This is a genomic window from Sphingobium anseongense (assembly GCF_037725245.1).
Lineage (GTDB): Bacteria > Pseudomonadota > Alphaproteobacteria > Sphingomonadales > Sphingomonadaceae > Sphingobium.
On the sequence record NZ_JBBJUL010000011.1, the window covers coordinates 1 to 106,232 of the forward strand.

103 protein-coding genes and 2 tRNA genes are annotated in these 106,232 nt (G+C 65.4%); 39 read left to right on the forward strand and 66 right to left on the reverse strand.

The features are described 5' to 3' along the window. Positions 1-23: 23 nt before the first annotated feature. The 4 genes from WG908_RS13840 to WG908_RS13855 all read right to left on the reverse strand — a co-directional run bounded on the left by WG908_RS13840 (position 24) and on the right by WG908_RS13855 (position 5,309). Entirely contained in the window at positions 24-443 is a 420-nt protein-coding gene (locus tag WG908_RS13840) for a response regulator (RefSeq protein WP_340187185.1), read from the reverse strand. A gap of 90 nt (positions 444-533) precedes the next feature. Continuing rightward, a complete protein-coding gene (locus WG908_RS13845) occupies positions 534-3,266 on the reverse strand; it encodes a TonB-dependent receptor (RefSeq protein ID WP_340187186.1) in 2,733 nt (910 codons plus the stop codon). Positions 3,267-3,391: 125 nt separating this feature from the next. Beyond that, the gene (locus WG908_RS13850) at positions 3,392-4,297 is read right to left on the reverse strand and encodes a DMT family transporter (protein WP_340187187.1); all 906 of its coding nucleotides are present in this window, start codon (positions 4,295-4,297) and stop codon (positions 3,392-3,394) included. Continuing rightward, complete coding sequence (locus WG908_RS13855) at positions 4,290-5,309, reverse strand: threonine aldolase family protein (protein ID WP_340187188.1); 1,020 nt, start codon at positions 5,307-5,309, stop codon at positions 4,290-4,292. Before WG908_RS13855 ends, WG908_RS13850 begins: the two co-directional genes overlap by 8 nt. A gap of 157 nt (positions 5,310-5,466) precedes the next feature. On the opposite strand from WG908_RS13855, the gene WG908_RS13860 reads away from it, so the two are divergent. From WG908_RS13860 to WG908_RS13880, 5 genes are all read left to right on the forward strand, one after another. Beyond that, complete coding sequence (locus WG908_RS13860) at positions 5,467-6,558, forward strand: branched-chain amino acid aminotransferase (RefSeq protein WP_340187189.1); 1,092 nt, start codon at positions 5,467-5,469, stop codon at positions 6,556-6,558. Between the two features lie 51 nt (positions 6,559-6,609). Further along, entirely contained in the window at positions 6,610-7,341 is a 732-nt protein-coding gene (locus WG908_RS13865; protein ID WP_340187190.1) for a sterol desaturase family protein, read from the forward strand. Continuing rightward, positions 7,341-7,769 (forward strand): DUF2141 domain-containing protein, encoded by a 429-nt coding sequence (locus WG908_RS13870; RefSeq protein ID WP_340187191.1) that lies wholly within the window; start codon positions 7,341-7,343, stop codon positions 7,767-7,769. Before WG908_RS13865 ends, WG908_RS13870 begins: the two co-directional genes overlap by 1 nt. 71 nt (positions 7,770-7,840) lie before the next feature. Continuing rightward, the gene (locus WG908_RS13875) at positions 7,841-8,689 is read left to right on the forward strand and encodes a MipA/OmpV family protein (protein ID WP_340187192.1); all 849 of its coding nucleotides are present in this window, start codon (positions 7,841-7,843) and stop codon (positions 8,687-8,689) included. A gap of 73 nt (positions 8,690-8,762) precedes the next feature. Beyond that, the gene (locus tag WG908_RS13880) at positions 8,763-10,184 is read left to right on the forward strand and encodes a DNA recombination protein RmuC (RefSeq protein ID WP_340187193.1); all 1,422 of its coding nucleotides are present in this window, start codon (positions 8,763-8,765) and stop codon (positions 10,182-10,184) included. A gap of 5 nt (positions 10,185-10,189) precedes the next feature. Here the strand turns inward: WG908_RS13880 and WG908_RS13885 are convergent, their stop codons facing one another. The 4 genes from WG908_RS13885 to WG908_RS13900 all read right to left on the reverse strand — a co-directional run bounded on the left by WG908_RS13885 (position 10,190) and on the right by WG908_RS13900 (position 13,616). Then, complete coding sequence (locus WG908_RS13885; RefSeq protein WP_340187194.1) at positions 10,190-10,453, reverse strand: 3TM-type holin; 264 nt, start codon at positions 10,451-10,453, stop codon at positions 10,190-10,192. An 85-nt stretch (positions 10,454-10,538) separates the two neighbouring features. Beyond that, a complete protein-coding gene (locus WG908_RS13890) occupies positions 10,539-11,078 on the reverse strand; it encodes a glycoside hydrolase family 108 protein (RefSeq protein WP_340187195.1) in 540 nt (179 codons plus the stop codon). Positions 11,079-11,350: 272 nt separating this feature from the next. Further along, positions 11,351-12,961 carry an alpha-glucosidase gene (locus tag WG908_RS13895; RefSeq protein ID WP_340187196.1) on the reverse strand — a complete coding sequence of 537 codons (1,611 nt, stop codon included), beginning with the start codon at positions 12,959-12,961 and terminating at the stop codon, positions 11,351-11,353. Positions 12,962-13,010: 49 nt separating this feature from the next. Then, on the reverse strand, positions 13,011-13,616 hold the full coding sequence (locus WG908_RS13900; protein ID WP_340187197.1) for a TetR/AcrR family transcriptional regulator: 606 nt from the start codon (positions 13,614-13,616) through the stop codon (positions 13,011-13,013). Positions 13,617-13,728: 112 nt separating this feature from the next. On the opposite strand from WG908_RS13900, the gene WG908_RS13905 reads away from it, so the two are divergent. The 5 genes from WG908_RS13905 to WG908_RS13925 all read left to right on the forward strand — a co-directional run bounded on the left by WG908_RS13905 (position 13,729) and on the right by WG908_RS13925 (position 21,248). Next, positions 13,729-14,874 (forward strand): efflux RND transporter periplasmic adaptor subunit, encoded by a 1,146-nt coding sequence (locus WG908_RS13905; RefSeq protein ID WP_340187198.1) that lies wholly within the window; start codon positions 13,729-13,731, stop codon positions 14,872-14,874. A 3-nt stretch (positions 14,875-14,877) separates the two neighbouring features. Then, on the forward strand, positions 14,878-18,033 hold the full coding sequence (locus tag WG908_RS13910; RefSeq protein WP_340187199.1) for an efflux RND transporter permease subunit: 3,156 nt from the start codon (positions 14,878-14,880) through the stop codon (positions 18,031-18,033). A gap of 3 nt (positions 18,034-18,036) precedes the next feature. After that, a complete protein-coding gene (locus WG908_RS13915) occupies positions 18,037-19,446 on the forward strand; it encodes an efflux transporter outer membrane subunit (protein ID WP_340187200.1) in 1,410 nt (469 codons plus the stop codon). A 90-nt stretch (positions 19,447-19,536) separates the two neighbouring features. Then, positions 19,537-20,688, forward strand: a complete 1,152-nt coding sequence (locus tag WG908_RS13920) for a JmjC domain-containing protein (RefSeq protein WP_340187201.1) — start codon at positions 19,537-19,539, stop codon at positions 20,686-20,688. Between the two features lie 8 nt (positions 20,689-20,696). Further along, entirely contained in the window at positions 20,697-21,248 is a 552-nt protein-coding gene (locus WG908_RS13925; protein WP_340187202.1) for a pseudouridine synthase, read from the forward strand. A gap of 34 nt (positions 21,249-21,282) precedes the next feature. Here the strand turns inward: WG908_RS13925 and WG908_RS13930 are convergent, their stop codons facing one another. Both WG908_RS13930 and ygfZ read right to left on the reverse strand, forming a co-directional pair. Then, positions 21,283-22,062, reverse strand: a complete 780-nt coding sequence (locus WG908_RS13930) for a glutaminyl-peptide cyclotransferase (RefSeq protein ID WP_340187277.1) — start codon at positions 22,060-22,062, stop codon at positions 21,283-21,285. A gap of 59 nt (positions 22,063-22,121) precedes the next feature. Beyond that, entirely contained in the window at positions 22,122-22,859 is a 738-nt protein-coding gene (gene ygfZ / locus WG908_RS13935; RefSeq protein WP_340187278.1) for a CAF17-like 4Fe-4S cluster assembly/insertion protein YgfZ, read from the reverse strand. Between the two features lie 86 nt (positions 22,860-22,945). On the opposite strand from ygfZ, the gene WG908_RS13940 reads away from it, so the two are divergent. After that, positions 22,946-24,322, forward strand: coding sequence for a dihydroorotase (locus tag WG908_RS13940; RefSeq protein WP_445326726.1), 1,377 nt, complete (start codon positions 22,946-22,948; stop codon positions 24,320-24,322). On the opposite strand, the gene rarD is transcribed toward WG908_RS13940, so the two are convergent. Both rarD and WG908_RS13950 read right to left on the reverse strand, forming a co-directional pair. Next, entirely contained in the window at positions 24,319-25,179 is an 861-nt protein-coding gene (gene rarD / locus WG908_RS13945; RefSeq protein WP_445326730.1) for an EamA family transporter RarD, read from the reverse strand. The two genes, WG908_RS13940 and rarD, sit on opposite strands and share 4 nt — an antisense overlap. A 47-nt stretch (positions 25,180-25,226) precedes the next feature. After that, entirely contained in the window at positions 25,227-25,448 is a 222-nt protein-coding gene (locus WG908_RS13950; protein ID WP_340187280.1) for a hypothetical protein, read from the reverse strand. Between the two features lie 46 nt (positions 25,449-25,494). Here WG908_RS13950 and WG908_RS13955 point away from each other — a divergent pair, with 46 nt between their 5' ends. From WG908_RS13955 to WG908_RS13990, 8 genes are all read left to right on the forward strand, one after another. Then, a complete protein-coding gene (locus WG908_RS13955; RefSeq protein WP_340187204.1) occupies positions 25,495-25,620 on the forward strand; it encodes a hypothetical protein in 126 nt (41 codons plus the stop codon). 19 nt (positions 25,621-25,639) lie between these two features. Further along, complete coding sequence (locus WG908_RS13960; RefSeq protein ID WP_340187205.1) at positions 25,640-26,383, forward strand: hypothetical protein; 744 nt, start codon at positions 25,640-25,642, stop codon at positions 26,381-26,383. A gap of 52 nt (positions 26,384-26,435) precedes the next feature. Beyond that, on the forward strand, positions 26,436-26,810 hold the full coding sequence (crcB, locus tag WG908_RS13965) for a fluoride efflux transporter CrcB (protein WP_340187206.1): 375 nt from the start codon (positions 26,436-26,438) through the stop codon (positions 26,808-26,810). A gap of 155 nt (positions 26,811-26,965) precedes the next feature. Continuing rightward, positions 26,966-28,222, forward strand: a complete 1,257-nt coding sequence (locus WG908_RS13970) for an RluA family pseudouridine synthase (RefSeq protein ID WP_340187281.1) — start codon at positions 26,966-26,968, stop codon at positions 28,220-28,222. Beyond that, positions 28,219-28,878, forward strand: a complete 660-nt coding sequence (locus tag WG908_RS13975; protein WP_340187207.1) for an HAD-IA family hydrolase — start codon at positions 28,219-28,221, stop codon at positions 28,876-28,878. The genes WG908_RS13970 and WG908_RS13975 overlap by 4 nt, the downstream gene beginning before the upstream one ends. Then, positions 28,875-29,126 carry a hypothetical protein gene (locus tag WG908_RS13980; RefSeq protein WP_445326727.1) on the forward strand — a complete coding sequence of 84 codons (252 nt, stop codon included), beginning with the start codon at positions 28,875-28,877 and terminating at the stop codon, positions 29,124-29,126. Before WG908_RS13975 ends, WG908_RS13980 begins: the two co-directional genes overlap by 4 nt. Further along, complete coding sequence (locus WG908_RS13985) at positions 29,123-29,818, forward strand: ATP12 family chaperone protein (protein WP_340187208.1); 696 nt, start codon at positions 29,123-29,125, stop codon at positions 29,816-29,818. The genes WG908_RS13980 and WG908_RS13985 overlap by 4 nt, the downstream gene beginning before the upstream one ends. 105 nt (positions 29,819-29,923) lie before the next feature. Beyond that, positions 29,924-30,700: a hypothetical protein gene (locus WG908_RS13990; RefSeq protein ID WP_340187209.1), complete on the forward strand. Its 777-nt coding sequence runs from the start codon at positions 29,924-29,926 to the stop codon at positions 30,698-30,700. Positions 30,701-30,816: 116 nt separating this feature from the next. Here WG908_RS13990 and WG908_RS13995 read toward each other — a convergent pair whose 3' ends face one another. From WG908_RS13995 to WG908_RS14005, 3 genes are read right to left on the reverse strand one after another with little or no spacing between them, the layout of a single operon-like run. Further along, positions 30,817-31,458, reverse strand: a complete 642-nt coding sequence (locus WG908_RS13995) for a murein L,D-transpeptidase catalytic domain family protein (RefSeq protein ID WP_340187210.1) — start codon at positions 31,456-31,458, stop codon at positions 30,817-30,819. 44 nt (positions 31,459-31,502) lie between these two features. Next, positions 31,503-31,811: a hypothetical protein gene (locus tag WG908_RS14000; protein ID WP_340187211.1), complete on the reverse strand. Its 309-nt coding sequence runs from the start codon at positions 31,809-31,811 to the stop codon at positions 31,503-31,505. A 4-nt stretch (positions 31,812-31,815) separates the two neighbouring features. Next, a complete protein-coding gene (locus WG908_RS14005; RefSeq protein WP_340187212.1) occupies positions 31,816-33,276 on the reverse strand; it encodes a L,D-transpeptidase family protein in 1,461 nt (486 codons plus the stop codon). A 60-nt stretch (positions 33,277-33,336) separates the two neighbouring features. On the opposite strand from WG908_RS14005, the gene WG908_RS14010 reads away from it, so the two are divergent. Then, on the forward strand, positions 33,337-34,233 hold the full coding sequence (locus tag WG908_RS14010) for a histone deacetylase family protein (RefSeq protein WP_340187283.1): 897 nt from the start codon (positions 33,337-33,339) through the stop codon (positions 34,231-34,233). Between the two features lie 4 nt (positions 34,234-34,237). Here WG908_RS14010 and WG908_RS14015 read toward each other — a convergent pair whose 3' ends face one another. Both WG908_RS14015 and gmk read right to left on the reverse strand, forming a co-directional pair. Then, positions 34,238-34,813, reverse strand: a complete 576-nt coding sequence (locus tag WG908_RS14015) for a hypothetical protein (protein ID WP_340187213.1) — start codon at positions 34,811-34,813, stop codon at positions 34,238-34,240. A gap of 131 nt (positions 34,814-34,944) precedes the next feature. Then, complete coding sequence (gmk, locus tag WG908_RS14020) at positions 34,945-35,622, reverse strand: guanylate kinase (RefSeq protein ID WP_340187214.1); 678 nt, start codon at positions 35,620-35,622, stop codon at positions 34,945-34,947. A 57-nt stretch (positions 35,623-35,679) separates the two neighbouring features. On the opposite strand from gmk, the gene WG908_RS14025 reads away from it, so the two are divergent. Next, a complete protein-coding gene (locus WG908_RS14025) occupies positions 35,680-36,243 on the forward strand; it encodes a DUF2585 domain-containing protein (protein ID WP_340187215.1) in 564 nt (187 codons plus the stop codon). Here WG908_RS14025 and WG908_RS14030 read toward each other — a convergent pair. From WG908_RS14030 to WG908_RS14045, 4 genes are all read right to left on the reverse strand, one after another. Then, a complete protein-coding gene (locus WG908_RS14030; RefSeq protein ID WP_340187216.1) occupies positions 36,240-36,587 on the reverse strand; it encodes a hypothetical protein in 348 nt (115 codons plus the stop codon). The genes WG908_RS14025 and WG908_RS14030 overlap by 4 nt on opposite strands. A gap of 49 nt (positions 36,588-36,636) precedes the next feature. Continuing rightward, complete coding sequence (fumC, locus tag WG908_RS14035; protein WP_340187217.1) at positions 36,637-38,022, reverse strand: class II fumarate hydratase; 1,386 nt, start codon at positions 38,020-38,022, stop codon at positions 36,637-36,639. A gap of 345 nt (positions 38,023-38,367) precedes the next feature. Beyond that, the gene (locus WG908_RS14040) at positions 38,368-39,138 is read right to left on the reverse strand and encodes an SDR family NAD(P)-dependent oxidoreductase (RefSeq protein WP_340187218.1); all 771 of its coding nucleotides are present in this window, start codon (positions 39,136-39,138) and stop codon (positions 38,368-38,370) included. 261 nt (positions 39,139-39,399) lie between these two features. After that, a complete protein-coding gene (locus WG908_RS14045; protein WP_340187219.1) occupies positions 39,400-39,882 on the reverse strand; it encodes an SspB family protein in 483 nt (160 codons plus the stop codon). A gap of 85 nt (positions 39,883-39,967) precedes the next feature. Between WG908_RS14045 and hisB the strand changes: the two genes are divergently transcribed. From hisB to WG908_RS14070, 5 genes are read left to right on the forward strand one after another with little or no spacing between them, the layout of a single operon-like run. Next, positions 39,968-40,555 carry an imidazoleglycerol-phosphate dehydratase HisB gene (hisB, locus tag WG908_RS14050; protein ID WP_340187220.1) on the forward strand — a complete coding sequence of 196 codons (588 nt, stop codon included), beginning with the start codon at positions 39,968-39,970 and terminating at the stop codon, positions 40,553-40,555. Continuing rightward, positions 40,552-41,169: an imidazole glycerol phosphate synthase subunit HisH gene (gene hisH / locus WG908_RS14055; RefSeq protein ID WP_340187221.1), complete on the forward strand. Its 618-nt coding sequence runs from the start codon at positions 40,552-40,554 to the stop codon at positions 41,167-41,169. The genes hisB and hisH overlap by 4 nt, the downstream gene beginning before the upstream one ends. Beyond that, positions 41,166-41,903 carry a 1-(5-phosphoribosyl)-5-[(5-phosphoribosylamino)methylideneamino]imidazole-4-carboxamide isomerase gene (hisA, locus tag WG908_RS14060; protein WP_340187222.1) on the forward strand — a complete coding sequence of 246 codons (738 nt, stop codon included), beginning with the start codon at positions 41,166-41,168 and terminating at the stop codon, positions 41,901-41,903. The genes hisH and hisA overlap by 4 nt, the downstream gene beginning before the upstream one ends. Beyond that, the gene (gene hisF / locus WG908_RS14065) at positions 41,900-42,676 is read left to right on the forward strand and encodes an imidazole glycerol phosphate synthase subunit HisF (RefSeq protein ID WP_340187223.1); all 777 of its coding nucleotides are present in this window, start codon (positions 41,900-41,902) and stop codon (positions 42,674-42,676) included. Before hisA ends, hisF begins: the two co-directional genes overlap by 4 nt. 37 nt (positions 42,677-42,713) lie before the next feature. Then, positions 42,714-43,034: a phosphoribosyl-ATP diphosphatase gene (locus WG908_RS14070; RefSeq protein ID WP_340187224.1), complete on the forward strand. Its 321-nt coding sequence runs from the start codon at positions 42,714-42,716 to the stop codon at positions 43,032-43,034. A gap of 3 nt (positions 43,035-43,037) precedes the next feature. Here the strand turns inward: WG908_RS14070 and WG908_RS14075 are convergent, their stop codons facing one another. The 4 genes from WG908_RS14075 to WG908_RS14090 all read right to left on the reverse strand — a co-directional run bounded on the left by WG908_RS14075 (position 43,038) and on the right by WG908_RS14090 (position 49,291). Beyond that, positions 43,038-45,059 (reverse strand): TonB-dependent receptor plug domain-containing protein, encoded by a 2,022-nt coding sequence (locus tag WG908_RS14075; RefSeq protein WP_340187284.1) that lies wholly within the window; start codon positions 45,057-45,059, stop codon positions 43,038-43,040. 66 nt (positions 45,060-45,125) lie between these two features. Then, positions 45,126-46,655 (reverse strand): DHA2 family efflux MFS transporter permease subunit, encoded by a 1,530-nt coding sequence (locus WG908_RS14080; RefSeq protein WP_340187225.1) that lies wholly within the window; start codon positions 46,653-46,655, stop codon positions 45,126-45,128. Positions 46,656-46,662: 7 nt separating this feature from the next. After that, the gene (locus WG908_RS14085) at positions 46,663-47,835 is read right to left on the reverse strand and encodes an HlyD family secretion protein (RefSeq protein ID WP_340187226.1); all 1,173 of its coding nucleotides are present in this window, start codon (positions 47,833-47,835) and stop codon (positions 46,663-46,665) included. After that, positions 47,828-49,291 carry an efflux transporter outer membrane subunit gene (locus tag WG908_RS14090; RefSeq protein WP_340187227.1) on the reverse strand — a complete coding sequence of 488 codons (1,464 nt, stop codon included), beginning with the start codon at positions 49,289-49,291 and terminating at the stop codon, positions 47,828-47,830. The genes WG908_RS14085 and WG908_RS14090 overlap by 8 nt, the downstream gene beginning before the upstream one ends. An 88-nt stretch (positions 49,292-49,379) precedes the next feature. On the opposite strand from WG908_RS14090, the gene WG908_RS14095 reads away from it, so the two are divergent. Next, entirely contained in the window at positions 49,380-50,039 is a 660-nt protein-coding gene (locus WG908_RS14095; RefSeq protein WP_340187228.1) for a TetR/AcrR family transcriptional regulator, read from the forward strand. After that, positions 50,036-50,920 carry an alpha/beta fold hydrolase gene (locus WG908_RS14100; protein ID WP_340187229.1) on the forward strand — a complete coding sequence of 295 codons (885 nt, stop codon included), beginning with the start codon at positions 50,036-50,038 and terminating at the stop codon, positions 50,918-50,920. The genes WG908_RS14095 and WG908_RS14100 overlap by 4 nt, the downstream gene beginning before the upstream one ends. Here the strand turns inward: WG908_RS14100 and WG908_RS14105 are convergent. The 6 genes from WG908_RS14105 to tpiA all read right to left on the reverse strand — a co-directional run bounded on the left by WG908_RS14105 (position 50,917) and on the right by tpiA (position 56,546). Next, entirely contained in the window at positions 50,917-51,987 is a 1,071-nt protein-coding gene (locus tag WG908_RS14105; protein ID WP_340187230.1) for a class I SAM-dependent methyltransferase, read from the reverse strand. The two genes, WG908_RS14100 and WG908_RS14105, sit on opposite strands and share 4 nt — an antisense overlap. Next, on the reverse strand, positions 51,977-52,843 hold the full coding sequence (gene lgt, locus WG908_RS14110) for a prolipoprotein diacylglyceryl transferase (protein ID WP_340187231.1): 867 nt from the start codon (positions 52,841-52,843) through the stop codon (positions 51,977-51,979). The genes WG908_RS14105 and lgt overlap by 11 nt, the downstream gene beginning before the upstream one ends. Before the next feature lie 59 nt (positions 52,844-52,902). Continuing rightward, on the reverse strand, positions 52,903-53,418 hold the full coding sequence (locus WG908_RS14115; RefSeq protein WP_340187232.1) for a sterol desaturase family protein: 516 nt from the start codon (positions 53,416-53,418) through the stop codon (positions 52,903-52,905). 201 nt (positions 53,419-53,619) lie between these two features. Further along, positions 53,620-55,251: a CTP synthase gene (gene pyrG, locus WG908_RS14120; RefSeq protein ID WP_340187233.1), complete on the reverse strand. Its 1,632-nt coding sequence runs from the start codon at positions 55,249-55,251 to the stop codon at positions 53,620-53,622. A 90-nt stretch (positions 55,252-55,341) separates the two neighbouring features. Next, positions 55,342-55,719, reverse strand: a complete 378-nt coding sequence (gene secG / locus WG908_RS14125) for a preprotein translocase subunit SecG (protein ID WP_340187234.1) — start codon at positions 55,717-55,719, stop codon at positions 55,342-55,344. A gap of 86 nt (positions 55,720-55,805) precedes the next feature. After that, positions 55,806-56,546, reverse strand: coding sequence for a triose-phosphate isomerase (gene tpiA, locus WG908_RS14130; RefSeq protein WP_340187235.1), 741 nt, complete (start codon positions 56,544-56,546; stop codon positions 55,806-55,808). A gap of 154 nt (positions 56,547-56,700) precedes the next feature. On the opposite strand from tpiA, the gene WG908_RS14135 reads away from it, so the two are divergent. Together WG908_RS14135 and trpE are read left to right on the forward strand one after the other, a co-directional pair. Beyond that, positions 56,701-58,653: a SurA N-terminal domain-containing protein gene (locus WG908_RS14135; protein ID WP_340187236.1), complete on the forward strand. Its 1,953-nt coding sequence runs from the start codon at positions 56,701-56,703 to the stop codon at positions 58,651-58,653. Continuing rightward, entirely contained in the window at positions 58,610-60,172 is a 1,563-nt protein-coding gene (gene trpE / locus WG908_RS14140) for an anthranilate synthase component I (protein ID WP_445326728.1), read from the forward strand. Before WG908_RS14135 ends, trpE begins: the two co-directional genes overlap by 44 nt. A gap of 9 nt (positions 60,173-60,181) precedes the next feature. Here the strand turns inward: trpE and WG908_RS14145 are convergent, their stop codons facing one another. From WG908_RS14145 to WG908_RS14160, 4 genes are all read right to left on the reverse strand, one after another. Next, complete coding sequence (locus tag WG908_RS14145; protein ID WP_340187238.1) at positions 60,182-61,462, reverse strand: mechanosensitive ion channel family protein; 1,281 nt, start codon at positions 61,460-61,462, stop codon at positions 60,182-60,184. After that, positions 61,459-62,673: a cystathionine beta-lyase gene (gene metC, locus WG908_RS14150; RefSeq protein ID WP_340187239.1), complete on the reverse strand. Its 1,215-nt coding sequence runs from the start codon at positions 62,671-62,673 to the stop codon at positions 61,459-61,461. The genes WG908_RS14145 and metC overlap by 4 nt, the downstream gene beginning before the upstream one ends. Next, positions 62,670-63,515 (reverse strand): 3-mercaptopyruvate sulfurtransferase, encoded by an 846-nt coding sequence (gene sseA, locus WG908_RS14155; RefSeq protein WP_340187285.1) that lies wholly within the window; start codon positions 63,513-63,515, stop codon positions 62,670-62,672. The genes metC and sseA overlap by 4 nt, the downstream gene beginning before the upstream one ends. Positions 63,516-63,601: 86 nt before the next feature. Continuing rightward, positions 63,602-64,792 (reverse strand): hypothetical protein, encoded by a 1,191-nt coding sequence (locus tag WG908_RS14160; RefSeq protein WP_340187240.1) that lies wholly within the window; start codon positions 64,790-64,792, stop codon positions 63,602-63,604. Between the two features lie 108 nt (positions 64,793-64,900). On the opposite strand from WG908_RS14160, the gene queF reads away from it, so the two are divergent. Beyond that, on the forward strand, positions 64,901-65,359 hold the full coding sequence (gene queF, locus WG908_RS14165; protein ID WP_340187241.1) for a preQ(1) synthase: 459 nt from the start codon (positions 64,901-64,903) through the stop codon (positions 65,357-65,359). A gap of 49 nt (positions 65,360-65,408) precedes the next feature. Here queF and WG908_RS14170 read toward each other — a convergent pair whose 3' ends face one another. Next, positions 65,409-66,020, reverse strand: coding sequence for a superoxide dismutase (locus WG908_RS14170; RefSeq protein ID WP_340187242.1), 612 nt, complete (start codon positions 66,018-66,020; stop codon positions 65,409-65,411). A gap of 215 nt (positions 66,021-66,235) precedes the next feature. Between WG908_RS14170 and WG908_RS14175 the strand changes: the two genes are divergently transcribed. From WG908_RS14175 to WG908_RS14185, 3 genes are all read left to right on the forward strand, one after another. After that, positions 66,236-66,793: a urate hydroxylase PuuD gene (locus tag WG908_RS14175; RefSeq protein ID WP_340187243.1), complete on the forward strand. Its 558-nt coding sequence runs from the start codon at positions 66,236-66,238 to the stop codon at positions 66,791-66,793. 63 nt (positions 66,794-66,856) lie between these two features. Continuing rightward, on the forward strand, positions 66,857-67,657 hold the full coding sequence (locus WG908_RS14180) for a TrmH family RNA methyltransferase (RefSeq protein ID WP_340187244.1): 801 nt from the start codon (positions 66,857-66,859) through the stop codon (positions 67,655-67,657). Continuing rightward, the gene (locus tag WG908_RS14185) at positions 67,654-68,940 is read left to right on the forward strand and encodes an MFS transporter (protein ID WP_340187245.1); all 1,287 of its coding nucleotides are present in this window, start codon (positions 67,654-67,656) and stop codon (positions 68,938-68,940) included. The genes WG908_RS14180 and WG908_RS14185 overlap by 4 nt, the downstream gene beginning before the upstream one ends. A gap of 96 nt (positions 68,941-69,036) precedes the next feature. Here WG908_RS14185 and WG908_RS14190 read toward each other — a convergent pair whose 3' ends face one another. The 17 genes from WG908_RS14190 to cyoA all read right to left on the reverse strand — a co-directional run bounded on the left by WG908_RS14190 (position 69,037) and on the right by cyoA (position 84,452). After that, positions 69,037-71,793, reverse strand: coding sequence for a TonB-dependent receptor plug domain-containing protein (locus WG908_RS14190; protein WP_340187246.1), 2,757 nt, complete (start codon positions 71,791-71,793; stop codon positions 69,037-69,039). Between the two features lie 337 nt (positions 71,794-72,130). Beyond that, a complete protein-coding gene (gene rplS / locus WG908_RS14195; protein WP_340187247.1) occupies positions 72,131-72,499 on the reverse strand; it encodes a 50S ribosomal protein L19 in 369 nt (122 codons plus the stop codon). A 4-nt stretch (positions 72,500-72,503) separates the two neighbouring features. Further along, entirely contained in the window at positions 72,504-73,241 is a 738-nt protein-coding gene (gene trmD / locus WG908_RS14200; protein ID WP_340187286.1) for a tRNA (guanosine(37)-N1)-methyltransferase TrmD, read from the reverse strand. After that, positions 73,238-73,519, reverse strand: a complete 282-nt coding sequence (locus WG908_RS14205; protein WP_340187248.1) for a hypothetical protein — start codon at positions 73,517-73,519, stop codon at positions 73,238-73,240. The genes trmD and WG908_RS14205 overlap by 4 nt, the downstream gene beginning before the upstream one ends. Then, positions 73,519-73,770, reverse strand: a complete 252-nt coding sequence (locus WG908_RS14210; RefSeq protein ID WP_340187249.1) for a PIN domain-containing protein — start codon at positions 73,768-73,770, stop codon at positions 73,519-73,521. Before WG908_RS14210 ends, WG908_RS14205 begins: the two co-directional genes overlap by 1 nt. Before the next feature lie 28 nt (positions 73,771-73,798). Then, complete coding sequence (rimM, locus tag WG908_RS14215) at positions 73,799-74,293, reverse strand: ribosome maturation factor RimM (protein ID WP_340187250.1); 495 nt, start codon at positions 74,291-74,293, stop codon at positions 73,799-73,801. A gap of 5 nt (positions 74,294-74,298) precedes the next feature. Continuing rightward, positions 74,299-74,760: a 30S ribosomal protein S16 gene (rpsP, locus tag WG908_RS14220; protein WP_340187251.1), complete on the reverse strand. Its 462-nt coding sequence runs from the start codon at positions 74,758-74,760 to the stop codon at positions 74,299-74,301. Between the two features lie 44 nt (positions 74,761-74,804). After that, positions 74,805-76,301, reverse strand: a complete 1,497-nt coding sequence (gene ffh / locus WG908_RS14225; protein ID WP_340187252.1) for a signal recognition particle protein — start codon at positions 76,299-76,301, stop codon at positions 74,805-74,807. Between the two features lie 283 nt (positions 76,302-76,584). Further along, positions 76,585-77,337: an SDR family NAD(P)-dependent oxidoreductase gene (locus tag WG908_RS14230; protein WP_340187253.1), complete on the reverse strand. Its 753-nt coding sequence runs from the start codon at positions 77,335-77,337 to the stop codon at positions 76,585-76,587. A gap of 156 nt (positions 77,338-77,493) precedes the next feature. Further along, positions 77,494-77,567: transfer RNA gene (locus WG908_RS14235), tRNA-Gly, on the reverse strand. 35 nt (positions 77,568-77,602) lie between these two features. Beyond that, positions 77,603-78,148, reverse strand: coding sequence for a response regulator transcription factor (locus tag WG908_RS14240; protein WP_340187254.1), 546 nt, complete (start codon positions 78,146-78,148; stop codon positions 77,603-77,605). Beyond that, complete coding sequence (locus WG908_RS14245) at positions 78,126-79,463, reverse strand: ATP-binding protein (protein ID WP_340187255.1); 1,338 nt, start codon at positions 79,461-79,463, stop codon at positions 78,126-78,128. The genes WG908_RS14240 and WG908_RS14245 overlap by 23 nt, the downstream gene beginning before the upstream one ends. Continuing rightward, complete coding sequence (locus WG908_RS14250; RefSeq protein WP_340187256.1) at positions 79,460-80,155, reverse strand: SURF1 family protein; 696 nt, start codon at positions 80,153-80,155, stop codon at positions 79,460-79,462. Before WG908_RS14250 ends, WG908_RS14245 begins: the two co-directional genes overlap by 4 nt. Continuing rightward, a complete protein-coding gene (gene cyoD, locus WG908_RS14255) occupies positions 80,152-80,511 on the reverse strand; it encodes a cytochrome o ubiquinol oxidase subunit IV (RefSeq protein ID WP_340187257.1) in 360 nt (119 codons plus the stop codon). The genes WG908_RS14250 and cyoD overlap by 4 nt, the downstream gene beginning before the upstream one ends. Beyond that, the gene (cyoC, locus tag WG908_RS14260) at positions 80,508-81,152 is read right to left on the reverse strand and encodes a cytochrome o ubiquinol oxidase subunit III (RefSeq protein ID WP_445326729.1); all 645 of its coding nucleotides are present in this window, start codon (positions 81,150-81,152) and stop codon (positions 80,508-80,510) included. Before cyoC ends, cyoD begins: the two co-directional genes overlap by 4 nt. Further along, on the reverse strand, positions 81,149-83,164 hold the full coding sequence (gene cyoB, locus WG908_RS14265; RefSeq protein ID WP_340187259.1) for a cytochrome o ubiquinol oxidase subunit I: 2,016 nt from the start codon (positions 83,162-83,164) through the stop codon (positions 81,149-81,151). Before cyoB ends, cyoC begins: the two co-directional genes overlap by 4 nt. A 169-nt stretch (positions 83,165-83,333) precedes the next feature. Continuing rightward, complete coding sequence (gene cyoA / locus WG908_RS14270) at positions 83,334-84,452, reverse strand: ubiquinol oxidase subunit II (RefSeq protein ID WP_340187260.1); 1,119 nt, start codon at positions 84,450-84,452, stop codon at positions 83,334-83,336. A 128-nt stretch (positions 84,453-84,580) separates the two neighbouring features. Here cyoA and WG908_RS14275 point away from each other — a divergent pair, with 128 nt between their 5' ends. After that, the gene (locus tag WG908_RS14275) at positions 84,581-85,915 is read left to right on the forward strand and encodes an MFS transporter (RefSeq protein WP_340187261.1); all 1,335 of its coding nucleotides are present in this window, start codon (positions 84,581-84,583) and stop codon (positions 85,913-85,915) included. On the opposite strand, the gene WG908_RS14280 is transcribed toward WG908_RS14275, so the two are convergent. From WG908_RS14280 to WG908_RS14290, 3 genes are read right to left on the reverse strand one after another with little or no spacing between them, the layout of a single operon-like run. Continuing rightward, positions 85,916-86,761, reverse strand: a complete 846-nt coding sequence (locus WG908_RS14280; RefSeq protein WP_340187262.1) for a glycosyltransferase family A protein — start codon at positions 86,759-86,761, stop codon at positions 85,916-85,918. Between the two features lie 5 nt (positions 86,762-86,766). Then, positions 86,767-88,041, reverse strand: a complete 1,275-nt coding sequence (locus WG908_RS14285; RefSeq protein WP_340187263.1) for an ammonium transporter — start codon at positions 88,039-88,041, stop codon at positions 86,767-86,769. Between the two features lie 47 nt (positions 88,042-88,088). After that, complete coding sequence (locus WG908_RS14290; protein WP_340187264.1) at positions 88,089-89,087, reverse strand: 2-hydroxyacid dehydrogenase; 999 nt, start codon at positions 89,085-89,087, stop codon at positions 88,089-88,091. A 127-nt stretch (positions 89,088-89,214) separates the two neighbouring features. Here WG908_RS14290 and WG908_RS14295 point away from each other — a divergent pair, with 127 nt between their 5' ends. Beyond that, the gene (locus WG908_RS14295) at positions 89,215-89,682 is read left to right on the forward strand and encodes an SH3 domain-containing protein (RefSeq protein ID WP_340187265.1); all 468 of its coding nucleotides are present in this window, start codon (positions 89,215-89,217) and stop codon (positions 89,680-89,682) included. Between the two features lie 58 nt (positions 89,683-89,740). On the opposite strand, the gene eda is transcribed toward WG908_RS14295, so the two are convergent. From eda to zwf, 4 genes are read right to left on the reverse strand one after another with little or no spacing between them, the layout of a single operon-like run. Further along, positions 89,741-90,358 (reverse strand): bifunctional 4-hydroxy-2-oxoglutarate aldolase/2-dehydro-3-deoxy-phosphogluconate aldolase, encoded by a 618-nt coding sequence (gene eda / locus WG908_RS14300; RefSeq protein WP_340187266.1) that lies wholly within the window; start codon positions 90,356-90,358, stop codon positions 89,741-89,743. Then, positions 90,355-91,323: a glucokinase gene (gene glk / locus WG908_RS14305; RefSeq protein WP_340187287.1), complete on the reverse strand. Its 969-nt coding sequence runs from the start codon at positions 91,321-91,323 to the stop codon at positions 90,355-90,357. Before glk ends, eda begins: the two co-directional genes overlap by 4 nt. Positions 91,324-91,344: 21 nt before the next feature. Then, the gene (gene edd, locus WG908_RS14310; protein ID WP_340187267.1) at positions 91,345-93,174 is read right to left on the reverse strand and encodes a phosphogluconate dehydratase; all 1,830 of its coding nucleotides are present in this window, start codon (positions 93,172-93,174) and stop codon (positions 91,345-91,347) included. Beyond that, positions 93,167-94,621 carry a glucose-6-phosphate dehydrogenase gene (gene zwf, locus WG908_RS14315; RefSeq protein WP_340187268.1) on the reverse strand — a complete coding sequence of 485 codons (1,455 nt, stop codon included), beginning with the start codon at positions 94,619-94,621 and terminating at the stop codon, positions 93,167-93,169. Before zwf ends, edd begins: the two co-directional genes overlap by 8 nt. Positions 94,622-94,795: 174 nt before the next feature. On the opposite strand from zwf, the gene WG908_RS14320 reads away from it, so the two are divergent. After that, positions 94,796-94,880, forward strand: a tRNA-Leu gene (locus WG908_RS14320). Between the two features lie 236 nt (positions 94,881-95,116). Here WG908_RS14320 and WG908_RS14325 read toward each other — a convergent pair. Genes WG908_RS14325 through WG908_RS14335 form a run of 3 tightly spaced genes read right to left on the reverse strand, consistent with a single transcriptional unit; the run spans position 95,117 to position 97,747 of the window. Then, positions 95,117-96,808, reverse strand: a complete 1,692-nt coding sequence (locus WG908_RS14325) for a recombinase family protein (RefSeq protein ID WP_340187269.1) — start codon at positions 96,806-96,808, stop codon at positions 95,117-95,119. Next, a complete protein-coding gene (locus WG908_RS14330; protein WP_340187270.1) occupies positions 96,801-97,196 on the reverse strand; it encodes a DUF2924 domain-containing protein in 396 nt (131 codons plus the stop codon). Before WG908_RS14330 ends, WG908_RS14325 begins: the two co-directional genes overlap by 8 nt. A 2-nt stretch (positions 97,197-97,198) precedes the next feature. Beyond that, positions 97,199-97,747 (reverse strand): DUF3489 domain-containing protein, encoded by a 549-nt coding sequence (locus WG908_RS14335; RefSeq protein ID WP_340187271.1) that lies wholly within the window; start codon positions 97,745-97,747, stop codon positions 97,199-97,201. 224 nt (positions 97,748-97,971) lie between these two features. Between WG908_RS14335 and WG908_RS14340 the strand changes: the two genes are divergently transcribed. Further along, a complete protein-coding gene (locus WG908_RS14340) occupies positions 97,972-98,178 on the forward strand; it encodes a hypothetical protein (RefSeq protein WP_340187272.1) in 207 nt (68 codons plus the stop codon). Positions 98,179-98,209: 31 nt separating this feature from the next. Further along, positions 98,210-98,374: a DUF6771 family protein gene (locus tag WG908_RS14345; protein ID WP_340187273.1), complete on the forward strand. Its 165-nt coding sequence runs from the start codon at positions 98,210-98,212 to the stop codon at positions 98,372-98,374. A gap of 217 nt (positions 98,375-98,591) precedes the next feature. Here WG908_RS14345 and WG908_RS14350 read toward each other — a convergent pair whose 3' ends face one another. The 3 genes from WG908_RS14350 to WG908_RS14360 all read right to left on the reverse strand — a co-directional run. Next, the gene (locus WG908_RS14350; protein ID WP_340187274.1) at positions 98,592-104,663 is read right to left on the reverse strand and encodes an HTH domain-containing protein; all 6,072 of its coding nucleotides are present in this window, start codon (positions 104,661-104,663) and stop codon (positions 98,592-98,594) included. Positions 104,664-105,158: 495 nt separating this feature from the next. Beyond that, on the reverse strand, positions 105,159-105,782 hold the full coding sequence (locus WG908_RS14355; RefSeq protein WP_340187275.1) for a GTP pyrophosphokinase: 624 nt from the start codon (positions 105,780-105,782) through the stop codon (positions 105,159-105,161). Continuing rightward, positions 105,779-106,232: hypothetical protein (locus tag WG908_RS14360; RefSeq protein ID WP_340187276.1), on the reverse strand; the 454-nt coding region annotated here is incomplete at its 5' end. The genes WG908_RS14360 and WG908_RS14355, both read right to left, overlap by 4 nt.

Consider the following 106,232-nt stretch of genomic DNA (forward strand, 5'->3'; position numbering starts at 1 on the left):
CATCGAGCGTGAAATGTGCGAAGTTAGGCGGCGAGCGCGACCTGTGGCTCGGCCACGACCAGCCCGCGCCCGACCTGCTTGACCAGCGCGATGAAGCGGGTCGCCTCGCGCACGATCATCGCCTTGTTGAAACAGGCCGCGGCCCCCCGGTCCATCGCCTGGGTCATGATCTCCGCGCCGTCGCGCATCAGGCTGGACAGCATGATGACCGGGCACGGGTCCATCGCCATGATGTCGTCCAGGATGGCCATGCCGTCCTTGCCCGGCATGGCGATGTCCAGCGTCACGACATCGGGCTTGTGCAGGCGGATGAGGTCGATGGCTTCTTCGCCATTGCGGGCGATGCCGACCACCTGGACCCGGCGGTCGCGCTCCAGCAGCGTTTCGATCATCGCGCGGATGGTCAGCGAATCGTCGACCACCACTATCCTGACAGGCTTCATGCGCCGCTCCTTCTCTATGGCTTCCCACACCATAACGGCTGCGTCACGGCAGGCTTTAGCCGTGCCTAACGCGGATTTAACCAACGGCTTTCAAAAGAACAGCTTGCGGAAGGTCAGCGTCACGGTTCGTCCCAGCGGATCGATCAGTCCCGGTTGGTAGCGCAGCGGGGTCGCGCCGGTCGCGTCGGTGACCGAGCGTCGCTGGTTGAACAGATTGTCGATCGACAGCGATATCCGTGACCCGCGCAGGAACGGATGGTCGCGCGCCAGTTTCGGCATCTGCCCCAGATTGGCGAATAGCCGCAGGTCGACCGTGGCGAGGCTGCCGAAATTCAGCCGCGACGGCCCGCCCGCGGTCCCGGTCAGCGCGCCGTCGACATGCGTCGCGCTTTCCCAGTCCACGCCCAGCCGCGCGCCGATGCCATTGTTGGAATAGCCCAGCCGCGCCTCGACCGAATGGCGCGGCTGTCCGCCCGACGATCCGGTGGCGTCACCGTCCAGCAGGTTGAGCGCCGGCACGCCCGGCGCCACCAGCAGCGTGTCGGTAAAGCGCCATGTATGATAGGCGCTCAAGCTCAGCCGGCCGCCGCCTCCGCCGCCACGGCCGCCGCCAAAGCCGCCGCCGCGAAATCCGCCGCCGCCGCCGCCGCGCGCGCCGTCGCCCTGGCCCTGCCTGCTTTCGCCCCCGGCCCCTGGCTCCCCGCCCTCGCGCGGCGGCGCGCCTTCACCGCCCGGTCGCCGGTTGCCGAACAGGTTCTGCAATTCGATCGGCCGCTCCTCGGGCTTTGCGCCGGCCGCGCGCCATGCCTCCACCAGTTTCTGGATACGCGACTTGAGCGGGATGGAATAGTCAAAGCCCCAACGCAGTTGGGTATTGCGCGCCGACAGGAAGTTGAGCGGCCGCGCATCGACCTGGAGCAATGTGCCGTCGGCGTCGCGCAGGAAACGTTGGGGAAAGGCCGCCTCGATCGCCGGTGTCGGTGTCGGGAAAGCCGCGATCGGATTGTCGGTGCGGCTGCGCAGATAGGCGGCGGTCAGCGTCAAATTGGCCTTTTCCAGCGGCTTGACTGTCGCGCTGATGCGCAACTGGTCGCGCACGCTTTCACGCAAGCCTGCATTGCCGCCCGACAGCTGGGTTACGAACACGCTCTGCCCGGTCGCATAGTCGAACAGCGAAACATTGGGGGTGGATATCTGCGGATCGTTGATCTGTTGTCCGCTGGGCGCCGCGCGATCCTGGCTGGCCGACACCAGCAGGCGGATCGCCGGTATCGGTGTCCAGCGCAGGCCATAGCCGAGCATCGACAGCGTGCCGAAGTCCGACAGGCGGCGCGCCTCCGCGTTGACGTTGACGCCCAGGTCGCCGACCGCGCCCAGCACATCGTCGCGCCTGCTGGTGATCGGCAGGTCGACGCTCACCTGGCCGCTGCCGATCTGGCGCGAATAGCTCGATGTGCGCACAACGCCCGACCGGACCGAGCGCGCATCGAAGCCATCGGCCGATCCGCTCAGACGGATGGCGGCCGTGGCGGCTCCCGCGGGCAGGTCGAACAGCGTGCCGCTGACCAGTAGGTCGCCTGATACCGCGCGCGATTTGGCGCGCGCACGATCGGACAGGCGATCGGTCAGCAGGTCGGGCGCGATCGCGCCGAACGGGCTGGCGGCGCCCGCGTCGATCGCCGACTGAAGGGCGATGGGCGACACGCCCCGGTCGGTCAGCGTGCGCGTATCGGACAGGTCGCCATTGCCGGTGAAGGACCATAGCCAGCCCCTCGCGATCTGGCCGTTGAGCGTCAGCCCGACATGGCCGGTCGTACCGCGCGTGCGCTGGCTGAGCGCGCCCGCCTGATCGAGATAGCGATAGAGCGTGACGTCTTCGCCGAAGGGCGAGAACGGACTGGCGGCGGGCAGGCCCAGGGTGAGCGCCGACAGGCCCTGGAGCGATTCATTCTCGCTCAGTTCCAGCCGGCCGTTCAGCGAGGCCGATACGCCGCCGAAGGCGCGCGCCAATGTCGCGTTGGCGGAGAAACTCTCGGTTTCCGGGCTGAGCGTGCGATAACGGCCAAGATCGCTGATCCGCTGGCTGTTCGCGCCGACGACGAAATCCGCAAGGCTTGGGGCAGATGCGCCAAGCGGTGCGCTGGCAATGGTTACGGGTTGTCCGGCCAGGGCCGAGAGCGCCGGGTCGACCTGCGCTCCGCCGACCACATTGCCGCCCAGCGCAAAGGGGCGACGCGGCGCGGCTGTGACCACATCGCGCTCGCTTTCGAGCAGGTGGGCCGCCGCTGAATATTTAAGGTCCAGGGTGAAGCGGCTGTCCCCCTGAATGCGCAGCAGGCCCAGGTTCAGCCGCCCGTCCTCGCGTCCGCCCTGCGTCGTCAGCCCGCCGCGCGCCTCCACGTTTTCGGCGCGGAACCGCTGGCGCAGAACGATGTTGACGACCTTCTGCGTGGGCGCATAGCCATAGCTCAGGGCCACCTGTTCAGGCAGGATTTCGGTGCGCGCGATCGCTTCGGTCGGCAGATCCTGGATTTCCGAAAAGCTGGAAATGCGCTTGCCGTTGAGCAGCACGACGGGGGAACCGCCCGCCGCATTGGTCTGTGACGCAAGTTCGGTGAGCAGCTCGGATATCGAATTGACGCCCAGCGCGCGCACATCGGCGGGACTTAGCTGCTGTTCGGGCTTGATATTGCCGACCACTGACCCGCGCGGAGCCTGGCCGGTGACGACGATTTCCTCGCCCTCATCGTCCATCGCCTGTGGCGGCGCGCCTTGCGCGAGCAACGCGCCGGGCGCGCCGCCCGCCATCAGCGAAAACAGCATAATGGAAATGGATGAACGCACATGACCCCCGGCGACCAGAATGGAACGCCTACTGTCCTAAGGAGCAAATGTCGCAATATTCTGGCAGAGGAGAGCGGATTTGTCGCAAATTGTAACTTTGAGGCTTAAGTTGGCACCGGCTTGGTACGCAGGGCGATTACCATGCCCGCTACCGCCAGCAGCGCCCCGCCGATCGTCAGCGGGGTCCAGCGATAATCCTCGATCGCGGTCGAAAACAGCATGGCGATCACCGGGATCAGCAGGCTGGTATAGGCGGCGCGACCCGCGCCGATCCGCTGGATCAGGCGGAAATAGAGAGGGAAGGTGACGACTGAGCCTGCCAGCGCCAGCCAGGCTACACCCAGCAGATAGGCCGGCCGCATATCTATGGTCGGTGGCCCCGCCGTTGCCCAGGCGAACAGGGCGTCCATCCCCGCGCCGATCAGCATGGACCAGGCAAGCACGCTCACCATCGGCAGGCGGTGCGCGATGCGGCTGCCCTGCATGACATTGGCGGCCGACGCGCTCATCAGCCCGGCAATGGTGAGCGCTGCGCCCAGCAGAACCTGATCCGGCGCAGCCGGGCTTGCGCGATATTCATGCACCAGAAGCAGGGCGATACCCGTGACGCCGACCGCCGAACCGAGGATGAACGGGCGGCCGAGCGGCTGGCGGAAAATCAGGTAGCCAAGGATCGAATTGGGGACGAGTAGCATCGCATAGATCACCGCGACCACGCCGGATGTCAGATATTGTTCGGCACGGTAGACGAAGTTGAAATTGAGCACGAACTGCGCCAGCCCCAGCAGCGCGGCAAAAGCGATGCCCGCCGCGTCGATGCGCAACGGTACACGGCGCATCCGCGCAAACACAGCCATCGCCACCCCCGCCAGCAGGAAGCGATAACAGACCGACCAGCTTGCCGGCACCGTGCCCAACTGGTCGCGGATCACGATCCAGGTCGATCCCCAAATCAATGTGACAAGGATGAAGGGCAGGGCGATCCCGCCCTTTTCAACGGCGCTATCCATCGCCCAGCGCGCTTAATGCAGCAGCGAGCGGCGCGACATCCTCCACCCGCTGCGCCCAGTTCGTCACCAGCCGCGCCGCGCCTTCGCCCCAGTCGTAAAATTCAAACCCCTGGGCGCGCAGCCGCGCCGCTTCGTCGCCATTTAGCCGCACGAACAGCTCATTCGCCTGCACAGGATGAAGCAGCCGGCCGGGAATGGCGGTGGCCAGTGCTTGCGCCGCAGCATTGGCGGCGCGGCCGTTGGCGATCCACAACCCGTTATCCACCAGCGCCAATATCTGTGCGGCCATATAGCGCCCCTTGGACAGAAGATGTCCCGATCGCTTGCGCCAGCGCATGGATTCTGCCGCGCGAGCATTTGCCTGATCCCCGAACAGTACCAGCGCCTCGCCCGCCATGCCGCCATTCTTGACGCAACCGAACGACAGGGCATCGACGCCTGCCCGCCACGTCAGGTCGGCGGGCGCGCAATCGAGATGGGCGACCGCGTTGGCGAAACGCGCGCCGTCCATATGAAAGCCAAGCCCATGCCTGCGGGCCAGATCACCCAGCGCCGCCACTTCATCCGGCGTATAGACCAACCCATATTCGGTGGCGTTGGTTATCGTGATGGCGCGCGGCGGCACCTGGTGCACATCGTCGCGGATCGTGGCCAGCCGCGCCGCCATCGTTTCGGGCGACAGCTTCGCGCCCGGACCGGGCAGTGGCATCAGCTTGGCGCCATGGGTGAAGAAGCCCGGCGCGCCGCCTTCATCCACTTCGACATGAGCGTCTTCATGGCACAGCACGCCGCCATAGGGCGGACACAGCGCCGCCAGTGCGATGCTGTTCGCCGCCGTGCCTGTGCTGACCCACAATGCCCTCACCTGTGTTTCGAACAGCGCGGAAAAGGCCGCATCCATCCGCCCGCTCCAGACATCGCCATCATAGGGCGCATCGGCATGATCGGCGGCGGCGATGGCGGCCAGCACCCTGGGATGAAGCGGCGTCGCGTTGTCGGAGAGGAAGCGCATGATTTGGCGATAGCGGTCGGACAGGACAGCGCCAAGAGGCCAGTCCCGCCACACCGGCCCGCGCAATAAAAAGCGAATATAGGACAGGATTGTTGACGTTGTTTAGCGCGCCGCTTTATGACATAGGCGTTCGCGTCCGAACCACAGGAGACAGATTATGGACGTCCAGCATAGCAGCCGCTTCACCGTCACGCCCAGCGGCAAGGCCGTGGCGGCGGACGCGCGCGCGGCGTTGCTGGAAGATCCCGGCTTTGGCCGTATCTTCACCGACCATATGGTGACGATCCGCTGGACCGAGGGTAAGGGCTGGCACAGCCACAGCGTCGGTCCCCGCGAACCCTTCACGCTCGATCCTGCATGCGCGGTGCTGCATTATGCGCAGGAAATTTTCGAAGGGATGAAGGCCTATCGCCTTGCCGATGGCAGCGTCGCGATGTTCCGGCCACAGGAAAATGCCCGTCGCTTTGCCGAATCGGCCGAACGGATGGCCATGCCGGTTCTGCCGCAAGCGCTGTTCCTCGAAGCGGTCGAGGAACTGGTGAAGATCGACGCAGACTGGATTCCGGGCGGGGAGGGCAGCCTGTATCTGCGCCCCTTCATGTTCGCCAGCGAGACTTTCCTGGGCGTCCGTCCCGCCGCGGAATATATATTCTGCGTTATCGCCTCGCCCGTCGGCGCCTATTTCAAGGGGGGCAAGACAGCGGTCACGCTTTGGGTGTCGGAACATTACAGCCGCGCCGCGCGCGGTGGCACCGGCGCTGCCAAATGCGGCGGCAACTACGCCGCCTCACTGATCGCTCAGGCCGAAGCCAGCCGTCATGGCTGCGATCAGGTCGTCTTCCTCGATGCTGCGGAAAACAAGTGGGTCGAGGAACTGGGTGGCATGAACGTGTTTTTCGTCATGAGCGATGGCTCGCTTGTCACGCCCCCGCTCGGCGGCACCATCCTGCCCGGCATCACTCGCGACAGCATCATCACCCTCGCGCGCGGTGAGGGGATGGTCGTGCGCGAGGAGCCATACAGCTTTGCCCAGTGGCGCGATGACGCCGCGAGCGGCGCGCTGCGTGAGGCTTTCGCCTGCGGCACGGCGGCGGTGGTGACTGCGATTGGCGAGGTCAAGAGCGTCGAGGGCGATTTCACGATCGGCAATGGCGATGGCGGTCTCGTCACCCAGAAGCTGCGCGGCGCGCTTACCGGCATCCAGCGCGGCGAAAGCGAAGCGCCCGCCGGCTGGCTGCGACGTCTGTAACGCGCGTTCGAGGGGTGACGCCCGCCGTGCACGCGCCTATAGCCGCTGGACATGGTCGCAGCCCTTATCGTTTCCGCGCTCGCAATGAGCGCCATCGTCGGCGTTCGCTATTTGCTCGCGAGCGGCGGCTTCGCGCTGGCGACCCGCGCGCGCCATCCCGGTCTCTATCGTGGGCTTGAGCCGCAGATCAGGCGCGAAATCACCTGGTCGCTCGTGTCTGCGCTGATCTATGGCATACCGGCCGGCATTGTCGCCTGGGGGTGGCAGGCGCATGGCTGGACCCGCATCTATACCGATATCCATGCCTTCCCGCTCTGGTATCTGCCGCTATCGATCCTGCTGTATCTCGCTGCGCATGATATGTGGTTCTACTGGACCCACCGTGCGATGCACATGCCCCGCCTGTTCCGCGCCGCCCATGCGGTCCATCACGCCAGCCGTCCGCCCACCGCGTGGGCGGCGATGAGCTTTCACCCATGGGAAGCCGTCACCGGGGCGATCGTCATTCCCGCGCTTGTATTCCTCATCCCCATCCATGTCGCGGCACTCGGCATGGTGCTGACGATCATGACGGTGATGGGTGTCAGCAATCATATGGGGTGGGAGATGTTCCCCCGCGCGCTGGTCCACGGACCGATCGGCGACTGGTTGATCACCGCCACCCATCATCAGCGCCACCATGATCAATATGGCTGCAACTACGGTCTTTATTTCCGCTTTTGGGATCGGCTGTGCCGGACCGACGGCGGGCTTGGCACCTTTCGCACGACGACGTCCGCCTAATGCGCGCCGCGATCGCCAGCCTCGCCGCGCTGCTGCTTGCCGCCGCCCCCCCGCCGCCTGCCGATGGCCTCACCATCGCGTGGGAGGGGCTGCGCTCGCAAAAGGGCCGCATCCTCATATGTGTCACTCGCAACGCGAAGCATTTCCCCAATTGTAGCGACGATCCCGAAAAGCGCCATTATGACGTTGCCGCCACCGCCGGTATCCTGCCGGTCGGCAGGCTTGCCTCCGGCGACTATGCCATCGCTATCATTCACGACGAAAATGGCAACGGCAAGCTCGACACCTTCATGGGGATACCGCGCGAGGGCGTCGGCTTTTCGCGCAACGCGCCGATCCGTTTCGGCCCGCCCGGCTTTCGCGCCGCCAGCGTCCCCGTGGCCGATATGCCACAGCGCCAGACCATTCGCGTCAAATATTTCCTGTGAAAACGCGGCGGGGAACCTGTAACCTGCGCGAAACATTGTGCGATCGACACATCTCCATGAACAGGGCCTCCATGAACCGCATCACGCACTTCGCAGCACTCGCGCTGACCGCCACGCTGGCCCTTCCCACCGCCGCCATCGCCCAGGACGAAACCCAGCACAGCACGCTGACCATCGGGGTCGGTGGCGCCTATATCCCAAGTTATGAAGGGTCGGACGACTACCGCACCCTGCCCATCGCTCAGGCGCGGGGCAAGGTTCATGACTTCGCCTTCTGGACGCGCGGCACATCGCTGTTCGTCGACGCCATTCCCAACATCGATCCCGACGGCATCGACTTCGCTGTCGGCCCGGTCGTCAACCTGCGGCTGGACCGCACCAGCCGCAAGGCCATCAAGGACAATGCCGTCCGCGCGCTTGGAAAGCTCGACACTGCGGTCGAGGTCGGCGGTTTCGTCGGTATCGGCAAGACCGGTATATTTACCAGCGCATATGATAACCTGTCCGCGCGCGTTGCCGTGACCAAGGATGTCGCCGGCGGCCATGGCGGCATCGTCGTCACCCCCGCCATCGAATATGTCACGCCGCTGTCGGTAACGACGTTCGTCGGCATCGGCATTTCGGCCGAATATGTCGGCAAGAAATTCGGCCGCACCTATTTCGATGTCGACGCCGCCGGTTCGCTCGCCAGCGGACTGCCGGTCTACAGCCGTGCGGGCGACGGTTCCGGCTTCAAGCGCGCCGGCGTGAACCTTACCGCCGGCAAATCCCTGTCGGGCGACCTGCGCTCTGGCTGGGCGCTGTTCGCGGTGGGCGGCTATTCGCGGCTGCTGGGCGACTATGCCGACTCGCCCATCGTCGCCATCGCCGGGTCGCGCGATCAGTGGCTCGCCGCCGTGGGCATAGGCTATACTTTTTAAGGTCGACGATGCTTGCTACAGCGGGCGGGGACCGGTAGGTTCCCGGTTCGTTCCTGTATGAAAGCCCGGCCCTATGGACAGCATCGCCCTTATCGTCACGCTTGGCGCGTTGCTTGCCGGTCTGGTGCTGGGATGGATGGCGCGGGGCCGGGGGTTGGTCGACCTTCAGGGTGATCGCGCCGAATTGGCGCGACGGCTGGACCAGGCGGCCGACCAGCGCAACGCGGCGCTGCGCGAACTGGTGGTGGAGCAGGAGCGCGCCGCCCAGGCCGCCGTTCTGCGCGATCGCCTTGCCACCGCCGAGTCCGAACGCGAACTTGCCCTGCGCGATCTTGCCGCGCTCCGCTCCGACATCCAGGCGCGCACCGAATCCTTCGAAGCGCAGCTCAAGGCGCTGCGCGAAGCCAAGGAGCAGCTTTCCGCCCAGTTCAGCGAGATCGGCGGCAAGCTGCTCGGCGAAGCGCAGGCCGCTTTCCTTACCCGCGCCGATGCGCGCCTGGCGCAGGCGCATGAAAAGAGCGAGGCGCAGCTCAAGCAGCTTCTTACCCCCGTCAACGAAACCATCCAGCGCTACGACCAGAAGATCAGCCAGATCGAACAGCAGCGCACGGAGGCCTACGGCAACCTGACCGGCATGATCGAAGCGATGCGCATCGGCCAGGAGGCCGTCCGTGCCGAAGCCAACAAGCTGGTCACATCGATGCGCGCCGGGCCGAAGATGCGCGGTCGCTGGGGCGAGCAGCAGTTGCGCAACGTCCTTGAAAATTGCGGCCTGTCCGAACATGCCGATTTTCAGACCGAAGTCAGCGTCGCCCATGAAGATGGCCGCCTGCGCCCCGATGTCATCATCCGCGTGCCGGGCAACACCATATTGGTGGTCGATGCCAAAGTGTCGCTCAACAGCTATCAGGATGCCTTCGGGTCGGACAGCGACGAGGACCGCCGCCGGCATCTTGCCGCCCACGCCGCCGCGATGCGTGCCCATGTCGATGCGTTGGGGCGCAAGGCCTATGCCGACCAGTTCGCCGAAGCCCCCGATTATGTCATCATGTTCGTGCCCGGCGAACATTTCCTGTCCGCCGCGCTGGAGCAGGAACCGGGCCTGTGGGACCATGCCTTTGCCAAGCGCGTCTTGCTCGCCACACCCACCAACCTCATCGCCATCGCCCGCACCGTGGCGGCGGTATGGCGGCAGGAAAAGATGGCCGAGGAAGCCAAGCACATCGGCATGCTCGGCAAGGAACTCTATGAACGCCTGGCCGCCGCCGCGACGTCCCTGAAAAAACTCGGCAACCGCCTCAACGGCGCGGTGAGCGATTACAACGCCTTCGTCGGCAGCTTCGAAGGGCGCGTGCTGGTGACGGGTCGCAAGCTGCGCGACCTGAACATCGAAACCGGCGGCAAGGATCTGGAAGAAATGACGCCGGTCGACGCGCTGATCCGCGAGCCGAGTTCGTCAGAGGCGCTGCGGGCATTGCCGGAAAGGGCAGGGTAGCGCGATCACCGCTCAACCCCTTTGGCCTTCCCCCACGCCCGCGCCGCAGTATAGCCAAGATAGCCCGTCCCGAACAGCGCGTAGAGCGGTTCGGGCAGGCCGGCAAGATAGGCGGTCATCCCCGCGATCATCGCCTCCGCGACGTCCGGCCGCCATCCCGCGATCAGGCCCATGGGGATCGACCACAAGAGCAGCGCGTACATGACATAGAGGAAAGCGGGCCGTGCGCGGATGGTCCAGATGTCCGCTGGAACAGGGTCTGTCGTCATGAAGTTCACACCGTCATTGAGGGGCGGTTTGGTGCGAAGTTCACACCGTCCCCGAGGGATGATTCCGGCGAAGTTCACACCGTCCCTAACCGATCCGGTTTGCCAGCCAGCCGTAGAGGAACGCCTCGTTCGCCGGACGCTGTTCCGCCAGCGCGATATAGCGTTCCCCCTGCATCGCTTCGATCGCCTTGAGCAGCACGGTTTCGCCGGCTTTGCCGCGCAGCGCCATGAACGCGGCCAGCGCCGACAGCGTCTTGCCGCCCAACGCCCTATCGACGATGAGGTCGGGATAATCCTTCTGGTTGCGGTTCAGCGCGTTGAGCGCGCGCTGTAGCATCCCGGTCGCGGTCGCCACCCCCATATTGACCCCCGTGTCGAACAGCTCCGCTGCGATCGTCCAGCTCGTTTCCGCCACGAACGCATAGCCAGGCCGTTCCCAATAGAGCCGGCGATAGATGTTGGCCGCGGTGGCGCGGGGCAGGGCGCGCATCGCGCCGGCATAGCCGTTGGCCCGCGCTACGGCCTGGGTGATCCCCCAATTGGTGGGTCCGCCGCGGTCCGCGGGATGATCGCTATACCCACCTTCGCGCACGATCACATCGTCGATGAGTTCGGGAATGTCCATGAAAGCCGCCCTTCTGTTGTGAATGGCGAATCAAATAACCTATATGGCTATATGTAGGACAGTGAAATGCCGCATCGGCGCCGGAGAGTGGTGACTTTGCCCCCATCCGTTCGTCCCCCCCGCCCAAGGGCATGGCGGATCGAAGGATGGTGATGGCGGATGTCATGCAACCTGACGTCATCGCGCTTGCAGTCTGTCCCGACAGACGGCTTTGGCGCATCGGCATGTGGGCCGGTGCGGCAGCGTCCTTTCGCGCATGTCGAGACAGGCGGCTAGCCGATCCGCATCAGGCAGCCCGACAGGCCCGGCAGCATGGCGCCGTCTTCCTCGATACCGACCGATGCCGCCATCGACGCCGATATCAGCGGGTATGGCGCGGGCAGGGGCGCGTCGGTCAGGTTGAACAGGCACAGCAGTCGGCTATCGCCGGCTCTGCGCTCGAACGCCAGCAGCGCGGGATCGCCCTCCATCAGGCTGATGTCGCCGTCGCGCAGCGCAGGCGTCGTGCGACGCAAGGCCAGCATCCGGCGCGACCAGACCAGCATCGATCCGCGATCCGCCTCCTGCTGCTCGACCGAAAGCGGCAGGTGCGCGGCATCCATCGGCAACCACGGCTCACGCTCGGAAAATCCGCCCCATGGCGGCGCGGCGGTCCACGGCATCGGCGTGCGCGCGCCGTCGCGGCCCAGCGTCTGCGGCCAGTTGGCGATCGCTTCGGGATCCACCAGGCGATCGAACGGAACGTGCGCCTGCGGTAATCCCAGTTCTTCGCCCTGATAGAGGAAGATGTTGCCGCGCAGCGCGATCAACAGCAGCATCGTCAGCCGCGCCATTGTGTCCCGGTCGCGCCCCGCGCCCCACCGCGTCACATGGCGCGGGGCATCATGGTTGGAAAAGGCCCAGCTTGGCCAGCCCTCGCCCGCGCCGCCCGGCCATTGGGCGATCGCCTGACGCACGACTTGCGCTGTCAGGTCGGGCGCATAGAGATAGGTGAAGCCATAGGCGCTGTTCAGCCGGTGCGGCGGCTGGGTGAACAGCTTCATTTCCCGGTCGGCATACTCGCCGCCGACCTCGGCGACGGTGAAATGGTCGCCATGCGCGTTGATGACGGATTGCAGCCGTTCGATGAAGCGGGGCACGTCGGCATGGCCCTGATTGTAGAGGCGCCGCTGAAAATCGAAGGGGCGCGTGCGGGGGCCGGGCTTTGTTTCCGGCGGATTGTCGCGCAGGGCCGGATCGTGCATCGTGAAGTTGAGGGCATCGAGCCGAAAGCCGTCCACGCCAAGGTCCAGCCAGAAGCGCGCGGTGTCCAGCAGTTCGTCCTGCACCGCGGGCGAATGCACGTTGAGCTGTGGCTGTTCCTTGAGGAAATTGTGAAGATAATATTGGCCGCGCCGGGCATCCCAGGTCCATGCCGGCCCGCCGAACACCGATTGCCAGTTGGAGGGCGGCGACCCGTCTGGCCTGGGGTCGGCCCAGACATACCAGTCCGCGCGTGCATTGTCGGGGCTGGACCGGCTTTCCGCGAACCAGGCATGCCGGTCGGAGGTGTGGGCGTAAACCTGATCAATGATGACCTTGAGGCCCAGATCATGCGCTCGCGCGGCCAGGGCGATGAAATCGTCGAGCGTCCCGAAGATCGGATCGACGCCGCGATAATCGGCCACGTCATAGCCGAAATCGGCCATCGGCGACGTGAAGAAGGGGGATAGCCACAGGGCATCGACGCCCAGCGCGGCGATATAGGCCATCCTGGCCGTAACACCGGGCAGGTCGCCTATGCCATCGCCATTGCTGTCGAAGAAGCTGCGCGGATAGACCTGATAGATGGCGGCTCCGCGCCACCATGGCGGGGACGGGTTGCATGGCTGTTCGGCGCTCATCGGACCTCCGGCGAAGAATGCCGAAGACTAGCAGCATTCCTGTCGCGGGCTAGTGCGCCGCACCTTTGCCGTTGGCGCCCTGCAACCCCGCCAGGATGATGCGCGCGGTGTGCGACGCCGTGCTGCTGGCGTTGAGCGCGGGACGCGACAGGCTCCGGTGGCCAAGGCCGAACAGGCAGGCGAGCAGCATCTCCTCGGCGCCGTCCAGCGCCTCGCTCGACAGCGCAGGGTTGGCCATGCAGGCGAATTCGCGCAGCAGCATCTTGTACCGCACGCACAGGCTGGTGATCGTGGCGCCGACCACCGGATTGCGAAACGCTTCGGCCAATATGTCGAACGAAAGCGCTTCGCTCTTCTGGGACATGGCAGACAGCACAAGCTGTTCGAAGGTTTCCTCGATGCTGATCTCACCGGCCTTGAGCCGGGCGCACAATGCCATCATGCCATCGAGACGGACGCGCTTGTCATCGTCGACGATGGCGGCGATGATGTCTTCCTTGCCCTTGAACAGCCTGTAAATCTGGCCGACCGACACTTTGGCCAGGGCGGCAAGTTCGGCCATCGACGTCTGATGAAACCCCTGTTCGGCAAATAATGCGCGTGCAGCCACCAGGATGCGCTCCCGACCAAGCGTTTCATGCTGCATCGCAACCATTATTCTTTTGTCCTCCCCTTTTTCCTTGAAACGCCCGTTGCACATTCCTACTTGCCCGACAAGCTGGAATGAACATTCATTCCGCTCGGTCCGTCTAACAGTGGGAACCTCGATGCGCTATTTCAACCTCACCGGGCCGCTGGCCTGCGTGTCGGCTCTTGCGTTGGCGGCATGTGCGAAAGAAGCGCCGCCCCCGCCCGCCGCGCCCGCTGTCGGCATCGTGACGGTCAAGGCCGAGGACGTGCCCCTGGTCACCGAATTGCCGGGCCGGATCGCGGCGTCGGAAATTTCCGAAGTGCGCCCGCAAATCAATGGCGTGATCCGCCGCCGCCTTTTCGAGGAAGGCTCCTATGTCAGGGCCGGGCAGCTATTGTATGAGATCGAGGATGCGCCATACCGCGCGGCACTGGCGTCGGCGCAAGGGCAATTGAGCCGCGCCCAGGCGTCGATCGCCGCGACCAGCCTGCAGGCCCAGCGCTATCGCGAACTGGTCGGCATCAACGCCGTCAGCCGGCAGGAAGCCGATAATGCGGTCGCCGCGGCGCAGCAGGCGCGCGCCGACGTGGCGACCCAGCGCGCCGCTGTCCAATCGGCCCAGGTCGCTCAGGGATTCACGCGTATCCGCGCCCCCATTTCCGGCTATATCGGCCGGTCGCTGTTCACCCCCGGCGCGCTGGTGCAGGCGGGTCAGGCCGGTGCGCTGGCGACGATCCAGCAGACCGACCGGGTCTATGTCGATAGCACCCAGTCGGCAGCGCAGATCCTGGACCTCAAGGACGCGATGCGCAGTGGCGGCGTGACGGCGAGCGCGGCACGCGTCCAGTTGCTCCTGCCCAACGGCAAGACCTACCCGATCGAGGGGCAGCTGCAATTTTCCGAAGTGTCGGTCGATCCCGCATCGGGTGCGGTGACGCTGCGCGCCACCTTCCCCAATCCCGATCGCACGCTATTGCCCGGCATGTTCGTGCGGGCGCGCGTCGTGGAGGGCGTGCGCAGCCGGGCGATCATAGTGCCCCAGCAGGGGATCAGTCGCGATGTGCGCGGCCGGGCGACCGCGCTGGTCGTCGGCGCCCAGAACAAGGTCGAGCTGCGGCAGGTCCAGACCGATCGCGCCGTGGGCGACAGATGGATCGTGACGAGCGGCCTCAAGCCGGGTGACCGGCTCATCGTCGAGGGGCTGCTCAACCTGCGGCCAGGAACGGTCGTGCGGCCGGGCGCGCCGCAGCAGGTGACCGCAGCCGCCGGCGAGGCTCGATAGCTCATGGCCCGCTTTTTCATCGACCGGCCCATCTTTGCGTGGGTCCTGGCCATCGGCATCATGCTGGCGGGGCTGCTCGCCATCCGCATGCTGCCGGTCGCGCAGTTTCCCGAAATCGCGCCGCCCACGGTGACGATCGGCACGTCCTATCCGGGCGCCAATGCCGAGACATTGGCCAATACCACCACGCAGTTGATCGAGCAGCAGCTCAAGGGCATCGACAATCTGCGCTATTTTTCGTCGACCAGCGATTCGGCCGGCAACCTGACCATCACGCTGACGTTCGAGCAGGGCACCGACGCCAATATCGCTCAGGTCCAGGTACAGAACAAGCTGGCGCAGGCGACGCCCCTCTTGCCGCAGGAAGTGCAGCAGCAGGGCCTGCGCGTCACCAAATCGACGGCCAGCTTCCTGGTGCTGGTGGCCGTTTACGCCGATGACGGCATCCATGATCTTCAGGACACGGGCGATTTCGTCGCGTCCAGCCTGCAGGACCCGCTCAGTCGCGTCGACGGGGTCGGCGACACGCAGGTGCTGGGCGCGCAATACGCCATGCGCATCTGGCTCGATCCCTACAAGATGGCCAATCTGGGCATCACCACCGGCGACGTGAAAACGGCGATCCGGGCGCAGAATGCACAGGTGTCGGCAGGGCAGATAGGCGGGGCGCCTTCGCCCGCCCAACAGGCGCTCAATGCGACCGTGACGGCGCAGTCGCGCCTGCGCACGCCCGAACAGTTCCGGGACATATTGCTGCGCAGTAACAGCGACGGATCGACAGTGCGGCTGGCCGATGTCGCAAGGGTGGAGCTGGGATCGGAGAATTACAGCTTTTCGGCCAAGTTCAACGGGCATCCGGCGACCGGCTTTGGCATCAAGCTGGCCCCCGGCGCGAACGCGCTCGACACCGTTACCGCGGTCAAGGCAAAGGTCGCGGAGCTTTCGAAGGATTTTCCGCCCTGGGTCAAATATGAATTCCCGGTCGATAACTCGACCTTCGTGCGACTGTCGGTGGAGCAGGTCATCCATACTCTGATCGAGGCGATCCTGCTGGTGTTCGTCGTCATGTTCCTGTTCCTTCAGAACTGGCGCGCGACGCTCATTCCCACCATCGCGGTGCCCGTGGTGCTGCTCGGATCCATGGCGGTGCTGTATGCGGCGGGGTTCACGCTCAACACCTTGACGCTGTTCGGCATGGTGCTGGCCATCGGCCTGTTGGTCGACGACGCGATCGTCGTGGTCGAAAATGTCGAACGGCTGATTCAGCAAGAAGGCCTCAGCCCCAAGGAAGCCGCGAAAAAATCCATGGACGAGATCAGCGGCGCGCTGGTCGGCATCGGGCTGGTGCTGTCCGCGGTGTTCCTGCCGATGGCGTTTTTCGGCGGTTCGACAGGCGTGATCTTCCGCCAGTTTTCCATCACCATCGTGTCGTCGATGGTCCTGTCGGTGCTTGTCGCGCTGATCCTGACCCCCGCGCTGTGCGCCACCATCCTGCGACCGGCGCATGCCGATCATGGATCGAAAAAGGGCTTTTTCGGCTGGTTCAACCGGACGTTCGACCAGGGCGTGGCCCGATATGGCAAGGGTGTCGAGACGGTCGAACGGCGCTGGGGACGCACGATGATCATCTATGGCCTGATCGTCGTTGGCATGATCTTGATTTTCCTGCGCCTGCCCACGGGCTTCCTGCCGGGCGAGGATCAGGGGCGGCTGCTCAATCAAGTGTCGCTGCCCGCCGGATCGACCATCGCGGAAACGGAACGCACCCTGGATCGTTTGCGCGATCATTACCGGAACGATGAAAAGGCAAATGTCGAGGCGGTCTTTACCATCGCGGGCTTCGGCTTTGTCGGACAGGGGCAGAATGTCGGCATTTCATTCGTCCGCCTGCGCCCGTGGGACGAGCGGAAGGGCAAGGAAAATGCGGTCGATGCGATCGCCGCCCGCGCCAACGCCGCATTCCAGAAGATCGCCGCCGGCCGCGTGATCGCGTTCGTGCCGCCGGCCGTGCAGGAATTGGGCAACGCATCTGGCTTCGACTTCCAGTTGCTCGACCAGGGGGGCGTGGGTCATCAGAAGCTGTTGGAGGCGCGCAACCAGTTGCTGGGCATGGCCATGGCCGACAGTCGCCTGGCGCAGGTGCGCCCCAACGGCCTGGAGGATACGCCGCAGGTCAAGCTGAATGTCGACCAGGCGGCGGCCGGGGCGTTGGGGGTGGCGCAGGCGGATATCAACGACACCATCAGCACCGCGATGGGCGGCTCCTATGTCAACGACTTTATCGATCGCGACCGGGTGAAGCGCGTATTCGTCCAGGCGGACACGCCTTTCCGAACGACGCCCGATTCGATCGGCGCATTGCATGTGCGCGGCAATACCGGGGTGATGGCGCCGCTGTCGGCCTTTTCCACGACCGAATGGATCAACGGTCCGGCCCGACTTGAACGGTTCGGCGGGGTGCCGTCCATGAACATCCAGGGCGCGCCCGCGCCGGGCGTCAGCAGCGGCGACGCGATGGCGGCGATGGAGGAAATGGCGGCCAAGCTGCCCGCGGGGATCGGCTTTGCCTGGAACGGGATATCCTATGAGGAACGGACATCGGGCGGGCAGGCGCCGGCGCTCTATGCGCTGTCGATGCTGATCGTGTTCCTGTGCCTTGCCGCGCTTTACGAAAGCTGGTCGGTTCCGATCGCGGTGATGCTGGTCGTGCCCCTGGGCGTGCTCGGCGCGGTCATCGCGGCAACGCTGGCGGGGCTTGAAAACGGCATATATCTTCAGGTCGGCCTTATCACCACGATTGGCGTGTCGGCCAAGAACGCCATCCTGATCATCGAATTCGCCGAGGAAAAGATGCGGGCCGGCATGGCTCCGGCCCAGGCGGCGCTCGAAGCGGGCAAGCTGCGGTTGCGGCCTATCGTGATGACCAGCCTTGCGTTCGTCTTTGGCGTGCTGCCGCTGGCGGTGTCGACCGGAGCGGGCGCGGGCGGCCAGAATGCCATCGGCTGGGCGGTGGTCGGCGGCATGATATCGGCCACTGTGCTGGCGATTTTCTTTGTCCCGGTATTCTTCACCGTCGTCAAAAGGCTGTTCCGTCAGCATCACAAGGCACCCGAAGCGGGCGTCGAACCGCCGGTGCCAGCCGCGCCGCAGGAGGCGTAAGCCATGCATAGCCGTCGCAAACTATTCCCCGCGCTGACCCTGTCTTTGCTGCTGGGCGCGTGCAACATGGCCCCGCATTATGTGCGCCCGGCGCTGCCCGTCCCCGACGCCACGCCCCACGGCCCCGCCTATGGCGCGGACGGAGGAACGGGCGCCATCATTCCTGCCGATACCGCATGGCGCGACTTTTTCGTCGATCAGCGGCTGGTGCGCGTGATCGATCGGTCCCTGACGAACAATCGCGACCTGCGCATCGCGCTTGCCAATGTCGCGCGGGCGCGGGCGCAATACAGGGTGCAGCGTGCCGACCTGCTCCCCACCGTCGCGGCCCAGGGCAGCGCCAGTTACCAGGATGCGCCGTTCGCCCAGAATGGCGCATCGGGCCGGCTGGACATCTACCAGGCGCAACTGGGTATTTCGGCGTGGGAGATCGACCTGTTCGGTCGCGTCCGCAACCTGAGCGAGGCGGCGCAACAGTCCTATTTTGCCGCCGCTGAAAATCGCAATGCGGCCCAGACCGCTCTGATCGCCGAGGTCGCGACCGTGTGGCTGACCATGGCGGCGGATCGCGAGCGGCTGAACATCGCGCGCGACCTGGAGAGCGCGTTCGGCAAGACGCTGGAGCTGACGCGGGCGCGCTTCGCCAAGGGGATCGCGTCGGAACTGGAGGTCCGGCAGGCGCAGACCAGCTATGATCAGGCGCGTTCCGACATTGCCGAAGCCACGACGCTCGTGGCGCAGGACCAGAATGCGATCAATCTGCTGGCCGGGTCGACCGTGCCCGAAGCGGACCTGCCCAACAGCCTGCCGCAATCCGGCGCGACGCTGGAAAATCTGCCGGAAAATATTGCATCCGACCTGTTGCTGCGGCGCCCCGACATCGCTGCCGCCGAATATCAGTTGCGCGGCGCCAATGCCGACATCGGCGCGGCGCGAGCGGCCTTCTTTCCCAATATCTCGCTGACCGCCGCTTTCGGCACGTTGAGCATGGGGTTGTCCAACCTGTTCAGTGGCGGCAGCGAATTCTGGTCGGTCGCGCCGAGCGCCAGGCTGCCGATCTTTGATTTCGGGCGCAACAAGGGCAATCTGCGCGTGGCGGAGGCGAACCGCGATGCGATGGTCGCGCAATATGAAAAGAGCGTGCAGACGGGCTTTCGCGAGGTCGCCGACGCGCTCGCGCGGCGCGGCACCATGACGGCGCAACTGGAAGCGCAGCTTTCGCTGGCGGAATCGTCGCGCGTCGCCTATCGTTTGTCCGAAGCCCGCTTCCGTGCGGGCGTGGACGGCTTTTTGACCACGCTGGATTCTCAGCGCGCGCTCTACAGCGCGGAACGCAGCCTGCTTGCAACGCGGCTGGTACGCGCCGCCAATATGGTCGAACTGTATCGCGCCCTGGGAGGCGGCCTGAAATAAGCGCGCGGTTTTGACAGGGGGTTGGATATCGGCGATGCGTCGCAGCCTGCGTGCGGCACGTCGCCCGGCGCGCCTGCGTGACGGGTTTCGATGCACTTCAACGATTTCGATATTGGCGTTTTCCTGCGCGACTATTGGCAAAAGCGCCCCCTGCTCATCCGCAAGCCGTGGAGCGAATGGCGCAACCCGGTCGACCCGGACGAATTGGCCGGCCTTGCGTGCGAGCCGGGCGTCGAGGCGCGCCTGATCACGCAGGATCGTATAGCCTTTGGAGTCGAACATGGGCCGATCCCCGAAGCGCGCTTCAGCAAGCTGGGTCGCAAGCCATGGACCTTGCTGGTGCAGTCGGTCGATCAGCATGTGGCCGATGTAGCGGCGCTCATCGCGCCGTTCCGCTTCATTCCCAACTGGCGGATCGACGATGTCATGGTAAGCTATGCCACCGACGGCGGCGGCGTGGGGCCGCATTTCGATCATTATGACGTGTTTCTGATCCAGGGGCTGGGGCAGCGCCGCTGGCAATTGGGCGGGGCGTGCGATGCGGACACGCCATTGCTGCCGCATGACGACCTGCGCCTGCTTGCGCATTTCGAACCGGCGCAGGACTGGGTGCTCGATCCCGGCGACATTCTCTATGTGCCGCCGCGCATCGCCCATAACGGCGTCGCGGTCGGCGATGATTGCATGACCTATTCGATCGGCTTTCGCGCGCCCGCGCGCAGCGAACTGGTCGCTGACTGGTGCGATCATCTGGTCGCGGGGTTGCAGGATGAGGATCGCTACGCCGACCCCGACTTGCAGGCCCAGGACAATCCCGGCGAGATTTCCATCGGGGCGGTCGAACGATTGCACGCGATGGTGACAGAAACGATGGGCGACCCGGACGGTTTTGCGCGCTGGTTCGGACGATATAACAGCATGCCAAAACAGCCCGATATCGACTGGCGGCCGGACGAGCCGATCGATATGGCGGATGTCCGCAACCAGTTCGCAGGCGGTGCGGCGCTGTGTCGCAACCCCGCCAGCCGCTTTTCCTTCATCCGCGAAGGCGCGCTGTCGGTGCGGCTGTTCGTCGACGGTTGCGACTTTCCCTGCGATGGGCCGTCAAGATGGTTCGCAGAGCGGCTGTGCGCGCGGGAGCGCATGATGGTGGACGCCGATCTGATCGGGTCCGACGCCGTGATGATGCTGGTCGCGGCGCTGTATAATCTGGGCAGCGTCGCGTTCGACGCGGAGGAATGAGCGACGCCATGGCGCGGCTGATCCTCTTCAATAAGCCCTATGGCGTGCTGACCCAGTTTACCGATCATGGCGCGGCCGGAACGCGGCCGACGCTGTCCGACTATATCAGGATGCCGGGCGTCTATCCCGCCGGGCGGCTGGATCTCGACAGCGAAGGGTTGCTGCTGCTGATCGACAATGGCCGTTTGCAGGCCCGGATCGCCGATCCGCGGTTCAAGCTGCCCAAGACCTATCTGGTTCAGGTCGAAGGCGATGTGGCAGAGCCTAGCCTCGCCTTGCTGCGCCGCGGCGTCGGCCTCAAGGACGGCATGACCCTGCCGGCGCAGGCCGAGCGCATCGCCGCCCCTGACCTGTGGCCGCGCGATCCCCCCGTGCGCTTCCGCAAGACGGTGCCCGATTGCTGGCTGCGACTAACCCTTCGCGAAGGACGAAACCGGCAGGTGCGACGGATGACGGCGGCGGTCGGCCACCCGACGCTGCGCCTGGTGCGATGGTGCATCGGCGACTGGACGATCGACGGCCTCGCGCCCGGCGAATGGCGCGCCGTGCAGGCGGGATAGATGGATCGCGCCGATCCGCGCCCGTGCCGGGCGATTATCCTGCGACCTTGATCTGGAACAGTTTCGGCCAGTTCTTGCCGGTGACGAAGATGCGGTCTGTCGCGGCGTCATAGGCGATGCCGTTGGCGACTGCTTCTGAATCGCTGACGCCGGCGGCCTTTCGCAAGGGGGCAATGTCGATCCAGTCGATCACGTTGCCGGTGTCGGGAGAGATGCGGGCGATCCTGGTATCGTACCAGATGTTCGCCCAGATTTCGCCGCGAACATATTCCAGTTCGTTGAGGCGATCTACCGGGCGGCCATTCCAGCGAACGGTGATCCGGCGCGTTTCAGTGAGGCTGTCGGGATCGAGAAAGCGCAGTTGCGCGGTCCCGTCGCTCATGATCAGGCTTTGACCGTCCTGCGTGAGCGCCCAGCCTTCGCCTTCGTAACGGAAGCTGCCTATGGGGGCGAAATCGGCGAGCGTCCACACGAAGCCCTGCCGCTGGCGCCAGGTGAGGCTGACGATCTTGCCGCCCCAGTTGACGATGCCTTCGCCAAAATAGGGCGGTTCTATGCTGCGGCGCTGGAGGATCTTCCCGGTCTTGAGAGCAACCTTGCGGATGTCGGACCGGCCTTCCAGGCCGGTGCTTTCGTACAGTGCGCCATCGAGGAAGAAGAGGCCTTCGGTGAAGGCCGCCGGATCATGGGGATAGGATTTGACCAGCGTCCATGGGGTATCGGCCTGGGCGGGAGCAACGAAAAGGGTGAGGGCAAGAAGGAGGGCAGGCAGTCGCCAGCGGACGCGAAAGCCGCTGCGTTCGGCCAGGGGCATGGCGCTCGCCTCAACCCCTTCGCTGCACGCGAGGCACGCCATGGTGCCGCCGCCGACCTTCATTCCGCCGCCTGGGCCGCGAGCGCGCTGGCGAGCCATGCGGGCAGGATGGCGGGGTCGAGATCCTCGACGCGGCGCAGTTCGACCGAGAGGCCAAGGTCAAGCAGGGCGGCGCGCTGCCTCTTGTCGTCGGCCTGGGCGAGCGGCACCGCGACCAGCCGCCGGCTGACCTTGTTGCGATAATGCATGCGCGCGGTATTTTCCTGGCCGACATAGCAGCCCTTGTCATAATCGACGCCGTTCAATTCCGCCGCATTGGTTTCGAGCCAGAGCGTCTGGTCCTGCCCCAGTTCGTTCGCGCCTTCGAATATGCCAAGGCCCAGGCGATGCGCGCGAAAGGCGGGGGCGGCGTCGCCCTGGCCGGCGGGCGCGATCCAGCGGTGGCCAAGCGCCGGCTGGCGCGGATCGCGCGGCTGGCCCGGCGCGTCGGGCGACCAGTGGACTGCGAGCGAGGAATCGCGCGCGATCGTCACCTTGCGGCGAAGGCGGTAGAGGGTGAGGCGCTTTGCCAGCGCATCGGCCTGCGCGGCTTCGCAGTCGATGAGTATGTCGTCGCCGTCTGCCCACAGGATGAAATCGAACAGCGCCTTGCCCTGGGGCGTCAGCAGCCCGGTCCAGCGCGGCTGGCCAGGCACGAGGCCGAGCACGTCGCGGGTGAGCAGCCCTTGCAGGAAGGGTTTCGCCTCGTCGCCCGAAATTCTGAGGATCGCGCGGTCGGTTAGGGTGGTGTGGTTCATCGGCTTTAGGTAGGACAGGTAAACCAAATAACCAACCCGTCAGCGCCGGGCATGGTCGGAGCGCTTGCCACCTTCTGGAAGGCAGGGTGCTTCGACAGGCCCAGGGCGAACGGAATGCACGGGAAGTTGCGATGACCCAGACCTTTGACCTGATCCTCAAGAACGGCACCGCACATACGCCAGGCGGCGCGGAGCGTGCGGATGTGGGCGTTCGCGACGGCAAGATCGTGGCGATCGGCGCGCTGGCGGGCGACGCGGCGGAGGTGATCGACTGCACCGGGCTCGACGTGCTGCCGGGCGTGATCGACAGCCAGGTCCATTTCCGCGAGCCGGGGCTGGAGCATAAGGAGGATCTGGAATCGGGCAGCCGCGCCGCAGTGATGGGCGGCGTGACGGCGGTGTTCGAGATGCCCAACACCAGCCCCAATACCGACAGCGCGGCACGGGTCGCCGACAAGCTCAAGCGCGCGCATCATCGCATGTGGTGCGACCATGCTTTCTATGTCGGCGCGACCGCCGAAAATGCCGAGGATCTGAAGGATCTGGAACGGATTCCGGGCACGGCGGGGGTCAAGATATTCATGGGCGCGTCGACCGGCAGCCTGCTGGTGGATGACCACCGGGCGCTGGCGCGCGTGCTGGCGTCGGGGCGTCGGCGCGTCGCCATCCATGCCGAGGACGAGGCGCGGATGAACGCGCGCAAGGATTACAGGGTCGATGGCGACGCCGCATCGCATCCGGTGTGGCGCGACGACGAAAGCGCGATGATCGCGACGAAGCGTATCATCGCCCTGGCGCGCGAGGCGAAGCGGCGCATCCATATATTGCACATCACCACGCCCGCCGAACTCGCCTATATCGCGCAGAACAAGGATATCGCGACCTGCGAGGTCACGCCCCAGCACCTGACGATGGCGGCCGAGGACGCCTATCCCCGACTTGGCAGCTATGCGCAGATGAACCCGCCGATCCGGTCGGGCGCCCATCGCGACGGGCTGTGGGATTATCTGAACCAGGGCGTGCCCGATGTGCTGGGCAGCGATCATGCGCCGCACACGATCGAGGAAAAGGCCAAGCCCTACCCCGCCAGCCCCAGCGGAATGCCCGGCGTGCAGACGCTGGTGCCGCTGCTGCTGAACCATGTTGCAGAGGGGCGGCTGACGCTGCGGCGGTTTATCGAACTGACGTCGTCGGGGCCGCAGCGGGTGTTCGGGCTGGTCGGCAAGGGGCGGATCGCGCTGGGCTATGATGCCGATTTCACCGTCGTCGACCTCAAGAAGCGCTGGACGGTCGGCCGCGACTGGCTCGCGTCACGCTGCGGCTGGTCGCCGTTCGAGGGGATGGAACTGACCGGCAAGGCGACGGGGACGATCGTGCGCGGCCGACGGGTGATGTGGGAAGATACGCTCGCCAACCAGGCGCTGGGTGAGGCAGTGCGGTTCGAGGCGACCGAATTCGGCTAGGCCGGGACCGTCGCCCGCGCCTGCCGCGCCGCGCGATAGCTGTCTGCCGCGAACAGGATGAGCCCGAGCCAGATCAGCGCGAAGCTGATGATCTGGCCGTTGCTGAGCGTTTCGCCGTAGAGCAGGACGCCCGAAAGAAATTGCAGCGTCGGCGCGCTATATTGCAGCAGGCCAAGCGTCGCCATCGGCAAGCGTCGCGCGGCAAGCGCGAACAGCAGCAGCGGCACGGTGGTGACCGCGCCCGAAGAGATGATGAGCAGGGTGGTCGGCAGGTCGCGGCCGAACGCCAGGGAGCCGGTCCCGCCGAGCCAGCCGAGATAGGCCAGCGATGCGGGCAGCAGGATGAGCGTTTCCACGCCAAGACCCGCCATCGGCGTGACGGGCGTCACCTTGCGCACAAGGCCGTAGAAAGCGAAGGTGAAGGCCAGCACGATGCTGATCCACAGCGTCGAGAAGGCGGCGGCGGCCATGATGGCGACGCCGGCGGTGGCGATGATCAGCGCGACCCCCTGGCCGCGCCGCAGCCTTTCCTTGAGCACCAGCACGCCCAGCAGGACGCTCACCAGCGGGTTGAGGAAATAGCCGAGGCTGGCGGCCACCACATGATCGTTGGCGATCGCCCAGACATAGGTGAGCCAGTTGATCGCGATGAACAGCGCCGAAGCGGCGAGCGGGCGCATCAGCGTGCGGTCGCGCAACACGGCGAACAGCGATGCGATACCGCCGCGCAGGGCCATCAGTAGCGCGATCAGTAGCACCGACCACAAAACGCGCTGCGCCGCGACCTCCACCGGACCGACATGATGCAACAGCTTGAAAAATATGGGAAGCAGGCCCCACAGGCCATAGGCTGCCAGCGCAGCCAGCAGCCCGGCGCGATGTTCGGCCTGCGTCGTCGCGTCGCTCAGATCAGGCCGCCGCCGATGAACAGGCGCAGCGCGCCCAGCCCGGCGACGATCAGGCAGAAATTGCGGCCGCCATTTTTCGATGACGCCATGCCGATCAGCGCACCGACCAGCGCCAGCGGCACCAATATCCAGTTAAGCGCCCCCAGGAAGGGAATGACGGCGGGGATCATCAGGACCAGCGTGACGACGCCGACGAGAATGGAGAGAAGGTTGAGCATGACAATGACATGGGGCTTGCGCCGCGCCTGGGCAAGGGGATAAGACATGCGCCAGCGCAACGACCGGCCCGTGGCCATGGTTAGCGAAATATTTCGCGCGTTTACCCAAATCCCTAACGAAAAATTAACTGTTCGCGCCGAAGGCTTCGGCCCTGAATATATTTTGGCCTGACTTATTTGGGAGTGCCGCGATGCGTCGAGCGAATCACATGCTATGGGCGGCGCTTTTGGCCTTGCCACTGGCGGCGTGCGGCAAGGACGACGACAAGCAGAGCCTGGCCGCGCTCGACGCGCAGTTGACCAACAATGCCGTCGATCCCGCGCTGCGAAGCGCGCTTGCCGACCAGATCGTGGTCGATCCCGACCTGACGAGCCAATCCAATCGCCATGCGGTACGCGCCACCGACAAGCCCGCCAATGCAGCGCTGCCGGTGCTGGGCGGCGACGCGCGGCAGGCGCAGGATGCGGCGCTCAAGCTGGTAGGGGGCAAGCTGTTGACCGCGCCCGCGCCGGCACAGGGCAAGCCGACCGGGCCGGCCGAAACGCTGGGCGCGAAGGCGCGCGAGCAGCAGATGGGCAAGGGCAGCGCCGATTGCGTCAAGCGCATGGCCTATGACATGCAATGGGGCACGCGACTGCCCGAGGCTTTTGGCATCTATCCGGGCGCTCAGCTGATGGAAGCGGCGGGCGCGCAGGGCGCCGGCTGCACGCTGCGCGCGGCGAGCTTCGTCACGCCGGTGCCACGTCAGGGGGTGATCGATTTTTATTATACGCAGGCGCGCCGCGCCGGCTATTCGGCCGAACATCGCATCGTCGATGGCGACAATATATTGGGCGGAACCCGCAGCCATGACGACGGCGCGTTCCTGGTGACGATCGCCGATGCGCCGGGCGGCAAGACCGCTGTCGACATCATCGCCAACAACGGCAGATAGGCCCGCGCACGCGCGCCATTTCCTTTGGCCGCGATTCCCGGTAGGGGGCGGCATGATCCATACAGTATTAGTCATGGTGGGCGGCGCGGTGGGCGCTGCGCTGCGCTATCAGGTCGGGCGGCTCGGCAGCGCGCTGCTGGCCCCCGGATTTCCATGGGCGACGCTTGCGGTCAATGTGATCGGCGGCTTTGCCATGGGGCTGCTGGCGGGCGGGCTGGCACGAATGAGCATGGGCGAACCATGGCGGTTGCTGCTGGGTGTGGGCGTGCTGGGCGGGTTCACCACCTTCTCGGCGTTCAGCCTGGAGACGATGCTGATGCTGCAACGCGGGCAGATGGGCCTTGCGTTCATCTATGTGCTCGCGTCGGTGATAGGGTCGGTCGCCGCGCTGTTCGTCGGCCTGTCGATCCTGCGGAGCGTCGCGTGAAGCCGCGTGGGCCGGGCGGGCCACCCAGGGGGAAAGCGCCGGGCGGCAAGGCTGCGGGAGGCAAGAGTGGGGGAAGCAAGATTGGAGGAAGCCGAGGCAGCGGCCCGCGCGCGCCCGATGGCAAGTCTCCGCGCAAGGCTGCGCCCGATGGCAGGATTGGGGGACGGTCGGACAAGCGCACCGCCGCGCCGGGTCGGGTGCGGGGCGCGGTGAAGGCGGCGCAGGCGCGCCAGTCGGCGGCCAGACCGGTCGCGGCCAAGGCTGCCGCGGTCGCGCCCAAGCCGGCGGCGGCGTCCAAGGCCGAACAGGGCGTGACGCTCGACGTCCGGCAATATCGGGTGAAGGCCGACGATGACGGCATCCGGCTCGATCGCTGGTTCCAGCGGCACCTGCCCGATGTCGGTTTCAACATCGTGTCGCGCTGGTCGCGCACCGGGCAGCTGCGCGTCGATGGCGCACGCGCGGCACCGGGGGATCGCGTGACCGAGGGCCAGACGATCCGCGTGCCCCCCGCCGAAGCGAAGGCGGAGCGGCCCGAGCGTGTGAAGCGCGCCCGCGTCATCGACCTGACGCCGGACGAGATCGCCTATGTCCAGGCGATGGTGATCCATCGTGACGCGCAGGCGATCGTCATCAACAAGCCGCCGGGCCTTGCGACGCAGGGGGGCACCAAGACCGACGAGCATGTCGACCGGCTGCTAGACGGATTGCTGTTCGAATCCGACCAGCGGCCCAAGCTGGTGCATCGGCTGGACAAGGACACGTCGGGCGCGCTGCTGTTGGGCCGGACCGCGCGATCGGCCGGATTCTTTGCCAAGGCCTTTTCCAGCCGGACCGCGCGCAAGGTCTATTGGGCGCTGGTGATGGGCGTGCCGAGCATCAGCGACGGTATGATCGAGCTGCCGCTGGCCAAGCAGCCGGGCACGGGCGGCGAAAAGATGCATGTCGACGAGAAGGACGGGCTGCCCGCGCGTACCCGCTATCGCGTGATCGAGCGCGCGGGCAATCGCGCCGCATGGGTCGAGTTGCAGCCTTATACCGGCCGCACCCATCAGTTGCGCGTGCATCTGGCGGCGATCGGCCATCCGATCGTGGGGGACGGCAAATATGGCGGCAAGGAATCCTTTCTGTCGGGCACGATCAGCCGCAAGATGCACCTGCACGCGCGGCGCATCCGGGTCGATCATCCCGATGGCGGACGGGTCGACGTGATGGCGGAACTGCCATCGCATTTCGCGGCGAGCCTGTCGGATCTGGGATTCGACATGGCGCTGGGCGACATGTTGCTGGACGATGAGATCGACCGGACGCCAACGCGCGAGGACGAGAAGAAGTTCGCCAAGCAACATGCCAAGCAGGTCCGCAAGGAGCGGCGCGGCGAGCGGCGAGGACGGGGCGCGCGCGAGGCATGAGCAAGCCGCTGGTGGTGTTCGATTGCGATGGGACGCTGGTCGACAGCCAGCACAGCATCTGCGCCGCGATGGTCCGCGCTTTCGAGGGCGAAAATCTGGTCGCGCCGGAGCGTTCGGCGATCCTGGCGGTGGTCGGCCTGTCCTTGCCCTATGCCGTTGCCCGGCTGCTGCCCGAGGCTGAACCCGATTTCCATCTCCATCTGAGCGAAAGCTACAAGCGCGCCTTTCAGGCGCTGCGCCGCGAAAATTCGGTGTCCGAGCCGCTCTACCCGGGCATGGCGGACCTCGTCGTGGCGCTGGACGAGGCCGGCTGGCTGCTGGGCGTGGCGACGGGCAAGTCCGACCGGGGCCTGGCGCTGTGCCTGGCCGCGCATGGTATCGACCGGCATTTCGTGACGCTCCAGACCGCCGATCGCCACCCGTCCAAGCCGCATCCCGCAATGCTGATGCAGGCGATGGCGGACGCGGGCGCGACACCGACGACGACGGTGATGATCGGCGATACCCATTTCGATATCGACATGGGTATCGCGGCCGGCGTCCGCACCATCGGTGTCACCTGGGGCTATCACAGCCCGGAAGAATTGCGTGAGGCCGGCGCGCACGCGATCGCGACCGACAGCGCCGAATTGCACCGGCTTATCGGCGCGCCATGATCCGGCCCGATCCGCATGTTCCCGACCCGGACAAGGTCGCGCGCCAGCGGTTTTTCGCTATCGGCGTGCTGCGATTGTCGGGCGCTTTTGTCGTGATGTTCGGCTTTCTGGCCCTGATGCAGCGATTGTCGTGGGTGCAATGCGACAAGGCCAAGGCGTTCGGCGCGATCATGGTGGTGGTCGGCCTGGTCCAGTTCGTCGTCGTGCCCCGCATGCTGCTGCGAATGTTCCGGGGGTCAAGGCCGTGAAGCGTTTCTACACCGACGTTTCGGTGACGCAGGGCGCAGACGGGTGGAGCGTCGCGCTGGACGGGCGTCCGGTGCGGACGCCCGCGCGTGCGTTGCTGGCGCTGCCCAATGAAGCGCTGGGACAAGCGGTGGCGGATGAATGGCGCGCGCAGGGTGACGAGATATTGCTTGAATCGATGCCCATGACCGGCCTTTCGAACGCGGCGATCGACCAGATCGCGCCGCGCCGGGCGAGCTTTGCGCAAGGCGTCGCCGCCTATGGCGAAAGCGACCTGCTCTGCTATCGCGCCGATGCGCCGCAAACGCTGGTCGATCGGCAGGCGGCGGCGTGGGACCCGCTGCTCGATTGGGCGCGGGGTCGTTATGATGTGACGCTGCGCGTAACCCAGGGCATCATCCATGTCGCACAGCCACCCGAAACGCTGGTGCGGCTGGGCGCGGCGGTGGCGGCGCTCGACCCCTTCACGCTGGCGGGGCTGTCGACGCTGGTGTCGCTCACCGGATCGCTGGTCTGCGGCCTGGCGCTGGTCGAAGGCGCGCAGGACCCTGACATCATATGGGCGGCGTCCGAACTGGACGAAATGTGGCAGGTCGAACGGTGGGGCGAGGATGCCGAGGCGGCGGCGCGGCGGGCGCGGCGGCATCAGGAATTCGCCATGAGCTGGGCCTTTTGCGCGATGGCGCGAGAATGAAGGGGCGGGAACTTCCGGCACGGTTGGGTAGTATTTAATCGGCAGACGGGCGTCGCGTCCGTTCGCTTCGCCCATAATAGAGAATGCTGCAAGGAGACCCTGACGTTGCCCAAAGCCGCTTATGCCGCTTTCGCCCTGCCGTTGCTGATTGCTTCACCCGCGTTCGCGCAGCCCGCCGCCACCCCGGCGCAGGGCGCCACCGATGCCGCCGCATCGGCCCCTGCGGAGGCCGCGCAGCCAGCCGCATCCGCCGCGACCGCCATGACCCCCGAACAGATCATGGCTTTCAATCAGGCGGTCACCGATTTCACCGCCGGCCAGACCGCGCAGCAGGGGGGCGACAACGCGACGGCGTCGGCCAAATATGCCGCCGCGCTTCCCGCCATCCGCAAGGCCGTTGAAGCGCAGCCCGACAATATCGACAATGTGACCTTCCTCGCCAACGCGCTCTACGCCAATGCCGCCGCGCAGGGCGCGCTGGGCAAGATGGATCAGGTGATCGCGATGTTCGCCGAAGCCGCGCCGCATTTCCGCAAGGTCGTTGCCGCAAAGCCCACCGACGTGGTGAGCCGGAACATTTTCGTTGGCGTGCTGACCCAGTTGGGCAACAGCAAGCTGAGCATGAAGGACAAGGCGGGTGCGGACCCGCTTTATGCCGAGGCGGTGATGCTGGCGCGCAAGTCGGTGGCCGAAAAGCCCGGTGATGCAGCGGCGAAGAACCTGCTCCTGTCCGCGCTGATCGGGCAGAGCCAGACCAGCGCCGACACGAAGCTGCGTGACGAAGCGCTGAGCATAGGCAAGGCGATGCTGGCCAATGGCACGATTGACGCGATCAACAAGCCGTCGATCGAGATCATGACCGGGGCCAAGGCAGCGGGGTAGGCGCGGACCGCATTTGACGATGTGCGACGGAGAGACGCCGTGCCACTGATGGCATGGCGGCGCTCCAGCGCTTCGTCGTCGCTTCCCTTCATGGAAGGCGATCGGCCTGGATCAGTTCAGGCCGAAACCTTGTCCGCGTAGAGCAGGCGACCGGGGCCAAGCAGGCCGAGCAGTTGGGGCAGCATGTGGCGGGCCACGGCAAAACAGCCTTCCGAGCGTCCGACCTTTCCCCATGTGGCGATATGGTTTTCGCTGACATAGTCCGCGCCATGGATGACGATGGCGCGGCTTTCGGCATTGTTGTTCAGCGGATCGAGGCCAAGGAGGCGCATCGCGGCCCCATGCTGGCCGTCGTAGATTTCCCCAGTCTTATACGCGCCCGCGGAACTGGCCAGCGAATTGGGTTCGTTCGAAAAGCGCTGGAGCCACCCCGAATGGTCGGGGTCCGACCCCCGGCCATGTGCGACGAGGTAGGAACTGGTCTGGCCGCCGATCAGATCGACGATATGAAAGCGCAGATCCCTGGACGCGATGCTGAAGTCTGCGAGCGCGACACGATCGCGCAGCTGGAAATTATTCTGATGCTGGTCGAGCGCGGCGCGGGCGCGGTCGAGCAGGGCGATATAGGGCTTGGCCGCCAGCGCGGCCGGGCCGGGCGCGGCGGGAAGGAACGGCGTGGCGGCGCGGCCAAGGCTGGTGGGGAAGCACGCCATGCCGAGCCCGGTGAGGGCGAGCCTGGTAAAATGTCTGCGATCCATAAGCCCCAATATAGCGATTCGGGCGCCCCTCTCCAAGCCCGCCGCTATTCGCCCGATCCGACCTGGCCGCTCGGCTCATCGGTCGGCACTTCGTCGGCGGAGGGAAGGCGGGCGGTGAGGCCAGTGGCGTCTGCGTCGTCGATCGTCTGCTGATCTTCGCTGACTTGCGGTGGCGGCGCTGGAATGGCGACATTTTCAGCCGGCGGTGGCGGCGGGGTTGCCTCATTGATCGGTTCCAGGTCGGCGGGCGGTTCGACCAGATTGTTGGTCATGGGCGCTTCTTCCTCCTCCTTCTTGCCGCAGGCAGAAAGAGCGAGCGCACCGGCGAGGGCGAACAGGGCGATGTGGCGCATGGGATCAATCCTTGGAGGCTATGGTGGTGACAGCGGCGGCGCGCTGGCTCGACGCTTCGATCTTGTCGGCCAGCAACCGGTCCCAGCCATAGGGATCGGCGCGGAAGTTCATGGCGCCGTTGCTGCTGGCAAAGGCGGTCCAGTACAGCAGATAGACCGCGACTTCCTTGGGCAGCGACACGCGCTGGGTCTTGCCCTGGTCGATCAGCGCCTGGATCTGGCCTTCGAGCTTCGCGTCGCCGCGCACCATCAGTTCGGCGAGCGGCACCGGCTTTTCAAGGCGGACGCAGCCATGGCTGGCAAGTCGGTCATAGCTTGAAAATTTGCCGCGCGAGGGCGTGTCGTGGAGATAGACCGCAAAGGGATTGGCGAAGTCGAACTTGAGCCGGCCGAGCGCGCTGTTGGGACCGGCGGGCTGGACGATGCGCTCGCCGCCCTCCGGTGTCTTGACGATCTTGTAGCCCTGACGCGCGAGCGCGGCGCGGCCCTTGGGCCATAATTCGCGCTTGGCGATCGACGTGGGCACGTTCCAGGGCGGATTGACGACGATCGAATGGATGCTCGACACCAGCATCGGCGTCGCATTGTCGGGGCTGCCGGTGACGGCGCGCATCGAACTGATCGGCTGGTCGCCTTCGAAGATGGTGAGCACGGCGGCGGCGATGTTGACCTGCACCCGGTTGACCGGCAACTCGCGCGGCAGCCAGCGCCAGCGTTCCATATTGGCCATGATCGCGGCGATCCGGTCTTCGACCGGCACGTTCAGCGCGGCGAGCGTGCGCGCGTCGGCCATCCCGGTGGGGTTGAGGCCATAGCGCCGCTGGGCGCGTTGAAGCGCGGCGGTGAGCGGCTCGCCGGCGGTGACGCTCCTGTCCTCGATGGCAAGGCGCTTGCGGACCGTGGCGGCGTCGGCCTTGGGCGCGAGTTGGCTCCAGCCGCCTGCATCGCGAATCTGTTCATAGGTGGCAAGGCCCCTGCGCAGCCCCTCATAGCCCGCATAGGGCGGGGTCAGCGAGGCGATCCACTGGGGCAGGCGGTCGGCGCTGATCGCGGCGGCAAGGCCCGGACGCGGATCGAAGGGGGCGGGGCGGAGCGCCCAGACGGTGAGGAAATCCGCGGTATCGACCCGGCCGCGCGACAGGGCGCGGGCGCGATCGAGTACCGCGCCGACCAGCGCGTCGCCCGACAGCGTCCGGCCGGAACGGTTGCGCGACACCAGACCCTGCTCGGCACCCTGTTTGAGCCAGTCGCTCAAAAACGCCGCCTGTGCCGGGGACAGTGGCGGGATCGGCACCGGTGGCGGCGTGACGATGGCGGGCGGGGCGAGCGGCGGGGCCGGTTCCGCCAGGCCATAGGGCAGAGTCGGCGCGACCGGCGGCGGTGGCGTCTGGGCAAGCGCGGTGGCGGGCAACAGCCCGGTCATGAGCAGCAAGGCGGAACGACGGATCATTGTATTATAGGACATGGTTGGAGCAGATAGCGCAAAGTCGCGCCGGTTCAAATCGGGATAGTGCTGCACGTGTCGATGCTTCATGTCGTTCATCATCCGGGCTACGTCTCGCCTGCCGCAGCGGGCAGCCGCTTCACCTTCGACAAATATGGGCTGGTGATGACGGCGCTGCACGATAGCGGCGTCACCTTCACCCAGCATGAACCAGAGCCGATGCCGCGCCTGTGGATCGAGGCGGTGCATGATCGCGCCTATGTCGAGGAAGTGATGACGCTGAACGTGCCGCGCGAGAAGGAACGGCGAATCGGCTTTCCCGTCACCGACCGGGTGATGCGCCGGTCGCTATTGTCGCCCGGCGGCACATGGCTGGCGGCGAAGCTGGCGCTCGCGCATGGCTATGCCGCCAACAGCGCGGGCGGCAGCCATCATGCAAGGGCGGAGACGGGGGCGGGCTATTGCGTGTTCAACGACCTGGCCGTCGCCGCGCATCGGCTGATCGCGCAAGGGGATGTGCGGCGGATCATGATCCTGGACCTGGATGTGCATCAGGGGGACGGCACGGCGTTGCTGATGGCGGGGCGGGAGGATGTGTTCACGCTGTCGGTTCATGCCGAGAGGAATTTTCCCGCCCGCAAGGCGATGTCGTCGCTCGACGTTCCACTGGCGGACGGGATCGGCGATGCGGCCTATCTGGCGCTGCTGGACGCGGTGGTGCCGGGCGCTATCGACGGGTTTGCGCCCGATCTCATACTCTATCAGGCCGGGGTCGATCCGCATCGGGACGACCGGCTGGGGCGCCTGGCGCTGAGCGACGACGGGCTCGTCGCGCGCGACCGCTTCGTGATGCGCGCGGCGGCAAGGCGGGGCATCCCGCTCGCCAGCACGCTGGGCGGGGGCTATGGCGAAGATCGCATGGCCATAGCGCGGCGGCATGTCGCGTCGATGATCGCGCTGGCGGGCGCGGCGGGGTGAACCTTCAGTGCAGCGTGTCGGCGGCGGGGGCGGCCGCGGGCGCCTCGTGCGCCAACAGCTTGGCAGCGACGAGTCCGGCAGCGGCAAGCCCCAGGAAATCGCTGACGCTCAAATAGAGGATATAGCCCCAGGGCGCGTGATTGAAGACCGCCTGGCCGATGTGCAGCCACAGGACGGCGGCAAGCGACATCAGCAGCGTCAGCCGGGCGCGGCCGGCGAAATCGGCGGCGACGGCGCGCAGCGCGAACGCGATCACCATGCCGACCACGAGCGCGAGGATCAGTCCGCCGATCAGCGCGCTGCTATCCATCACCGGAAAGCCGTTGCTGTTGTAGAAAATCTGCGCGACCGGGCCGCGACCGTAGAGGATGGTGCCTTCGGCAGTGGCCGGATCGGGTACCACATAGACGCCGGTGCCGGTGGCATTGAGCGCCTGCGCCATTGCCGCCTGAAGATTGGCGCTGGCCTGTCCATCGACCCGGCTGAGCGCAAGCGCGCTGAGCGGCGTGCCCCAGAAGATGAAGCCGACGACATACAGGGCGAAACCGCCCAGCAGGCCTCCAACGATCGTGCGCACCATGTTCCAGTCTCCCTGTTCGACCGCTCGCGATTTGCGCACGTTCCAATTCAGCAGACGATCTGCTGCTTTGGCAGCGCGTTTGAGGCTGAACCCGGAACGCGCGATGGTCAAACTCTATCCGTCGTGGCGGATCAATCGTCCGGGTGGTGACGGTTGAGCTTGCGGATGAAGCCGATGAGGCCGGTCTGGCGGCTGCGCTTCATCCGTTCGGCGTGCAGGATTGTCCGCACCTTGGCATAGCAGGCGTCGGCATCGTCGTTGCACAGCACATAGTCATAGCCGTCCCAGTGCGCGATTTCTCCCGCCGCGCGCGCCATTCGGCCGGTGATGATCTCTTCGCTGTCGGTCGCCCGGCCGCGCAGCCGGCGCTCCAGTTCTTCCATCGAAGGGGGCAGGATGAAGACGCGCACGACATCGCCGCCGGCGATCTGGTGAAGCTGTTGCGCGCCCTGCCAATCAATATCGAACAGCACGTCGCGGCCGGATTTGAGAATAGCTTCGACCGGCGCGCGCGGCGTGCCGTAGCGCTGGCCGAAGACATGCGCCCATTCCAGAAATTCCTGGTCGGCGACCATCCGGCGAAAACCTTCGAGATCGACGAAATGATAGTCCTTGCCATCGACTTCGCCGGGCCGCATCGGCCGTGTCGTCGCCGAAACGGACATGGCGAGGTCGGCCTCGGACGCGAGCAGCTTGCGCGCGATGGTGGACTTCCCCGCGCCTGATGGCGAAGACAGCACGAAGAGCAATCCCCGGCGCTTGAAACCATGGGGATCGGCGTGGGTGTCGGTCTGGATGCTCGCGGCCATGGCTGCTAGTGGCGTTTGGAGCGGCGTTTTGCAAGAGGCCGTGCGGGGGTGATGGCGATGGACGAGCGCGAGAACCGATGGGGATGGGTCGCGGCCGGGCTGATCGCGCTGGGCGCATGCCTGGCGCTGTTGGCGATGGGACGGCCGCCGATCTGCACATGCGGCACGGTGGAGTTTTGGCACGGCGCGATCGACAGCGGCAACAGCCAGCATGTCGCCGACTGGTATAGCCCAAGCCATGTCATCCACGGCTTTTTGTTCTACGGCGCAGCCTGGCTGCTATTGCGGGAGCGGCCGATGGGCGTGCGGCTGGCGGTGGCCGTTGCGGTCGAGGCGGCTTGGGAGCTGCTGGAAAATTCGCCTGTCATCATCGACCGCTACCGCACCGCGACGATCGCGCTTGGCTATAGCGGCGATTCGATCCTCAATTCGATGAGCGACATCGGCATGATGGCGCTGGGTTTCCTGTTCGCAGGGCGGGCGTCCTGGCGGGTGACGCTCGCGATCGGGCTGGGCTTTGAAATGCTGACCCTGTGGGTGATCCGCGACAATCTGACGCTCAATGTGCTGATGCTGACCTTTCCAATCGAGGCGGTGAAGACCTGGCAAAGCGGGCTTTAGCCGTCGGTTGCCGATTTTTTGCGCGCGCTTTCGATCGGCACCGGCTCGTCGCTGCGGTCGGTCAGCAGTTTCTGGTTGCGCTTGCGGTCGATCTCGCGCTTCGCTTCGTAGAATTTGCCCGCCATATAGGCCCCGGTGACGAGCAGGGCGCCAACCGGATGACGCATGATCAGCCGCTTTGCGCCGATGCCGGCAACGATGCCCAGCACGCCTTTCTTTCCTGTGTCCGCCGCGACGCGCGCGGCGACGATGGTGGCGCCGAGGCGTGCGACCTTGCGCAGGGGGCTGGGCTTACGCGGCGACCTGACGGTCACGAGCGGGGCGGGAGGGGTTTTCTTGCTCATGACTGGACAATGTATCGTGGCCGTGCGGGTTCCGCCATGGCGATGTCGATCAGACCATATTTTCAGGGCGGACCAGCCGGTCGAAGGTCGCATCGTCGACAAGACCAAGCTCCAGCCCCGCCTGGCGCAGCGTCAGCCCCGCGCCATGGGCATGTTTGGCGATCTTTGCCGCATTGTCATAACCGATTTCGGGCGCGAGCGCGGTGACCAGCATCAGCGAACGATCGACCAGTTCGGCAATGCGCGGCTCGTTCGCCTCCAGCCCCTCGACACAGCGTTCCGCGAAACTGTCCATCCCCACGGCCAGCAGATGGATCGAGCGCAGTACCGCCGCGCCGATCATCGGCTTGAAGACATTGAGTTCCAGATGGCCCTGCATGCCCCCGACGGTCACCGCCTGATGATTGCCGATGACCTGGGCCGCGACCATGGTCAGCATTTCGCACTGGGTCGGGTTGACCTTGCCCGGCATGATCGAACTGCCCGGTTCATTGGCGGGCAGGTCGAGTTCGCCAAGGCCCGAGCGCGGGCCGGAGCCAAGCAGGCGGATGTCGTTGGCGATCTTGGTGAGCGCGACGGCGAGCGTCGCGAGCGTCGAGGAGAGGTGGACCAGCGGATCGTTTGAGGCCAGCGCCTCGAACTTGTTGTCGGCGGTGCGGAACGGCAGGCCGGTGATCGCGGCGATCTCCGCCGCGACCGCGACGTCGAAGCCGGGCGGCGTGTTGAGGCCCGTGCCGACCGCCGTGCCCCCCTGCGCCAGCGCCATCGTGCCGTGCATCACCGCAGGTTCGATTCGCTTTTTCGCGCGGTAGATCTGGTGCGCGTAGCCGGAAAATTCCTGACCCAGCGTCAGCGGGGTCGCGTCCTGCAAATGGGTGCGGCCGATCTTGACGATATCGTCCCACGCCTTCGCCTTGGCATCGAGCGCCGCATGGAGCCGGTCGAGCGCGGGAAACAGCGCGTTGGTAACCGCCAGAGCCGCCGCGATATGGAGCGCGGTGGGGAAGCTGTCGTTGGACGATTGGCCGAAGTTCACACCGTCATTGGGATGCACCGGATGCTTGCCGCCGCGGGTGCCGGTGAGCGCTTCATTGGCGATGCCGGCGATCACTTCATTGACGTTCATATTGGTCTGGGTGCCGCTGCCCGTCTGCCAGATGACGAGCGGGAACTGGTCGTCATGGCGGCCCGCTGCCACGGCGACGGCGGCGGCTTCGATCGCGTCGGCTTGGGCTGCGTCCAGACCGTGATGCCGGTTCACCCGCGCGGCCGCCTGCTTCACGATGGCGAGCGCATGGACGATGCCGATCGGCATGCGTTCCGTGTCGCCGAAAGGGAAGTTCTCGATGCTCCGCTGCGTCTGCGCCCCCCAATAGGCGTCTACTGGCACTTCTATGGCGCCGATACTGTCGGTTTCGGTGCGGGTTGCGGGCATTTGAGGGCGCTCCGGGGGTGAAAAGTGGGTCGCAATGTCTGATGATGAATGTGGGGCGGAGACGCGGCAATCCAAGGGCCTTGAATGGAGGACGTCGGCAGGTGCGGACCGGGGGGATGCAGCGCGGCCCCTCACGAATACGCCTTTTCGCCTAAGGAGAAGTAGCGACGGGGGACAATGTAGGACAGGGGATTTGGTATGGCTGGAGTACGCCATTGTCAGCCGGCGCGAGCGACCGACGACATGCTGGGCAAAGGCATCCGCTCAGTGGCTATTCCCCTTCATCTCGACGAAACGGCACGGAACATTGTGAGCAAACCCCAGGCGATGGAACGGCCAAGCATGTCAGATGGCCGTGCGGAGATAGCTCCCTCCACCATCGACCGCCAGAGCGAACCCCGTCGTGTAGGATGAATCATCCGACAACAGCCAGCGGACCGCGCCAGCGATTTCAACCGGCTCAGCGATACGCCGCATCGCCTGACCACCTTCGCAAATTGCGCGAGACTCCTCGTTGGCCTCCATAACCGCCTGGAGCATCGGCGTCATGGTGGGGCCGGGCAGTACGCCGTTCACCCGCAGGCCCGAAGTGGCATAGTCGGCGGCCGCACCGCGCACCAATCCCATGACGCCGGCTTTGCTGCCGCAATATTCGGCTGCCAACTGGAAGCCATGCGTCGCGGCGGTCGAAGCGATGACGACGATCGATCCGCCACCGTGGGGTAGCATGGCCGCGATCTGGCTTTTCATACACAGGAATACGCCGCGATAATTTACGGCGAGCGACCGGTCGATATCGTCGAGGGTCAGATCTAGAAACGGCTTTCCGGACGCGCCAAATCCCGCCGCATTGACCGCGCCATGCAGCCGGCCAAAGCTCTGCTGGGCGTGAGCGACCATATTGTCGACTTCGCGCGGGTCGGTGACGTCCACCCGGACAAAAGTTGCCTTCCCCCCGGCTGATCGAATGCCCTCCACGACCGTCTCGCCGGCCTCAGCACTGCGATCGGCAACCGTGACGGCAACCCCGGAGGCCGCGAGCAGTTCGGCAGTCGCCTGGCCTATGCCGCTGGCCGCGCCGGTCACCAAAATCGACCGGCCGTGCATATTTTCCATGATCCTCTCCAAAGAAACTGTAATTTTTGAAGATTTTATGGACGAGGCGCGAATTTCCGCAAGGCAATATCTTTCATGCCACAGAATTTGTCGGGAAGGTATTAATCATGAATTCTTCACATGCTATGGGGTAGCGGCACCGATCAGGATTTGTGCGGCCTTATGCAAGTCGCTCGGCGCCAATGACGAACCGGCGACGTGTTAGTGTCGGAGGATATTTGAGACAGGATCGCGCAGATGCGGCTTGTCTGCCGCAGGCGCCTACTTCTTCTTGCCGAAGTCCACCGTCACCACGTTGGAGCCATCGTCGGCCTTCGCTGACGGCGCGTCGTTTTCGGCTTCATCGTGCGGTTCGAGCGCCACTGCTTCGTCGCCCTGGACCTGGAATTGCAGCGCGAAGTTGACGGCGGGGTCGACGAACGCGGTGATCGCGGCGAAGGGGATGTTGAGATGGGCGGCGACCTGGTTGAAGGTCAGGCTGACCTCGAAAGCGTCGGGGCGGACCTTCAAATCCCAATATTTATTCTGGAGGACGATGGTCATTTCGTCGGGGAAGCGCTCGATCAGACGCTTGGGAATGTCGACGCCGGGCGCCTGGGTCTTGAAGGTGATGTAGAAATGATGGCTGCCGGGCAGGCCGCCAGTCGCCTCGACTTCACCAAGCACGCGGCCGACGACGGCGCGCAGCGCTTCCTGCACGATTTCGTCATAGGGAATCAGGCTGTCGGGCAGGTCATCGCTCATGGGGCAATGTCCTAACGACGCGAAACGCCCGGTCAAGTGCGGCTGCACAGATTGCATGGCGCGCGCGAAGCGCTATAGGGCGGCCATGCGCAAGGCCGAGATTCACCGCAGCACGGCGGAAACCGCCATCGACGTCACCGTCAACCTGGACGGAACCGGCACCTATGCCGTGTCCACCGGGATCGGCTTTCTCGACCATATGATCGAGCAATTGTCGCGGCATTCGCTGGTCGACATGACGGTAAAGACGGTGGGCGACCTGCATGTCGACCAGCACCACACCACCGAGGATACCGCGATCGCGATCGGCGAGGCGGTGGCCAAGGCGCTGGGCGACAAGCGCGGCATCACGCGCTACGGCACCGCCTATGCGCCGATGGACGAGACGCTGACGCGCGTGTCGCTCGACATTTCCGGGCGGCCCTGGCTGGTGTTCAAGGCGCCATTCACCGTGCCGCGGCTGGGCGAATGGGATACCGAACTGATCGAGCATTGGTTCCACAGCTTCGCCCAGAGCGCCGGCATCACGCTGCATGTCGAAAATCTCTATGGCAGCAACAATCATCATGTGGTCGAAAGCTGCTTCAAGGGGCTGGCCCGCGCGCTGCGGCAGGCGGTCGAGATCGATCCGCGCAAGGCGGACGCGATTCCTTCGACCAAGGGGATATTGTGACGGCTGTCGCGCTCATCGACTATGGCGCGGGCAATCTCCATTCGGTGCATAATGCCCTGCGCAAGGCAGGTGCGGGCGACGTAACCATCACCGCCGATCCGCAAGTGGTGGCGCGGGCCGATCGGATCGTCCTGCCGGGCGTGGGGGCATTCCGGGCGTGCCGCGACGCGCTGGTGGCGATCCCCGGCATGGTCGAGGCGATGGGCGAAGCAGTGGCCAGGCGGGGCGTGCCGTTCCTGGGCGTGTGCGTGGGCATGCAGTTGCTGGCCGATGCGGGTGAGGAATTCGGCCGGCATGAGGGGCTGGGCTGGATCGGCGGCACCGTGCGCCTGATCGAACCGGCCGACGCTGCTGTCAAAGTGCCGCACATGGGCTGGAACGACGTGCGACTTAATGGCGCGCCGCCCTTGCTGGAAGCGGGCGAGGCCTATTTCCTGCACAGCTATCATTTCGACGTCGCCGACCCGGCCCATGTGGCCGCCGTCACCGATCATGGCGGGCCGCTGGTCGCGGCGGTGGCGCGCGATACGATCATCGGTTGTCAGTTTCATCCTGAAAAGAGCCAGCGTTACGGCCTTTCCTTCCTGTCGCGTTTTCTGGAGTGGCGGCCATGAGCCTCATCGTTTTTCCCGCCATCGACCTTAAGGGCGGGCAGGTGGTTCGCCTGGCCGAGGGCGATATGGACCGCGCCACCGTCTATGGCGACGATCCCGCCGCGCAGGCGATGCTGTTCGCGCAGGCGGGCGCGCAGCATCTGCATGTGGTGGACCTGGACGGCAGCTTTGCCGGACGCGCGGTGAATGCGCAGGCGGTGGAGAAGATCGTCGCGGCCTTTCCCGGTCATGTCCAGCTTGGGGGAGGCATCCGCAATCGCGAAGCCGTCGAACGCTGGTTCGACCTGGGCGTGTCGCGCATCGTCATCGGCACGGCGGCGCTGAAAGACCCGGCCTTCGTCAAGGCGGCGGCGCGCGATTTTCCCGGCGGTATCGTGGTCGCGGTCGATGCGCGCGACGGCTTCGTCGCGACCGACGGCTGGGCGGAAACGTCGGACATGGCCGTGATCGACCTCGCCCGCCGGTTCGAGGATGCCGGCGTCGCCGCGCTGCTGTTTACCGATGTGGGCCGTGACGGATTGCTCAAGGGGTGCAATGTGGATGCCACGGTCGATCTTGCCCGCGCCACCGCCATCCCCGTGATCGCGAGCGGTGGCGTGGCGGGGATCGCCGATATTCGTATTTTGAGCCTGCATACCGAGGACGGGATCGAAGGCGTGATCACCGGACGGGCGCTGTATGACGGCCGCCTGGACCTCAAGACCGCGCTGGCGGTGGCGCAGGCGGCGGTGTGACCGTCCGCACCCGCGTCATTCCGTGCCTGGACGTCGCCAATGGGCGCGTGGTGAAGGGCGTGAATTTCGTCGACCTGAAGGATGCGGGCGATCCGGTCGAGCAGGCCAGGCTGTACGACGCGGCGGGCGCGGACGAGCTGTGCTTCCTCGACATCACGGCGACGCACGAGGCGCGGGGCACGATTTTGGACGTGGTGCGCCGCACCGCCGAAGTGTGCTTCATGCCGGTGACCGTCGGTGGCGGCGTGCGCAGCCCCGAGGATGCGCGAGCGCTGTTGCTGGCGGGCGCCGACAAGGTGGCGGTCAACAGCGCGGCGGTGATGCGGCCCGAACTGGTCGCCGACATCGCCGATCGGTTCGGCAGCCAGTGCATCGTCGGATCGGTCGATGCGCGGCGGGTTGGCGAAGGACGGTGGGAAATCTTCACCCATGGCGGCCGGAAGCCGACCGGAATCGATGCGCTGGCGCACGCGGTACGGCTGGCGGAGCTGGGGGCGGGCGAGTTGCTGGTCACGTCGATGGACGGCGACGGCACGAAGCAGGGCTATGACCTGGCGCTGACCCGCGCCATCGCCGACGCCGTGTCGGTGCCGGTGATCGCGAGCGGCGGGGTCGGCACGCTCGACCATCTGGTCGAGGGCGTGACGCTGGGGCACGCCAGCGCGGTGCTGGCCGCGTCGATATTCCATTTCGGCCAGCACACGATCGCGCAGGCGCATGAGGCGCTGGCGCGCGCCGGGGTTGCGGTGCGCGCGCCGCTCGGGCGCTTTTAAAGTTGACGGACGGCGCGCCAGCCGCTTGATGGCGGTCATGCGCGCAACCCTCCATCAGCTCGAACAAACGATCCTGTCCCGCCGGACCGCCGATCCCGCCAGTTCCTATGTCGCGGCGCTGGCCGCCAAGGGGCGCGGCAAGATGGCGCAGAAGCTGGGTGAGGAAGCGGTCGAAACGGTGATCGCCGCGCTGTCGGGCGATGCGAAGGACGTCACCGGGGAAGCGGCCGACCTGCTGTTCCACCTGGTCGCGCTGCTGGCCGATGTCGGCGTGTCGGTGGACGCGGTGTTCGACGAGCTGGAGCGGCGCGAAGGCGTGTCGGGCCTGGCCGAAAAGGCGGCGCGGCCCAAAGGCTGACGACTATCGCGCCAATTTGATGCCCAGCCAGAGCGTGCGCGGCGTGCCGAGGTCCAGCGATCCGCCGGCGTTACGGGTGACGACGCGCGCATCGGACAGGTTCTCGCCCCGCGCCACCAGCGTCAGGCCATGGCCGAGCGGCAGGCGCGCGACGGCATCGACCGTCAGCGCGTCGGGCAGGACGTCGCTTTGGAGGTCGTCCTCATATTGTTTCGACACATAGCGCAGCGTCGCCGACAGCCCCGCGCCGCTTGGCCCTTCCCAGCCGAGCGTACCGCTGGCGGCGTGGCGCGGGCTTTGCGACGGGGCGAGGCCGTCGAAAGGCTCGCCGGGCGCGCGAACCTTGCTGTCGCTATAGGCATAGGAGGCCGACAGGGTGAGTGCGGCGATCCGCGCGCTGGCGGTGAGCTCGATGCCTTGGGCGACGACCGCCCGCACATTGCGACGCTCGCGGATGGTCGGCGACAGGGTGACGTTGGCGACGGCGTCGTCCAGCCGGTTGTAGAAGGCGGTCGCCCCGAACGCCAGGCCATCTGTGGTCAGGTCGAACCCGGCTTCTATCCCCTTGAGCTTTTCAGGCGACAGCATGGCATTGGCGCGGGTCGTGATCGGAAAGACCACGAACGGGCGATAGAGTTCGTTGAGCGTGGGCAGGCGGAAGCCGGTATAGCCAGCGGCGCGCAGGGCGATGGCATCGGTCAGGCGGAGCAGCGCCCCGGCGCGGCCGGACAATTCCCAGTCCGACCGGTCGGCGAAGCGCGAATCTTCCGTTATGGCGCCGGTCGCGGCGCTGACCGCGCGGTAAAAGCCGTTGGCGATGGTCCAGCGGTCGGCGCGCAGGCCACCCGTCAGCACGAGCGGCCCCAGCGTCCAGTCATCCTCTGCGAACAGGCCGATCGTCGCCTGGTCGCCGCCGGCATGGCGCAGGCTGGTGCGCGGATTAGCCGGATCGCCCGCATTATAGGCGTCCTCATACATGTCGCCGCTGGCCAGGCGCAGGTCCGCGCCGAGACGCAGCAGATGGCGGCCCCCGACCGGCGGACGCAGTTCAAATTTGCCGCCGATGCCGGTCGAGGGCGTGTTGCGCTGGTCCAGAGACTTGCGGAAGGTGGAGGATGAGATGACGATGTTGGAGAAATTGCGCGCCTGGAGATAGGCGAGCGCGTCCACCTGCCACGCGCCGCGCGAAATGAGGCGGATGCTGACATCCTGTCCCTGGCTGGCGCTGTCCGCGCCGGCAAAGCGCAGGGTGCGATAGTCGCGGAAGACGAGGCCGCGAAATTGCAGCTCGGTCTGCGCGCCCATCGGCGCGACGCCGCGCAGGGCGACCGACCAGCCATCATAGGCGGCAGGCACGGTCGCCGCGACGCGCTGGTCGCGGGGCGTGGTGTGGAATCCCTCGCCCCGGTCCCAGCGGCCAGACAGCGAGACATGGCCGCCGCCGATATCGGGCGACACGCTGGCCGACAATTCGCCGGCGTTGCGGCTGCCGACAAAGGCCGATGCATCGAACAGGGGCAGCGCATCGCGGGTGGCGCTCGCCAGTTCGATCGTACCGGCAACCGCGCCCGCGCCGAACGCGCCGCCCCCGCCACCGCGGGTCACGCGGATCGACGACAGCCGTTCGGGCACCAGCGCGCTGAAGGGGATATAGCCGAAAAACGGATCGGCCATGGGGATGCCGTCGAGCAGGACCAGCGTGCGGCTGGACGCATTGCCGCCCAGCGCGCGCAAGGTCGCGCCCTGCGCGGAAGGGTTGGCGGATCGGCTGTCCGACCGGCGGAACTGCTGAAAGCCCGCTACGTCGGCAAGCACGGTTTCGATCCGGCCCGATGCGCTGTTTGTCAACCGCCCGCGATCAATCAGGACCGTGCCATACGCACGGGCGCCCAAGGGCTGGGGCAAGGCTTCGCCGGTGACGATGATCTGGGCCGCATCGCCGGCCGCCGGGGCCTGTGCGATCGCGGGCGCCGCGCAGACAAGCGCGATTCCGCCGAAAAATGCCCCCGTTACCGTGCGCCCCATCGGCGCGTTATAGCGTTCGAACGGTACAGCGGAAGGCAAAATCGCCGCCGAACGCCATGTCCCCGGTCAATGGACGGCAGACATGTCGACGGGCGCCCTGGTCCTGGGAATGAACCACACGACTATCGCGGCCAGGGCCACGACGAAGGCGATCAGCAGGAAGACATGGTTGAGCGCCATCGTCACCGCTTCCTGATTGGCGATGCCGGCAATCATCTGACGGGACTGTTCGGGTCCGAACCCGGCATCGGCAAGCTGCCGCTGAACCTCCTGCGGCGCCAGCCGGTCAGCGATCTCCGTCTGCGCCACGCGCTGCGCATTGCCCCACAGCGTCAGGACCACCGACGTCGCGACCGCCAGCGCAACGGTGCGCAGAAAATTCTGAAGCCCGGCGACCGAGGCGGTTTCCGATGCGGGAACCGAACCGAGCATCAGGGTGGTGAGCGGGATCATGAAGAAGGGGACTGAAAAGCCCTGCGCCAGCTGGGGCAGAACGAAGGTCCAGAAGTCGCCGCCCGTGACCCAGCGGGCCCGGACAAGCGCGGTCACGCCCAGCCACAGGATGCCGCAGAAAATAAGGATGCGTTCGTCGAAATGCTTCATCAGCCGCAGCACGATCATCGCCGTGGCAACCGATCCGATCGAGGAACTGGCGGTGACGATGCCGGCCTGGGTCGCGGTATAGCCGAGCGACGACTGGAGCCATTGGGGGACGATGACGACGGTTGCGAAGAAGGCGCCGAAGGCAAGGGTGAAAATCAGCATGCCCGAACTCAAGGCCCAGTGGCGAAACACCCTGATATCCACGATCGGATGGTCTTCGGTCAGTTCCCAGATGATGAAGGCGATGAAACCGACGCCCGCGCAGATCGCGAGCAGAACGATTTTCGGGTCGGCGAACCAGTCATGGTCGCGCCCGGTATCCAGCATGATCTGGAGCGAGCCGATCCAGAAGACGAGCAGCACAAGGCCGACACGGTCGATTGGCAGGCGCACGGTCGGCGTTTCGGCACGGCGCAACAGCGTGAGGGCGGCGAAGATGCAGGCGATGGCGACCGGAAGGTTGATGAAGAAAATCCAGTGCCAGCTCCAACCGTCGCTGATGCCGCCGCCGATGATGGGACCGAGCGCCGGGCCAAGCATCGTGGTCGTCATCCACAGGCCCATCACGCCGGCGCGCTGTTCGGGCGGAAATATCCTGTACAACAGGGTTTGCGACAGCGGCATGATGGGGCCACCGCACAGCCCCTGACCGATCCGGCAGACGACCAGCATGGTAAGGGTGGTCGACAAACCGCACAGGAGGGAAAAGGCGCCAAAGCCGATCATGCCGGCGGCGAACATCCGCACCGTGCCGAACCGTTGCGCCAGCCAGCCGGTCAGCGGCACGCTCATCGCTTCGGCGACGGCATAGCCGGTGATGATCCAGGTGCCCTGTTCGAGCGTGATGCCCATGTCGCCGGCAATATGCGGCACCGATACATTGGCGATCGTCAGGTCGAGGATGACCATGAAATTGGCGAGCGCCAGGACCACCGCGGCGAGCATCCGGTGGGAAGGGGCGATCACCGGACTATCGGCCTGCTGGCCGGACATGGGTGAGCTAGTCGTCCGACAGGTCGATGTCGACCTCGGCGGACAGGCCGACCCTCAAGGGGTGTCGCGCCAGTTCCTTGGGGTCGAGCGCGATGCGCACGGGCAGGCGCTGGACGACCTTGATCCAGTTGCCGGTCGCATTCTGGGCGGGGATGAGCGCGAACGCCGCGCCCGTGCCGCCGGCAAGGCCGGCCACGCGGCCATGATAGACAACGTCGCCGCCATAAATGTCCGCCGTCACCCTGGCGGGCATGCCGGGACGAACGCGGCGCAGCTGCCGTTCCTTGAAATTGGCGTCGACATAGACGCGGCCTACCGGAACGATGGTCATGATAGGCGCGCCCTGGGTCACGCGCTGGCCGACCTGAACCTGGCGGCGCGCGACGATGCCGTCGATCGGCGCCCGGATGACGGCCCTGGCAAGATCGAGCTGGGCGGATTCGAGCCGCGCCTTGGCTCCGAGCACCGCAGGGTCGGTTTCGATGGTCGATCCGCTGACCAGCGCGTCGTTGGCGGCCAGTTCGCCCGTCGCGACGCTGCGCGTCGCCTGCGCCTGCTTTATCCCCGCGGCAGCCAGATCGAGCGCGGCGCGGGCAGCGGCGTAGGATTTGCGCGCGCTGGTCAGTTCGTCGCCCGAAACGGCGCCGTCGGGCGCCAGCTTTTCGCGACGCTGCAGGTCGATCCGCGCCTTGTCGAAATCGGCCTGGGCGCTGACCAGCCTGGCCTGCGACTGGGCGATGTCGGCGGCGCGCGCATCGACCTGGGCGGACAGCGCGGAACTGCTCGCCGTGGTCTGGCGAAAGCGGCGGCGCGCTTCGGCGAGGTCGGCCTGTGCCTGCGCGACGGCGATGCGGGCATTGGTGTCGTCGAGCCGGGCCAGGACCTGGCCGCGCTTCACCTGCTGGGTATCGCTGACTTCAACCGCGATCACCTGCGCCGACAGGAGCGGCGTCACCAGCGCCACTTCGGCGTTCACATAGGCATTGTCGGTGCTGACATGGTCGCGGCCGACGAGCAGATACCAGGCCGTCCACAGCAGGGCGCCCACGAGGACGGCGACCCCAAGCCGGGTCAGCCACAGGCGGCGCTTTGCCAGGCGTTCGGCCTTGGCCGCGGCGGCAAGGTCCTGGTCCGGCGCCGCTTCATCGGCTCGCTCGATCGGTGATGCGGCGTCAGCCATTGGGGTCATCCTTGAGGGTAGAGAGATCGCCGACCGCAAAGCCCCCGCCAAGCGCCCGGACCAGCGCAACGTCGAGCGCGAAAGCGCGGCTGTCCAGCGTCGCGACCGCCTGTCGCGCCTGGAGCAGCTTTTCCTCGATCGTGAGCACGGCGATATAGGTTGAAAGGCCGCCTTCATAGCGTTTGCGCGCAATGGCGTAGGCGTCTTCGGCTGCGGCCAGCGCCGCGCGGGATTCGGCGAGCCGCCGGCCCAGCATCTGCTGGCTGGTCAGGACATCGGCGACATCGCGATAGGCTTCCACCACGGCGCGGTCATAATCGGCGACCGCTTCGTCATAGTCCGCGCGCGCACCCCGATACTGGCCGGCCAGCGCGCCGCCGCGAAAGATCGGCAAGCTGACGGCGGGGCCGACGCTGCCGAAGGTGGAGCCGGATTTGACCAGATTGTCGAGGCCCAGGCTCTGCATGCCGACCAGCGCGCTCAGGTTGATCGCCGGGAAGAAATCCGCGCGCGCGACCCTGATCCGGCTGGCGGCCGCCTGTGCGCGGGCGCGGGCGGCGGCGATGTCGGGCCGGCGGCCGACCAGATCGGTGGTGACGCCGGCCGGCAGGCCGCGCGGGGCCAGCGCGGCAAGGGTGGGGCGGGTGATGGCCAGCCCCCGGTCGGGCCCGGCCCCGATCAGCGCGGCGATCTGGTTGCGGCGCAGGGCGATGGCTTCGTCGGCGGCCGCCAGATCGGCGCGCGCGGCCGACGCGCCTGAATCGGCCTGGCGCAGGTCGCCGCGCGTGTCGAGCCCGGCGCTGACGCGGTCATCGACCTGCTTGCGCGTCGCCGTGCGGATAATGAGCGCCGATTGCGCTATGTCGCGCACGGCATGGAGCTGCGCGAGATCGGCATAGGCGGTAGCTATGCCGGTGGTCAGCAGCAACCGCGCCTGACGCGCGTCGATCTGCGCCGCGACCGCTTGCGATGTCGCGGCCGCCAGCGCGGCGCGGTTGCGGCCCCACAGGTCGAGATCGAAATCGAGACGGAGCGCTGCCTGACCGGTATCCTGCCAGCCCTGCGGCAGGAAATTGCGAGGAAAGCCATTATTGTAGCTTTGCTTTTCCAAGCTGACGTCGCCCTGCGCGTCGAGCGTGGGCAGCAGCGCCGCGCCGGCCTGTTGCGCATAGGCGGTTGCCTGGCGAAAGCGCGCGGCAGCGGCAGCGAGATCCGGCGAACCTTGCAGCCCTTCGGCGATCAGGTCCGACAGTTGCGCATCGCCATAGCCGATCCACCAACTGTCCTGCGGCCATTGGGCGGATGCGGGCGTCAGGCTTTGCGAGGCAGCGACGGTGTCGGCGGCGCGCAGGCCGGGCCGCGGGCCGACATCGGGGATCGACGCGCATGCCGCCAGGTGCAGCATGGTCGCAGGCGCGATGCAGGATAGGATCTGGCGGAAAGGAAAGGCGACCATGGACGACTGCACCGGATGATATGATGCGGCAATTGCCCGCGCCGACGGCCGCTTGTCAAGAAAAATACCGTACTATATGGTATGAAGCATGGGGCAAATTGACGAACGCGGAAACGGCAGCCGCCGCGAAGCACGGCGGCAGGACCGTCGCGACGCGATTCTGGCGGTGGCGGCGCAATCCTTCCTGACCAATGGCTATGCCGGCACGACGATGTCGGCGATCGCGGCGACGCTGGGCGGGTCGAAGGGCACGTTGTGGAGCTATTTCCCCTGCAAGGAGGCGCTGTTCGCGGCGTTTCTGGAGCGGGCGACCGCCGCCTATCGCGGGCGTCTGTCGGAGATATTCGATCCGTGCGGCGATCTTCGCGCGACGCTGACCCGCTTTTGCGCGAGTTTGATGGAGCGAGTGATGACGCCCGAAACCATCGCGCTGCACCGGCTGGTGGTCGCCGAAAGCGGGCGCTTTCCCGAGATCGGGCGGATCTATTATGAGCGCGGCCCCCGCATCACCCAGACGATGTTGACCGGCTATCTGGAAGGGGTGATGGCGCGCGGGCTGGTTCGGCGCGATGACGCGGGCGCGGCGGCGCGCGCGCTGATCGGGCTGTGCATGGCGAGCTATTATCAACAGGTGCTGACCGGCTGGGTCGATGCGGTGCCGCCCGAACAGATCGAGCGGGAAATCGATCGCGCGGTCGTCCTGTTCCTGCGCGCCTATGCCCTGGATCAAGGGGAGGATCGACGGTGACGACGGAGGATATGGAGGCCGGGTCATGCGATGGTCCCGCGTCCCACACCTATGTTTCGCAACGGCTCAAGCTGCATTATGTCGACTGGGGCAATCACGGCGCGCCGGTGGTGGTGCTGATCCATGGCGGTCGGGACCATGCGCGCAGCTGGGACGACGTCGCGCGCGGGCTGCGCGACCAATGGCATGTCGTCGCGGTCGACCTGCGCGGCCATGGCGACAGCGACTGGTCGCCCGACGGTGCCTATACCGCGCCCTACATGGTCACCGACCTGGCGCAGCTGATCGACAGGTTCGGCCCGGCGCCGGTGTCGATCGTCGCCCATTCGCTGGGCGGATCGCTTTCGCTGCGCTACGCCGGCATCTTCCCCGAGCATGTCCGGCGGATCGCCGCGATCGAGGGCGTGGGACTGAATGACGAGGACGCGCGCAAGCCGGCGGTCGAACGCTGGCGGACCTTTGTGAAGCAGAGGGCGGCATCGAGCGCGCGGTCGCATCGCCGCTATGCGACGCTGGACGAGGCGGTGGCGCGGATGAAGGCGAACAATGTCCATTTGAGCGATGCGCGGGCCCGCCATCTGACCACCCATGCGGTCGTCCGCAACGCAGACGGGACGTTCAGCTGGAAGTTCGATCCCTTTTCCGTCGCCGACTATCCCGATGATATCAGCAATGAGGAGCGCAAGGCGCTGTGGCGGCGGATCGACTGTCCGGTATGGCTGGTCCATGGCGCGGACAGCTGGGCGAAGCATCCTGGCAAGGACGGGCGCGCCGACATCTTCGCCAAGGCGCATGTCACGAGTTTCGAGCGGGCCGGCCATTGGGTGCATCATGACCGGCTGGATGCGTTCGTTGCCGAATTGCGCGCGTTCCTGGCCTAATCCGCGAAGCCCGCGGGTTCCGCCCAGTCGGAGTGGACGAAGGCCATCGCCTTGAACAGCGTGCCCATCTGGTCCGGGTCGGCGAGGCGAGAGCGGGCGGCTTCGATCGCCGCCGCGCTATCGGGGCGGGCCTGCGCCAGCAGCGCCGCGCGTACATCGAGGCCCAGGCGACGCAGGAAATCGCCCTGGCCGACGGGACCCAGCAACTTGAGCCCCGCCTGCCGCGCCATGTTGCCGATAACGGTAAAATCGACATGGGCCGTCAGATCGCACTCTCCGGGGTCGCGGAACGGATCGGTAAAGCGATGATGGCGCACCGCCTGTAGCGTGTCGCCGATCGCCGGGCCTTCATAGCCATAGTCGATGATGATCGCCGCGCCGCCCTGCCGGGCGATGCGGTTGGCGAGCGTCAGCGCGATCGTCGCGCCTGCCGGAGGGCTTTCCAGAATGGCGCCGGCGGGGGCATCGGCGGCAAGCGGCGGAAGGCCTTCGCTGATCTGGCGGTAGCCGGGCATGGGAAGGAAGATGAGGCCGTCGTCGCTCTCGCGCCGGATGACCACTCTTTCGCGCCATTCATCGCCGGTGCGGACTAGCTGGCGGATCGGCAGCGCGTCGAAAAATTCGTTCGCGACCACCAGCAGCGGCCCTTCATCGGGCAGGCTGTCGAGATCGCCATGATGCGTGACATGGGGGATAAGGGCGCGCTGGCGTTCGCGCAGGGCCGGACTGGTTTCGACGAAATGGACGCGCGGGGCGAGCGCCGCACCTTCCATCGCGCGCAGCGCGTCGGCCGCCAGCGTGCCGCGCCCCGGCCCCAGTTCGACATAGAGCGGCGCGGGACGGCGGCCCGATCGCATCCACAGGTCCGCCAGGCACAGGCCGACCAGTTCGCCGAACATCTGGCTGATTTCCGGCGCGGTGGTGAAATCGCCCGCCACGCCCAACGGATCGCGGGTGGCATAATAATGGACGTTGGCTTCCGCCATATAATGGGCGACCGAGATGGGCCCGCCCGCGTCGATCTGACGCGCGAGGCGGCGGCCCAGGGGCAGGTGGTCAGCCGACACTGGCCCCGCCCGCGATCGGCTCGACTCGCATGCGCCGCCCCTTTGCGGTCGCGATCAGGTACAGGCCGGCCAGGATCATCGGCACGCACAGCCACTGGCCCATGTGCAGCCCGGTACGGGCGGCGAATTCCATCAGCTGGGCATCGGCTTCGCGGACATATTCGACGCCGAAGCGGAAGCTGCCGTAGAAGAACAGGAACAGGCCGACGAGCATGCCGGGCTGATAGCGGGCCCTGGTCTTCCAGAAGGCGAAGGCCAGGATCGCGAACAGGACGATCCCTTCCAGCGCCGCTTCGTAGAGCTGGCTGGGGTGGCGGGCGAACGGGCCGCCGGTCGGGAAGACGATGGCCCAGGGAAGGTCGGTTTCCTTGCCCCACAATTCGCCGTTCACGAAATTGGCGAGCCGGCCGAAGAACAGGCCGAAGGGCACGCAGCAGGCGACATAATCATGCACGCGCAGCCAGGACAGGCCATCCTTGCGCGCAAGGTAGAGAACGCCCAGCGATACGCCGATCACGCCGCCGTGGAAGGACATGCCGCCATTCCACAATTTGAAGATATCGAGCGGCGTTTTGAGGATTTCGGGCTGGTAGAAGAGCACATAGGCGAGCCGCCCGCCCAGGATGATACCGAGCGTCGCATAGAAGATCATGTCGTCGGCATGGCGGCGGGCCATCGGCGATCCGGGCTGGCGGATCAGCCTGAGCAGATACCAGTAGCCCACCATGATGCCGGCCAGATAGGCCAGGCTGTACCATTTGAGCGTGAAGAAACCGAGGTCGAGCGCGACGGGGCTGAGGCCCAGGCTTTCGAATTGGATCGCGCCCGATGCGGCGGCGGCCAGGTCCAGGATCAAGATAGGCTCCCCGAAATTTGCGCCTGCATAGAGAAGTTGCGCGGCAAACCCAAGGCCGTTCAGCACGCGTTCGTGCCGGACCTTGCGCTTTGGCGAACGCCCGCGCGGCCGTTGCGGGCCAGTTGCGCCTTGAGCGCTTCGGGCCGGGGCGCGACGAGGAAGCCGAAGCTGACCGTGCCCTGCCGGGTTTCGACCGCGTGGTGCAGGCGATGGGCCTGGACGATGCGCTTCATATACGGGCCGCGCGCGACATAGCGGTGGGGCACGCGCCGGTGGACGATGATGTCGTGAAAGCCGAGATAGATCGCGCCATAGGCGGCGATGCCCGCGCCAACCGCCGTCGCCCAGTCGCCCCAGCCCAGTTGCACCCCGCCCAGCAACAGCAGGATGGAAGGCGCGGCGAAAATCACGAAATAGAGATCGTTCGCTTCCCACATGCCGGTACGCGGGCGATGATGGCTGGCGTGCAGGAACCAGCCAGGGCCATGCATGACCCAGCGGTGCATGACATAGGCGAACCCCTCCATCGCGGCGACGGTGGCGAGAAAGAGGAGGATGAGGACCAGGGTGGGCATGGTGCTATTTAGGCGCTTGCGGCGAATTTGTAACGGCAAAACGCATTGGTTGGCCCTCTCCCAACGTCGCTTGGGCCAGCCAGCCTTCAACCGGAACCGTTCGCCCTGGGCCTTTCGTCTCCGCTCAGGAAAGAGTTTCGACTTCGCTCAGCCCGAACGGACGCAGGATATGCTGACGGTGCGTCGGCAAGGCCGGATGCGTCAGACCAGCCGGCTCTGCTTGACCGCCGCCTCGATGAAGCTGGCGAATAGGGGGTGGGGGTCGAAGGGTTTGGATTTGAGTTCCGGGTGGAACTGGACGCCGACGAACCAGGGATGGTCGGGCCGCTCGACGATTTCGGGCAGGGTTCCGTCGGGCGACATGCCCGAGAAGATGAGGCCGCCGCGTTCCAGCGGTTCGCGATAGGCAGCGTTGACTTCGTAGCGATGGCGGTGACGCTCGCTGATCCGGGTGTCGCCATAGATCGCGGCGACCACGCTGTTGCCGGTCAGGTCGGCCGGATAGGCGCCGAGCCGCATCGTGCCGCCCAGGTCGCCGCCCTCCATGCGCTTCTGCAGGCCTTCGGCGCTCATCCATTCGGTGATCATGCCGACCACGGGTTCGGAGGTTTCGCCAAATTCGGTGGTCGAGGCGTTGGCGATACCCGCCGTGTTGCGCGCGCCTTCGATGCAGGCCATCTGCATGCCGAGGCAAATGCCGAAGAAGGGGACATTGCGTTCGCGCGCGAAGCGGACGCTGGAAATCTTGCCTTCCGATCCGCGCACGCCAAAGCCGCCGGGCACCAGGATGCCGTGCATCGGTTCAAGGCTGGCGACGATATCGTCGCCCTTTTCGAACAATTCGGCGTCGATCCACTTGATGTTGACCTTCACCCGATTGGCAAAGCCGCCATGGGTCAGGGCCTCATGCAGCGATTTATAGGCGTCGGGCAGGCCGACATATTTGCCGACGACGCCGATCGTCACTTCGCCTTCGGGATTCTGCTGGCGATCCATGATGTCGTCCCAGCGGGCGAGCGCGGGTTCGGGCGCGTCCTCGATGCCGAAGGCGCGCAATACTTCAGCGTCCAGCCCCTCGGCATGATATTGGGCGGGAACGCCGTATATGCTGCGCGCGTCGAGCGCGGGGATCACCGCTTCGGGGCGGACGTTGCAGAACAGCGCTATCTTGCGCCGGTCGCTGTCGGGCAGCGGATGTTCGCAGCGGCACAGCAAGATGTCGGGCTGGATGCCAAGCGATGTCAGTTCGCGCACGCTATGCTGTGTCGGCTTGGTCTTCAGTTCGCCCGCCGCGGCGATATAGGGCACCAGCGTCACATGGACGAAGATCGACCGGGCGCGCCCCAGATCGTTGTGGAGCTGGCGGATGGCTTCCATGAACGGCAGCGATTCGATGTCGCCCACGGTGCCGCCGATCTCGCACAGCACGAAGTCCAGATCGTCGGTGTCGGCGGTGGCGAACGCCTTGATCTCGTCGGTGACGTGCGGGATGACCTGGACCGTCGCGCCCAGATAGTCGCCGCGCCGTTCCTGGGTGATGATCGTCTGATAGACGCGGCCCTGGGTCACATTGTCCGACTGGCGCGCCGACACCCCGGTGAAGCGTTCATAATGACCCAGGTCAAGATCGGTCTCGGCCCCGTCGTCGGTCACATAGACCTCGCCATGCTGATAGGGCGACATCGTGCCCGGATCGACATTGAGATAGGGGTCGAATTTCCGGATTCGCACGCGATATCCACGCGCTTGCAGCAGTGCTGCAAGGGATGCGGCCATCAGGCCCTTACCAAGCGAGGAGACCACGCCGCCGGTGATGAAAATATACCGCGCCATGGGAGAAGGGGCTTAGCCTTTTAGAAACGAGTTGGGCAAGCGCGCGAATCCCTTCGCACGCGAAAAAAGTTGGCGACGATCCGTTGGGGATCAGTTGGCGAGCGGCACCGCGCCGTTCGTCGCCGCGTCATCGCCGACAGCCTGCGCTGCGCCCGCGAGCGGATCAGCCGCGGCGGGCTGCGCGTTGCCGGCCGGGAGATTGCCCGCCGGCTTGCTGAGCGAGGTGTCGATGGTGCTGGGCGCATGGCGAACCGACGCGATCACCGCGAGCGCGATCGACAGGCCGACGAACAGCGTGGCGAGGATGGTCGTCGCGCGGGTGAGGAAGTCCGCCGCGCCGCGCGCCGACATCAGGCCCGCCGGGCTGCCGCCGACGCCAAGGCCCCCGCCTTCCGACCGCTGCATCAGGATGACGGTGACGAGGCAGGTGGCGATGATAGCCTGAACGACGAGGAGGAAGGTGAACATGCGACGGTGGTGCCTGTGATGGAATTGTTGCCGGGCACATAGCGGGGAAGGGGGCCGGGGGCAACCGGAACGGCATATCCCGTCGTTCAGCCGGCGGCCTCGATCACCGGCGCGAATTTCGCGGCGGTCAGGCTGGCGCCGCCGACGAGGCCGCCGTCAACATCGGCAATCGCCATCAGTTCCGCCGCATTGTCGCCATTCATCGACCCGCCATAAAGGATCCGCATGCCATCGGCCTGTGTGCCGATGCGGGTTGCGAGCGCGGCGCGCAGCGCGGCATGCATGGCGGCGACCGCGTCCATGGTGGGGATGCGGCCGGTGCCGATCGCCCAGATCGGTTCATAGGCGATAGCAAGCCAGTCGGCGGCGGCGCCGTCCGGCAGCGAGGCGAGCAACTGGCGCGACACCACCGCTTCGGCATCGCCGGCGTCGCGCACGGCCAGGCTTTCGCCCACGCACAGGATCACCTTGAGGCCGGCGGCGCGGGCGGCGAGCGCCTTGGCGGCGACATCGGCGTCGCTTTCGCCCTGGTCTTCGCGCCGTTCGCTATGGCCAACGATGGTGGAGGTCGCGCCCGCTTCCGTCAGCATCGCCGCCGACAGGCAGCCGGTATGCGCGCCGCTGTCCTTCATATGGCAGTCCTGCGCGCCGATGAAGGCCGCGCCGCTGACGGCGCTGGCCTGTGCGATCAGGGTCGCGGGCAGGCACAACCCGACATCGACCGACGGATGGGCGGCGGCGAACGCGCCGATCGCCTCGACTTCGCCCAGTTGCGCCGCCAGGCCGTTCATTTTCCAGTTGCCGACCACCAGCTTGCGCCTGTCCATACAGTCCCCCGCATAAGTTCGATTCCCGATGCGCCTTGCCGATGAACGGGCGATACGGGTTTGTCCAGCCCTGCACTTGCCGCCGCTCGCCCGGCCCCCTAAAGGGTCCCTTCACTCAAAGGCCCCGCGCCTTAGATATGCTCCGGGACGTGCAATGCTGAATGTCTTCCGCCGTTTCATCCGTTCCAGGTTCGGGGCGGTTTTCGCCATGTTGTTCCTGGCAGTGATCGCCTTTGCATTCGTTGCCGGCGACCTTAGCAGCGGCAATGGCCTCAGTTCCCTTACCGGCAGCGGCGGCACGGCGGCGCAGGCCGGCGGGGCAAAGCTGAGCCAGGCGGATTTTCAGGCGCGGGTGCAGCGCGTTTTCGAAACCGAGCGCAAGAGCAATCCGGGGATGCAGATCAGCGCCTTCCTGGCCCAGAACGGCGCGGGGCAGGTCTATGACCAGATGGTCGCGGCGCTGGCGCTCAAGGCGTTCGCGGACGACCAGGGCGTGCATATATCCAAGCGGCTGGTCGATGCGCAGATCGCGCAGATCCCTGCCTTTCAGGACGCAGCGGGCAATTTCAGCCCCGAGCTGTTCCGCCAATTGCTCGCGCGCGAACGGATCACCGAGGCGGCGCTGCGCGACGACATCACTCGCGAGATATTGGCGCGCCAGTTGCTGGCGCCGGCAACGCTGGGCGCGCGACTGGCCGATTCGATGGTGCTGCCCTATGCGTCGCTGTTGCTGGAAGCACGGCAGGGCACGATCGCGGCGATCCCGGCGATGGCGTTCATCGACGACAAGGATCCGAGCGATGCGCAGCTTGCCGACTATTACAAGCGCAACGCCGATCGCTTCACCATTTCCGAACAGCGGCGCATCCGCTACGCGGTGATCGACGCGGAGCGGTTCGTTCAGGCAGCGACGCCATCGCCAGCCGATATCGCAGCCTATTATAACCAGAACAAGGCGCGTTACGCCGCCAGCCAGACACGCAGCATCGAGCAACTGGTGCTGCCGACACAGGCGGCGGCCACGGCGATCGCCGATCAGGTCAAGGGCGGCAAGTCGCTTGCCGATGCCGCAAGGAGCGCCGGCCTGTCGGTCTCGAAGCTGGAGTCGCAGAGTCGCGAGACGCTCGCCCGCGCATCGTCCAGGGCCGTCGCCGACGCGGCGTTCGGCGCCGCGCAGGACAGGCTGGCGGGGCCGGTGCGCGGTCCGCTGGGTTGGGTGCTGCTGCGCGTCACGGACGTTCAGGCCAGGCCTGCACGGACGCTGGATGCGGTCCAGGCCGAGATTGCCGCCACGCTCCGGGACCAGAAGCAGAAGGCGCTGTTGAGCGAATTTACCGGCAAGCTGGAAGATGCGGTCGCCGAGGGCGGCACCTTTGACGAGGTTGTGCGCGACAACGGGCTGAAGCTCGAAACGACGGCGCCGGTGGTGGCGACTGGCCAGAATGTCGACGACCAGGCGTATAAGCTGCCGGCGGACGTCACGCCGCTGTTGAAACCGGTATTCGCCATGGGTGCCGATGACGACGCGCAGCTTGTGCCGATCACCGCCGATAAACGCTACGCCCTGGTCGCGCCGGGCGATATCATCGCCGCCGCGCCGCCGCCGCTCGCCAAGGTGAAGGCGGCGATACTGGCGCAGTACAAGCTCAATGCCGGCAACGCCAAAGCCAAGGCGCTCGCCGAGCAGATCAGGGCGAAGGTGGCGAAGGGCGAAAACCTGGCCCAGGCAATTGCCGCAGCCGGCGTTCGCCTGCCCGCGCCGCAGACTGTGGGGGGCAAACGCGCCGATGTGATGCGCGGCGACCAGCGCCCGCCAGCCGAGATCGCGATGCTGTTTTCAATGGCGGCAGGCAGCGTCAAGACGCTGCCGATCGGGCAGGATCGCGGCTATTTCGTGATTCGTCTGGATGGCATCAAGCGCGGTGACGCGGGCAACCAGCCCGAATTGCTGGCGCAGGTGCGCGACCAGCTGGGGCAAGTGGTCGGCGCGGAATATGGCCAGGGCCTTGAGCGCGCGATAGAGAAGCATCTGGGCGTGACGCGCAGCGCGTCGGCGGTGGCCGATGTCGAAAAGGCGCTGGCCGCATCCAACAACGCGGGCCAGTAAGGCCGTGAGCGGGGCTACGGACGGCGTGGAAACAGCGCGCGCGGCGCTGGCGCAGGGGCGCTCCGGGCTGGTATGGCGCCGGCAGATCGCCGATACCGACACGCCGATTTCCGCCGCGCTCAAGCTGTTCGAGGCCGATCGCGGCGATTTCCTGCTGGAATCGGTCGAAGGCGGTGCGGTGCGGGGACGATACAGCCTGATCGGGCTGGCGCCGGATCTGGTATTCCGGGCGCAGGGCGAGAAGGCGGAAATCAACCGCGCCTGGGCGAGCGACCGCGATGCGTTCGTTCCGCAGGAGGCCGCCACGCTCGCCGCGCTGCGCGCCCTGGTCGCCGAGTGCCGCGCGGAGATGGACCCGGCGCTGCCGGCGGCGCTGGCCTGCCTGGTGGGCTATTTCGGCTATGAAACGGTGGGGCTGGTCGAGAAACTGCCGCGCCCCGCGCCCAATCCGGTCGCGGTGCCCGACATGCTGTTCGTGCGGCCCACGGTAATCCTGGTGTTCGACCGGCTGGCCGATGCCCTGTTCCTGGTCGCGCCGGTATGGGCGGGGTCCTTTGCCGATCCCGACCGGGCGGTCGACCAGGCGCTGGAGCGGATCGACGCGGTGGCCGCGCGCCTGGCTGCGCCCTTGCCGGTGGCGCTGCCCCCCGCCGACATCGCCGACATCGTCGTGACGCCCATTCTGCCCGAGGGGCGCTATGCGCAGATGGTGCAGCGGGCCAAGGATTATATCGTGGCGGGCGACATTTTTCAGGTCGTGCTGGCGCAGCGTTTCACCAGCCCCTTCACCCTGCCGCCGATCGCTTTGTACCGTGCGTTGCGGCGGATCAACCCGTCGCCCTTCCTCTATTATCTCGACCTGCCGGGCTTTGCCCTGATCGGGTCAAGCCCAGAGATTTTGGTGCGTGCGCGCGACGGCGACGTGACCATCCGGCCGATCGCGGGCACGCGGCCGCGCGGCAAGAGCGCGGTCGAGGATGCGGCAAACCGCGAAAGCCTGCTCGCCGATCCCAAGGAGCGGGCCGAACATCTGATGCTGCTCGACCTTGGTCGCAACGATGTCGGCCGGGTGGCGCAGGCGGGCAGCGTGACCGTGACCGACAGCTATACGGTCGAATTCTACAGCCATGTCATGCACATCGTGTCCAACGTGGTGGGACGGATCGCGCCCGGCAAGGATGCGCTCGATGCGCTGTTCGCAGGGTTTCCGGCGGGCACGGTGTCGGGCGCGCCCAAAGTGCGCGCCTGCGAGATCATCGCCGAACTGGAGCCGGAAACGCGGGGCGCCTATGCCGGCGGGGTCGGCTATTTCGGGCCGGACGGCAATATGGACAGCTGCATCGTGCTGCGAACGGCGCTGGTCAAGGATGGCGTGATGCATGTCCAGGCGGGCGCGGGCATCGTTGCCGACAGCGTCGCCGAATATGAACAGCGCGAGTGCGAGGCCAAGAGCGGCGCGCTGCTGGCGGCGGCGCGCGAGGCAGTGGCGCTGGCCCGGCAGGCGGGTTTCGGGCAATAATCCCTGGCGCTAGGCGCCTTGGCCGTCGCTTTCCGCCGGCGCGGGAGCGGCTGCGCGGTCGTCGTGGATGACGCGCTGCGGGTAGGGAATGGTGATGCCATGCGCGCGGAACAGATCCCACAGCCGGTTGAGAACGTCCGACTTCACATTGCCGACGCCGCCTTCGGGGTCGCTGATCCATACCAATATGTCATGTTCGACCCGGCTGTCGCCAAAGCCTGTCAGCCAGACATTGGGCTTGGGATTGCGCAGCACGCGCGGACTTTCCAGCGCCGCGTCCAGCATCAGTTGCTGCGCGAGCCTGAGATCGCTGTCGAAGCTGACGCCGACCGAAATGCGCACGCGGACATTACGGTCGGAATAGGACCAGTTTTCCACTTCCTGCGTCATCAGGTTTTCGTTGGGGATCAGATGTTCCTTGCCATCGCGCGTGATGACCGAAACGGCGCGCACGCCGATCTTGTTGACCCAGCCGAAACTGTCGCCCACGACGATGACGTCACCCGGCTTGATCGACCGGTCCATCAGCAGGATGATCCCGGCGATCAAATTGCCGAACGTCTTTTGCAGGCCAAAGCCGACCGCCAGCCCCAGTGCGCCTGAAAATACCGCGAAGGCCGTGAGGTCGATGCCCAGCAGATCAATTCCGACGAAGAAGGCGGCGACGATCACCGCGATCGCGGCGAGCTTTTGCGCCAGCAGCTTCTGGGTCGCATCGAAGCCCTGCGTCCGGTCGATACTGCGGCTGACCACCCGGTTGGCGAGGCGCACGGCGGCGAACAGGGCGATGCAGGTCGCCGCGATCGTGACGATCCCCAGCAGCGTGATGCGCCGTTTGCCAAGGTCCACGCCGATCCCGTCGAGCATCGCCCCGACCGGAGCCAGCCCGCCGCTGCTGCTCGACAGGATGGTCACGAACAGGAGAAGTGCGAGCGGTGCGACCGCCCAGCGCGGCATCGCCAGCGCGTCCATGATATGGCTGACAAGCAGCGCGGTGACGAAGGCCAGCGCCGCGCCCAGCAGCAGATGTGCGACCGGCCCCGCGGGCCAGGCCAGTAGCGCGATGCCGATCAGCAGGCTGGCGATCATGTGACGCAGCGTCGGCCGCAGGTGAATGTCCATCGCCGCGCTGACCTGCGGCATGCGCCGGGCGATGCGCGGCGTCAGGAAGCGGGCGAGCGCAGCGGCGATCAGGTAGAGCGCGATCCCCAATGCCAGCGCCATCAACGGCTGGACGATAGCGGGATCGCCCGGCACGCGCTGAAGCAGGCGGGCGAGGGGTATCGTCATGCGCGCGCGCGGAAGCGGGCCAGGCCCGCGTCGAGATCGGCGATCAAGTCGGCGGGGTCTTCCAGCCCGATATTGAGCCGCACCATCGGCCCTTCTGCCTGCCAGCGGGTCGCGCTGCGATGGCGGGCCGGGTCGACCGGCAGCGCGAGGCTTTCAAAGCCGCCCCAGCTGTAACCGATGCCGAAATGGGCAAGCCCGTCGATCAGCGCGGCGCGAGCGGCTTCGTCGCCTCCGTTGAGCACGAAGCTGAACAGGCCGCTGGAGCCGCTGAAATCGCGCGCCCACAGATCATGGCCGGGGCAATCGGGAAGAGCCGGGTGAAGAACGCGCGCAACTTCCGGGCGGGTGGCCAGCCAGCGCGCGATGTCGAGCGCGCTCGATTGATGCTGGGCGAGGCGGACGCCCAAGGTGCGCAGGCCACGCGCCGCGAGCCATGCGTCGTCGGGGCTGGTCATCTGGCCGAACAGCCAGGCGGTCTGACGAACTTGGGGGAACAGGCCGGCGGTGGCGGTGACGCTGCCCATCATCACGTCGCTGTGGCCGACGATATATTTGGTGCAGGCGAGGATCGAAATGTCGACGCCGTGGGACAGGGCGGGGAAAAAGAGCGGCGTCGCCCAGGTATTGTCGATCAGGGTGACGATGCCGCGATCCCTGGCGAGGGCGGTGATGGCCGGGATGTCCTGCACTTCGAACGTCAGGCTGCCGGGGCTTTCGAGGAAGATGGCCCGGCTGTTGTCATGAAGCAGGCGATCGATCGCGGCAAGGTCGCAGGGATCATAATAGATCGTGTCGATGCCGTAAGGCCTGAGCACCTGTTCGCAGAAATTGCGGGTGGGGTCATAGACACTGTCGACCATCAGCAGCCGGTCGCCCGGTCGCAGCACCGCCATCAGCGCGCCGCTGATCGCGGCGACGCCCGAGGGGTAGAGCATGGTCCCGCCCGCGCCCGGCTCCATTTCGGTCAATGCGTCGGCAAGGCCCCAGGCGGTCGGCGTGCCCTTGCGCCCGTAGGACAGCCGTTCGTGGATATTGGTGCCGACCGCGCGCAGGTGCGCGACATTGTCGTAAAGGATGGTCGAGGCGCGCCAGACCGGGGGGCTGACGATGCCGCCGGGTTGCCCCGGCATGCCGGTCCATTCGCGGCGGCGGCCAGCCTGGGCCAGCTTCGTCAGCGGCCCGCGGTCATCGCGCTCCTTGCCCCCGGTCATGCCGGACCGGTCGCCTTGGGCGTGGCCGGGTCCATGCCCCATTCGGCCCAACTGCCGTCATAGAGAGCGACGTCGGTCTTGCCCAATGCGGCCAGTCCAGCCAGCAGGATCGCGGCGGTGACGCCGCTGCCGCAGGTGGTGACGAGCGGACGATCGAAGTCGACCCCCGCGCCTTCAAAGGCCGATCGCAGGGCAGCGCCCGATTTGAGGCTGTTGTCCGGGTTGAACAGCGCCGAATAGGGCAGGTTCATCGAACCGGGGATGTGGCCCGAAGCCATGCCGGGACGCGGTTCGGCTTCGGCGCCGGTGAAGCGGCCCGCGCCGCGCGCGTCCAGCACCTGTTCCGCGGCGCTTGCGACATTGGCGATCATCGCCGCCTTGTCTCGGACGCCGTCGGTCGTTCGGCAAGCGACGGCGTTGCCCGGCGGCGGGCTGGCCGCGCCGCTTTGGGTCGGCCGCCCTTCGGCAAGCCATTTGGGCATGCCACCGTCGAGGATCGTCGCGCCCGCGCCCAGGCCATACAGCCGCATCATCCACCAGCCGCGCGCCGCGCTGCGGATCGGGCTGTTGTCATAGACGATGATGCGGCTGTCGGCGTCTATGCCAAGCGCCCGCATCCGTTGCTGCATCACATCGTCAGGCGGCAGCATATGCGGGGCGGGGTGGTCGGGATCGACCAGCGTGTCGAGGTCGAGAAACACCGCGCCCGGAATATGCGCCGCTTCGAATTCGGCGCGCGGATCGCGCGGGGTGCCGGGCAGGAACAGCGTGGCGTCGACGATGCGCAGGTCCGGCTTGCCCAGTTCGCTCGCCAGCCAGTCGGTGGAAACCAATATGTCCATGATCCGCTTCACCCCACACGCCTCATACTGCCCTGTCTCTTACGAGCGGCAGGCGGGCGTGGAAAGAGGCGCTGCGCGCAAAGCGGTCAGGCGTCGATCGTGAAGCCGGTGGCGCGGCCGCCGGGGCGAGGGAACTGGCGCGGCCCCTGATCCATGCGCAGGGGCGCGAGGCGCGGGGCGGGCGGGTCCTGTTCCTGGCCGACTATCCACGCGCCGCCGCTGCGTCCGCCCTGCGCGGCGTCCCAGCGATAATGGACGTCGAAGGCGATCAGCGGGATCAGCAGCGCCCGGTCGCCCAGCGGCACCGGAACGATCGCCTCATGCGGCAGGCGCAGTTCGCCGGTCAGGCTCGTGACGGCGCCGGGGGGGATTGCGACGACCGAATGCATGACCGATCCGGCCTGCCCCGCGAAGAAGCGCTGGAGCGTATCCTGCTGCTGCGCGTCGGCATTGGCGATGAGGGCATGGATCATGATGTCTTCGGCCGGGGCGTCGCCGTCATTGCGCAGGTCCAGCCGGTAGCCGATCGACGCGCCGGCAAAGGTGAGGCGCGCGGCCTCGATTCGCGTGGTGAGCGCGAGGTGGGGGCGGGGGTCGGTGGCGGCGGGGGATGGGGCCGCGACACCTGGTGGTGCCGGCGCCGGTTCGGGCACGGTAACCGGCGTCGGGGTCGGGATGGGAACGGGTGGCGGCGGATCGCCGTCGAGCGCGTCCGCCGGCGCGGTAGCGGCGGCGCGACGACGCCAGAGCAACCCGCCGGCGAGCACCGCGAGCAGCGCCAGCGCGGCGGCGATCCACCCCCATGGCTTTGAGGGTTCGGGCGGTGCCGAAGGTTCCGGCGCGGCCTCGCGAACCGGAGGCGGAGTGCGGACGGGCTGTTGCGATGCGGCGGCGGGCGGCGTCGGAGCGGGTGCAGCCTCCGAGGCCGGGGCAGGGGTGGCAGGTGTCGCCCGTGCGGGTTCGGCGGATCGTGGCCGTGGCGCGGCTGGGGCTGGGGCGGGCGCAGCGGGCAGCGGGGCGGGCAGGGTTGGCTGGACCCCAGGAGGCGGGGACGCGGGCAGGGACGCGGGCGGCTGAACCGGCGGCGGCGGGGCGTCTGGCGTAGCGGGCGCGCGGAACACGTCGATTTCCGGACCCTGCCGCTCGGGTTGGGCGGGCTGGGCATTGCCGGGCAGCGAGAAGACGGGCGGGGGGGTGGCGTCGCTCTGCTGCCCCAGCGCGGCAGGGGATGTTGCCACGACCAGGGCGGCGCACAAGGAGAAGGACTTAAACCCCATGGGCCTGTTCCAAAGCATGTCCGGCCCTGAACGGCAAGTGAATGGGGGAGGCAGCCGGGACAGCGCGGCATTTGCGCGGGAGCGGGCGATGGCGTAGAGGAGCGCGCCATGACCGACAGCATCCAGCCCCTGCATCTGGGCCAGAACAGCGCACTGCCAGCCAGCCCGGAAGCGGCGCGGCTCGACTATGTGCCCAATCCCCGGCCCGGCCGGCCCTATCTGGTTCGCTTTACCGCGCCCGAATTCACTTCGCTCTGCCCGGTGACGGGCCAACCCGACTTTGCCCATCTGGTGATCGACTATGCACCGGGCGCGATCATCGTCGAATCCAAGTCGTTGAAGCTGTTCCTGGGCGCGTTCCGCAACCATGCCGCGTTTCACGAGGATTGCACCGTCGGCATCGCCGAGCGGCTGGTGGCGGAAATGGCGCCGATCTGGCTGCGCATCGGGGGATATTGGTATCCGCGCGGGGGCATTCCGATCGACGTGTTCTGGCAGTCGGGCGAGCCGCCGGCGGGGCTGTGGCTGCCCGCGCAGGATGTGCCGGGATATCGCGGGCGGGGGTGACGAACCGCTGTCCCCCGGCCTCATGCCTTGGGGACAGCGATCCTATCGGTCAGCCCGGCTGGTCGGCGCGGCTGGCGCCCTGACCGTCGAGGTTGAGCGCGACGAAATCCCAGTCGATCGCGTCCTTCAGCAGCCGTTCGGCATAGTCGGGACGACGGTTGCGATAGTCGATATAATAGGCATGTTCCCATATATCGAGGATCAGCAGCGGCGCGTCGCCATGGGCGACCGGAGTGTCGGCGTCATGATAGCTGGTGACGGCGAGCTTGCCGTCCTTGAGGATCAGCGCCGCCCAGCCGCTGGCGAAATGGCCGACCGCTTCGGCCTTTAGCTTTTCGACCAGCCCGTCGACCGAGCCGAACCCTTGCGTGATGAGGTCGAGCAGCGGACCGCCCGGCTGCTTCTTTTGCGGCGACAGCGACAGCCAGTAGAATGTATGGTTCCAGATCTGGCCGACCTGGTTGAACAGGCCGCCCTTGGCAGTACGGATCAGTTCGACCAGCGACTTGCCCGCAAGCGAAGGGTCGGCGGCGATCAGCTCATTGGCCTTGGTCACATAGGCATTGTGGTGCTTGCCATGGTGATAGTCGAAGGTTTCAGCCGACAAAATCTCGCCGAAAGCGTCCTTTGCATAGGGTAGGTCGGGCAGGACAAAGGCCATGAATAAGCTCCTTGGATCATGGGGGATAGCCGGACAACGATGGTCGGGCCGGAAGGGTCCACGCGCCCTAGCAGCCTCGCTGCGCTGCGGAAAAGCCGATATTTTCTATCAGAGGCGCGGAAATATCCATGTGACAGAGGCGAAACGATGGCTTAGACCTTGGCGTCGGGACCGACACGCGCATCGCGGCGGCCAGAGAAAACGGGGTTGGATACATGGCGAAATTCTTCGGTAATCTGCATCTGGTGCTGGCGGCGGGCCTGGTGCTGGCGTTGGTCGTGATGTTCGGCGCGCATCAAGGGCTGGTCGATGCCAGCAGCATTTTCCGCTGGCTCCATCTGTTCTTCGGTATCGTCTGGATCGGCCTGCTCTATTATTTCAATTTCGTGCAAATCCCGACCATGCCCAAGATTCCGGCCGATCTGAAGCCGGGCGTGTCCAAGCATATCGCGCCGTCCGCGCTGTTCTTTTTTCGCTGGGCAGCGCTGCTGACCGTCATCACCGGCCTGATCGTCGCCTGGCTGGCCGGCTATGTCCATGAGGCGCTGATGCTCAAGGCGCCCTATCAGCTGATCGGCATCGGCATGTGGCTGGCGCTGATCATGGCGGCCAATGTGTGGTTCGTGATCTGGCCCAACCAGAAGAAGGCGCTGGGCATCGTCCCTGCCGACGACGCGGCCAAGGCGAAGGCGGCCGGCGTGGCGATGATAGCCAGCCGCACCAACACGCTGCTGTCGCTGGCGATGCTCTATTGCATGGTGAACTTCAGCTAACGGGCTATTCTTCCCCGCCCCGGACCGCTAGAGCGCGGTTTCGGGGCGGTTAAGGGACAGATAGTGGCGCGCGAAATCACCGGATTTTCCAACCCGCTGGTCAAGCGGGTGCGGGCCTTGCGCGACAAGAAGCATCGCAAGGCCGAGGGGCTGTTCCTGGCCGAGGGACTGCGCATCCTGACCGAGGCGCGCGAGGAAGGCGTGCTGCCCGAAATGCTGTTCCACGCCGGGTCGCCGCACCCGCTGGCCGCCGAGTTGATCGTGGCGATGGAAGCGGCGGGCGGGGATGTCATCGAAACGACCGCGGACATCCTGTCCAAGATTTCGGGCAAGGATAATCCGCAGGCGGTGGTCGGCGTGTATCGCGACCGGTTGACGCCGCTGGCGCAGCTCGACCGGACGCGTGCGGACATCTGGATCGTGGCGCAGTCGCTGCGCGATCCGGGCAATCTGGGCACCATCCTGCGCACCGGCGACGCGGTCGGGGCGGGCGGACTGATCCTGGTCGACGATTGCGTCGATCCCTTTTCGGTCGAATCGGTGCGCGCGAGCATGGGGGCGCTGTTCACCCAGTCGATCACCCAGGCGCGCTGGGAGGACTTTGTGCCGTGGCTGCGCGCGGGCGAAGGGCAGTTGATCGGCACCAGCCTGAAAGCGACGCAGGATTATCAGCAGCCGCGCTACGCGATGCCCGCCTTCCTGCTGGTCGGCAACGAAGCGCAGGGCTTGCCCGCCGACTATGAGGCGCAGTGCGACCTGCTGGTCAAGATGCCCATGCGCGGCAAGGCCGACAGCCTGAACGCGGCGGTGGCGACAGCGGTGATGGCCTATGAACTGCTGAACCAGAAAAGGGCGATGGCATGACGGTGGCGAACGAGGCGGGGATGGGCGCGCTGTGGCGGCACAAGCGGGTGCTGACCGCAAGCCTGGTCGGCACGGCGGTCGAATTCTACGATTTCTACATTTATGCGACCGCCGCCAGCCTGGTGTTCGGGCCGCTGTTCTTTCCCGCCAGTTCGTCCTCCGCACAGTTGCTTGCGGCCTATGGCAGCCTGGCGCTGGCCTTTTTCGCCCGGCCGCTGGGCGCGGCGGTGTTCGGCCATTATGGCGACCGGGTCGGGCGCAAGGCCACGCTGGTCGCATCGCTGATGCTGATGGGCGGATCGACGCTCGCCATCGCCTTCCTGCCGACCTATCAGTCGATCGGCTGGTGGGCGCCGTTCATCCTGTGCGTGCTGCGCTTTGGCCAGGGATTTGGCCTGGGCGGGGAATGGGGCGGCGCGGCGCTGCTGGCGGTCGAAAATGCGCCGCCGGGCTGGCGCGCGCGGTTCGGCATGTTCCCGCAACTGGGTGCGCCGGTGGGGTTCCTGGCCGCCAACGGAATGTTCCTGCTGCTGGGCGCATTGCTCAGCGAGGCGGAGTTTTTCGCCTGGGGCTGGCGCATTCCGTTCCTGGCCAGCGCGATCCTGGTGATATTGGGGCTGTGGATCCGGCTGAAGCTGACCGAAACGCCCGAGTTCGCCGCGGCGCAAGCGGCAGCGCCGCCGCCCGCCGTGCCGCTGGCGAGCCTGTTTTCGCATCATCTGGGGGCGGCGATCGCGGGCACCTTTGCGGTCGTCGCCTGTTTCGCCGTCTTCTATATCGCCACCGCCTTCGCGCTTGGCTATGGCACCGCGACGCTCGGCATCGACCGCGAGATATTTCTGGGCCTGCAACTCGGCGCGATCCTGTTCATGGCGACGGGGATCATCCTGGCCGGCTGGTGGGCGGACAAGTCGACGCCGACCCGCGTGCTGGTCGCGGGCTGCATCGGCACCATCCCGATGGGCATCGTCTTCGGTGCGGCGATGGGGACAGGGGCGCTGCTGCCGATCTTCGCGATCCTCAGCCTCGCCCTGTTCCTGATGGGCTTTGTCTATGGGCCGCTCGGCGCCTATCTGCCGGCGCTGTTCCCGACGCAACTGCGCTACACCGGCGCATCCTTTTCATTCAATCTGGGCGGGATCATCGGCGGGGCGCTGGCACCGATCGTCGCCACCTGGCTGATCATGGTGCAGGGCATCGAAACGGTCGGGCTTTATATGTCGCTGGCGGCCGCGCTCAGCCTGGCGGGGTTGTGGTTCACCAGCCGGACCGCGCGCCCTTGACAGGGCCGCATGTCGGCATCGGCGCTGCCCGGCACATATGCGGATGGCCGGCCCTGCAAGGGACCGGCCACCGCATTGACGACATTGTCGTTCAGGTCAGAATTTGAAGGCGACCTTGCCATACCAGAACCCGCCGTTGAAGCCGAACGGCGAGGCGTCGGGATAGATGTCGCCGGTGAACCGACCCCCGGTCGATGCAAAGACGCCGCCCTGCGTGATCTTGTCCGGATAGTTGCTGAACAGGTTCTGGACGCCGCCGGTCACCGTGAAATTATCGTTGATCTCATAGCTTGCCTCCAGATCGACGATGAATTCGCTGCCGAAGGTTTCAAGGAAGCCGCCATCCTCGATGATCTTGTACTTGCCGTACCAGTTTACGCGGCCCAGCAGCGAGAAGGGGCCGTTCGACCAGTTTTCGGTGAAGATGACGCGCGTCCTGGGCAGGGTATTTTCAAGCTGCTGAACGCGGGTGTCGCTGATGATCGGGTCGCCCGTCAGCGGATCGAGGCCTACTTTGAGCACCTTCGTCTTGTTCCAGTTGAGGGCGAGCGTCGTGTTGAAGGAACCAAGGCTCCCGGACACGAAGCGATAGTTGCCGACGATGTCGATACCCTGGGTGCGGGTGTCGAAGGCGTTGGTCAGGAACTGGACCTCGTTTACCGTGGCATAGTTTGCAAGGCCGAGCGACTGAAGCGTCGGACGATCGGCATCTTCGATCACCCGCGCTCCGGTCGTGCCGATGCGATCCTTCACCTTGATGTTGTAATAGTCGATCGTCAGCGAGACGCCCGGCGCGGGCGTGAACACCGTGCCGACCGAGAAGCTGACGGATTCTTCTGGGGTCAGCGGCACGGCTCCCAGATACTGGGCGACCGGGCTGGAAACCGGCAGGGTCATGAATTCGATCGCGTTCGGGTTGCCGGGATTGAACACCGTCGCGATGCTGCTCGTGTTGGTCTGTCCTGGCGTCGGCGCACGAAAGCCGGTGGCCAATGTACCGCGAAGCGCGATCATGTCAGGCACGACCGCATAGCGGGCCGACACCTTGCCGGTGGTCGAGTTGCCGAAGTCCGAAAGATGTTCGTACCGACCGGCGAAGCCGAGCGAGAACTGTTCGGTGATGTCGCCTTCGACGTCGATATAGGCGCCCTTCGAGTTGCGGCTGCTTTCGCCGGCGATCGCCGGGCCGTAGCCGGGGAAGCCGTTGGCTCCCACCGGCTGGGCGGTGCCAAGCTGCGTATATTGATAGTTGCCGGGGCCGACCGGCAGCGCGGGATTGAACCCGTTGTTGAGGTTGCCGGTGAAAACGGGCGAACCGTCCTGATGGAAGACGAGATTGCCGGTGTACGGCCCGATGGCATAGGATGCGGCGTCGCCAAGCCCCAGTTCATAGGATTCGCGGAAATACTGGCCGCCAAAGGCGATGGTGATCGGGCTGGCCAACCCGACCTCCCACGGATAGCTGAAGTCCGCATTGAACAGGGTTTCGCGCTGTTCCAGCTTGCCGAGGTAGAATTCGTTGGGTGAATTCACGCCCAGCGACGGATTCATCGTCCCGTCCATAGTATAGCGCAGCGTGCTTTGGCCATAGCTGCCCGAAATGTCGTAATTCAGCCCAAAGCCCAATGTGCCCTTGTAGCCCGCGGTGCCTGAAATATCGTCGATCTTGCCGAAGAATATCGGCGTGAAGCCCCCCGAATAGACGCAGGAGAAATTCTGCACGAGCGGGTCGGCGCAGGTCGAAACCTGAGTATAGTCGCGCACGACCGATCCGGGGCGGGCATGGACCGCCGCCACTTCATAATTGTTGGGGGCATAGACATTGCCGCCGGCAACCCCGGTCTGGATGCCGGGCAGGCTGTTGTCGAAATCGGTGAAGATGTCGTTGAAGATGCCGTTGCGGCCGAAACTGTTGCCTTCGATGTCCACGCCCGACGTGTTCACCGACTGGCGATAGTTGAAGCTTTCTTCCTGGAAGCTGTGGCCGTAATTGCCGAAGAAGTAGATGCTGCTGTTATCGTCCAGGTCGAATCCGCCGTTGACGAAGAAGCGATAGGCCTCAAGCTTTGGATTGCCGTAGCGCTGCGCCAGCGCGGGAACGCCGATATCGGGCTGTTCCATGGCGAGCAGGTGCGCGCCGGCGCGTGTGACGCCGCGGCTGGTCTTGCCCGCATTGACATATTCGCCGCTGATGTTGATGAAACCGCTGTCGCCCAGTTTGAAGCCGCCGTTCAGGGCGAGCTGATAATCCTCACCGTCGCCGCGATAAAATTGGCCGTAGCGGGCATAGCCCGAAATGCCGTCCGTATTGTCGCGCAGCCCCATGTTGATGACGCCGGCGATGGCGTCGGACCCATATTGCGCCGATGCGCCGTCGCGCAGCACCTCGACGCTGTTGATGGCGATCGCCGGAATCTGTGCAAGATCGGCGGAATGCGCGCCGGACGACTGGGCGTTGGCGCCGATCTGGACGAGTGCGGAGCGATGCATGCGCTTGCCGTTGACCAGGACCAGCGTCTGATCCGGCGCCAGGCCGCGCAGGTTGGGCGGACGGACGAACGAGGAGCCATCGCCGATCGCATAGCGCGCGACCGATAAGGAGGGGACCAGATTCTGAAGAACCTGGATCATGTCGGCGACGCCCATCTTTTGCAGTTCCGCGCCCGAATAGACGTCGATCGGCGTCGGCGAATCGACGACCGTGCGGTCCGTTCGGCGGGTGCCGGTGACGATGATGGTGGCGCCGGGATCTTCCTCGGCTGCTTGCGGGACGCTGTCCTGGGCGATGGCTGGCATCGCGTAGAGCAATGCGGCGGCAACGGCGCTGCGAGAAACGAGATGACGATAATTCATTCATTAGCCCCCTGATATATTATCGAATGAGGCCTCTCCGAAATTCCTTTTCTATTCTGTTTGCGTGCTCGTGGACGATTGGTTGACAATAAAGGGCCGCCGGCAAAAGCCTCACGGCTTCACCCCTGATAGTCCAGCAACCAACAGAAACGTCAGGCTGACATAAATCCGCCATAGGAAAAGAAGATTTTGCGCTGCAACGTAAAATGGATTTCTTCAGCGGACGCGGATCGTCATCCGGTGATTGCCACAGCTTTTTGAAAGAACAGAAAAAAGGCGCCGGAAGAGGCCCCCGGCGCCTGTTTCTTTTTGGCAACTGTCAAGATGGCCTGACGGTTCAGCCTTCGGTGCGGACGTCGCGGCGCTCGGCGATACGAGCGCGCTTGCCGGTGCGACCGCGCAGATAATAGAGCTTGGCGCGACGCACGACGCCGCGGCGAACCACGGTGATCGAATCGATGTTGGGCGAATAGAGCGGGAACACGCGCTCGACGCCTTCGCCGAACGAAATCTTGCGCACGGTGAAGTTGCTGCCCATGCCCTTGTTCGAACGCGCGATGCACACGCCTTCGTAATTCTGGACGCGGCTGCGTTCGCCTTCGACCACCTTCACGCCGACGCGCAGGGTGTCGCCGGGGCGGAATGTCGGGATATCCTTGCCGAGCGCCGCGATATTTTCGGCCTCGATCTGCTGGATGAGGTTCATATACTCAGTCCTTCGTTTCGCGTTGCGCACCAGAGGGCGACCGGTCCCGAACGCCGATATGGCGTTCCCAAAGGTCCGGCCGCCTTAGCCGTGTATCATCCTCCGCCCGTTGTTTCCGCCAGGCGGCGATCTTCGCATGATCCCCCGATCGCAACAGTTGCGGGATCGTGCGCCCCTCCCATTCTACCGGGCGGGTATAGTGGGGATATTCGAGCAGCCCCTGTTCAAAGGATTCCTCCACCCCACTGGAAGCCGCGCCCATTACGCCGGGAAGCAGCCGAATGCAAGCGTCGAGCAGCGTCAGCGCCGCCATTTCGCCACCCGACAGGATGATATCGCCCATGCTGACCTGTTCGATCGGGCGGGCGTCGAAGATTCGCTCGTCAAAGCCTTCGAACCGGCCGCACAGCAGCGTCGCGCCCGGCCCGGCGGCGAGCGCGCGCACCCGCGCCTGGGTGATCGGCGTACCGCGCGGCGTCATGGCCAGGATCGGCAGGTCCGGGCGGCGGGCGAGCGCTGCATCGATGGCAAGGCCCAATATATCCGCCTTGAGCACCATGCCCGCGCCGCCGCCCGCGGGCGTGTCGTCGACGGTGCGATGCCTGTCGGTGGCGAAATCGCGAATCTGAATGGGGTCGCAGGACCACAGGCCGTCGGCCAGCGCGCGCCCGGCGATCGATAGGCCCAGAGGTCCTGGAAACATTTCCGGGTAAAGCGTGAGGATCTGCGCGGCGAACATCAGCGCCCACGCGCCCGCAACCAGGCCGCGGTGAACCCGCCCGCCATGCAGGCGGCGCCGCAGGCGAGCATGGTCAGGCCGAACGTGATCAGCAGATCGGCAAAGGCGCGGTCGGGCGCGCGCAGTGCGGGCAACAGGAACAGCAGCGGCACCGGCAGGACCAGCGCCGCCGCCGCGGCGATCTTGACGCGGGGCCGCCAGCCGATACCGAACAGCCGCCAGCCCGCGCCGAGCATCAGCAGCAGATTGAGAGCGAGCAGGATCGTCGGGGTCGATGGCATCAGAGCGTCCAATTCTCGACCCGCAGGCCGGCTGTAGCGGCGAAGTCGCCGTCCTCGTCGGTGACGAGGCCAAGATTGTGAGCCACGGCTTGGGCCGCGATCCGGCGATCGAAGCTGCCGCGTCCGCAGGGAATCCGGGCGCGGATCGACGCCGCCTGTATATCATAAGCGCAGACGCGCGCTCTATCGACGAAGCGGTGAGCCATCGCTGCCCGATCGGCGCTGCGCCCGATGATCTGGTCCTCGCTCACGGGTCTGCATATATGCATAAAGTATATATTAAACCACGAACGCCGCCTCGATGACGGCACGTTGTTCGTCGATCCGGGCTGCATGGATCGGCACCATGATGCGCCTGGGCTTGGCGTCGTCCTCGCGGGGCAGTTCGATTTCGATAATGTCGCCAGCGCCGAAATTTTCGACCGCGACGATCGTGCCCAGTGCATCGCCCGTGTCCGAAACGCAGGGCAGGCCGATGAGGTCGCAATGATAATATTCGCCCTCGCCCAGCGGCGGCAGGGCAGAGCGCGGGACGGTCAGCGCCGTGGCGCGCATCGCTTCGGCTTCGGTGCGGCCATTGATTTCGGCGAAGCGCGCGACCGCGCCGGTAGGGCCGGGACGCACCGTTTTGAGCGTCAGCGTGCGGCCTGCGGCGTCAAAGCTCTTATAGGCCTTCAAGCTGTCCGGGCCTTGCCCGAACAGCTTGAGGCGAACCTCGCCCGTTACGCCATGCGCGCCGATGATTGCGGCCAGCGTGACGGGCTTGTCGGTCAAGGGGTTCAGCCCTCGGCCTGTTCTTGGGCGGCTTCGGCGGCCGGAGCCTCTTCAGCGGGCGCTTCGACGGCGGGCTCTTCGGCAGGTGCCTTGGCGGCTTCCTCTGCGGCCTTCCTGGCTTCTTCCGCCTCGGCGATCTTGGTCGCGCGCTCCTCGGCGCGCTCGGTGGCCTTTTCGCCCGGCTTGCCCTTGTTGGGGTTGCTGCGCACGGTGCGCTCCTTGACGCCGGCGGCGTCGAGGAAGCGGGCAACGCGGTCGGTGGGCTGCGCGCCCACGCCGACCCAATGCTTGGCGCGTTCCACGTTCAGCACGATGCGCTTTTCGTCATCCTTGGCGAGCAGCGGGTTGTAGCTGCCGATGCGCTCGATGAACGCGCCGTCGCGGGGCGAACGGCTGTCGGCGACGACGATCTTGTAATAGGGGCGCTTCTTGGAGCCGCCGCGCGACAGACGAATGGAAGTTGCCATGGGTATTTACCTTTCTGTATCGAATATAATCGGTGTAAAAACGCTTATTTCTTCATGAACTTGTCGAATCCTGGCGGAAGTTTGGGCATGTCGCCGCCGGTCAAACCCGGCAAGCTGCCTCCGGGCATGCCGCCCATTCCCCCGCCACCGCCGCCGCCGCCGAGCAACCCGCCAAGGCCACCCATGCCACCGGTACCGCCGCCGCCCGCGAACATCTTGGCCAGCCCTTTGAGGCCGCCCATCTTGCGGATCTTCTTCATCGCCGTTTCCATTTCCTGATGCATTTTCAGGAGACGGTTGACGTCCTGCACCGTACGGCCTGCGCCCTTGGCGATGCGGATCTTGCGCTTGGCGTTGATGAGCACGGGCTTTTCGCGCTCCTTGGGAGTCATCGACCCGATCATCGCGTCGAGATGGATGAGCGTCTTGTCATTGGCGCCGCTGCTGGCCATTGCCGCCTGCGCCTTCTTCATGCCGGGAATCATGCCGGCGAGCGCGCCAAGCCCGCCCATGCGCCGCATCTGGTTGAGCTGGGCGCGCAGGTCGTTCATGTCGAACTGCCCCTTCGCCATCTTCCTGGCGAGCTGGTCGGCTTCTTCCGCGTCGATGCTTTCGGCGGCGCGCTCGACCAGGCTGACGACGTCGCCCATGCCAAGGATGCGCTGCGCGACGCGCTGCGGATGGAAGGGTTCGATCGCGTCGAGCTTTTCGCCCGTACCCGCAAACTTGATCGGCCGGCCGGTGACCGCGCGCATCGACAGCGCCGCACCGCCGCGCGCATCGCCATCCATGCGGGTCAGGACGACGCCGGTCAGCGGCACCTGCGCCGTGAAGCTCTGCGCGACATTGACCGCGTCCTGGCCGGTCAGCGCGTCGACCACCAGCAGGATTTCGGCAGGAGTGGCGACATCGGCCACCGCCTTCATTTCGTCCATCAGCGCCTGATCGACATGCAGGCGTCCCGCCGTGTCGAGCATGACGACATCGAAGCCCTGGAGCTTGGCCGACTGGAGCGCGCGGCGGGCGATGTCCACCGGCTGCTGCCCGGCGATGATCGGCAGCGTCGCCACATCGGTCTGCTGGCCGAGCACCGCCAACTGTTCCTGCGCGGCGGGGCGCTGAACGTCGAGCGACGCCATCAGCACCTTCTTGCGCTCGCGTTCCTTGAGGCGCTTGGCGAGCTTGGCCGTCGTGGTCGTCTTGCCCGATCCCTGCAAGCCGACCATCATGATGACCGCGGGCGGGGTAACGTCGATCAGCAGTTCGGCGGTTTCGGAACCCAGAACGGCCGTGAGCGCATCGCTGACGATCTTGACCACCTGCTGCCCCGGCGTCACCGAGCGCAGCACATTCTGGCCGACCGCCAGTTCGGTCACATCGTCGACGAACTTGCGCACGACGGGCAGGGCGACGTCGGCTTCGAGCAGCGCGATTCGCACTTCGCGCATCGCGGCGCGGACGTCATCCTCGCTTAGCGCGCCGCGCCCACGAAGCTTGTCGAACACACCACCCAGACGATCGCTTAGCGAATCGAACATCATCACCTCAAAAAACCGGGCATGGCGCCCGAGAATTGCCTGCGCCCCCAACGACAAAATCGCCGGCGGGCGAAACCTCGCCGGCCAGCGTCCATCCCGAGCGCGCACATGCGCCCCATGGAGTCGTCAGAAATCCGGTTGGCCCCTAGCGAAGTCGGGCGACGAGCGCAAGCGTGCCGCGACAAGGGCGTCACGGGCACGGCATGGACGGATGCCGTTCGGTGCGACTCCGGGCGCGCCTGCGCCGTCGGGCTTTACCCATGCCGCACCCCCGAACGAGGCCTGCCTATTTCGACCTGACGCCGCCATCCACGCGCAGCAAGGTGCCGGTGATGTAGCGGGCCGCGTCCGAGGCGAGGAAGAGGACGGGTTCGGCGATTTCCTCGGGCGTTGCGAATCTGCCCAGGGGCGTGTTCGTCCTGACCATTCGCTGCATGGCGGGGATGTCGTCCATGCCGTCGAATATGTTGGTGTCGACGCCGCCCGGCGCCACCGCGTTGATGCGGACGCCATCGACGGCGGCTTCGCACGCGAACTGGTTGACCAGTCCGGCAACGCCGAATTTGGACGCGGTGTAGGCGGTTCCGCCCTGCATGCCGCCCAGGCTCGCGACCGACGCCGTGACCACGACATTGCCTTTCGTCTTTACCAGATGCGGGAGCGCGGCACGAATGCCGTAAAAGGTGCCCGACAGGTTGACGCCGATGACCCGCGCCCACAGGTCGTCATCGATTTCGGCGCTGGGCGCGCCCTTGTCGATCACCGCCGCGTTGCTGAACAGGATGTCGAGCTTGCCAAAGGCTTCGACCGCCGCATCGCACATCCGGCTGACTTCGGCCGAGCTGGAAACATCGACCTGGTAGGCGAGCGCCTTGCCGCCCTCATCCGAAATGAGGGCAACGGTTTCGTCGGCGCGATCGCTGACGATGTCAGCGACCAGGACGCTGGCGCCTTCACGCGCGAAGGCGCGCGCCGTCGCCCGGCCAATGCCGGATCCGCCGCCGGTCACGATCACGGCCTTGTCGATGAAACGCTGCATCCTTCCTCCTTTGGTCAAGCTCGATTGGCTGAGAACAAGCTTTAGCAGCGGCGCGCCTCGATGCCAGCCAAAAGGATATCGGCGAGCGAGCGGCGCAGCCATGCATGACGATGGCCAGCGGCTATAGCCTGGACGCATCGATATTTGTGGTAGGGATGGAGCGGGTGAAGGGAATCGAACCCTCGTCACTTGCTTGGGAAGCAAAAGCTCTACCATTGAGCTACACCCGCGTGGCGCTCGCCATGGCATGACGCGTGGCCATTCGTCAACCGACCTGGCGCTTGCCCAGCTTGCGCGCCAGCGTTCGGCGGTGCATCCCCAGGCGACGGGCGGTTTCGGAAATATTAAAGTCCGTTTCGGCCAGAACTTCGTGGATACGCTCCCATTCCAGCGTCTTGAGCGAAGTCGAACGCTCCGCCAGCGGTGCAGCGGCATTGCCCTGGCCCTTGGCGAAGGCCGCTTCGATATCGTCGGTGTTGGACGGCTTGGCGAGATAATGGGATGCGCCGAGCTTGATCGCTTCCACGGCGGTGGCGATGCTGGCGAAGCCGGTGAGGACGACGATCCGCATCGCGCGATCATGGGCGTGGAGCATCTGCACGCAGACGAGGCCCGATGTGGTGCCCAGCTTGAGATCGACAACGGCATAGCCGGGCCGATGGTCCGCCAGCAGCAGCGCCAGCTGCTCATGACTGTCGGCATGGAGCACATGATAGCCGCGCCGCTCGAACGAGCGCTTGAGGGTGCGGGCGAAGTCCTGGTCATCCTCGACGATAACCAGCAGCCGTTCATCGTTCGTGGTGGGGCTCATGGCCGGATCCTTCATAGGCGAGCGTGGGCAAGGGCAGGCGCAGCAGCACCTGCGCACCGCCATCGGGCAGGTTGCTGGCCGTCACGTCGCCACCGAGCTTGCGCACGACATTGACGACGAGGAAGAGGCCGAGGCCGCCTCCCTGCTTGCCCTTGGTCGATCGATAGGGCTTGCCGAATTCGGTGAGCATGGCGTCGGAAAAGCCCTGGCCATTGTCGCGCACGGCGATGTTGAGCTGGCTGGAATCGCGCCCGACGATCAGGTCGATATGAGTCGCGCCCGCCTCTGCCGCATTGTCCAGCAGATTGGCCAGCGCCTGGCGGATCACCGGATCGGCGACGATGCGGGGATAGTCGTGCGGGCCGAATTCGCAGCCCAGGATAATGTCGGAATGGATGGTGCGCCAATCCTGGGCGATGGCGCCGATGAACGCCCGGATGCCGGTGACTTCGGGCGCTTCGCCGCGCGCTTCGCCCGCCGACAGCAGGATGCCCGTGACGATCGCCTTGCAGCGCAGAACCTGTGCCTGCATTTCGGCCAGATCTTCGGCCAGCGCGGGATTGCCGGCGATATCGGGCATGTGCCGCCAGTCGCCCAGGATCACCGACAGCGAAGACAGCGGCGTCCCCAGTTCATGCGCCGCTCCCGACGCCAGCAGCCCCATGCGAACGATATGCTCCTCCTCCGCGGCATGTTGACGCATGGCGGCCAGATGCGCCTCGCGCGCTTGCAGGTTGCGGTTGATGCGGGTCATGAACTGGATCAGCAGCACCGCGATCATGATGAAGCATAGCCATGCGCCCGCGATGTGGAGGTCAAAGAGCCGCCCCGCCATGGTCGATGGCAGCAGCAGCGGGCGATAGGCGACGGTCAATATACTGGCGCAGATGGCGGTGATGGCGACCATCCACCACGCGCTCGCGCGATCGAGCAGGATCGCGCTCAGCGCGACCTGGAGCAGATAGAGCGAGATGAAGGGATTGGTCGCCCCACCGCTGAGGTAAAACTGGATGCTGAGCGACAGCACATCGAACAGCAGGGCGATAAACAGTTCAAGCGGCGCGATCTCGGGCCGTCGCCGCAGCATCGCCAGCGTGACGATATTGACCAGGATCGCCGCGCCCGGCAGCAGCAGCATGGCGGGCAGCGGCAGGGCGATGCCCATCGCGAAATGGACGATCAATATGGTCGCGATCTGGCCGGCGATGGCGATCCAGCGCAACTGCACCAGCAGCAGCATGTTCTTGGCGCTGGCAGCATCGGCCGGCCACTGGCGCGGCAGCCAGCGACGCTTGAGCGGAAACGGCGCAGTCATGGCCGGCGGGCGATCCATTCCTGACGCCATAGCATGGCGGTGGCGCCTGCGACCATGGCCGCCAGCGCAAACCAGGTCAGGGCATAGACGAGATGATTGTTCGGAAAGGCAAGGACGGTCAGCCCGCCGATCAGCAGCGGATCGGCGCCGGCCTGCGCATCGATGAAATAGGGCGTGACGTCCTCCAGCCCGCGCGCGCGGGCGAGAGCGGCGACATCGCGCGAATACCATTTGCCGGCGACGGGATCATTGGCGCGCAGGAAGCCGCCTTCGGGTTCTGTCAGGCGCAGCAGGCCGGTGACGCGGACGCCGCCGCCGGGGCGAGCGTAACGCGCACCGGCGGCCGGAATGAAGCCGCGATTGACGATGATGGTAAAGCCCCGGTCGGTTGCGAGCGGGGTCATGACCCAATAGCCGGGGCCGCGCACGGTAGAGGCGCGGACAAGGGTGGTGGCGTCGTGGCGGAAGTGGCCGCTGGCGGTGACGCGCAGATATTCGGCATCGCTCGCGCGCGGCGCGGGAACCGGTGGCGCATGGACGCGCGCGGCAATGCTGGCGATCAGATCCTGTTTCCAGGCGAGGCGCTGAACCTGCCACAGGCCCAGCCAGGTCAGGCCGGCGCACAGCAGGACCGCGATCAGCGTCACGCCGATCGGCCGGCGCGCAGCTGCCGGCCGGGCGGACGGAGTCACGGCATCTGGCTCATGTCATGCGTCATCGCCGGCATCATGTTATGATTGAGATGGTACATGACCCACATCGATCCGGAGAGGGTGATGACCACCAGGACGAGCGTGAAGATCAGCGCCATGAAGGTCCAGCCGCCTTCCGACCGGGTGTTCATGTGCAGGAAGAAGATCATGTGGACGACGATCTGAACGACGGCAAAGGCCATGATCGCAATGCCGGTCGCCTGCGCGCTGCCGAGTGCGCCGCTCATCACCAGCCAGAACGGGATGACGGTCAGGATCGCCGACAGGCCAAAGCCGATCATGTAGCCGCCCATCGTGCCAGGGGCATGGTCCTGTTCGGGATGATCGGCGCTCATCGCAGCATTCCCGTCAGATAGACAAAGGTGAAGACGCCGATCCAGATGACGTCGAGAAAGTGCCAGAACATCGACAGGCACATAAGCCGGCGCTGGTTCGCCGCGATCAGGCCGTGGCGCGCGACCTGAACCATCAGCGTCACCAGCCAGATGATGCCGAAGCTGACATGCAGCCCGTGGGTGCCGACGAGCGCGAAGAAGGCCGACAGGAAGCCCGATCGCATCGGCGTTGCGCCTTCATGGATCAGGTGCGCGAATTCGTACAGCTCGATCCCGAGGAAGGCGAGACCGAACAGGCCGGTGACGGCCAGCCATCTTTGGGTTGCGGCGATGCGGCCCTTTGACATCGCCAGCATCGCAAAGCCGTAGGTGATGGAGGACAGGAGCAGCATCGCGGTGTTGAGCGCGACCAGCGACAGATCGAACACATCCCCCGGCCCCGGCCCGCCGGCATAGCTGCCGCCCAGCACCGCATAGGTGGCGAACAGGCAGGCGAAGATGAGGCAGTCGCTCATCAGGTAGAGCCAGAAGCCCAGCATGGTGCTGGACCCTTCGGGATGATGCGGCTCCTGCGCGAGGTGGAACAGCGGATCGCCCTGATCGTCCAGATAGGGAGCGGGCGCGATGGTGGCCATTGTCATTTCCCCGCCAGCAGCGCGGTGCGGCCGCTTTCGATGCGCTCCACCGTTTCGACCGGGATGTGGAAGTCGCGCTTGTAATTGAATGTGTGGCCGATCGCCACGGCGAGGATGGCAAGGAAGCTGAGGCCCGCGAGCCACCAGATATACCAGATCATGCCCGTCGCGAAGGCGATCGACAGGCCCGCGAGGATGATGCCGGTCGCGGTGTTCGACGGCATGTGGATCGCGGCATAGCCGGTCAGCGGACGCTGATAGCCGCGCTTCTTCATGTCGGCCCAGGCGTCGCCATCGTGGATCACGGGGGTGAACGCGAAATTATAGTCGGGCGGCGGCGAGCTGGTCGCCCATTCGAGCGTGCGGCCATCCCACGGATCGCCGCTCGTGTCGCGCAGCGCCGCGCGGTTGCGGATGCTGACGTAGAACTGGATGAACATACAGGCGATGCCGGCTGCGATCAGGAGAGCGCCAAGGGCCGCGATCTGGAACCAGATCTGCAATCCGGGGTCGTCGAACACGCGCATCCGCCGCGTGACGCCCATCAGGCCCAGCACATAGAGCGGCATGAACGCGACCCAGAATCCGACTACCCACAGCCAGAAGCTGCGCACCCCCCAGGTGCGGTCGAGCGTGAAGCCGAACGCCTTTGGCCACCAATAGTTGATCGCGGCGAACAGGCCGAACAACACGCCGCCGATGATGACATTGTGAAAATGCGCGATCAGGAACAGCGAATTGTGCAGCACGAAATCGGCCGGCGGGACGGCGAGCAGCACCCCGGTCATGCCGCCGACCACGAAGGTCAGCATGAACGCGACGGTCCACATCATCGGCAGTTCGAACCGGATGCGTCCGCGATACATGGTGAACAGCCAGTTGAAGATCTTGGCACCTGTGGGAATCGAGATGACCATGGTGGTGATGCCAAAGAAGCTGTTGACGCTGGCGCCCGAACCCATGGTGAAGAAATGGTGCAGCCACACGATGTAGGACAGGATCGTGATGACGACCGTCGCATAGACCATCGACGTGTAGCCAAAGAGCCGCTTGCCCGAAAAGGTCGAGGCGACTTCGCTGAACACGCCGAACAGCGGCAGGATGAGAATATAGACTTCGGGATGGCCCCATATCCAGATGAGGTTGATATACATCATCGGATTGCCGCCCATGTCATTGGTGAAGAAGGCGGTGCCGACGTAGCGGTCGAGGCTGAGCAGCGCCAGCACGGCGGTCAAAACCGGGAAAGCGGCGACGATCAGGATGTTGGAACAGAGCGAGGTCCACACGAAGATGGGCAGTTTCATCATCGTCATGCCGGGCGCGCGCATCCGCACGATAGTGGCGATCAGGTTCACGCCCGACAATAATGTGCCGATCCCCGCGACCTGCAGCCCCCATATGTAATAGTCGACGCCGACGCCCGGCGAATAGGCGATGCCCGACAGCGGCGGATAGGCGAGCCAGCCGGTGCGCGCATATTCGCCGACGAACAGCGACATCATCGTGATGACCGCGCCGGCGGTGGTCATCCAGAAACTGAAATTGTTGAGGAAGGGGAAAGACACGTCGCGCGCGCCGATCTGGAGCGGGACGATATAGTTCATGATTCCGGTGATCATCGGCATCGCGACGAAGAAGATCATGATCACGCCATGGGCGGTGAAAATCTGGTCGTAATGATGGGCGTTGAGATAGCCTTCGGAGCCGTTGAAGGCCATCGCCTGTTGCAGGCGCATCATGATCGCGTCGGCAAAGCCGCGCAGGAACATGATGAGTCCCAGGACCATGTACATGATGCCGATGCGCTTGTGATCGACGGTGGTGAACCAGTCGCGCCACAGCCAGCCCCAAAGCCGATATTTCGTGACCAGCCCCAGCACGACGAAGCCGCCGACCGCGACCATGGCGAAGGTGCCGACCAGGATCGGCTCGTGAAACGGAATCGCGCTCCAGTCGAGGCGACCGAAGATCAGCTTCCATATGCCGGTGTTTTCGGATGCCGGGTGAGGGGTCATGGGCATTGCGGCCTTGATGCGGATAGAAAGGAGGAACGCCCAAACATGCCAGTCTCGTCATTCTGAACCTGTTTCAGCATCCATTTGGCAACCGGGAACGGAGCCTCGTGGGGATGGATGGACCCTGAAACAGGTTCAGGATGACGATCATGAGGGGGCAAGCCGCGCATCACTTGCCCTCATGCTCATGATGACTGCCGGTCTGCGTCCGCTGCGCGGCGGGCGTCTTGTCGGCTGCCGGAGTCATGCCTGCGGGCTGAGCGATCTCGCCCTTCTTGCCCGGTGCGACCGGGTGAAAGCCGCCGACGTCGATCGTGCCGTCATGACGCAGCCCGGCGGTGTCGCGTGCGGACTCCTTGCCCGCGCCGCCGCGGGCGTCGGTCATCATGACGTCGTCCATGCACCGCTTGCCGGGTTGAACGCACATGTTGAGCGCTGCGTGGAACAGGCGCGGTTCGACAGCGCCGAAATGGAGCGGCTGCACCTTTTCGCTGGGCTGTTCCAGCCGGAGATAGGCGTTGCGGTCGAGCGCGGCGGGGCTGGCGCGGACGCGGGCCACCCATCGGTCGAACCCGGCGGCGTCGAGCGCGTGGAAGCGAAAACGCATATGCGAAAAGCCCGCGCCCGAATAGTTGGAGGAAAATCCGTCGTAGGAGCCTGGCCGATTGGCGACCGCGTGGAGCATCGTCTGCATGCCGGGCATCGCGTAGATTTGGCCGGCCAGCGCAGGCACGTAGAAGCTGTTCATCATCGACGCCGATGTCAGCTTGAAGCGGATCGGGCGATCGAGCGGTGCGGCCATCTCGTTCACCGTCGCAATGCCAAGTTCAGGGTAGATGAACAGCCATTTCCAGTCCATCGCCACGACTTCGACCTCCAGCTGGCGGTCGTTCGCCGCGACCTTTCGCCCTGTGTCGATGCGGTCGAGCGGGCGATAGGGATCGAGCAGATGGGTACTGGTCCAGGTGATCGCCCCCAGCGCGACGATGATCAGTAGCGGGGCGGACCAGATCAGCAGTTCCAGGCTGGTCGAATGGTCCCAATCGGGGTCATAGTCGGGCGCCTGCGCATCCTTGCGATAACGCCACGCGAACCAGATGGTCAGCGCCATTACCGGGACGATGATCAGGAGCATCAGCCCGGTCGAGATCAGGATGAGATCGCGCTGTTGCACCGCGACGTCGCCCGCCGGGTTCATGACGATCCAGTCGCATCCTCCCAGCGTCAGCAGCGGCAGGACGCAGGCGAGGCGACGGGGGATGCGGCGACAGGATCGGCTGGCTGGCATGGTTCCCCGTCTAGTCGGGATGATCCGGGCTGGACATTGGACCTTTTGTCCAATCCCCCCATAGCCAATTTGCGGGCATGGGGTAAGCTGACGAGGACCAGGAGCGAGTTGAACCATGGCGGGCCAAGATGAGTAGCGCGACGCACAGGCCGTCATCCACGCCGCTGGAGCGCGATGCGCGCAACATGACCGCGCGGGAAAAGCGCATCGCGCCGGGCGAGATCGCGATCGGCGTCGTGATTGGCCGGACGTCCGAGTTTTTCGATTTCTTCGTCTATGCCATCGCGTCGTGCATCGTGTTCCCCGCCCATGTCTTTCCCTATGTCGATGCGCTGACGGGCACGCTCTATTCCTTTGGCATTTTCGCGCTGGCGTTCGTCACCCGGCCGATCGGGTCGCTGGTCTTCATGACCATCGATCGGATTTACGGTCGGGGCGTCAAGCTGACCATCGCGCTGTTCCTGCTGGGCGGATCGACCGCGGCGATCGCGTTCCTGCCGGGCTATCACAGTATCGGCCACTGGTCCGCCCTGCTGCTCGCGCTGTTCCGTGCGGGGCAGGGGGTGGCGCTGGGCGGCACATGGGATGGCCTCGCTTCGCTGCTGTCGCTCAACGCGCCGCAGGGCAAGCGCGGCTGGTATGCGATGATGCCGCAACTGGGCGCGCCGATCGCGCTGGTGGTGGCCAGCGGGCTGTTCGCCTTCTTCCTGTCGACGCTGAGCTGGACCGACTTCATCGGCTGGGGCTGGCGCTATCCCTTTTTCGTCGCTTTCGCGATCAATGTCGTGGCGCTGTTCGCGCGGCTGCGGATCGTGATGACGCATGAATTCGAGCGCCTGTTCGAATCGCGCGAGTTGCAGCCGTCACCCGTGCTGCCGACGATCAGGGCGGACGGGCGCACGATCATCGTCGGCGCCTTCGCGCCGCTCGCGAGCTTCGCGCTGTTCCACATGGTGACGGTGTTCCCGCTGTCCTGGATCGCGCTCTATACCGATCAGCCGTTGCAGCGGTTCCTGGTGATCGAGATGATCGGGGCGGCCGTCGGCGTGCTGGCGATCATCGTATCGGGCTTCGTTGCCGACATGATCGGGCGACGCCGGCTGCTGGGCTGGTCGGCGGTTGGCATCGCGCTGTTCAGCGTCGCCGCGCCGTTGCTGCTGAGTGGCGGCGACCTGGGCGAAGTGGCGTTCATGGTGATCGGCTTCATGCTGCTGGGGCTGAGCTTTGGCCAGTCGTCGGGCGTGGTCGCATCGAGTTTTTCAAGCGCGACACGCTATACCGGATCGGCGCTGACGTCGGACCTGGCATGGTTGTTGGGCGCCGGTTTCGCGCCGCTGGTGGCGCTTGCGCTGTCCGACTCGTTCGGGCTGGCGGCGTCGGGCGGCTATTTGCTGTCGGGTGCGGTCTGCACGCTGGTCGCGCTGTTCGTGAACAAGGAACTGGCGTCCAAGCGTGAGGCCTGATCAGCCGGCGGCGCGCATCTTCGCCAGCGCCTGGCGATCGAACCAGCCGGTGATGCCGGGGCGCGGGGCCAGACGCGGCAGCCAGTCGGGATAGAGATCGGCAAGGCGCGGCGGCAGGCCCTGCGGCCCGTTGCGACCCATGATGTCCGATACGATCCGGTTCTGCATATGGCGCACCGAATAATTGACCATCCGCCTGTATTGCATCGCCCAGGTGGCGGGATGGGCGAGGCTGACCGGTTCGCAGCGAAAGCCCGCGCCGTCGCATGGCAGGATGCGGGCGGTGTCCCAATGCGCGTCGCTTTGTAGGTCGGTGTGCGCCCAGGCGGCGACGAGGCCATCGTCCCCTATCAGATCGTCGGGCAGGCGCAGGCCGGCGGCGCGGATCGCGGCGACGAAGCGGCCAGACAGGGCGTAGAGATCGCCGAACAGGCCGCCCTCGTCATGCAGCATGGTGCGATAGGCCCGCGCCTTGCGGCCGTTGATGGGCATGCCGGCGGCGGCATTGGCGCTAGGACTTGCGGCAAGACCCGCCGTCAACGCTTCTATCGAGCCGGGCGCGATTTCGGCGTCGCCGTCGAGAAAGACGACCGCCTTTTCCTGGCCGGACAGCATGTGGTGGACGAAGCGGTTCCAGGTGCGCGACTTGCCGCCGGGGTGGATGTCGTGGACGATGATGTTGGCTCGACCGGTGGCGGCTTCGCGCGCGCGTTCGGCGGTGGCGTCGGTCGATCCGTTGACGAGGACGTGGAACAGCGTGTCGGGCCGGTCGAGCGGCAGCGACGCGAGGCAGGTCGCAATCCGCCGCTCCTCCTGATGCGCGAAAATGGCGACCGCGAGCGTCATCGGCTTCAGCGGAACAGCCAGCTTTGCTGATCGTGCGCCGAAGCGTCGAGCCCGATATCCTCATCGGCTTCGCTCACGCGCATCGGCACCAGCAGTGACAGGCCGATGCCGAGGATCGCCGCGCCGATCGTCGCCCAGAGTGCGACCACGCCGACACCTGCAAGCTGCATGAGCGCGAGCGTCATTACGCCAAGGGAAGGATCCAGGCCCACCCCGCCAAGCAGGGGAAGGGTGAAGGGGACGAGCAGGATCATGCCCGCAAGGCCGCCGATGCCATGGATGGCGAAGATGGCGGCGGCGTCATCGGCCTTGCCCCCGCGCAGCAGGGCGAAGGCAAAACGGCTGACGGCAGCAGCGATCAGCCCGATCATCATCGCACCGCCCGCGCCGACCAGGCCCGCGCTGGCCGAGATGGCGGCAAGGCCCGAAAGCGCGCCGGACATGATGCCGGTCGCGCTGACGCGGCCGGTCGCCAGCCGATCGAGCAGCGCCCAGCACAATGCCGCCGTACAGGCGGCGAAATGGGTGTTGAGCAGGGCGCTGGCGGCATCGTCGGTCGCGCCGAGCGCCCAGCCGCCGCTGATCCCCATCCAGCCGATCCAGACCAGAGCCGAACCGGCAAGGGTGAGCAGCGGCGAATGGCCCTCGCCTGGCTCCCGGCGGGGGCCAACGATCAGGGCAAGGGCAAGGGCGGAAAATCCTGCGGTGATATGGACGACGAGCGCGCCCGCATAATCGAGCACGCCCATTTCGGCGAGCCAGCCACCTCCCCAGGTCCAGCGCGCGACGGGCGCATAGACGACCAGCATCCAGAGCGGCGCGAAGGCGAGCATCCAGCCCACACGCGTACGCTCGGCAAGCGCGCCGGGAATCAGGGCGGCGGCAAAGATCGCCAGGCTCATTTGGAACAGGGCGAAGGCCGATTCAGGGACAGTCAGGCCGTCGCGCAGCGTGCCGAGATTGGCGAGCAGCGCATTGCCGGCGCCGCCCAGCCAGGCGCTGCCCGGCGCGTAGGCCAGGCTGTAGCCGATGGCGCCCCAGGCGATCGAAACGGCGGCGGCGACGGCGGCTCCCTGCGCCATGACGGACAGCGCGTTGCGGACGCCGACGAGGCCGGCATGGCGAAACATGAGGCCAGGGATCGCGGCGACCAGCACCAGCATGGTGCAGGCGAGCATCCAGCCGGTGTCGCCGCTGTCGGCGACCGCGACCTGCGCCTGTGCGCCCTGCGGCACGACAAGGAACAGGGTGGCGGCGGCAAGGGAAAGGATGTGGCGCATGAACCGCTGTCTAGGGTGATTGCGGTAAAGACTTTGATAAGCGCACCCTACACCCAGGCTTCGAGCACCTGGTTGGGGGGGCGGTGGCCATCCACCCAGCTGCGTATGTTGGCGATGACGCGCGCGCCGGTGGCGTCGCGGCCCTCGAACGTGGCAGAGCCCATATGCGGCAGCAGCACGACATTGGAGAGGGTGAAGAGGCGTGGGTCGATGGCCGGCTCGTGAGCGTAGACGTCCAGGCCCGCGCCGGCGATGCGGCCTTCGCTGAGCGCCGCGATCAGGGCCGGCTCGTCGGTGATTTCCGCGCGCGACGTGTTGATGAGATAGGCGTCGGGCCGCATCAGCGCGAGACGGCGGGCGTCGATCATCCCCTTGCTGCCGGCATTGAGCGGGCAGTTGATCGAAATGATGTCGCTTTGTGCGAGCATGGTTTCGACATCGGGATGAAAGGCGGCGTCCAGATCCTGCTCCACCTCGAACGGCAGGCGGTGGCGGTTATGATAGGCGATGGTGAGGCCGAAGGCGCGGGCGCGGGTGGCGACGGCGCGGCCGATGCGGCCCATGCCGATGATCCCCAGCCGCTTGCCGCCGATGCGGTGGCCGAGCATTCCAGACGGGCTCCAGCCGGTCCACGCGCCCGAGCGAACGAGCTTTTCGCCCTCGGCCAGGCGGCGCGGCACCGAAAGGATCAGCGCCATCGTCATGTCGGCGGTGTCCTCGGTCAGGACGCCGGGCGTATTGGTGACGATCAGGCCTTTTTTCTGCGCGGCGGCAAGATCGATATGGTCGACGCCGCTGCCGAAGCTGGCGATCAGTTGCAACCGATCCGGCGCGCCTTCGATCAGGCTGGCGTCGATCTGGTCGGTGACCGACGGCACCAGCACGTCGCATTGCGCCATCGCACCGGCGAGCGCCGCATGATCCATCGGCGTGTCGCCGACGTTGAAACTGGCGTCGAACAGCTCTGCCATGCGCGCCTCGACAGCGGGGGGCAGTCGCCGGGTGACGATGACCCGGGGTTTGGCTGGGCGCGGTTTCTTGGCCATGACTGGCCGCTATGCGCGCGCGCCGCCGGGGTCAAGACTAATCGGGCACAGGACAAGACAGCGGTTGTCGGACGGCCCGTCCCCCCGCTATGCTGCATTTCATGGTTCGTGGGACAAGTGGTTGACGATGAAGATCTGGCTGGCCCTGGCGGGCATCTTCGCGGCGCTGGCGGCAACGGCGGGCGCGCCCGCGCAATCGACACGGCCGGTGCCCTATTGGGCGTCGATTTCGGAAGGTGAGGCGCGGATGCGGGTTGGCCCCAGCCTCGATTACCCGTCGAGCTGGGTCTATCGGCGCCGCGACCTGCCGGTCAAGGTGGTGCAGGTCCTGGGGCTGTGGCGCAAGGTCGAGGATTCGACCGGCACGCAGGGATGGATGCACGTCCGCCTGCTGAGCGATACGCGGACCGCAATCGTCATCGCGCCGCTCGCGCCGATGCGCGAATCGGCAGATGATGGCGCACGGGCACTGTTCCGGGCGCAGGCGGGGGTGGTCGGGCGGCTGTCGGCCTGTTCGAACGGCTGGTGCACGCTGGACGTGCGGGGGCAGCACGGCTTCGTCCGCGCCGATCAGCTATGGGGCGGGACGGACTGACCCATCTGTCCGCATGGCCTTGCATGACGCAGGGACGACCGGCGGTCAGAAGGGGCAGTCAGGTGCTCAAGCCGGCGGCGACGCGGGCGAGGGTTTCGATCCGTTCGGGATCGACCGGCCCCTTGGGCACGATCCAGCTGCCGCCGACGCATTTGACGAAGGGCTGGGCGAGCCACTGCGCGGCGTTGTCGGCGGTGATGCCGCCCGTGGGGCAAAAGCGCGCGCGGTAAAGTGGCGCGGCGAGCGCCTTGAGCGCGGGCAGGCCGCCGGATGTTTCGGCGGGGAAAAATTTGAAATGGGTCAGGCCCATGTCCAGCCCGCGCATGATGTCGCCAGCGGTGGCCGTGCCCGGAAGGAACGGCACGCCGGTATCGATCGCCGCCCGACCGAGCGGTTCGGTCAGGCCGGGGCTGACGATGAATTGCGCGCCGGCGCTGAGCGCGGCATCGAGGTCGCGCGGGTTGAGCACCGTGCCCGCGCCGACCACCGCGCCTTCGACCTGCGCCATTTCGCGCATCACTTCGAGCGCGGCAGCGGTGCGCATCGTGACTTCGAGCGCTGGCAGCCCGCCCCGGACGAGTGCCTGCGCGATCGGCACGGCATCCTCGACCCGGTCGATCACCAGTACCGGGATGACCGGCGCCAGTTCCATGACGGTTTCGACGGTAAGGGTCATGCTGTCTTCTCCCGATAGGCCGCAGCCGCGCCGAACAGGCCGATTTCGTCATGAATCGCGCAGCGGATCGGCACCGACGCCATCAGGCTTTCAAAGCGGCCCTTGGCCTTGAACCGGGCGTGGAAGCCGCTGGCGGGCAAAAAGTCGAGCATACGCTGGGTCAGGCCGCCCGCTAGCACGACCGCATGGGGACCTTGCGCCAGCGCAAGGTCGCCCGCCACCGCGCCGTAGCAGAGGCAGAAACGCTCCAGCGCCGCGCGCGCGAAACCGTCGCTGCCATCGAGCGCGGCCTGCCACAGTTCGGCGTCCTCCATCAGCATGACGCGATCATGCCCGATCGTCGCCAGCGCCTTGTAGATATTGTTGAGGCCGGGACCGGATACGATCCGCTCGGTCGACACGCGCAGGAATTTGCCGCGCAGATAATCCAGGATCCTGCCTTCGATCGCATCGAGCGGAGCGAAATCGAGGTGGCCGCCTTCGGTCGCGATAACATGGGGCATGCCATCGTCATAGGCGATCATCGCGACGCCAAGGCCGGTGCCGGGGCCAAGGATGGTGACGCCGCCATCCGTCGGGAAGGGGCGATCCTGGCCGAACAGCAGCGGCAGGTTGTCCGCGGGCAGGCGCTTTACGGCATGCGCGACCGCTTCGAAATCATTGACCAGCCGCAGGTGGTGGACGCCAAGATCGGAGGCGAGCGTTTCGGGGCGGATCACCCAGTTGGAATTGGTGAGCTTGATGACGTCGCGGCCGATCGCGGTGGCAAAGGCGATGGAGGCCGCCGTTGGCAGCGCGCCGCCCTCATCCGCCAGGAACGCGGCCCAGCAGGATTGCAGGCTGGCATGATCGGCGACCTTGTACTTGCGCACGGTGCCAAGCGTCGGCACGCCGGCGGCGTCCAGGGTCGCAAGGGCGAAGCGGGCGTTGGTGCCGCCGATGTCGGCAGCGACGATCTGAGTCATCATATGGTCCGCCGCACCGGTCTAAAGCTCGCTTTCCATCGCGGCCAGGATCGGTGAGGCCCCGGCCTCCGCCAGGTCGCTGTGATGACGGAACAGGGCAAACAGCTCGCGGCCGGTGTCATAGGGCGGGGGGGGCGGCGGGGCGGGATCGCGCGCGGCCCATTCGGTCGCGTCGACCAGCGCCTCGACCATACCTTCGGCGGCGCAGATCCGCACCATGTCGCCGTCGCGCAGCCGGGCGATCGGGCCGCCGCCCAATGCTTCGGGCGACATGTGGATGGCGGCGGGGACTTTGCCCGATGCGCCGGACATGCGGCCATCCGTCAGCAACGCGACGCGCAATCCCTTGTCCTGCAACACGCCAAGCGCGGGCGTCAGTTTATGCAGTTCGGGCATGCCGTTGGCGCGCGGTCCCTGGAAACGGACGACGACGACGACGTCCTGTTCAAGCTCGCCCGCCTTGAACGCGCGCAGGACATCGTCCTGGGTCTGGAAGATCCGCGCGGGTGCTTCGATCGTCCAGCGTGCGGGATCGACCGCGCTGACCTTCATGACGCACCGGCCAAGGTTACCCGACAGCAGGCGCATGCCGCCATCGGCGCTGAAGGGACTGGACACCGGGCGCAGCATGGTATCGTCGCGCGTGGTCTGGGGCACGTCGCGCCATTGCAGCGCCTCATCCTCCAGCACCGGCTCCTTGCCGTAATCGGTCAGGTCGGCGCGGGCGACGGTCATGATGTCGCGGTGGAGCAGGCCGTTGCCCAGCAGCTCGCGGATGATCCATGCCATGCCGCCGGCGGTATGGAAATGATTCACATCGCCCGAACCGTTGGGATAGACGCGCGCGAGCAGCGGCGTGACATCGGACAATTCGGCGAAATCGGTCCAATCCACGCTGATCCCCGCCGCGCGCGCGATGGCCGGGATATGGATCGCGTGATTGGTCGATCCGCCTGTCGCCATCAGACCGATGATCGCGTTCACGATCGCCTTTTCATCGATGCAGTGTCCCAGAGGCCGATAGTCATCGCCATCCCATCCGATCGCGGCAACGCGATGCACCGCCGCGCGGGTGAGTTCGCCGCGCAGCTTCGTCCCCGGATTGACGAACGCGGCGCCGGGCATGTGGAGGCCCATCACTTCCATCATCATCTGGTTGCTGTTCGCCGTGCCGTAGAAGGTGCAGGTGCCCGCGCCATGATAGGAGGCGCTTTCGGCTTCGAGCAGTTCGGCGGTGCCGACCTTGCCCTGCGCATAAAGCTGGCGGATGCGGACCTTTTCCTTGTTGGCAAGGCCCGATGGCATGGGTCCGGCCGGGATCAGGATGGTGGGCAGATGGCCAAAGCGCAGTGCGCCGATCAGCAGGCCGGGCACGATCTTGTCGCAGATGCCGAGCATCAGATTGCCTTCGAACATCGCGTGCGACAGCGCGATGGCGGTGGCCAGCGCAATCGTGTCGCGGCTGAACAGCGACAGGTCCATGCCGGCCTGGCCCTGGGTCACGCCGTCGCACATCGCGGGCACCCCGCCCGCGACCTGGGCCGTCGCCCCCACCTCGCGCGCGGCGATCTTGATCGCTTCGGGATAGCGGCCATAGGGCTGATGCGCCGACAGCATGTCGTTATAGGCGGTGACGATGCCGATGTTCATCGCCTGGCCGGCGCGGATCGCCGGCTTGTCCTCGCCGCTGGCGGCAAAGGCGTGGGCAAGGTTGCCGCACGATAGCTGATCCCTGTTGGTCCCCGCGTCGCGGCCGCGCTCGATCAGGTCGAGATATTGGCGACGCCGCGGGGCGCTGCGGGCGATGATGCGGTCTGTGACCCTTGCTATCACCGGATGAAGATCAGTCATGCCAGCTTGCTCCGTCGCGTTCGATCAGAGCAATGGCCGAGGAGGGCCCCCAGTTCCCGGACGCATAGGGGGCGGGCTTCATATTGGCGTTGCGCCAGCCCTCGATGATCGAATCGATCCATGCCCATTGCGCCTCCACCTCGTCGCGGCGCACGAACAGGGTCTGTTCGCCTTCGAGCAGGTCCAGCAACAGCCGTTCATAGGCGATACGCCGCCGCTGCCCGGCAAAGGCATTGGAGAGCGACACGTCGAGGCTCACTTCCTCCAGCTGCACCTGCCGGTCCAGCCCCGGTCGCTTGGTCATGATCAGCAGGCGGATATTTTCTTCGGGCTGGAGCCGGATGATGAGAGTGTTGGGTTCCAGGCCGCCGTTGCGCCCGAAGATGCTGTGGCGGACGGGCTTGAACTGGATCATGATTTCCGACTGGCGGCTGGGCATCCGCTTGCCGGTGCGCAGGTAGAAGGGCACGCCTTGCCAGCGCCAGTTGTCGATATGCGCCTTCAATGCGACGAAGGTTTCGGTCGTGGACGGCTGGCCGAGTTCGTCGGCATAGCCGGTGACGATCTGGCCGCCGACCGCTCCTGGCGTATATTGGCCGCGCACGCTGTGGACCTTGACCGCTTCGCCATCCATCGGGCGGAGCGAGCGCAGCACCTTGACCTTTTCGTCGCGGACCGCTGTCGGGTCCATGCGCGCCGGCGGCTCCATGGCGATGATCGAGAGGATCTGGAGCATGTGGTTCTGCACCATATCGCGCAGCGCGCCGACCCCGTCATAATAAGAGACGCGGCCTTCGAGCCCGACCGTCTCGCCGACGGTTATCTGGACATGGTCGATGGCGGTGGCGTTCCACAGCGGTTCGAACAGCATGTTGCCAAAGCGCAGGGCGAGCAGGTTCTGGACCGTTTCCTTGCCCAGATAATGGTCGACGCGGAAGATCTGGCTTTCGTCGAACAGTGCGCCGATCGCGTCATTCACGTCCCGCGACGACGCAAGGTCCTTGCCGATCGGCTTTTCCATCGCGATCCGGGTGGCGGGGCCGATAAGCCCCGCCTGCGCCAGGCATTGCGCGGTGGGCGCGAACAGCGATGGCGGCGTGGAAAGATAGACCGACACGCCCCGTTCCAGCCGCCCGTCGAGACGCTTGGCCAGAGCGCGGAACTGGTCGGCATTGCCCGCCTCGACAGGTTGGTAGGCGATCATCGCGCGCAGCCGCGCCGCGACATCGGCATCATAGCGGTCGGCGCTCAGAAACTTTTGCAGCGCGGCATCGATATCGTCGCGAAATGCATCCTGCGCCATGTCGGTGCGGCCGGAGGCTATGATCAGGAAATCATGCGGGAGAAGGTCGTCGGCCAGCAGGTTGTAGAGCGAGGGAAACAGCATCCGGTGGGCCAGATCGCCGGTCGCGCCGAATAGAATGAGCGTGGCTGATGCTTCGGTCAAAAGGCGTATCCCTAGCCGTTAATGCGCGGACATCCCCTGCACGAGATGCCTGACCTATAGCGACTGGGTAATGCGGTGCAATAGGGCGCGACCGGTGATTTCAGGCTATGGCATTATCGATCGAGCTGGCCTATAGGAGCCGCCACGCCGATCCCGCCATCCGGGATCGGGAACGCGGGCGTGGTGAAACTGGTAGACGCGCCGGACTCAAAATCCGGTTCCGCAAGGAGTGTCGGTTCGATTCCGACCGCCCGCACCACTCATTCTGAGTATCCTTCCCTTTGCCGGCAGTCTGTCCGCCGGGCCTGAATGCGGCGCAGAACTGCGCCTATTGCGTAGTGCTTTTCGGCGCGTGAGGTCGAGAGACCGGGCCGAGGCGGCCGGGCGGGGCAATTTGGCGCCAAGTCTCACAGGGCCAAATTCCAGACCCCACGGCCTGTCGGCGGCTTAGCTTTGGTCTGTATATCGATGGTGGAACGGAGAAGACGTCAGGGATCAGGCGAACCCGAGGACGCGCCTTTGCGATGGCCAGTCGAGCGGCAGCTTGACCGCAAGCAGCGCTCTGGCATCAAGGTGAGGAGGCTGGGCGCCATCGAGGACGGCCTTGGCCAGCGATGGCGACAACCAGGAGAGGCGCACCAGCTTTGCGAATCGCTTGCGGCACTGGCCGGTGGCTGCCGCGATGTCCTGGATGGTCTGACCGGGCGCTGCCATCACGCGCTCGCGTGCAGCATGGGCCTCGGTAAGCAGCTCTACCAGCGTCGCGTCCGGGCGGGAGGGAGCATCGCCCAGGACCAGCCTGACCTGTTTGCCGATGCGCACCCGCGCGATGGCGATGCGCTCGATCAGGGGTTCGACTGCACCGGTCAATGGGGGCAGCCCCAGATGACCAGCGGCGGCATGAGGATCGATAGATATCTCGATATGATCGCTGAGCAGCTTTACCTGCGTCACGAGGCTTTCCACCAGCGCGCGCTCGCGTGGACGATCGGTCAGCGTGCGGATCGCATCGGCGGCGCGATCAAGCGCGCGGCCGAGACATTGCGCATCACCGCCCGCCGCATCGATCAGTCGACAGATGCCGGATCGATCGCCAAGATGATGTTTGAGAGATTCCCTCACCGCTGCTTCTGCATCCGGCGCGCTGATCCGCCAGACCGGCTCTGCGTCGGTGATCGATGATTCATGGGTTATGTAATAGCGATAGCGCCGGCCGCCCTTGGTCGCATGGCTGGGTGTCATGGGTCGTCCCAGGCCATCGATGATCCTGCCCGCCAGCAAGCTGGGGTTGGTGGCGTTGGCCCGGCTTACGCGCTGCGTAGCATTGAGAGCGATGCGCTCTTGAACCTGTGCCCACAGATCAGCGTCGATGATCGCCGGATGTTCACCAGGATAGACCGCCCCCTTGTGAACGACCTCTCCGATGTAGGTCCGGTTCTTGAGCAGATAGAATAGTCCGCCCGGCGTGAACGATCCGCCGCCACGGATGCGACCATCGGACAGGGGCTGGGCTTTGGTGGTGATCTGCTGCTCGCGCAGCTTCGCCAGCACGGCTTTGCTTGATCCCAGGTCAGCATAGCAGGCAAAGAGATAGCGTACGGTTTTGGCATCCGCCTCGTCCACCACCAGCTTGCGATCCTGGACCTTGTAGCCAAGCGGCACCGATCCTCCCATCCACATGCCTTTGGCGCGAGATGCCGCAAACTTGTCACGAATACGTTCGGCGGTGACCTCGCGCTCGAACTGGGCAAAGGAGAGCAGCATGTTGAGGGTGAGCCGCCCCATGCTGGTGGTGGTGTTGAACGACTGGGTGATGGAGACGAAGCTGGCACCTGCCTTGTCCAGCACATCGACGATCCGGGCGAAGTCCGACAGGCTGCGGGTCAGGCGGTCGATCTTGTAGAGGATGATGACCTGAACGCGCCCGGCCGCCACATCATCCAGCAGGCGCTGCAAGCCGGGGCGCTCCATCGACCCGCCCGAGAAGCCACCATCGTCATAGCGTTCGCGCGCCAGCGTCCAGCCTTCATGCCGCTGCGATGCGATATAGGCCGTGCATGCCTCATATTGTGCATCGAGGCTGTTGAATGCCTGATCGAGCCCTTCGTCGGTGGATTTGCGCGTATAGACAGCGCAGCGGGTGCGGCCTGCCTGCGCTGGCTCAGGCGAGGCACGCCGCCTAGCCACGCGTGCCGAGGTCCTTGAGCCCGAAGAAGCGTGGCCCCGACCAGGACGTGCCGGTGACGAGCCGGGCTATGGCGCTGAGCGATGCGAGGCGCTGCCCCTCGTACAGGAAGCCATCGTCCTCCACGGTCACCGAGATGGTGCGGCCGTTCCAGCTGCGGATCAGCTGGGTGCCGGGCTTGAGCACCTGCCGGGGCGCTTTGCCGCTGCCGCGCGGCGCACCTGCCGCCGCGCGAGTCGATCCGCCCTGGATCCGATAGGCGATGCCATGGCGCAGCAGCTCGTCGCTGATGGTGGGAGCGGGGCTGTCATAGACCCGCTCCCATTCCAAACGCAGCTGCGCGGCAGGCATCGTCGACAGCGCTGCCAGGCGGTCAGCAATCTTCGCCATGGTCAGGCCTGCGCCTTAAGGTGATAGATGCTCACCTGCTCACGCTTGCCCCGTTCGATAGCATGGCCCTTTTTACGCAGTTCGCTCAGCGCCGCGCGAGTCGTGTGCGGCAGCCACCCGGTGGCGGCGACCAGCTCATCCAGGGTCGCGCCTTCATCCTGCCGGAGCATGGTCAGCACCGCAGCGCTCTTGCTGCGAGGGGGGAGGGGGCCACTTGCAGGCGCTGCGCTGGCGTCGATGCTGGGGGCTGCGACGTCATCCTCATGTACCGGGACGATATCCCCTCGACGGACCTCAATCGCCGCGCGACCCTTATCGGAGATGGCAACACCAAAACTGCGGTTATCTTGTGTGCGCCACACGTCTGCGCCTGATGCAAGCTCGGTCTCTACAGCCAAGCCACGGCGGATGAGCTGCTGGACAACTTTGCGGATACGGGCAGGGGCCTCGCCCAGCGTGTCGGGCGGGGGAAGGAGGCTTCCATTGGCGCGTGCGGCAGCGGTGGTAAGCAGGATCAGCTGGATATCGGTCAGGCGGATAAGAGCGGTCATCGGTGGTCTCCTGTCAGGGCAAGCAGCATGATGCTGCTCCCACCACCCAAAGCCCCGCGGGTCAGCGACCGTCCGGGGCAGCGGCCACCAGGACCGCGATTCGACAAGCACAGCGTTCGCTCTGCTCGGCCCCCAAGTCGAGGGGAATATGCAGGCTATTACGAAAGCTGGGTCTGGACTGTGGCGCATAGGTGCCGCTTCTGGCCGCAGGAGGCGCAGACACCATGCAGGACGATGATATCGACGCGCTGATCGGGCAGATGTTTGCGCTGCTCACGACCAAGTTCGAGGACGGGGTGGGGCTTGCGGTCGAAGGACAGGTGCCCAGGCCAGGGCAGATCCCGGAACTTGTGGGTCGGGTTAGAGCGCTGGCACACGATGCTATCGCCCTGTGCGACGCTATCGCGGTCGCTGACGCCAGCCGCGGTTGACGGACCACCATCGCCATGCTGGTGTCTGGTAATGGAAGATCAACATCTGGCGAACATCATAACTGTTGTCCTGACACGAGCCCCGCAGTGGATCAGGCATGACCTCTCCGTCAGCGACCCAACTCTGCGACTGCGCGCTGAAGAGAGCCTCGCTGCCATGATCGCCGCTGCATTGAGGACGAAGGGCGTAGAGTAGGACAGGCAGTTAATGGCCAAGCATGGGACCTAGCAGACTGTCCGGTTTGGAGAAGCGTCAGAGGGACAACGGACATTCCAGCCGTGAGCCCATTTTTCCTAAAGTTTGCGTATTTCGAGGTTGGATCGCAGAATGATCGTTTACCCACACCGCAAAATAGAGCAGGTAGGTACGGAGCCAATGTGTCATCGCCAACTTATCGCGCCTGACTGCCGCGCTACGGAGTCTCAGCCCGAAAACTGGCAAGGACGTCAACGAAAGCCTCGGTTTCTTGGCCCGACAGGCCACGCGAAAAGTGCAGGGCCGCTCGTTCCGCTTGTTCCCGCAGTTCAGCGGTCGCACCCAGCCGACGCAGTTCATGAGCCATGGTCTTTGTCCGGGCCAGCGTCTCGCTCTCAAGCCGGGCGCGCAACAGACCGATCTCAAACAGCAAAGGCCCGTCTAGGTCACTGAGTCCGCGGTGCGGACCGAGCGCAGTCGCAGCCGCGTCGACCGCCGGCGCTAAGTCCGACCACCCGTTGATCGCGGCCAGGGTCGTGACCGAATGCAACAGGAGCCGGGCATCCAGCAGGCCGAGACTGTCGTCGGCAAGATCTATGTTTGCCGCCTTGGCGCGCACCTCGTCTGCAAGATCGCTCGGCAGGCGGCTTTCTCCGCTCGCCATGCGCAGATAGGTCCAACCCGCGTTGTGCTGTTTCGTAGCTGGGTTTGCAGCCAGAAATGTGCTGATCAGGCTCTTGAGCCCGTCGCCAAAGATTGTCGCGGCACCGGCGTGCAACGCGTCGATGCCCGGCCCGATGTCGGCCGAAAAGATGCTCGATAGGCGATTGTCCGTCGCCAATCCGTTATGAATGACGTTTATCCGAGGCGTGCGCTCGCCGTCCTCGACCTCGTACAGCAGCGCCGCCAGGGCCTCGGTTGCCGCCGCTGCGTCGCAGGTCGCAAGTTCGATCAGGCCAGGTGCCAGCGAGAACATCATCAGCCGGTCTGTGGTGACATGGCGGGGATCGGCCATGTCGCCCGAAAATTTATGCGACTCCTCGATAAGCTGGCGCGGCGACACCATGCGATGTGCATCGAGCTGTTCGATCAGGCTATCTGCGCGGACACGACCGGCAATGATGCGACTGGCGACTTCACCAGCGTGGAGCCAGCAGGCCGCAAGCTGGCCGCGATCGTCGAGATCTCGCCACCCCGCCTTGGCCGGACCTTCTCCGGCGGCGAAGCGGGCAAGGGCGGCGTAGATGTCCCAGTGAAGGCGCGCATCGTCATCTGCGGCGAGCTGCGTGACCCATGCCGTGAGACGCTGTCGCAGGTCTTCCGACAAAGTATCCCGCTCAAGAAGGGGCCGAGCGATGAACAGCTTGGTCCAGGGCGGCGCACCATCGCCACCAAGACCGTCGCAAAGCGCGAGAAGAGCCGGCTCGTCCAATGCATGGAGGGCATACTGGATGGCAGGGGGCATCGCGATGGGCAGCGCACTCAAGCGCCGGATCGCCGCTTCCAGCCCTCTAGCGTCCATCAATCTGCGGGCAGGACCGTTCCAATCGCTATCACCAGGCTCTAGTCTGAGATGGGCAATGACCTTGCTGTAATTCTCGGGGGCGAAGTCGGACAGCTGGACCGGTCGACGTTGTTCGATAGTGCTGGCTAGGTCAGCATACCATTGTGCCATGGATTGATGCGAACGCCGCAAGGCATCGCGCACACGGACTGCCCCCGGCGTTGCTGCGCCAAGCTCCTCGGCAAAGCAATCGAGCTCGCCGCTACTCAGATCGAATTGCTCAGCCCGCTCCTCAAGCGCGGCGCGCCGTATGTCCAACTGCTCATGAGCAATGCGCCAGGGCCAAGCGTCGAGCCGCATCGTCGCGCCGCCAATCGTCATAGCGACATGTTGATCTTCGCCGAGAGGCGTCACTTCGACCTGCGCATCGAGCCCGGCCAAAGAGGCTATCGTCGTTGGAATCCCCGGCGTTCCCTCTGCAATCGCGCGCCAGAACACCATCTCATCGAAGTCGTAACCCTCCATCCCAATCTGACCGTGGTCCAGGATATCGAACGCCTTCTGGATCGCCGGCTTGTCGAGCATCCGGCTCCGCAGCGCCAGCGGCAAGGCGTTAATCATGTCTCCGACCAACGACTTCCATATCTGATCGCTATCCTGCTCAGCCGGCTCGTCCGCATCATCGAGTAGATTTCGACCCAAATGGTCTTCAAGCATGTCTTCCATCGACGTGCGCACTTCCGGCCGCACCCGCAGGGCCTCGCGGACAAGGTGGTTCCAGATCCAGTCGAGATAGGCTTTCTGCTTGCCCTTGCCCGCTCGCAGCGAGAGAATCTGCAGGCCTGTCAGCATCAGGGCAGCGAGATGAATTCCTATCAAATAGTCAGATCGCGGGTCGCCTGCCCCAAGCACGGGCATTGGGAACAGTTCGATTTCGAGGTTGTCGATGATCCAGGCGGAGGCGGCTTCCGCATCCTCGATGGTCCAGTCGCGTGAGTTCCAGATGGCAGCCAAGGCACCGGTGATGGCGTGTCCGGCATCGAGAAGATAGGGAATCTCGCCGCGCACGCCCTGTTCGGCAGCTTGTGCATCCGGCCATTGCAGCATGCGTCGAACCTGAAGGGCCTCGGCGACGCTCCGCCGCAACGTGGCAAGATCGGTGCTTTCGGTCAGAACTCCTTTGGAAACAGCCGGACGCAGAAAATGGGCGATTTCTTCACCCGTCAGCGGCATAAACATCCAACGTGCGCGCCGTAGGGCCTGCCGATAATCATAGACCGCGGGTTGAGAAAGCCGCTGGTAGCGCAGAAGGGCATCGAGCACTTCCACCGTCGTTTGCACCCGGAATTGCGGATTATCGATCGACGATGCGAAGCGGTCATCGGCCCATAGGATCGATTGGCCATCCGACATTGCGGCGACCAACTGCATGAATGCCCGTTGCACTACATTGGGCATCGCGTCCCTTTGAAGCGGAACGACCTTATAAGCACCGTCTTCAAGGCCCGAAGCGACACGCGCCAGCAGTTCGCTGAGAGCTTTGGCTAGTCGGTCACGCATCCGCGCTTCGGCGACACTGGAGCGCATCTGCACGATGTCTTCCATCGTGAGCGCCACCACGAAATGCCGGAGCAATGGCTTGAGCGCACCGCACTCCTCCAGCGTCTGGGCCATGCCAAATTGCAGGTTCAACGTGGCGCCTTTCGGTGGCGACACGCCAGCCGGGGCGAGTTCGAGCGTGTTGCCGAGCGACGCGCGGATGGCGGCGGCACGCTCGCCCGAACCCACGGCAGCTTCGAATACCTCATAGAGACGGCTGAAATTGAGGGTCGCCGTTGGCTCGCCAACATCGCCGTCCCAAAGGACCGTGAACGTGTCGATCTGGTCGATCGCCGCTTGGTCCAACAGGTCTCCGTCATTGAATGCATCGAGAACCCGCTCCGCTGCTGCAATGTAGTCCGGTTGCGAAGTCTCAATGTCCGAGCGCATGCCGGATAGGATGTTGACCGTATCGGGAGCGATGAAGATGGGACGAAAAGCGCGCTCGACATTGTCGAGAAGGCCAAGTCCATGCGCTGTCAGGAGCGCCGAGATATCGGCGAGCAACTTCACCTGCGCGCGATCGGCGGGCCACACATCGCTACTATAACGACGACCATAGCGGGCGGAGAGCATAAGCGTGCGCGACGCGGGCTCCGGCGGATCGAGTAATTGCCCAAGATAGCCGGCGGCAAGCGCTCCAGGCCTGATCTGGGCCAACACATGCACGGGTGCGTGGCCGCGTTGATATTGATCCAGGAGGCGGTCTACCTGCTCATGGCGGCTTTCGATCATCTCCTTAATATCATCGATCGTGAGCAGCTGAACGCCGCCGGCCCCGTCGGTGCCGAGCTGCTGCATCCGTCCCACTAAAACGCGCTGTTCGTCGGAGAGGCGAAGTTTGCAAGCCAGGTCGAATGCTGCGGTGACCAGCTCATCAGGCGCATCGGCAGCCACATGGCGAATTATGCGCGCTGCGGCATTCGGGTCTGAATGCAGGACTGCTCGCGCCAGATGAATATGGCCCGGCGTCGGTTTGCCCAAAGCTTCGGCATGCTCATCGTAAAAGGCCAGCGCGGCCGAGGCTGCGCCGCTGGCCAAATGATATTCGATCGATCGCCAAAGATCGCCGGTCTGACCGCTGGTGCGTGCGATGGCCAGGCTGGCCTCTCGTGCTGCCATGATCTCGCCGGACCCAGCCAGACATTCGGTGCGCAGTCGCTGCAAGTCGACTGGGAGGCGGCCATTCGGAAACGCGCTCAAATTGTCTAAGGCGGCCAAGGCCTCGGCATAGCGCCCTGTGCGATACAGCGCCTGTGCCGCTATGCTGATTGCCTCGGCCGTGCCAATCTGATTGATCAGGGTCGCAGCCGACTTCACAGCGATATTGTACCATCCTCCGTCAAGCAGAAATTGGGACGCCGTGAGGATGACCCGAGCGTCGCCATCATTGGCGAGCGAGGATTGGAGCACCTTTGTGATAGCCTTGAGGCGAAGCTTGCGTTTGGGAATATCGAGTGCAAGGCGGAGCTTGAGCCAGGGATGGGCCTTCAGGGCGTCCTTGGACGGCGACAGGTGCGACTCCATGTCGAGCACGGCTAACCAATAGGTGTAAAGGTCGGCATGTCCTGCAGCTTCCAGAGCAGCGCGGCCGTTTTCGAGAAGCGTGCGACCGAGCGCGACGTCGTGCATGAAATTAGCCAGCGCGACCCGGATTAGGAGCGATTCGAAATCGGTGGCATCGGCAGCGATTTTGGCGTCGCAGACCCGCGCGGCGGCTTCTTGGTCGAATGGAAAGCCGCGGGAAATAGCCCAAGCGGTGATCGGCGGCGGCAGACCCTCGGCCGACGCCTCGAAAGTCCGAATGCGGGCGAGGGCATCGTCGCGTCGCGATGGTGCGCAAGCTAGCGTGCCAAAATGCCACAGCACCATGGTATGATGTTCGCTGAGATCGGTCCCTTCCGTCAACTTTGCGAACAGCGTTTCAGCTTCCGCAAGATCTTGGCGGGCTTGATCGGACTCGTTGACGAGGGGCAGGTCGACTGGCTGCGGCCACTCACCGGTGCCGACTTCTGCTGCGGGCGAGAGCGCGCGATAGAACAGCGCGATGGCGAGAGCTTGCCGGCAGGCTCTGGAATCTCCGTCCTTCGCGACCGCCCGGCGGGCGTGGCGAACGGCAGCTTCGCGATCATTGCCAAGTAGGGTCGCAAGGGCGGCGAGGCGTAAGGTTTCGGCGGATGGTGCCTCGGCTTCGAGGTGAGGCTTAAGTTCTGCCAGGGCAGCGGCGCTGTCTTGTTGGCGCAACCGCGCCACGGCACGCACCTCCGACAGTTCGGCACCCGCGTCGATCGGGATTTGAGCGAGGGCGATCGCAGGTCCCAGTGATTCCAGCGCAAGCACGGCACGCGGCCGCGCAGAATCACCGTCGAGCGTATCTGCTTCGTCGAGAAGCGTTTTCACCCTAGCGTAGTCGCCGTGATGGATAAGCAAGCCGGCGAGAAGGCGAAGCTGCTGGGCACGCACGTCTGGCGCGGTCGCCCTGGCCGCCGGGTGATCAAACAGCGTGGCTTCGAGCAAATCAATAACCTGCGCCGCTTCGCCTCGCCGTGCCCGGCGACGAAGCTCGATAACTTCGGCGCTTTCCGCTTGGTTGAGGCGGGACACATAAACGGCCACGCGAAACGCGCCCATGTCACCGCGTTGCAGGTCTTGCTGGAGCCCGGTTAGAGGTCCGACAGGCTCGCCGAAGAGCTTTTCGTACCATTCCTGCCCGAGGTGTGTTCGCACAACATGCGGCGCTGCCGAAAGCCGGTCGTAAATCGCGTTGGCGTCCCACACCAGAAACTCGACACCAAGCGTGGCAAAGCGCTGCGTTTGGGCGACGATTTCGTCGGCGGCCTGGCGGGATTTTATAGCGCAGCCGACAAACAGGATGAACCGCTTGACCTGCTTGCTGCGCCACTCAGCTTCCCAATGGTCAACGAAGGCGTCGGCTGCTTCGCGAACCGCGGTTTGTCCGAACTGGCGGTAAGCTTTGCTCTGCCCGATTTCTATGTCGGCAGTGCCGTCGTTGCGGGGCGCGATGTGATCGGCCCCGAACTGGCCTTGGCCGTCCGGCCCGTAGAGATAGGCCGTGAGTATGCTTGGCTGGGCCTCGTGCAGCGCGCGAACAAAATGCTCGAAGGGGCGCGACCCCATGGTGTGAAATTCATGCTCGTCACTCGGATTGCGCGAGACCTTCACCATAGTCGGTGATCCGCGGCTTCGGCGCCGCCTTTCAGGATGACGTATGTCGGTTGAATGGTCTCAACCGGGGTGAAACCTATAATGTGGCGATAGTCCCTCGCCTTAGCACGGATGAGCTTCACGATCTTCTATCCCGTACTTCCCATTGATCAGGCGAATGTTCCACGCCGCGCTAGTCTGCGTGGAACACAGACGTCACATCAAGCTGAAACACTGACCTGTCAACTCGAGAGCGAGCGGCCCCGTAGGACACCGTGTCGCACAATCGATTAGGCTCGCGCAGCGACAACATCAAATGGTGGCCGATAATTAACCATGGAAAGTTGCTGTTCCGCATCTGAGATCAAAAATCTGCTGCTAAACGGCAAAGATCGGTCATCGATAATAGAGATTGCCGCTCTGCACCTCGTTGTTGTCGGTTTGGACGACTTCAGTCACTCTCGAAAGCTGGCATTCATTCCTATTGCCGGTTGGGGGACAGCAACCATTTCCATCTCAGCTTGGCCGCTTGAGAGCATGCGACTCGCAAAATAGCTCATCGAACGCGCGGTCTGCACCCCATGCTTGAGCTGAAGCGAAGGCGAGCATCCGGTTCTGATCAGGGGTAAAGCCGCCACCCTCGGGCTTATAACCAAGGTCGTGGTTCGCCTCCGACCACGCATGTTGGAAAAGCGTCTTCACTTGTAATTCGAAAAAGTGCGGGACGTGTTCAACTTGCCAATCTGGCATAATCAATTCGGCGGGGAAGAGGCATACCGAGTGCCAGCCAAAATATCCGAACTCCCATTCTGATGCCGGTACGAGATTTTTGGACTCAACGGGCCGCAGATATCGCATCAAAATTTCACGGACGCGTTCGACATCGGACTTGTAGAAGACGGTAACGCGGGCGCCGATTTGGTCTTGGATTTGGGCGAGCGGCTGGTCGTACTTGGGGACACCCCTATCCGTCATTTTCCCAGCCTTGGCGACGAAACGATCAACGCTTTTGGCTCGCGCGCCAATCCGGTCGATCCGATTTTGGCCAGCTAGATGCTCGGTCAGCAGTTCGCAAAGCGAAGCAGCAAGCGGCACCAGAACCTTGTCATATCGTGCTCGATATTCGTCCTCGATCATCATCTCGGAGCTTTCTCAAGCTTTTCGCTAATGACTTTGCCTGTTGCAGTATATGTGACCTGCCCCTCGGCGTTAGGTTCGCTATGCGCGAATACCTGATCGAAATCGGTAGCGGCGGCGGTCAGGATCGCGCCAGAGTGGAGTTCGACAGATTTGTAGGGAAGTTGACGGTTGAACTCATCCGCGTTGAAGCGGAACTGCTCGGTCAACAGCCCCTGATGTCGCATTTGTCCGGTGATTGCCTCCCTCGCTGGTTGGGAAAGGCCGAGGCGTGCTATGAAGTCGTTTGCAGTCATAACCTGATCATTAAGACCGGCCCCCAGCGTTGCCGCGGCGGTGATCTCTTTCTTGATTTCAAGACTTTCGGTCGCTTTTGCTGCATTACGCATGGCGACGGCTAGAACCCTGGTGCCAGTGGCCGAGGTAGTTTTGAAATCGGAATCCAAGAAGTCC

Coding starts and splice junctions, on each gene's coding strand:
- WG908_RS13840 (WP_340187185.1), bottom strand. CDS start 443: ATGAAGCCTGTCAGGATAGTGGTGGTCGACGATTCGCTGACCATCCGC.
- WG908_RS13845 (WP_340187186.1), bottom strand. CDS start 3,266: ATGCTGTTTTCGCTGATGGCGGGCGGCGCGCCCGGCGCGTTGCTCGCG.
- WG908_RS13850 (WP_340187187.1), bottom strand. CDS start 4,297: ATGGATAGCGCCGTTGAAAAGGGCGGGATCGCCCTGCCCTTCATCCTT.
- WG908_RS13855 (WP_340187188.1), bottom strand. CDS start 5,309: ATGCGCTTCCTCTCCGACAACGCGACGCCGCTTCATCCCAGGGTGCTG.
- WG908_RS13860 (WP_340187189.1), top strand. CDS start 5,467: ATGGACGTCCAGCATAGCAGCCGCTTCACCGTCACGCCCAGCGGCAAG.
- WG908_RS13865 (WP_340187190.1), top strand. CDS start 6,610: ATGGTCGCAGCCCTTATCGTTTCCGCGCTCGCAATGAGCGCCATCGTC.
- WG908_RS13870 (WP_340187191.1), top strand. CDS start 7,341: ATGCGCGCCGCGATCGCCAGCCTCGCCGCGCTGCTGCTTGCCGCCGCC.
- WG908_RS13875 (WP_340187192.1), top strand. CDS start 7,841: ATGAACCGCATCACGCACTTCGCAGCACTCGCGCTGACCGCCACGCTG.
- WG908_RS13880 (WP_340187193.1), top strand. CDS start 8,763: ATGGACAGCATCGCCCTTATCGTCACGCTTGGCGCGTTGCTTGCCGGT.
- WG908_RS13885 (WP_340187194.1), bottom strand. CDS start 10,453: ATGACGACAGACCCTGTTCCAGCGGACATCTGGACCATCCGCGCACGG.
- WG908_RS13890 (WP_340187195.1), bottom strand. CDS start 11,078: ATGGACATTCCCGAACTCATCGACGATGTGATCGTGCGCGAAGGTGGG.
- WG908_RS13895 (WP_340187196.1), bottom strand. CDS start 12,961: ATGAGCGCCGAACAGCCATGCAACCCGTCCCCGCCATGGTGGCGCGGA.
- WG908_RS13900 (WP_340187197.1), bottom strand. CDS start 13,616: ATGGTTGCGATGCAGCATGAAACGCTTGGTCGGGAGCGCATCCTGGTG.
- WG908_RS13905 (WP_340187198.1), top strand. CDS start 13,729: ATGCGCTATTTCAACCTCACCGGGCCGCTGGCCTGCGTGTCGGCTCTT.
- WG908_RS13910 (WP_340187199.1), top strand. CDS start 14,878: ATGGCCCGCTTTTTCATCGACCGGCCCATCTTTGCGTGGGTCCTGGCC.
- WG908_RS13915 (WP_340187200.1), top strand. CDS start 18,037: ATGCATAGCCGTCGCAAACTATTCCCCGCGCTGACCCTGTCTTTGCTG.
- WG908_RS13920 (WP_340187201.1), top strand. CDS start 19,537: ATGCACTTCAACGATTTCGATATTGGCGTTTTCCTGCGCGACTATTGG.
- WG908_RS13925 (WP_340187202.1), top strand. CDS start 20,697: ATGGCGCGGCTGATCCTCTTCAATAAGCCCTATGGCGTGCTGACCCAG.
- WG908_RS13930 (WP_340187277.1), bottom strand. CDS start 22,062: ATGCCCCTGGCCGAACGCAGCGGCTTTCGCGTCCGCTGGCGACTGCCT.
- ygfZ (WP_340187278.1), bottom strand. CDS start 22,859: ATGAACCACACCACCCTAACCGACCGCGCGATCCTCAGAATTTCGGGC.
- WG908_RS13950 (WP_340187280.1), bottom strand. CDS start 25,448: ATGCTCAACCTTCTCTCCATTCTCGTCGGCGTCGTCACGCTGGTCCTG.
- WG908_RS13955 (WP_340187204.1), top strand. CDS start 25,495: ATGCGCCAGCGCAACGACCGGCCCGTGGCCATGGTTAGCGAAATATTT.
- WG908_RS13960 (WP_340187205.1), top strand. CDS start 25,640: ATGCGTCGAGCGAATCACATGCTATGGGCGGCGCTTTTGGCCTTGCCA.
- crcB (WP_340187206.1), top strand. CDS start 26,436: ATGATCCATACAGTATTAGTCATGGTGGGCGGCGCGGTGGGCGCTGCG.
- WG908_RS13975 (WP_340187207.1), top strand. CDS start 28,219: ATGAGCAAGCCGCTGGTGGTGTTCGATTGCGATGGGACGCTGGTCGAC.
- WG908_RS13980 (WP_445326727.1), top strand. CDS start 28,875: ATGATCCGGCCCGATCCGCATGTTCCCGACCCGGACAAGGTCGCGCGC.
- WG908_RS13995 (WP_340187210.1), bottom strand. CDS start 31,458: ATGGATCGCAGACATTTTACCAGGCTCGCCCTCACCGGGCTCGGCATG.
- WG908_RS14000 (WP_340187211.1), bottom strand. CDS start 31,811: ATGCGCCACATCGCCCTGTTCGCCCTCGCCGGTGCGCTCGCTCTTTCT.
- WG908_RS14005 (WP_340187212.1), bottom strand. CDS start 33,276: ATGTCCTATAATACAATGATCCGTCGTTCCGCCTTGCTGCTCATGACC.
- WG908_RS14010 (WP_340187283.1), top strand. CDS start 33,337: ATGCTTCATGTCGTTCATCATCCGGGCTACGTCTCGCCTGCCGCAGCG.
- WG908_RS14015 (WP_340187213.1), bottom strand. CDS start 34,813: ATGGTGCGCACGATCGTTGGAGGCCTGCTGGGCGGTTTCGCCCTGTAT.
- gmk (WP_340187214.1), bottom strand. CDS start 35,622: ATGGCCGCGAGCATCCAGACCGACACCCACGCCGATCCCCATGGTTTC.
- WG908_RS14025 (WP_340187215.1), top strand. CDS start 35,680: ATGGACGAGCGCGAGAACCGATGGGGATGGGTCGCGGCCGGGCTGATC.
- WG908_RS14030 (WP_340187216.1), bottom strand. CDS start 36,587: ATGAGCAAGAAAACCCCTCCCGCCCCGCTCGTGACCGTCAGGTCGCCG.
- fumC (WP_340187217.1), bottom strand. CDS start 38,022: ATGCCCGCAACCCGCACCGAAACCGACAGTATCGGCGCCATAGAAGTG.
- WG908_RS14040 (WP_340187218.1), bottom strand. CDS start 39,138: ATGGAAAATATGCACGGCCGGTCGATTTTGGTGACCGGCGCGGCCAGC.
- WG908_RS14045 (WP_340187219.1), bottom strand. CDS start 39,882: ATGAGCGATGACCTGCCCGACAGCCTGATTCCCTATGACGAAATCGTG.
- hisB (WP_340187220.1), top strand. CDS start 39,968: ATGCGCAAGGCCGAGATTCACCGCAGCACGGCGGAAACCGCCATCGAC.
- hisA (WP_340187222.1), top strand. CDS start 41,166: ATGAGCCTCATCGTTTTTCCCGCCATCGACCTTAAGGGCGGGCAGGTG.
- WG908_RS14070 (WP_340187224.1), top strand. CDS start 42,714: ATGCGCGCAACCCTCCATCAGCTCGAACAAACGATCCTGTCCCGCCGG.
- WG908_RS14075 (WP_340187284.1), bottom strand. CDS start 45,059: ATGGGGCGCACGGTAACGGGGGCATTTTTCGGCGGAATCGCGCTTGTC.
- WG908_RS14080 (WP_340187225.1), bottom strand. CDS start 46,655: ATGTCCGGCCAGCAGGCCGATAGTCCGGTGATCGCCCCTTCCCACCGG.
- WG908_RS14085 (WP_340187226.1), bottom strand. CDS start 47,835: ATGGCTGACGCCGCATCACCGATCGAGCGAGCCGATGAAGCGGCGCCG.
- WG908_RS14090 (WP_340187227.1), bottom strand. CDS start 49,291: ATGGTCGCCTTTCCTTTCCGCCAGATCCTATCCTGCATCGCGCCTGCG.
- WG908_RS14095 (WP_340187228.1), top strand. CDS start 49,380: ATGGGGCAAATTGACGAACGCGGAAACGGCAGCCGCCGCGAAGCACGG.
- WG908_RS14115 (WP_340187232.1), bottom strand. CDS start 53,418: ATGCCCACCCTGGTCCTCATCCTCCTCTTTCTCGCCACCGTCGCCGCG.
- pyrG (WP_340187233.1), bottom strand. CDS start 55,251: ATGGCGCGGTATATTTTCATCACCGGCGGCGTGGTCTCCTCGCTTGGT.
- secG (WP_340187234.1), bottom strand. CDS start 55,719: ATGTTCACCTTCCTCCTCGTCGTTCAGGCTATCATCGCCACCTGCCTC.
- tpiA (WP_340187235.1), bottom strand. CDS start 56,546: ATGGACAGGCGCAAGCTGGTGGTCGGCAACTGGAAAATGAACGGCCTG.
- WG908_RS14135 (WP_340187236.1), top strand. CDS start 56,701: ATGCTGAATGTCTTCCGCCGTTTCATCCGTTCCAGGTTCGGGGCGGTT.
- trpE (WP_445326728.1), top strand. CDS start 58,610: ATGTCGAAAAGGCGCTGGCCGCATCCAACAACGCGGGCCAGTAAGGCC.
- WG908_RS14145 (WP_340187238.1), bottom strand. CDS start 61,462: ATGACGATACCCCTCGCCCGCCTGCTTCAGCGCGTGCCGGGCGATCCC.
- metC (WP_340187239.1), bottom strand. CDS start 62,673: ATGACCGGGGGCAAGGAGCGCGATGACCGCGGGCCGCTGACGAAGCTG.
- sseA (WP_340187285.1), bottom strand. CDS start 63,515: ATGGACATATTGGTTTCCACCGACTGGCTGGCGAGCGAACTGGGCAAG.
- WG908_RS14160 (WP_340187240.1), bottom strand. CDS start 64,792: ATGGGGTTTAAGTCCTTCTCCTTGTGCGCCGCCCTGGTCGTGGCAACA.
- queF (WP_340187241.1), top strand. CDS start 64,901: ATGACCGACAGCATCCAGCCCCTGCATCTGGGCCAGAACAGCGCACTG.
- WG908_RS14170 (WP_340187242.1), bottom strand. CDS start 66,020: ATGGCCTTTGTCCTGCCCGACCTACCCTATGCAAAGGACGCTTTCGGC.
- WG908_RS14175 (WP_340187243.1), top strand. CDS start 66,236: ATGGCGAAATTCTTCGGTAATCTGCATCTGGTGCTGGCGGCGGGCCTG.
- WG908_RS14185 (WP_340187245.1), top strand. CDS start 67,654: ATGACGGTGGCGAACGAGGCGGGGATGGGCGCGCTGTGGCGGCACAAG.
- WG908_RS14190 (WP_340187246.1), bottom strand. CDS start 71,793: ATGAATTATCGTCATCTCGTTTCTCGCAGCGCCGTTGCCGCCGCATTG.
- rplS (WP_340187247.1), bottom strand. CDS start 72,499: ATGAACCTCATCCAGCAGATCGAGGCCGAAAATATCGCGGCGCTCGGC.
- WG908_RS14205 (WP_340187248.1), bottom strand. CDS start 73,519: ATGCCATCGACCCCGACGATCCTGCTCGCTCTCAATCTGCTGCTGATG.
- rpsP (WP_340187251.1), bottom strand. CDS start 74,760: ATGGCAACTTCCATTCGTCTGTCGCGCGGCGGCTCCAAGAAGCGCCCC.
- ffh (WP_340187252.1), bottom strand. CDS start 76,301: ATGATGTTCGATTCGCTAAGCGATCGTCTGGGTGGTGTGTTCGACAAG.
- WG908_RS14230 (WP_340187253.1), bottom strand. CDS start 77,337: ATGCAGCGTTTCATCGACAAGGCCGTGATCGTGACCGGCGGCGGATCC.
- WG908_RS14240 (WP_340187254.1), bottom strand. CDS start 78,148: ATGAGCCCCACCACGAACGATGAACGGCTGCTGGTTATCGTCGAGGAT.
- WG908_RS14245 (WP_340187255.1), bottom strand. CDS start 79,463: ATGACTGCGCCGTTTCCGCTCAAGCGTCGCTGGCTGCCGCGCCAGTGG.
- cyoD (WP_340187257.1), bottom strand. CDS start 80,511: ATGAGCGCCGATCATCCCGAACAGGACCATGCCCCTGGCACGATGGGC.
- cyoC (WP_445326729.1), bottom strand. CDS start 81,152: ATGACAATGGCCACCATCGCGCCCGCTCCCTATCTGGACGATCAGGGC.
- cyoB (WP_340187259.1), bottom strand. CDS start 83,164: ATGACCCCTCACCCGGCATCCGAAAACACCGGCATATGGAAGCTGATC.
- cyoA (WP_340187260.1), bottom strand. CDS start 84,452: ATGCCAGCCAGCCGATCCTGTCGCCGCATCCCCCGTCGCCTCGCCTGC.
- WG908_RS14275 (WP_340187261.1), top strand. CDS start 84,581: ATGAGTAGCGCGACGCACAGGCCGTCATCCACGCCGCTGGAGCGCGAT.
- WG908_RS14280 (WP_340187262.1), bottom strand. CDS start 86,761: ATGACGCTCGCGGTCGCCATTTTCGCGCATCAGGAGGAGCGGCGGATT.
- WG908_RS14285 (WP_340187263.1), bottom strand. CDS start 88,041: ATGCGCCACATCCTTTCCCTTGCCGCCGCCACCCTGTTCCTTGTCGTG.
- WG908_RS14290 (WP_340187264.1), bottom strand. CDS start 89,087: ATGGCCAAGAAACCGCGCCCAGCCAAACCCCGGGTCATCGTCACCCGG.
- WG908_RS14295 (WP_340187265.1), top strand. CDS start 89,215: ATGAAGATCTGGCTGGCCCTGGCGGGCATCTTCGCGGCGCTGGCGGCA.
- eda (WP_340187266.1), bottom strand. CDS start 90,358: ATGACCCTTACCGTCGAAACCGTCATGGAACTGGCGCCGGTCATCCCG.
- glk (WP_340187287.1), bottom strand. CDS start 91,323: ATGACTCAGATCGTCGCTGCCGACATCGGCGGCACCAACGCCCGCTTC.
- edd (WP_340187267.1), bottom strand. CDS start 93,174: ATGACTGATCTTCATCCGGTGATAGCAAGGGTCACAGACCGCATCATC.
- WG908_RS14330 (WP_340187270.1), bottom strand. CDS start 97,196: ATGGCGAAGATTGCTGACCGCCTGGCAGCGCTGTCGACGATGCCTGCC.
- WG908_RS14335 (WP_340187271.1), bottom strand. CDS start 97,747: ATGACCGCTCTTATCCGCCTGACCGATATCCAGCTGATCCTGCTTACC.
- WG908_RS14340 (WP_340187272.1), top strand. CDS start 97,972: ATGCAGGACGATGATATCGACGCGCTGATCGGGCAGATGTTTGCGCTG.
- WG908_RS14345 (WP_340187273.1), top strand. CDS start 98,210: ATGGAAGATCAACATCTGGCGAACATCATAACTGTTGTCCTGACACGA.
- WG908_RS14350 (WP_340187274.1), bottom strand. CDS start 104,663: ATGGTGAAGGTCTCGCGCAATCCGAGTGACGAGCATGAATTTCACACC.
- WG908_RS14355 (WP_340187275.1), bottom strand. CDS start 105,782: ATGATGATCGAGGACGAATATCGAGCACGATATGACAAGGTTCTGGTG.